This window comes from Paenibacillus paludis (genome assembly GCF_042610515.1).
Classification (GTDB): domain Bacteria; phylum Bacillota; class Bacilli; order Paenibacillales; family Paenibacillaceae; genus Paenibacillus_AQ.
This window is the reverse complement of record NZ_JBGJZP010000010.1, coordinates 115,343-230,685: the sequence shown is the minus strand read 5'-3', so window position 1 is coordinate 230,685 and position 115,343 is coordinate 115,343. Positions and strand designations below refer to the sequence as shown.

96 protein-coding genes, 2 pseudogenes and 1 other annotated feature (1 of these 99 cut by a window edge) are annotated in these 115,343 nt (G+C 50.8%); of the genes and pseudogenes, 20 read left to right on the top strand and 78 right to left on the bottom strand.

Annotation, left to right across the window (positions count from 1 at the left end; all coding sequences use genetic code 11):
• From ACAN56_RS20535 to ACAN56_RS20495, 9 genes and pseudogenes are all read right to left on the bottom strand, one after another.
• On the bottom strand, positions 1-1,066 hold the 5' portion of the coding sequence (locus ACAN56_RS20535; protein ID WP_379145452.1) for an S-layer homology domain-containing protein. 5,348 nt of this gene lie to the left of the window's left edge; the window shows 1,066 of its 6,414 coding nt (coding positions 1-1,066); its start codon is at positions 1,064-1,066; its stop codon lies beyond the left edge, outside the window.
• A gap of 20 nt (positions 1,067-1,086) precedes the next feature.
• Entirely contained in the window at positions 1,087-1,965 is an 879-nt protein-coding gene (locus ACAN56_RS20530) for a carbohydrate ABC transporter permease (RefSeq protein ID WP_052091927.1), read from the bottom strand.
• Positions 1,965-2,942, bottom strand: coding sequence for a carbohydrate ABC transporter permease (locus tag ACAN56_RS20525; protein WP_052091926.1), 978 nt, complete (start codon positions 2,940-2,942; stop codon positions 1,965-1,967). The genes ACAN56_RS20530 and ACAN56_RS20525 overlap by 1 nt, the downstream gene beginning before the upstream one ends.
• A 34-nt stretch (positions 2,943-2,976) precedes the next feature.
• Entirely contained in the window at positions 2,977-4,386 is a 1,410-nt protein-coding gene (locus ACAN56_RS20520; protein ID WP_379145449.1) for an extracellular solute-binding protein, read from the bottom strand.
• A 240-nt stretch (positions 4,387-4,626) separates the two neighbouring features.
• Positions 4,627-7,041, bottom strand: a complete 2,415-nt coding sequence (locus ACAN56_RS20515) for a hypothetical protein (RefSeq protein ID WP_379145446.1) — start codon at positions 7,039-7,041, stop codon at positions 4,627-4,629.
• A gap of 79 nt (positions 7,042-7,120) precedes the next feature.
• Positions 7,121-8,164, bottom strand: coding sequence for a LacI family DNA-binding transcriptional regulator (locus ACAN56_RS20510; protein WP_038588083.1), 1,044 nt, complete (start codon positions 8,162-8,164; stop codon positions 7,121-7,123).
• Between the two features lie 128 nt (positions 8,165-8,292).
• A complete protein-coding gene (locus tag ACAN56_RS20505) occupies positions 8,293-9,921 on the bottom strand; it encodes an S-layer homology domain-containing protein (protein ID WP_038588080.1) in 1,629 nt (542 codons plus the stop codon).
• Positions 9,922-10,071: 150 nt separating this feature from the next.
• A complete protein-coding gene (locus ACAN56_RS20500; RefSeq protein WP_379145442.1) occupies positions 10,072-10,344 on the bottom strand; it encodes an S-layer homology domain-containing protein in 273 nt (90 codons plus the stop codon).
• Positions 10,310-12,979: pseudogene (locus ACAN56_RS20495) on the bottom strand (endo-1,4-beta-xylanase); the annotation flags it as partial. The gene ACAN56_RS20500 and the pseudogene ACAN56_RS20495, both read right to left, overlap by 35 nt.
• Before the next feature lie 269 nt (positions 12,980-13,248).
• Between ACAN56_RS20495 and ACAN56_RS20490 the strand changes: the two are divergent.
• A complete protein-coding gene (locus ACAN56_RS20490) occupies positions 13,249-14,379 on the top strand; it encodes a glycoside hydrolase family 88 protein (RefSeq protein WP_379145438.1) in 1,131 nt (376 codons plus the stop codon).
• Between the two features lie 447 nt (positions 14,380-14,826).
• Entirely contained in the window at positions 14,827-15,687 is an 861-nt protein-coding gene (locus ACAN56_RS20485) for an AraC family transcriptional regulator (RefSeq protein WP_038588074.1), read from the top strand.
• Between the two features lie 192 nt (positions 15,688-15,879).
• Here the strand turns inward: ACAN56_RS20485 and ACAN56_RS20480 are convergent, their stop codons facing one another.
• The 6 genes from ACAN56_RS20480 to ACAN56_RS20455 form a co-directional block, all read right to left on the bottom strand.
• A complete protein-coding gene (locus ACAN56_RS20480; RefSeq protein ID WP_379145434.1) occupies positions 15,880-16,029 on the bottom strand; it encodes a hypothetical protein in 150 nt (49 codons plus the stop codon).
• Between the two features lie 38 nt (positions 16,030-16,067).
• The gene (locus ACAN56_RS20475; protein WP_379145431.1) at positions 16,068-18,536 is read right to left on the bottom strand and encodes a GH36-type glycosyl hydrolase domain-containing protein; all 2,469 of its coding nucleotides are present in this window, start codon (positions 18,534-18,536) and stop codon (positions 16,068-16,070) included.
• A 35-nt stretch (positions 18,537-18,571) separates the two neighbouring features.
• On the bottom strand, positions 18,572-19,615 hold the full coding sequence (locus tag ACAN56_RS20470; protein WP_379145429.1) for a hypothetical protein: 1,044 nt from the start codon (positions 19,613-19,615) through the stop codon (positions 18,572-18,574).
• Positions 19,608-22,856, bottom strand: coding sequence for a glycoside hydrolase family 2 protein (locus ACAN56_RS20465; RefSeq protein ID WP_379145426.1), 3,249 nt, complete (start codon positions 22,854-22,856; stop codon positions 19,608-19,610). Before ACAN56_RS20465 ends, ACAN56_RS20470 begins: the two co-directional genes overlap by 8 nt.
• A gap of 31 nt (positions 22,857-22,887) precedes the next feature.
• Entirely contained in the window at positions 22,888-23,568 is a 681-nt protein-coding gene (locus ACAN56_RS20460; protein WP_379145423.1) for a hypothetical protein, read from the bottom strand.
• 225 nt (positions 23,569-23,793) lie between these two features.
• Entirely contained in the window at positions 23,794-24,525 is a 732-nt protein-coding gene (locus ACAN56_RS20455; RefSeq protein WP_379145421.1) for a GDSL-type esterase/lipase family protein, read from the bottom strand.
• Positions 24,526-24,656: 131 nt separating this feature from the next.
• Between ACAN56_RS20455 and ACAN56_RS20450 the strand changes: the two genes are divergently transcribed.
• Positions 24,657-25,523, top strand: coding sequence for a helix-turn-helix domain-containing protein (locus ACAN56_RS20450; protein WP_379145419.1), 867 nt, complete (start codon positions 24,657-24,659; stop codon positions 25,521-25,523).
• A gap of 12 nt (positions 25,524-25,535) precedes the next feature.
• Here the strand turns inward: ACAN56_RS20450 and ACAN56_RS20445 are convergent, their stop codons facing one another.
• Entirely contained in the window at positions 25,536-26,447 is a 912-nt protein-coding gene (locus ACAN56_RS20445; RefSeq protein WP_038588065.1) for an AraC family transcriptional regulator, read from the bottom strand.
• A 132-nt stretch (positions 26,448-26,579) separates the two neighbouring features.
• On the opposite strand from ACAN56_RS20445, the gene ACAN56_RS20440 reads away from it, so the two are divergent.
• The 4 genes from ACAN56_RS20440 (at position 26,580) to ACAN56_RS20425 (ending at position 30,279) form a co-directional block, all read left to right on the top strand.
• Positions 26,580-28,565 (top strand): beta-galactosidase, encoded by a 1,986-nt coding sequence (locus tag ACAN56_RS20440; protein WP_379145416.1) that lies wholly within the window; start codon positions 26,580-26,582, stop codon positions 28,563-28,565.
• Between the two features lie 372 nt (positions 28,566-28,937).
• Positions 28,938-29,363 carry a DUF5360 family protein gene (locus ACAN56_RS20435; RefSeq protein WP_379145413.1) on the top strand — a complete coding sequence of 142 codons (426 nt, stop codon included), beginning with the start codon at positions 28,938-28,940 and terminating at the stop codon, positions 29,361-29,363.
• A 17-nt stretch (positions 29,364-29,380) separates the two neighbouring features.
• The gene (locus tag ACAN56_RS20430; protein WP_379145411.1) at positions 29,381-29,956 is read left to right on the top strand and encodes a TetR/AcrR family transcriptional regulator; all 576 of its coding nucleotides are present in this window, start codon (positions 29,381-29,383) and stop codon (positions 29,954-29,956) included.
• A gap of 2 nt (positions 29,957-29,958) precedes the next feature.
• The gene (locus ACAN56_RS20425) at positions 29,959-30,279 is read left to right on the top strand and encodes a DMT family transporter (protein ID WP_076113600.1); all 321 of its coding nucleotides are present in this window, start codon (positions 29,959-29,961) and stop codon (positions 30,277-30,279) included.
• Positions 30,280-30,416: 137 nt separating this feature from the next.
• Here the strand turns inward: ACAN56_RS20425 and ACAN56_RS20420 are convergent, their stop codons facing one another.
• The 14 genes and pseudogenes from ACAN56_RS20420 to ACAN56_RS20355 all read right to left on the bottom strand — a co-directional run bounded on the left by ACAN56_RS20420 (position 30,417) and on the right by ACAN56_RS20355 (position 49,549).
• Positions 30,417-31,808, bottom strand: a complete 1,392-nt coding sequence (locus tag ACAN56_RS20420) for an MATE family efflux transporter (RefSeq protein WP_379145409.1) — start codon at positions 31,806-31,808, stop codon at positions 30,417-30,419.
• A 199-nt stretch (positions 31,809-32,007) separates the two neighbouring features.
• On the bottom strand, positions 32,008-33,168 hold the full coding sequence (locus tag ACAN56_RS20415) for an amidohydrolase family protein (RefSeq protein ID WP_379145406.1): 1,161 nt from the start codon (positions 33,166-33,168) through the stop codon (positions 32,008-32,010).
• Positions 33,158-34,228, bottom strand: a complete 1,071-nt coding sequence (locus tag ACAN56_RS20410; RefSeq protein ID WP_379145403.1) for an aminotransferase class V-fold PLP-dependent enzyme — start codon at positions 34,226-34,228, stop codon at positions 33,158-33,160. Before ACAN56_RS20410 ends, ACAN56_RS20415 begins: the two co-directional genes overlap by 11 nt.
• Positions 34,212-34,907 (bottom strand): annotated as a pseudogene (locus ACAN56_RS20405) (ATP-binding cassette domain-containing protein); the annotation flags it as partial. The pseudogene ACAN56_RS20405 and the gene ACAN56_RS20410, both read right to left, overlap by 17 nt.
• A gap of 80 nt (positions 34,908-34,987) precedes the next feature.
• Positions 34,988-35,755 (bottom strand): ABC transporter ATP-binding protein, encoded by a 768-nt coding sequence (locus tag ACAN56_RS20400; RefSeq protein ID WP_379145398.1) that lies wholly within the window; start codon positions 35,753-35,755, stop codon positions 34,988-34,990.
• Positions 35,752-36,594: an ABC transporter permease gene (locus tag ACAN56_RS20395; RefSeq protein WP_269322565.1), complete on the bottom strand. Its 843-nt coding sequence runs from the start codon at positions 36,592-36,594 to the stop codon at positions 35,752-35,754. Before ACAN56_RS20395 ends, ACAN56_RS20400 begins: the two co-directional genes overlap by 4 nt.
• A 20-nt stretch (positions 36,595-36,614) precedes the next feature.
• The gene (locus ACAN56_RS20390) at positions 36,615-37,604 is read right to left on the bottom strand and encodes an ABC transporter permease (protein WP_038588039.1); all 990 of its coding nucleotides are present in this window, start codon (positions 37,602-37,604) and stop codon (positions 36,615-36,617) included.
• The gene (locus ACAN56_RS20385; protein WP_379145394.1) at positions 37,601-39,217 is read right to left on the bottom strand and encodes an ABC transporter substrate-binding protein; all 1,617 of its coding nucleotides are present in this window, start codon (positions 39,215-39,217) and stop codon (positions 37,601-37,603) included. The genes ACAN56_RS20390 and ACAN56_RS20385 overlap by 4 nt, the downstream gene beginning before the upstream one ends.
• A gap of 198 nt (positions 39,218-39,415) precedes the next feature.
• On the bottom strand, positions 39,416-41,437 hold the full coding sequence (locus tag ACAN56_RS20380; RefSeq protein ID WP_379145392.1) for a sucrose-specific PTS transporter subunit IIBC: 2,022 nt from the start codon (positions 41,435-41,437) through the stop codon (positions 39,416-39,418).
• A 4-nt stretch (positions 41,438-41,441) separates the two neighbouring features.
• Positions 41,442-42,935 (bottom strand): glycoside hydrolase family 32 protein, encoded by a 1,494-nt coding sequence (locus tag ACAN56_RS20375; RefSeq protein WP_379145520.1) that lies wholly within the window; start codon positions 42,933-42,935, stop codon positions 41,442-41,444.
• Positions 42,936-43,056: 121 nt separating this feature from the next.
• Positions 43,057-44,055 (bottom strand): LacI family DNA-binding transcriptional regulator, encoded by a 999-nt coding sequence (locus ACAN56_RS20370; protein ID WP_379145390.1) that lies wholly within the window; start codon positions 44,053-44,055, stop codon positions 43,057-43,059.
• Between the two features lie 67 nt (positions 44,056-44,122).
• On the bottom strand, positions 44,123-46,003 hold the full coding sequence (locus ACAN56_RS20365; protein WP_379145388.1) for a serine hydrolase domain-containing protein: 1,881 nt from the start codon (positions 46,001-46,003) through the stop codon (positions 44,123-44,125).
• 174 nt (positions 46,004-46,177) lie between these two features.
• Complete coding sequence (locus ACAN56_RS20360) at positions 46,178-48,562, bottom strand: phosphoketolase family protein (protein ID WP_379145385.1); 2,385 nt, start codon at positions 48,560-48,562, stop codon at positions 46,178-46,180.
• 264 nt (positions 48,563-48,826) lie between these two features.
• A complete protein-coding gene (locus ACAN56_RS20355) occupies positions 48,827-49,549 on the bottom strand; it encodes a GntR family transcriptional regulator (RefSeq protein WP_038588026.1) in 723 nt (240 codons plus the stop codon).
• 234 nt (positions 49,550-49,783) lie between these two features.
• Between ACAN56_RS20355 and ACAN56_RS20350 the strand changes: the two genes are divergently transcribed.
• Positions 49,784-49,963: a hypothetical protein gene (locus ACAN56_RS20350; protein WP_038588023.1), complete on the top strand. Its 180-nt coding sequence runs from the start codon at positions 49,784-49,786 to the stop codon at positions 49,961-49,963.
• Between the two features lie 154 nt (positions 49,964-50,117).
• Here the strand turns inward: ACAN56_RS20350 and ACAN56_RS20345 are convergent, their stop codons facing one another.
• On the bottom strand, positions 50,118-51,182 hold the full coding sequence (locus tag ACAN56_RS20345) for a methyl-accepting chemotaxis protein (RefSeq protein ID WP_379145381.1): 1,065 nt from the start codon (positions 51,180-51,182) through the stop codon (positions 50,118-50,120).
• 12 nt (positions 51,183-51,194) lie between these two features.
• A complete protein-coding gene (locus ACAN56_RS20340; RefSeq protein WP_076113611.1) occupies positions 51,195-52,226 on the bottom strand; it encodes an FIST signal transduction protein in 1,032 nt (343 codons plus the stop codon).
• Positions 52,227-52,475: 249 nt separating this feature from the next.
• On the opposite strand from ACAN56_RS20340, the gene ACAN56_RS20335 reads away from it, so the two are divergent.
• A complete protein-coding gene (locus tag ACAN56_RS20335; RefSeq protein WP_341119767.1) occupies positions 52,476-52,769 on the top strand; it encodes a hypothetical protein in 294 nt (97 codons plus the stop codon).
• A 127-nt stretch (positions 52,770-52,896) separates the two neighbouring features.
• Here ACAN56_RS20335 and tyrS read toward each other — a convergent pair whose 3' ends face one another.
• From tyrS to ACAN56_RS20310, 5 genes are all read right to left on the bottom strand, one after another.
• On the bottom strand, positions 52,897-54,162 hold the full coding sequence (gene tyrS / locus ACAN56_RS20330; RefSeq protein WP_379145517.1) for a tyrosine--tRNA ligase: 1,266 nt from the start codon (positions 54,160-54,162) through the stop codon (positions 52,897-52,899).
• A 490-nt stretch (positions 54,163-54,652) separates the two neighbouring features.
• Entirely contained in the window at positions 54,653-55,327 is a 675-nt protein-coding gene (locus ACAN56_RS20325) for an SdpI family protein (protein ID WP_379145377.1), read from the bottom strand.
• Between the two features lie 2 nt (positions 55,328-55,329).
• Positions 55,330-55,596, bottom strand: coding sequence for an autorepressor SdpR family transcription factor (locus tag ACAN56_RS20320; RefSeq protein WP_038588013.1), 267 nt, complete (start codon positions 55,594-55,596; stop codon positions 55,330-55,332).
• 158 nt (positions 55,597-55,754) lie between these two features.
• Positions 55,755-56,267 carry a MarR family winged helix-turn-helix transcriptional regulator gene (locus ACAN56_RS20315; RefSeq protein ID WP_379145375.1) on the bottom strand — a complete coding sequence of 171 codons (513 nt, stop codon included), beginning with the start codon at positions 56,265-56,267 and terminating at the stop codon, positions 55,755-55,757.
• A 36-nt stretch (positions 56,268-56,303) separates the two neighbouring features.
• Entirely contained in the window at positions 56,304-56,735 is a 432-nt protein-coding gene (locus tag ACAN56_RS20310; RefSeq protein WP_038588007.1) for a MarR family winged helix-turn-helix transcriptional regulator, read from the bottom strand.
• A gap of 174 nt (positions 56,736-56,909) precedes the next feature.
• On the opposite strand from ACAN56_RS20310, the gene ACAN56_RS20305 reads away from it, so the two are divergent.
• Positions 56,910-57,365: a CBS domain-containing protein gene (locus ACAN56_RS20305; protein WP_038588003.1), complete on the top strand. Its 456-nt coding sequence runs from the start codon at positions 56,910-56,912 to the stop codon at positions 57,363-57,365.
• Between the two features lie 74 nt (positions 57,366-57,439).
• Here the strand turns inward: ACAN56_RS20305 and ACAN56_RS20300 are convergent, their stop codons facing one another.
• Positions 57,440-58,045 carry a TetR/AcrR family transcriptional regulator gene (locus ACAN56_RS20300; protein WP_379145372.1) on the bottom strand — a complete coding sequence of 202 codons (606 nt, stop codon included), beginning with the start codon at positions 58,043-58,045 and terminating at the stop codon, positions 57,440-57,442.
• Between the two features lie 162 nt (positions 58,046-58,207).
• Here ACAN56_RS20300 and ACAN56_RS20295 point away from each other — a divergent pair, with 162 nt between their 5' ends.
• Both ACAN56_RS20295 and ACAN56_RS20290 read left to right on the top strand, forming a co-directional pair.
• Positions 58,208-59,095, top strand: a complete 888-nt coding sequence (locus tag ACAN56_RS20295) for an ABC transporter ATP-binding protein (RefSeq protein WP_379145370.1) — start codon at positions 58,208-58,210, stop codon at positions 59,093-59,095.
• Positions 59,092-59,904: an ABC transporter permease subunit gene (locus ACAN56_RS20290; protein ID WP_379145368.1), complete on the top strand. Its 813-nt coding sequence runs from the start codon at positions 59,092-59,094 to the stop codon at positions 59,902-59,904. Before ACAN56_RS20295 ends, ACAN56_RS20290 begins: the two co-directional genes overlap by 4 nt.
• A gap of 283 nt (positions 59,905-60,187) precedes the next feature.
• Here the strand turns inward: ACAN56_RS20290 and ACAN56_RS20285 are convergent, their stop codons facing one another.
• Positions 60,188-60,604 (bottom strand): SGNH/GDSL hydrolase family protein, encoded by a 417-nt coding sequence (locus ACAN56_RS20285; protein ID WP_379145365.1) that lies wholly within the window; start codon positions 60,602-60,604, stop codon positions 60,188-60,190.
• An 886-nt stretch (positions 60,605-61,490) separates the two neighbouring features.
• Positions 61,491-62,777 carry a Gfo/Idh/MocA family protein gene (locus tag ACAN56_RS20280; RefSeq protein ID WP_379145362.1) on the bottom strand — a complete coding sequence of 429 codons (1,287 nt, stop codon included), beginning with the start codon at positions 62,775-62,777 and terminating at the stop codon, positions 61,491-61,493.
• 144 nt (positions 62,778-62,921) lie between these two features.
• Between ACAN56_RS20280 and ACAN56_RS20275 the strand changes: the two genes are divergently transcribed.
• Positions 62,922-63,737, top strand: a complete 816-nt coding sequence (locus ACAN56_RS20275; protein WP_038587985.1) for an AraC family transcriptional regulator — start codon at positions 62,922-62,924, stop codon at positions 63,735-63,737.
• Here the strand turns inward: ACAN56_RS20275 and ACAN56_RS20270 are convergent.
• The 10 genes from ACAN56_RS20270 to ACAN56_RS20225 form a co-directional block, all read right to left on the bottom strand.
• The gene (locus ACAN56_RS20270; protein WP_379145360.1) at positions 63,685-66,852 is read right to left on the bottom strand and encodes a glycosyl hydrolase; all 3,168 of its coding nucleotides are present in this window, start codon (positions 66,850-66,852) and stop codon (positions 63,685-63,687) included. The two genes, ACAN56_RS20275 and ACAN56_RS20270, sit on opposite strands and share 53 nt — an antisense overlap.
• Positions 66,853-66,859: 7 nt before the next feature.
• Positions 66,860-67,861: a glycoside hydrolase family 130 protein gene (locus ACAN56_RS20265; RefSeq protein ID WP_038587980.1), complete on the bottom strand. Its 1,002-nt coding sequence runs from the start codon at positions 67,859-67,861 to the stop codon at positions 66,860-66,862.
• A 102-nt stretch (positions 67,862-67,963) separates the two neighbouring features.
• The gene (locus ACAN56_RS20260; RefSeq protein ID WP_038587977.1) at positions 67,964-68,800 is read right to left on the bottom strand and encodes a carbohydrate ABC transporter permease; all 837 of its coding nucleotides are present in this window, start codon (positions 68,798-68,800) and stop codon (positions 67,964-67,966) included.
• Between the two features lie 13 nt (positions 68,801-68,813).
• Complete coding sequence (locus ACAN56_RS20255) at positions 68,814-69,716, bottom strand: carbohydrate ABC transporter permease (RefSeq protein ID WP_038587974.1); 903 nt, start codon at positions 69,714-69,716, stop codon at positions 68,814-68,816.
• Between the two features lie 100 nt (positions 69,717-69,816).
• Positions 69,817-71,190 (bottom strand): ABC transporter substrate-binding protein, encoded by a 1,374-nt coding sequence (locus ACAN56_RS20250; protein ID WP_340893956.1) that lies wholly within the window; start codon positions 71,188-71,190, stop codon positions 69,817-69,819.
• A 222-nt stretch (positions 71,191-71,412) separates the two neighbouring features.
• Positions 71,413-73,041: a response regulator gene (locus tag ACAN56_RS20245; protein ID WP_038587967.1), complete on the bottom strand. Its 1,629-nt coding sequence runs from the start codon at positions 73,039-73,041 to the stop codon at positions 71,413-71,415.
• Positions 73,031-74,857: a sensor histidine kinase gene (locus ACAN56_RS20240; protein WP_052091918.1), complete on the bottom strand. Its 1,827-nt coding sequence runs from the start codon at positions 74,855-74,857 to the stop codon at positions 73,031-73,033. The genes ACAN56_RS20245 and ACAN56_RS20240 overlap by 11 nt, the downstream gene beginning before the upstream one ends.
• A gap of 18 nt (positions 74,858-74,875) precedes the next feature.
• Positions 74,876-75,121 carry an SGNH/GDSL hydrolase family protein gene (locus tag ACAN56_RS20235; RefSeq protein ID WP_379145353.1) on the bottom strand — a complete coding sequence of 82 codons (246 nt, stop codon included), beginning with the start codon at positions 75,119-75,121 and terminating at the stop codon, positions 74,876-74,878.
• Positions 75,118-75,261 carry a hypothetical protein gene (locus tag ACAN56_RS20230; protein WP_156130836.1) on the bottom strand — a complete coding sequence of 48 codons (144 nt, stop codon included), beginning with the start codon at positions 75,259-75,261 and terminating at the stop codon, positions 75,118-75,120. The genes ACAN56_RS20235 and ACAN56_RS20230 overlap by 4 nt, the downstream gene beginning before the upstream one ends.
• A 252-nt stretch (positions 75,262-75,513) precedes the next feature.
• Positions 75,514-76,176 (bottom strand): SGNH/GDSL hydrolase family protein, encoded by a 663-nt coding sequence (locus ACAN56_RS20225; RefSeq protein WP_038587964.1) that lies wholly within the window; start codon positions 76,174-76,176, stop codon positions 75,514-75,516.
• A 147-nt stretch (positions 76,177-76,323) separates the two neighbouring features.
• On the opposite strand from ACAN56_RS20225, the gene ACAN56_RS20220 reads away from it, so the two are divergent.
• Positions 76,324-77,298, top strand: coding sequence for an aldo/keto reductase family protein (locus ACAN56_RS20220; protein WP_038599023.1), 975 nt, complete (start codon positions 76,324-76,326; stop codon positions 77,296-77,298).
• A gap of 119 nt (positions 77,299-77,417) precedes the next feature.
• Here the strand turns inward: ACAN56_RS20220 and ACAN56_RS20215 are convergent, their stop codons facing one another.
• Both ACAN56_RS20215 and ACAN56_RS20210 read right to left on the bottom strand, forming a co-directional pair.
• Entirely contained in the window at positions 77,418-78,815 is a 1,398-nt protein-coding gene (locus ACAN56_RS20215) for a transcriptional regulator (protein ID WP_379145349.1), read from the bottom strand.
• A gap of 151 nt (positions 78,816-78,966) precedes the next feature.
• Positions 78,967-81,642, bottom strand: coding sequence for a YhgE/Pip family protein (locus ACAN56_RS20210; RefSeq protein ID WP_379145347.1), 2,676 nt, complete (start codon positions 81,640-81,642; stop codon positions 78,967-78,969).
• Between the two features lie 243 nt (positions 81,643-81,885).
• Here ACAN56_RS20210 and ACAN56_RS20205 point away from each other — a divergent pair, with 243 nt between their 5' ends.
• On the top strand, positions 81,886-82,413 hold the full coding sequence (locus ACAN56_RS20205) for a hypothetical protein (protein WP_038587957.1): 528 nt from the start codon (positions 81,886-81,888) through the stop codon (positions 82,411-82,413).
• 300 nt (positions 82,414-82,713) lie between these two features.
• On the opposite strand, the gene ACAN56_RS20200 is transcribed toward ACAN56_RS20205, so the two are convergent.
• From ACAN56_RS20200 to ACAN56_RS20180, 5 genes are all read right to left on the bottom strand, one after another.
• Complete coding sequence (locus ACAN56_RS20200; protein WP_038587954.1) at positions 82,714-83,184, bottom strand: hypothetical protein; 471 nt, start codon at positions 83,182-83,184, stop codon at positions 82,714-82,716.
• 338 nt (positions 83,185-83,522) lie between these two features.
• Positions 83,523-84,389, bottom strand: coding sequence for a GNAT family N-acetyltransferase (locus ACAN56_RS20195; RefSeq protein WP_379145344.1), 867 nt, complete (start codon positions 84,387-84,389; stop codon positions 83,523-83,525).
• 165 nt (positions 84,390-84,554) lie between these two features.
• Positions 84,555-84,789: a binding site (T-box leader), on the bottom strand.
• 127 nt (positions 84,790-84,916) lie between these two features.
• Positions 84,917-85,270: a hypothetical protein gene (locus tag ACAN56_RS20190; RefSeq protein WP_038587949.1), complete on the bottom strand. Its 354-nt coding sequence runs from the start codon at positions 85,268-85,270 to the stop codon at positions 84,917-84,919.
• 121 nt (positions 85,271-85,391) lie between these two features.
• Positions 85,392-85,814: a hypothetical protein gene (locus ACAN56_RS20185; RefSeq protein ID WP_379145341.1), complete on the bottom strand. Its 423-nt coding sequence runs from the start codon at positions 85,812-85,814 to the stop codon at positions 85,392-85,394.
• A 245-nt stretch (positions 85,815-86,059) separates the two neighbouring features.
• Positions 86,060-86,437: a hypothetical protein gene (locus tag ACAN56_RS20180; protein WP_379145338.1), complete on the bottom strand. Its 378-nt coding sequence runs from the start codon at positions 86,435-86,437 to the stop codon at positions 86,060-86,062.
• Positions 86,438-86,730: 293 nt separating this feature from the next.
• Between ACAN56_RS20180 and ACAN56_RS20175 the strand changes: the two genes are divergently transcribed.
• Positions 86,731-89,316 carry a beta-L-arabinofuranosidase domain-containing protein gene (locus ACAN56_RS20175; RefSeq protein ID WP_379145336.1) on the top strand — a complete coding sequence of 862 codons (2,586 nt, stop codon included), beginning with the start codon at positions 86,731-86,733 and terminating at the stop codon, positions 89,314-89,316.
• A 125-nt stretch (positions 89,317-89,441) separates the two neighbouring features.
• Here ACAN56_RS20175 and ACAN56_RS20170 read toward each other — a convergent pair whose 3' ends face one another.
• The 3 genes from ACAN56_RS20170 to ACAN56_RS20160 form a co-directional block, all read right to left on the bottom strand.
• A complete protein-coding gene (locus ACAN56_RS20170; RefSeq protein WP_038587935.1) occupies positions 89,442-90,344 on the bottom strand; it encodes a carbohydrate ABC transporter permease in 903 nt (300 codons plus the stop codon).
• 28 nt (positions 90,345-90,372) lie between these two features.
• Positions 90,373-91,296: an ABC transporter permease gene (locus ACAN56_RS20165; protein WP_038599019.1), complete on the bottom strand. Its 924-nt coding sequence runs from the start codon at positions 91,294-91,296 to the stop codon at positions 90,373-90,375.
• A gap of 102 nt (positions 91,297-91,398) precedes the next feature.
• Positions 91,399-93,027 carry an extracellular solute-binding protein gene (locus tag ACAN56_RS20160; RefSeq protein WP_379145333.1) on the bottom strand — a complete coding sequence of 543 codons (1,629 nt, stop codon included), beginning with the start codon at positions 93,025-93,027 and terminating at the stop codon, positions 91,399-91,401.
• 365 nt (positions 93,028-93,392) lie between these two features.
• On the opposite strand from ACAN56_RS20160, the gene ACAN56_RS20155 reads away from it, so the two are divergent.
• Positions 93,393-94,280 (top strand): AraC family transcriptional regulator, encoded by an 888-nt coding sequence (locus tag ACAN56_RS20155; RefSeq protein ID WP_331281754.1) that lies wholly within the window; start codon positions 93,393-93,395, stop codon positions 94,278-94,280.
• Between the two features lie 88 nt (positions 94,281-94,368).
• On the opposite strand, the gene ACAN56_RS20150 is transcribed toward ACAN56_RS20155, so the two are convergent.
• The 6 genes from ACAN56_RS20150 to arfA form a co-directional block, all read right to left on the bottom strand.
• Complete coding sequence (locus ACAN56_RS20150) at positions 94,369-95,331, bottom strand: glycoside hydrolase family 43 protein (RefSeq protein ID WP_379145330.1); 963 nt, start codon at positions 95,329-95,331, stop codon at positions 94,369-94,371.
• A gap of 55 nt (positions 95,332-95,386) precedes the next feature.
• Complete coding sequence (locus tag ACAN56_RS20145) at positions 95,387-96,865, bottom strand: alpha-N-arabinofuranosidase (protein ID WP_379145328.1); 1,479 nt, start codon at positions 96,863-96,865, stop codon at positions 95,387-95,389.
• A gap of 32 nt (positions 96,866-96,897) precedes the next feature.
• Complete coding sequence (locus ACAN56_RS20140; protein ID WP_144024305.1) at positions 96,898-97,788, bottom strand: carbohydrate ABC transporter permease; 891 nt, start codon at positions 97,786-97,788, stop codon at positions 96,898-96,900.
• A 78-nt stretch (positions 97,789-97,866) separates the two neighbouring features.
• Positions 97,867-98,745 carry a carbohydrate ABC transporter permease gene (locus ACAN56_RS20135; RefSeq protein ID WP_038587920.1) on the bottom strand — a complete coding sequence of 293 codons (879 nt, stop codon included), beginning with the start codon at positions 98,743-98,745 and terminating at the stop codon, positions 97,867-97,869.
• Positions 98,746-98,827: 82 nt separating this feature from the next.
• Positions 98,828-100,075: an extracellular solute-binding protein gene (locus ACAN56_RS20130; protein ID WP_038587917.1), complete on the bottom strand. Its 1,248-nt coding sequence runs from the start codon at positions 100,073-100,075 to the stop codon at positions 98,828-98,830.
• Positions 100,076-100,167: 92 nt separating this feature from the next.
• Complete coding sequence (arfA, locus tag ACAN56_RS20125; RefSeq protein ID WP_379145325.1) at positions 100,168-101,685, bottom strand: arabinosylfuranosidase ArfA; 1,518 nt, start codon at positions 101,683-101,685, stop codon at positions 100,168-100,170.
• A gap of 359 nt (positions 101,686-102,044) precedes the next feature.
• On the opposite strand from arfA, the gene ACAN56_RS20120 reads away from it, so the two are divergent.
• Positions 102,045-103,001 (top strand): ArsR/SmtB family transcription factor, encoded by a 957-nt coding sequence (locus ACAN56_RS20120; RefSeq protein WP_038587912.1) that lies wholly within the window; start codon positions 102,045-102,047, stop codon positions 102,999-103,001.
• Positions 103,002-103,145: 144 nt separating this feature from the next.
• Entirely contained in the window at positions 103,146-103,304 is a 159-nt protein-coding gene (locus ACAN56_RS20115) for a hypothetical protein (protein ID WP_038587909.1), read from the top strand.
• Positions 103,305-103,418: 114 nt separating this feature from the next.
• Here the strand turns inward: ACAN56_RS20115 and ACAN56_RS20110 are convergent, their stop codons facing one another.
• The 12 genes from ACAN56_RS20110 to ACAN56_RS20055 all read right to left on the bottom strand — a co-directional run bounded on the left by ACAN56_RS20110 (position 103,419) and on the right by ACAN56_RS20055 (position 114,160).
• Positions 103,419-104,189 (bottom strand): class I SAM-dependent DNA methyltransferase, encoded by a 771-nt coding sequence (locus ACAN56_RS20110; RefSeq protein WP_038587906.1) that lies wholly within the window; start codon positions 104,187-104,189, stop codon positions 103,419-103,421.
• A 51-nt stretch (positions 104,190-104,240) separates the two neighbouring features.
• Positions 104,241-105,173 carry a CvfB family protein gene (locus tag ACAN56_RS20105; protein WP_379145322.1) on the bottom strand — a complete coding sequence of 311 codons (933 nt, stop codon included), beginning with the start codon at positions 105,171-105,173 and terminating at the stop codon, positions 104,241-104,243.
• Positions 105,170-105,517 carry a ribosome silencing factor gene (gene rsfS, locus ACAN56_RS20100; protein ID WP_038587902.1) on the bottom strand — a complete coding sequence of 116 codons (348 nt, stop codon included), beginning with the start codon at positions 105,515-105,517 and terminating at the stop codon, positions 105,170-105,172. The genes ACAN56_RS20105 and rsfS overlap by 4 nt, the downstream gene beginning before the upstream one ends.
• Positions 105,517-106,092 carry a bis(5'-nucleosyl)-tetraphosphatase (symmetrical) YqeK gene (yqeK, locus tag ACAN56_RS20095; RefSeq protein ID WP_076110520.1) on the bottom strand — a complete coding sequence of 192 codons (576 nt, stop codon included), beginning with the start codon at positions 106,090-106,092 and terminating at the stop codon, positions 105,517-105,519. The genes rsfS and yqeK overlap by 1 nt, the downstream gene beginning before the upstream one ends.
• Positions 106,064-106,666 (bottom strand): nicotinate-nucleotide adenylyltransferase, encoded by a 603-nt coding sequence (locus tag ACAN56_RS20090; protein WP_379145319.1) that lies wholly within the window; start codon positions 106,664-106,666, stop codon positions 106,064-106,066. Before ACAN56_RS20090 ends, yqeK begins: the two co-directional genes overlap by 29 nt.
• A gap of 75 nt (positions 106,667-106,741) precedes the next feature.
• Positions 106,742-107,035, bottom strand: a complete 294-nt coding sequence (gene yhbY, locus ACAN56_RS20085) for a ribosome assembly RNA-binding protein YhbY (RefSeq protein WP_038587894.1) — start codon at positions 107,033-107,035, stop codon at positions 106,742-106,744.
• 37 nt (positions 107,036-107,072) lie between these two features.
• Complete coding sequence (gene aroE / locus ACAN56_RS20080) at positions 107,073-107,963, bottom strand: shikimate dehydrogenase (protein ID WP_379145316.1); 891 nt, start codon at positions 107,961-107,963, stop codon at positions 107,073-107,075.
• A 20-nt stretch (positions 107,964-107,983) separates the two neighbouring features.
• On the bottom strand, positions 107,984-109,111 hold the full coding sequence (gene yqeH / locus ACAN56_RS20075; RefSeq protein WP_038587889.1) for a ribosome biogenesis GTPase YqeH: 1,128 nt from the start codon (positions 109,109-109,111) through the stop codon (positions 107,984-107,986).
• Positions 109,108-109,635 (bottom strand): YqeG family HAD IIIA-type phosphatase, encoded by a 528-nt coding sequence (locus tag ACAN56_RS20070; protein ID WP_038587886.1) that lies wholly within the window; start codon positions 109,633-109,635, stop codon positions 109,108-109,110. The genes yqeH and ACAN56_RS20070 overlap by 4 nt, the downstream gene beginning before the upstream one ends.
• Before the next feature lie 87 nt (positions 109,636-109,722).
• Positions 109,723-111,957: a transglutaminase-like domain-containing protein gene (locus ACAN56_RS20065; RefSeq protein WP_379145313.1), complete on the bottom strand. Its 2,235-nt coding sequence runs from the start codon at positions 111,955-111,957 to the stop codon at positions 109,723-109,725.
• Complete coding sequence (locus ACAN56_RS20060; protein WP_052091916.1) at positions 111,954-113,201, bottom strand: DUF58 domain-containing protein; 1,248 nt, start codon at positions 113,199-113,201, stop codon at positions 111,954-111,956. Before ACAN56_RS20060 ends, ACAN56_RS20065 begins: the two co-directional genes overlap by 4 nt.
• 2 nt (positions 113,202-113,203) lie before the next feature.
• Positions 113,204-114,160 (bottom strand): AAA family ATPase, encoded by a 957-nt coding sequence (locus ACAN56_RS20055; protein ID WP_038587881.1) that lies wholly within the window; start codon positions 114,158-114,160, stop codon positions 113,204-113,206.
• Between the two features lie 216 nt (positions 114,161-114,376).
• Between ACAN56_RS20055 and ACAN56_RS20050 the strand changes: the two genes are divergently transcribed.
• Positions 114,377-115,324: a hypothetical protein gene (locus ACAN56_RS20050; RefSeq protein WP_379145309.1), complete on the top strand. Its 948-nt coding sequence runs from the start codon at positions 114,377-114,379 to the stop codon at positions 115,322-115,324.
• The last annotated feature ends 19 nt before the right edge of the window (positions 115,325-115,343 follow it).

Genomic DNA, 115,343 nt, shown 5'->3' with positions numbered 1-115,343 from the left:
TAAAGCGGTTACACCACCAACGGTAATAGAGCACTTTTTTCACATTTTCATCAGGGACATCAATGTACGGGATATTATCCGCCCACCACTCGTTGTACTCCTTCACCTGGGTGGAAAAGGCCTCATTGTTGCCGGGCGCAGACTTGAACTCCTCATACTGCGTCTTGGAGCCGGGAATTTCATCCGCGAGCCAGCCCATAACCACCTTCTGGTCAAGCGTCCCGCCCGCAGGAACGGTAATCTCTCTGACCAGCTCATTCCCGGCAGGAGTAAGTCCGGTTCCGCTAAGATGAACATCCACATATGACATCGCTTTCACAACTTTTTGGCCGGACTTCCCGATCATCAGCGGAGCCGCTACCCGGTCACCGATCAACTCCTCCCCTTCTGCCCTGGATACAAACGGAGATTTGACCTTCAGTGTCAACTGGATGTCGCTTGCCGTGGGATTCTTGAATTCCAGCAGTGTTACTGCACTGTTATCATTCGTAATAAATTTGCGCTGGTTAATCTCCAGTTCCCCGCTACGGTAGGTTTGGTTCTCGTGGCTGGGATAATTTTTCCGGGCAGACTGATCCTCCGTAACCTCTCCCGTCGAAAGAGAGAGCGTATACATAACATCCTGGTTCAACGTATCCGCATAATACACACTCCCGGCAAAACCCAGCTTCGAGTTGTCCTGTGTCTTCATGTACAGGGCGCTGCCCCTGCTGAACAATGTATTGGCGCTGGCATCATCATTCCCATTATCATCAGGAATCACGCCTTCGTTCACGAGCAATGAATCCAGCCAGGGCAGATCGGCATTATCTTTCTTAAAGGCATCAAAGTCAAAATCCTCAATCGTCTGCATCATTTCCCCGACGGTAGCTTTGCTGAAATCAATTCCTTCCGGGGTAGTGATGTTACCCACTTTCCACTCCGGTTTCCCGTAATCGGTTCCTACACCCTTATGATCGAAATCTGTCGTATAATTCGCCGATGCCGGGACGATCCCGCCATTTAGGACTACGGCAGCGCAAAGCGCTGCCACACAAGCCTTCCCTGACCGCTTAGTCTTTCTCATAACTTGTTGTCTCCTCCTTTTTATCCCTTGATTCCTGTCAACGCAATACCTTCCACAAAATATTTGTTGCCAATCAGGAAGAACACCAGGCAGGGAGCCGTAACGATCAGAGCGAGCGCCATAACCTGTTCATAGTTCGGAATGCGCATTCCGTTCACAATATACAAACCCATTGGCAGTGTATAATCCGCTTCTGTCTTCAAATAAATCATCGTATAGAAAAATTCATTCCAGCAGTTGATGAAGCTGAACAGGGCCACAACAATCATTGCCGGACGAATGAGCGGCAGCATGATGCGGGAGTAAATGCGGAAATAACCCGCACCGTCAATCTTAGCCGCTTCACTGAGTTCAAGCGGAATGGTCGTGAAAAATTGCCGGAGCAAAAAGACAAAGTATGCATTGCCGCCTGCGCAGAAAAATGCGGGAATAATAAGTGCTGGCTTGCCGGCCAGTCCCAAGGAGGTATACAGGGAATATTGCGGCAGCAGGGTTACAGCGCTTGGCAGCATCATGGTGCTGATTACGAGCACGAACCACATCCCGCGCAGCGGGAACCGCAGCTTGGCAAAAGCATAACCGGCAAAACTCGTGGTCAGCACTGTTCCGATTACATAAGGCACCACAATTGAGACTGAGTTCCAGAGCTGCCGCAGAAACTGGATGCGCTCAAGCCCCAGCCGGAAATTATCAAAGCCCGGCTCACTGGGGATAAATACTGGCGGGCGCGCCAGAATCTCTGAATGGTTAACGAATGCGCCGCGCAGCAGCCAATAAAGCGGAAAGGCAAATACCAAAGCGAGCAGGCAAGAGAGTAGGATGAGTATGACGTTCACCGCTTTTGTTTTGTTCTTTGCTCTCTTAAGACTTGAATATTTTACAGTCGCAGATACAGCCATTATCTCACCCTCTTTCTTTTGCCCATCGAATCATCCTTCTTGAGCGCGCCCTGGAAATAGAACAAAATAACCGTAATGACCAATGTGATCAGGAAGACGACCCAAGCCTCGGCAGACGCCAGCCCGCGCATCCCCACCTGCACAAAGGAATGATCATAAATCATAACGTTGATGAAATAAGTCATCCGGTCCGGTGCACCGTTTCTGGACAACACCACACTCTGGGTATAAATCTGGATAGAGGTCATCATGCACATAATCAATTGGAAAAAGAGTACTGGCTTGATCGTCGGGTAGGTGACCTTCTGGAACTTGTGCCAGGCATTGCCCCCGTCCATCTCGATCGCCTCCAGCAGTTCACCGGGAACGTCCTGCAAGGTAGCAATGAAGACAACAATCGTGCCCCCGCATGTCCACAAGCTCATAATAAACAACGTCTCGAAGATCCGCACAGGGTCTGTCAGGAAGTCTAAAGGCGCTATACCCAGCTGCAGCAGCAGCCAGTTGACCAAACCGCCCTTGGCCTGATTCTGCAGCAGCATCTGCCAGACAATCGTGGTCGCCAGCATCGGAATGACTGAGGGCAGGAAGAAGACCGCCCGCAGCATATTTCTGCCGAGAAACTTGCGGTTCAGCAAGAGCGCGACCAACAGACAGAAGGCAATAACAAGCGCTACGTTGATAAAAGCGTAAATCAGGGTGACCGTGATCGATTTTTTGAACTCGGAGCTTGGATTGCTGAAAATATATCTGAAGTTGTCCAGCCCGATCCATTCCATCACCTGCCCGCCGCTCATCACCGTGATTTTGTGAAAGCTGTAGAACAAGCTGGCTAACATCGGATACAGGGTCAGCACCAAAAAGCCGATAATCGCGGGTGCTGCAAATAAATATCCGGCTACCGCTTCCTTGGTGGCGCCTTTGGCAGGCTTTTTAACATAGTTGGGTGCCGTACCGGTCTTGCTCTCTGGATTCATAAGCCATAGCCCTCTCTTTGAAAATAAGCTTTAATTACGAAACTTTTCCGCTTTCCCACAGTTTCTTAATCGTTGGCATAATCTCATCGTAGATGTCCTTGACACTCTTCTGACCGGTCAGCGCCTTGTCGATGGATTTCTCGTATTCTGTATTCATCTTAAGATAGGCCGGAACATAATAAGCAGGCCACTGTGCAATGGAATCCTTGGTTGTGGAATAACTGAGAATCGTTTCTTTGGCACTTGCCGGAAGATCGGCAGTCCACTTCTCAATGAGGGCAGGGTCGGTGTACCAGTCGGCTTGGTTAGGCAGCCATGCTCCGCTCTTGAGCAGATCCAGGGCATTCTCCGGGTTAACCATGTAAGCGTAGAATTTCTTAGCTTCCTCAATATGCTTGGACGTATTGTAAACTACCAGTGGAGCACCTGCGTTCATCGTTACGGCTTGTTCCATCTTTGGCAACACGCCGACACCGATATCATCATTGCCTTTGATGTTAGCCAAATCCCACGAGCCGCTGACCGCCATCGCATAGCCGCCGCTCAGCGCATCAATGACCGAACCGGCGCCGGTAGTCCATGAATAATTGAAGGGCGAGGCTACCTTGTCCTTGTTGATAAGATCGGCCAGCTTCTGGATACCCTCAACCGATTTGGGCGAATCCCACAGAAACTCCTTGCCGTCCGGGGATATAATACCGCCTCCGTTCGCATTGGCTGCCCAGAAGTGATGGAACTCACGTCCCGCGGTAAACCCGATGCCGTAATTCTCTGTCAATGAAGCGTTGAACCCCTCATCTGCGGCCGTTTTGCCTTTGGTATCAGTGGTCAGCTTCTTGGCATTGCTCACGAAGGTGTCCCAATCCCAGGCATCCTCAACCTTGGATGGCGGATAGGCGATGCCCGCAGCATCGAACTTTGCTTTACTGTAGTACAGCAGCTCCAGTTGGTTGGAGAGGCCGACACCGATAACTTTTTGCTCCGGAGAATGGATTGTAATCGCTGCCAATTTCTCCGGTATTGAACCATCAGCAAGCAAATCACTAATGTCTTCGAGAATGCCCATTTCATTGTACTTCTGAATATCCCCCTCGCCCATGTAGCTGATATCCGGCAATTGATCGGAGGCTAGGCGGGTCTGAATGAAAGTATCAAAGGTTCCGTCCGCCGGCAGCACTTGCGCATTGATCTTAACTCCAGTGTCAGCTGTATATTTCTCTGCAGCCTCTTCCACCAGCTTCTTCTGCGCGTCATCGCCCCAATACAACAGTTCAAGCGTGATATCCTTGCCGGACGTACCTCCCTTATCATTCGCGGCTTTTTCTGTGGCTTTGGCGGCAGTGTTGCCCGTGTTTTTCTCTCCATTCCCCGAACAGCCGGCCAGTGAAGCGAAGACCATTGTTAATGCCAGTGATAGAACCAGAGTGCGTTTACCAAACTTCATGTTTGTTGCCTCCCTTTTCTTTTAAATCTATATAAAATGAACTTGTGAGTTTTTCATTTAGGTATTCTGCGCAACTGCGGAGAAGACTTGGCCTTCCCCTTCGCTGCTCCTTTACCTAATGTCGATTTTCCAAGTTCACCTATATTTATTTCGATTATACTAAGTTAAACGTTTAATCTAAAAGCTTCACGGGTTTTGTCCGTTAAGTAGCCTGTCCCATTCTGCCGCTCCTGCCGGCGATTATGGACAAGCGCTGAAGACGCCGCCCTGAAGTCTTACTTGGCGCTGCAGCCGGCCTTGCCCGGAGCGGAAACCCACCTTGTCTTCAAGCAGCAGGTATCTGGAAGGGTACGCTGCATAACTCGTAATTGTCCAGCCGTCCGTCTCCTCGGTAACATAACCATTAACACAACGCAGCTTGCCGCTGCTGTCTCTATAGAGATAGGCGGTTGTCCCAAAGCCTAATAAGTAGGCAACCAGTTCTTCACCCATGTCCCAATCATCTCCGGATACAGTGGAGAACAGCGAAGCGAATAACGGATCACTGCTTGCTACAAATACCGACTGTCCAAACCTGTTCCTCGACAGCTCCGGCATATTCAGATTAGGTGCAGCCACACTGTAAGTTGAGGCCGCCTCTCCCGGCTGCAGGCGGCGCGGAGTGGAGCGCACATTCCAGTCATAACAATTGAACACGGCCATTGTAGAACGGTAAGCCGCCTCCAAATATTCGGGATTGCCCAAATGCTCGTAGGCAACCCGGGCCGAGCCGGACACCAATCCCCCCCATAAGGAATGGATCATGGAAGAGAGGGCTTCCCACCAGCGGTCCGGGTTCTGAACCCTGTAGTCATTACTGAACCCGATGTTCGCCAGAATCAGCTGTCCGTAACGTTCCGCTTCGTCCAGATTCCCAAGATGGCACAGCGTTTCACAGGTAGGTCCGAACCCTGCGTTATCATAGAAGTGCTCTGTAATTGCCCCGCCGTATTGCTGTACTTCTGTCTGCAGATTCCGGCCGAACCGCTCCCATAACTGCTGCAATTGCCCCTGCCATTCCGCAAGTCCCTCCTCCTCAAGTGCCTGCAGCAAATCCCGAATATATAGAGTGAAAATGCCGTTCAGCCCTGCCTCGTCCTTCTCTCGCTGCCTGGAATGGCAGTCCGGGTTCAGACGCAGGCATATCACTTCGGCAGCCCACTCCAGATAAAGCCGTGGCGGATGCAGCCTCAGCAGCGCAGCATCCATTCTCGACAGCAGGTAGAAAACATGCGCAATATAATCCAGATCATAAATTCGGTAGAACCCTCCATACAAGGGGCGCGGCCGAGTGAAATCGCCCTCCTCGAACCAATGGAGCTTCATATCCAGCACTGCAGCAGCCTCGGCCTTCGCAACCTGTTCCGGCACTGCAGCCGACATGCTGTTCTTCATCAGCAGGAAGGTCAGCTTGCCAAGTGATTCTCCCTGATTGGACAAGGGACGGAACGCGTAGGGGCGTTCCACTCCATCTGCGCTTCCATAGCTATGGGCTACCAGCCATTCTGCCCGTTTCTCCAGCATAATGTCGATCGGCTCCAGCACGTTCCACACCAGGATGTCGCTGCGTCCGTCTTCAAGCACCAGCTCCAGCTTATGCTCACCGGGCGCCGGACGAAGCAGCGTAAGTGTGTACCTGCCATTTTCTCCTATTACCGGAATCGCCTGATCTGTAATGTCTTCGCGGCGGAGCTCCTCCGTTCCCGGTGGAGCGCTGAATAGGCAGATTTCACGTATAGACTGTTCCTGCGTTATCCCAACCTCAGCTTGGAAGATTCCGCCCTGTGTCAGCACAGACGTATAGCTCCAGTGCGGGTGGCCAAACGCGGCTCCCTGGCGGTAGAAATCATCCTGATCCTGGCAAGGGAGAAATACATACTCCCAGCTGGAAGTCTGCCCGGGCTCCAGATCCAGTGTATGGTAAGTGTTACCATAGATCCAATCCGCAGCTGCTGAGTCGGGCATTGAAGCCCCATCCTCCACCAGCGACAGCCGATGATACAGCAAGCCGTCCAAGGAAGGGGATACCTGCTCAAGAAAGCGGTTACTATAACGGCAATAGGAGCCTGCCGTGACTGTTCTGCCCCCAGTCTGATAAATACCCAAGTGCGGCGCCTCATTGCTGCGCCTGATAGCGGCGAACTTGGTGAAGTCTCCGCCCAGATGAGTGAACACTGCACACGATTCACGCATATTCCGCAGCACGTTCTCATCCCTGAACATGATATAGGCCAGCGAGAACCATACATGCAGCCCGTTAATCCGTACAGCTTGTGCGGAGCGGTTGGACAATTCGATGCTCCACCTGAAGCGCTCCTCCTCCAGTGTGTACACGAAGCGGATCGTTACCGGAAAAGCATCAAACTCAACAGTAGCGCGATGCTCTCCCTCCTGGATCACCCTCGGCTTAAGATCCACACTGTGTATGATCTTCCCATTCAGTTCGAGCGTCCATTCCCCGAACAGCTTATCCTCGTCTTCGTACCCTGCCTGTTGCAGATAAGCGGGATCAACCACCCAGTTCATTGCGGCGGGATCTTCCTGCATCACCAGGGACTGCATGGCTCCCCGGGCACTAAGCTCCATTCTGTATTTTGCATTGCTGAGAAACATCATCGCCATCACCTCTTTCGCGTCCTGCTTTATAATCTAAACGTTTAGATAAATGAAAAAAATATGATGTGAGACATCGGCTTTATCTCACATCGTTTACAGCAGCTACAGAGTCCCGCTCGATTAACCGGCATTCCGGCATAATCAGGGGCGCAGATTCATTCCCATTGATCACATTGTACAAGCTCTCTATGGCCTGATAGCCCATTTCGTGCAGCGGAAGTTCCATCGTCGTAATCCGCGGGCGCAGATAATCGCTGAATTCCCGGTTATCGAAGCCAATCACCGACAAGTCCTCCGGAACCTTAACGCCTCTTTCGTCGGCTGCCTGCAATACCCCTACCACCATAACATCATTCATAGAGAGGATAGCCGTCGGCGGCTCCGGCAGAGATAACAGCTCGCCGGTCAGGCGATATCCGGATTCCCGCTCCCAATCCCCCATCTTGATCAATAAAGGATCAAAGGGCAGTTCAAAGTCAGTAATCGCCCGATAATAACCGTTCAGCCGCTGTCTGGACGGAATGGAATCCATCAGCCCGCTAATGACCGCGATTCTGCTATGACCCTTCGCGACCAGATGGGACATAGCCTCATACGAAGCCTGCTCGTCGTTATAATGTATGGAAATGTCGTCCCGTGTATAACCATAGGTATATACAATAGGTTTGTCGTCTGCATCGATTAGTCCGGTTAAGTCACGGGTATGTACACCGATATAGATAATCCCGTCCACCTGCTTGCTGAGCAGCTCGGACACGGCATTGGAGGCGTACTTCCGGTATGCCTCTATATCAGCAAAATTACGGCCGATACGTTTATTTAGACGAAGATTGACCAGCAAAATATGCAGATCATGCCGATCGCCAAAATCATTGATGCCATCGATAATCTCGGGTGCATTAAACACCGTCACATCCTCTGCGATAACACCGATCGTATTCGTACGGTTGAGCTTGAGGCTCTTGGCAATATCGTTAGGTTTGTAATTCAGCTCCTCAATGGCTTCAACTACTCGCTGACGCGTCTCTGGACGGACATTGCGGGTACCATTAAGCACATAGGAGACTGTAGCAATCGAAACATTGGCTTTAGCAGCGATATGCTTAATGCTGGTTTTGCTCATTGTAATTCTCCTATTCTATGCCGCAAACATTATGTTAAACGTTTAGATTGTTAAATGACACCTAGAATATACCATACGAAACTATCAGTAGGCAAGAGATTTCCGTCAAGTCTAAACCCCTAGATGAATCAAGGGGTTGTATTGTTTAAGAAGGAATAACCGTAATATTTCTCCGCATTACTCATGCTTGTCCAAATATCCGGACTTTCCCCGCCTATGTACCAGTAGGCCACTCCCGCTAAATTTTTAGTAACAGCAAAATGATATTTGGCAATTAACGAGCGCCCGTCCTCAATCCAAATCATGTGTTGCATAACATTGTTCGTATAGCCGGCAACATATTGAGCCAATGATTCATTCCATAGCGGTTTCATCGAATAGGTATTGATCCTCTGATTTTGCTCAGTGAACGTAATGAATTCGGAGGATGAAACTGTTCCATTTTGCTTTAACATCCAGTCCCGGTTATAGAATGGCAGTGCCAATATGACCTTGTCATTTGATACAACCTTTAGCAAGGTTTCGAGTGCGTTTGTGATATAGGGTAGCGAAGCATTAGAGCCTGGATTGACACTTCCACCGTAATGCTCATCGTAGCCCATCATTACTACATAATCCACTTGTTCCCCAAGCGCAGCGTAGTCAAATGCCTCTGTCCAATCCGTACCAAGATCAGGCGATACATCTATAGACAACGTAGCATTAACGCCATGCAATCTTTCTGCTAATAAAGCAATAAAAGCTGTCAAATATTTTCGATCCGATGCCTTTATATTCTCAAAATCTATATTTAGCCCATCAATGCCATATTTACTTACCATCGCTGCTAATTGGATTATTGCAGTATTTCTTGCTGTTATGCTAGATAACATTAGATGAGTAGCTTCTTGATCGGACCGGTTACCGACCATCGCCCAAATTTCTTTGTCCTTCGTCTTTGCCCACGAAACAAGCGAGATTTCTGTTGAATCCGTTACAATCCCAGTTCCCCCTACAAAGTACCACCGTGGAGATAAGATGTTCACATTCGATTTCAGAATAGTGCTCTTATACTCTGCGGTTGTTTGTCCATACTGCCAGCCAATAACAATATGTTTTTTTGGCTCGTTCTCAAGCTCTGTGGCCCAGCTTTTATTTTGCAGCACCCGATAAATAAGTACAGTTACTTCCTGCCTGGTAATTGCATCCGTTGGACGAAAATATCCTGTTTCATCGCCCTTCATTAATCCTAGCTTACTAACGGCAGCAACAGAATTACCAGCCCAAGCAGCAATACGATTACTATCCTTATATACTGTCAGATTAGTGGATTTGCCGTTCGTTTGTTGCAATGCACCAGCCATCCAAACAGCTGCCTCTTGTCTTGTAACAGCTCTCTTAGGTGCAAAGGTAGTCTCCGAGGTACCACTTGCCAGGTTCAGCTGAACAGCCGCCTGAATCGGACCGTAATACCATTCATTCATTACTACATCTGTAAAAGCGGTTACTGGACTAGCCACTGGATCAAGCTTTAGCAAACGTTCCAGCACAGTAATAAATTCTGCTCTGGTCATAGACTTTGCTGGTGAGAAACTCGTCAACGAGGTTCCTGTAATAAGCTTTTTATTATATAAATCTATGATCTCTTTTTGGGCATAGCTTGTGTTTATATCATCAAAAGGCAGCCGCCCATCGGCCAATATATGCTGACAAAACATGCTTGTCGAGCAAATGACAGCGGCTGCCGCTATTATGAATCTACCTAATATGGCCTTCACGTGATTCCTCCTATGACATCAATTTTAGAATTGTATCAAAGATAGAATCTTTATTCATTGATGAAATACTGGTAAATCACAGCAAAAAACAGCCAGTCACCGGAAATTTTCCGGCGGCTGGCTGTTTAGGCTGAAAGCTGTAAATACAGGTTACAGATTCCAAATGCGGTACACAATAACTGCCGCTTCAGCGCGGGTGAGCGTATCGTCCGGTGCAAGCTTGCCGTCTTTGCCGCTCACAATTCCGAATTTCACCAGATCCGCCAGGCTGTCTCGGGCATACGTTTCCGGTCTGTGGAGTTGATCCGTTGCTACTGTTACTGTTATTACTGTTGTTATTGTTACTGTTGCCGCCCTCGTTCGATTGGCCAGGTTTACCCGTAAGCGTAAGCACACCGTAAACAGAGGTGTCCTGATATCCATTGCCGGTTGTATCATTCCATGCGGCAGCACTTTGCCGGGCCCCGTCTTTGGCGTCATTGATCTGTACGTCGAAACCGATCTTTTTGTCGTTGCTTGCTGAGATTTTTTTAAACGGAATCTTCACTTCTACTGTGTAGTTTGTTCCGGTAACCTTGGTTGATGATTCGAATCCGCCAGCGATCCCAGCCGGATTGAAGGAAGTCCCGTTGTCAAAGTTGACTCTGAACTGTCCGTCATCGTCTTGATAGAACGTCGTCTTCCCATTGTTTTCATCCAGGAAGATTTCGACGGAATCCTGTTCCCATACGTTCTTACTGCTCTTGTCCAGCTGCGCGTCGCTGACCTGAATCAAAACATACAGATTTTGATCATCCCAGAGGGTTTTGGCCACTCCGGTCGCGCCCTGCCACGCCATCTGGTACCGATTTACCGGCAACTCCGCCGCCTTGCTCCAGACAGCATCAACCGTCCCGTCAACTACAGGTGAAGCATAAACAGCGGTGGATTGGTTTGCGCCGGTAGAATCAGGTTTATGCTCCTCCATAAATTTACCGGGGTTGATAACCCCGTAGTAAGCCGGCTTGGCCTGCAGGTTCTTATCGAATAATAACGGATTAGCAGAAGCTCTCCAGCTCGTATGGTCGTCCAAGCCCCAGAAGGTAACGCGCTCTATATTTGCGGCGTGAGTTTTGAAGAGCTCCATCAATTGCGCGTATAAATAGCCCTGGGCATTCGCAAGCTTCTCGGAAAGCTGATTGTTGCTCCCAGCCTGAATATCAAGCTCGGTGATGCTTACTTCTACGCCTAAGGAAATAAACTTCTCCAGCGACAGCTTTACGTTTTCGGGATTGGTGTTGACACTGTAGTGCCCCTGCATGCCGACGCCGTCGATGAGGCGTTTCCCCGGATGTGTAAGCGCATACCTATCATTGATAGCTTTGACCATGTTATAAATGGCTGCCGCTTTATTCTGGTTATCTTCGTTGTAATCGTTGTAGTACAGCTTGATATTCCAATCTGGATGTTGGTCCAGCACTTCTCTTGCCGCCAGGAAGGCCTGCTCCACATAATCTGCGCCAATGGAACTCTTCCAAGGGGATTCACGCAGCGAGGTTTCCAAATCTGCCGGATTACCCGGATTATCGCTCATCGCTTCGTTCACGACATCCCAAGAGATCACCTTGTCACCGAAATGTTCCACGACCGTTTTAATATGGGTGTGCAGATTTGCGAGCGCTTCGTCCCGCCCCAAGGGAAGGCTATTACCTTCCGCATCCTTTGTCGTATTCATCCACACGGGGGATTGCTGATGCCATACCAGCACATGCCCATGCATCAACATCCCTTCAGACCGTACCTTAGCAACCATGGAATCCGCAGCGTCAAAGGTAAAATTGCCCTTCGCCGGCTGCAGCGCATCCGGTTTCATCGCGTTTCCTGCGGTAGCGACATTGTGATGCATTTTAAGCAGCTCCAGCCGCAGGCCTTCCAGATCCTCGGCTGTTATCGCGTTGCCGATCAAAAAATCATTTTGATAGGCAGTCTTTACAGGAATCAGGTCCTTTTGTATGGCGATTGGACCTGTGCTTGTTTTCTCAAAATGGATGTCGTCGATATAGAAAGATGCTGCTGCGTTATTGGCGCTTTCAACATAGATGGTTAAATATTCGCCGCCCACACTGTTATAACGGTAGCTCCCCTCAAATTTAACCCAACCGTCGCTGGCACTGATTGTTTTGGGGGATAGAGCCACATAATTCGCGCTGCTTCCATTCCCGGTCTGCGTGGACAGCTGCAGCTGCGAGCTTGCGGGTTCGATCAGCTTGACCCAGGCCGAAATGTTATATTCGCTGCCCTGGTCCACATACTTCTCCACACGCAAGGACGGCCCATGCCACGTAGCTGTTCTGCCCTCTACTTTCAAGGCAAAGGAACCACCCTCGGTATGATTCTCTGTATCTGTAAGAGTCAGCTTCTCAGTCCCGGCTCTGCCTCCAAAACCGCCGGTAGTCTGATCCTCAAAGGTGATGGCAGTGAACGGTAAAGCCGGTTCTCTAGGCGGCTCTTCTCCACCGTCCGAAGCGATTTTCTCGGTGATAAGGAGGTCTCCGATATAGAAAGAAACCTCGGCTCCTGCTTTGTTGGAGTTCATGCGCAAGGCCTGATCTTTGCTTGTATCGACGGTAAATTCCTTAGTCAGGGTGACGGCTTTGCCCGCTTCAAAATTCACTTCCGCATAATTCCCATAGCTGTTCACAGTTTGAAGTGCTGCACTCGCGCCGGTGGGCAGATTCACATTTGCATCCACATAAACAATTGAAGTCACCGTGTAGGTTTTTCCGTTTTCCAGGCCGAGGTCGCTGAATTTGAAATCAGCCGCGTCCCAGTTGTTTACTCTGTTGCTTACGTATAATGCCGCTCCGTCTGCATTGCCTGCAAAAGACTTGCCGGTGACAGCCGTCAGGCTGGCACCTCCGGATTGAACAGCTTTGCCTGCACCGGCCGCAAAGGTTTCGTGATAAACCGTTTTCGTTACTTCCAGTTTCGGTGTTGCAGCTTGCGCAACCGGAGCAAGACAGCCTAACGGAATAAGCAGACTCGCCGCCAGTACTAACGAGAAGACCTGTTTAATCATTTTACTCATGCGTTGCACTCCTCTGTATGAATTTGGGTTAGACAAGTTAAGCGCTTACAACTATGGAAAGCCGCCCCCTTTCTCACTCCAAATCGTAGCATAATGCAAAAAGTGCGTCTTACTCTAAATTAAAGATTGTACCGTACTTTTTATATATCATTTGAATTGCGCTTAATCCGCAACTTACCTAAGAACTTGCACAACAAATCAACAAAATGATTGGCTTATAATAAACATAAGAACAATTGAGCGATACTATGGAGGTTATTATGAACTGGAAATCGGCGATTGAACAAACGTTGGCCACCACCCGTCTTAACATCAAGCGCTTTGGAGACCAATTTCCCATCGTAAGCCTTGGGGACGGCAAATATCATTTAACTGACCATACCAGCTGGACGGAAGGATTCTGGTCCGGGATATTATGGCTGAGCTACGAATACAGCAAGGACCCGGAGATTCATGCTGCAGCCATCAAAAGTGTGGACTCTCTCAAAAAACGCTTGGAGGCTGAACAGGGACTCGATCATCATGACATCGGCTTTTTATATTCGTTGTCCGCGAAGGCCCGCTGGATTGTCGATAAGGATGAAGATTCCCGTCTGCTGGCGCTGCAGGCTGCCGATATTCTGATGAAACGCTGGCGGTCTGCCCCGCAGCTGTTTCAAGCCTGGGGACCAGAAGGCGATGATGCCAACGGGGGCCGGATTATCATTGACTGCCTGATGAATCTCCCCCTGCTCTATTGGGCTACTGACCAGACCGGGGACCGCAGCTATGCCGACTGCGCCAGCATTCAGGCTGAGAAAAGCCGCCGGTTTCTGGTGAGGGGAGATGACTCTTCCTACCATACTTTTTATTTTGATCAGGTAACTGGAAATGCCATCCGCGGAGGAACTGAACAGGGTTTTCAAGACGGTTCCACTTGGTCGCGGGGACAGGCGTGGGGTGTGTATGGCTTTGCCTTAGCTTACCGCCATCTCAAAGAACCTTATTTCCTGGATACCTCAAAACGGCTTGCCCGTTATTTTCTGGAGCAGCTCCCGGAGGATCATGTTGCGTACTGGGATTTCGATGCTCCGCAAGAGCAGGACACACCCCGCGACAGCTCGGCTTCCGCTATCTTTGTGTGCGGTATCCTTGAGCTGCTTGAACACTTGCCGGAAGATGATCCGGATCGGGCATTCCTTGACGAAGCGGTCCACAAATCTATAGATTCCCTGGTGAACCGCTATTTCACACAAGGCAGTCAGACTGAGGAAGGTTTTCTGAGGCATGGTTCCTATTCCGTCAGGGGAAATTCGTCTCCCGATGATTTCATGATCTGGGGCGACTATTTTTTCCTGGAAGCGCTGCTGCGGCTGGAGCAAGGAATTCCGGGATATTGGTACGAACGTTAAAGTGAATTTGGGCACCGGATAAGATAAATCAACCTTACAACCGTATATGTAATCGCAAACCGGCAGGCTCCCCATCGGAGCTCTGCCGGTTTGATGTGCAATATGGATTGCTGACGCTTTTATTAAACTATATAGAATGAACTTAATAACTACACAAAAAAAGGCAAAAGTAGCGGAGGGGGATTTTGGAACTGTAGGAGCGATAGCGACCGCCTGAAAGCTTTCCGTAGGAAAGCTCGCTTCGGAAGCATAACCAGTCACCGGATTTCCACCGCATATAGCGAGTTAAATCAAGAAATTCTTACGACAACAGCGGCCGGAAGTCCAAATATTCACCGTAGTTACGTCCTCGCCAAAATGGGAAATCCTTAAATTCAATTTATATATTTTATTTTTCATCGCCTGCTATTTATACTGTAAGTAAAAATGGTTGCAAGGGAGCGTTTCATGAACAGGAACGATCATACGCCCAAAGGGCTTGAACCCGGTCTATTGATGTACAAGTATAAATATGAAGATGAGGAATCCCATTGGTTTCACGCGCACAGGGGAATTGAAATATTGTACATATATAACGGTCATGGAGAAATCATGGTGGAGAATCAGACCTACCCCATTCAGGATCATACGCTGGTTTGGTTCCAGCCCTATCAGTTGCACCAAGTGATGGTTCCTCCGGCCCCCAACCGTTCTTATATTCGGACCAATCTGACCTTTGACCCCAGTTTTCTGGAGCATTATCTTACCGCTTTTCCTTTCCTGGAGAAGTTTTTCCGGAACATGTGGAAGGGCACTCTGCAGAGGCCGGTTTTCTACGCCATGAATAATACTCCGATTCTGGATTTGCTGGAGGAATTACATCATTCCGTAAATGATTCTGCCGCAAACAAAGAAGAAGATACCGGATTCCTGATGCTTCAGCTGATGCGTTTGCTTCAAAAACAAGTGTCCGGTGTCCAAACCGAAGACAATCCCATCCAGACGCGTGGAGGCTCACATGTCGAACGGATTACCGACTGGCTGGACGAACATTACAAGCAGCCCTTCAGCCTCGAAACGCTGGCTGCCAGTTTGCATCTGTCGCCTTACCACATTTCACATTTGTTCAAGCAACATGCCGGCATCACCCTGTCCGAATACTTGATTCAGCGGCGTGTAAGAGAGGCTTGCATGCTGTTGGCCAATACCGGTAAATCCATTCAGGAGATTGCTGTGGAGGTGGGCGATCTTTCCCCGTCATATTTCAGCCAGATGTTCAAAAAGATCAAAGGAATTTCACCAGACCAATATAGAAAGAGCATCCGCTGAAGCCCTACCATAGGCTGGATCACACAATCTCTTAATAATCACAAAAAATCGCCCCTTGGTAAAATGGAAGTGATGAGCAACCATTTCACTAAGGGGCGATTTTCGCCTGCTCTAGCTGATTCGGACACCAGAGCCGTTATTTGCAGATATTCGGCACATTTCCGGTGCTTGCGGGCACCAGTGACGTTATAATCACTTTTCACACGCTGTTTGCTGCTCTCCGGCGAAATAACGTCTTTCCAGTCCGCGACGCTGCACGCCATGCCTCTTTTCCACAAATAACGGCTCCTCAGACCTCAGCGCTAATACAATGCCCAGATTGGAACCGAAAAGATCAACCACAGCGGCATCCCCCTGCTGCTAGAGAAGACCAGCGGCTGCTACAGAATAACTTCAACCTTGACGGACGAGCGTCCAGGGTACGGCGGCAGGACGTTGCCCTCCACCCGTTCTCCGTCAACGGTGATTTGTTTGACGCCTTTGCAGACCTTGCTTACGTTCGTAACGGTGATGTCATAGACACAGCCTCTGAAGCGCCGCTTCACCGTAAAACCTTCCCAATCTGCGGGAATGCAGGGGTCGATGGACAAGCCGTTCATCACCGGCTTCACCCCCAGAATATACTGGGTGGCGGCGACATACATCCATGCAGCCGTTCCGGTTAGCCAGGACACGTTGGCGAGGCCGAACTTGTCAGACTCCGGCCCGAACAGGTTGGAGGCATAGACGTAAGGCTCTGCTTTGTACCGCCATAAGCCAGCCTTATCCATAGCCACATTCGGCAGCAGCTGGCGGTAATATTTGTAGGCCAAATCTCCCCGGCCCAGCATACATTCAGCTATAATAGCCCAAGTGTTAGCGTGGCAGAATACGGCTCCGTTCTCCCCCGTCCCCTTGTTGTAATTGGTCAAAGGATCGGCAGGATCAGGAAAGCTGGTGATGGAAGGATGGATTTTTTTGATGCCGAGCTCCGTGTCCAGCATGTCGCGGACGCTGTCCATCGCCCGCAGCCCCTTATCCTCGTCCGCCATGCCGGACAACGTGGCCCAGGTCTGGGCATTGAGCCAGATTTTGGCCTCGTCGTGTTCATCGCTGCCGAGGAACCGGCCGTCGTCCATAATGGCCCGCCGGAACCATTGCCCGTCCCAGCCGATGCTGTTGACCCGTTTACGCTGCGCCTCATACATGGCTTCATACTGAGCGGCATGCTCCGGATGGCCGGCGGCGGCGGCAAGATCAACCATGCGCAGCAGCACCGTTCCAAGCTGCATCGCCGTCCAGATACTCTCGCCCCGCCCCTCACGGCATACGCGGAACAGCTGGTCGTTCCAGTCCGAGCGCAGCATCAGCGGGAAGCCGTTAGGCCCCAGCTTCGACGCCGTAAAATCAATCGCTGCCTTCAAATGCTCATATACCGTGCCTTCGCCGCCGTCATAATAAGGCAGTTTGGCCTCCAGAAAAGCGGCATCTCCGGTTTCTGCAAGCAGATCCCATGCGGCAAGTGCGGTCCACAAATGGTCGTCGGAATGGATACTCGTTACCGGCTCCCAGCCTTCGTTCGGAAAGAAATAATGGTTAACATGGCCGTCCTTGTACTGTTGGCCGAGCAAAAGCCGCAGCTTGTCAAAGGCAAGCTCCGTGTCGAAGGGCACAACCGCCAAAATATCCTGCGAGGTGTCCCGGTAGCCCACTCCGCGGAACGTACCGGTGGCGTAAAAGGAAATGTTGCGTGAAAACAGAAAGTTACGGTGCGCCTGGTACGGATTCCAGATGTTGATCATCCGCTCGGCGTCCTTGTCCGGCAGCCGGCTCTCCCACGCTCCCAGATAGCTCGCCCAATTCTCTTTCAGCGCCAGAAAGGAGGATTCTACAAATCCGGCTTCCCGGGAGTGGGCTACGGCCCGTTCAACTTCCTGCTCATCCGCTGCGGTGCCGAGAAATACATTGATGGTGCGGCTCTCGCCCGGCTGCAGCGTAAGATTGAACTGCAGCGCACCACAGGGGTCCCCGCCCATCAGCGTCGATCCGGTGCAGCCGCCGTTCTCAATCGCCTCCGGGTTGGATTCGCTGCGGTAACAGCCGATAAATTCCTCGCGGTCGCCGTCATAGCCAGCTAGCGGTGTATCCGAAGCCAGATAGACCAGCGGCGTCTCTTCCGGTTTGGGCTGATTTTCGACCCCGTACCGGTACACCAGCGTTTCCGCTGGATGATATTGCACCGAAACCTGATGTTTGTTGTAGCATTGCCACTGCAGCTCGCGCATAAATTCCATCATGCCGAACTCGGCGTAGGCGTATACCTTCAGTTCTTTCGCTACACTGCCCTGGTTGGACAAGGTCAGATTCCAGATCAGCGAGTTCTCGTATGGCCCGACAAAATACACCGTCCTGGCGGCGATATCGGCCCGCTTCGCCTCGAAGCGGGTATAACCCATGCCGTGGGCGCTTTTCCACTCCTCAGGTTTGTCCGAGGCGGGCTCGCTGGTCGGGCACCAGTACCCGCCCGTTTTTGCATCCTGCACATAGATATAGGGACCCGAGCGGTCCATCGGCAGGTGAAAGAAACGGTAGCGCGTGATCCGCCAGATCTGGGGCGACTTATAAAAGGCCACACCGCCCCCCGCATGCGACAGCATTGTGTGGAAGGTACCGTTCGACAGGTAGTTCATCCACGGTGTAGGCATATCATGCCGTTTAAATTCAACTTCCTTCTCCTCGTCACTGAAGGTATAGTAATCCTTCGGCTCAGCGCGGTTTGTGCGTAATCCGCTTGACGGCAAGCCGCCTGTATCCTCCTTATGTTCCTGCTGCACGGATGGTTCAGCATGCTTGAAGTGTTCCGCTTTCACTGGGCTTCAGCTCCTTTATGATGAAATTAGATTATTTATTTCGGTTCGACCTCGTCCAGGGTCAGGCGGTATTCCAGGTCCTTCATATAGGTGCCGTCGGCGTTCAGAAAGGTCAAACCGAAGGTCAGGTCACCACCGGTTCCATGCAGTATCGCGATCAGCCGGTTGAGGCCGCCCCGCAGGATAAGCTCCTGCTCAGGCTCCGCCACCAGCACGCCGTTCAAATAAATCTCATAAGGCACGGCTGTATTGACGTGCAGGCGTCCGCGGCGAAGTTGTCCGGGCACCTGCACAAAGCAGCTCAGAAACCACGGATCAAGCCCCGCATCCGCAATCCGCAGTGTCCCGTCGCCGGAACGCCGCTCTTTCTTCTGCATCCAGCCATAAAGACCTTCGCCCAGATTATTCAAAGAAAACTCCGGATCGGTGTAGTAAGCCTTCATCGCCCCGTAATCGACATGGGGCGGACAAGGCAGCGCCATCGCCACTTCCATGGCCCACTCGCCGTCACCCTTCACGCTATCCAGTAAACCGTCGTCAAAGGACGCGCCCAGATTGGCGAGCAGGCGGGTATACAGGCGCAGCGCCTTGTCACTCCCGGGGTCCGTCAGCAGCTGCGAGCAGAGCACGGAACCCGCCCCTGTCTTCACTTCGGCAAGGAATGTTCCAGCAGAACGTGTGTTTCTGCGGTTTAGCTCCACCAGTGCCAGACGGCTGTATTCTGCCGTGTAGCCATGCACGAAATAGTCCTTCCATGGCGTGCCTTCGACACTGGTACAAAGAGCATAAGCGTCCGGCAGCTCCAGGCTGTTGAGGGCCAGCGCACGGTTCATGACCTCGCGCGGCGACAGAAACACCTTGTCGAAGCCGAAGAGGTCGACCGGACTGAAGCCGCGCACGGCGGCGCGGGCGTAGTCCGCCGCCAAGTGATACGTCTCGTGCGGCACCACACACACGGGACGGCCCAGCAGGCGGGCAAGCTCAGCCTGCTGGCGGTCCTCCGCCGGCAGGAGAAGCACCTGTCCGCCGGCTTCGGCATGACGCCGGAGCGCCTCGGCTGCCCCCGGCGCCTCAAGCATGCAGGNGCGGCACCACACACACGGGACGGCCCAGCAGGCGGGCAAGCTCAGCCTGCTGGCGGTCCTCCGCCGGCAGGAGAAGCACCTGTCCGCCGGCTTCGGCATGACGCCGGAGCGCCTCGGCTGCCCCCGGCGCCTCAAGCATGCAGGCTTCGGCCACGATCAGGCCGAAGCCCTGCCCGTCCCCGGGCGCCGCTTCGCCCGGCGCGTTGGCCACTGCCGGCGCTGTCATATCCAGCGCCGTATACCGCAGCCGCAGCTTATCGAGGAACGCTGCGGCTTTCCCGCCGGGGCGCAGCAGCGCGGCCACCGGCCGGGCCTCAGCCCCGGCGTTGTCCCCGGCGCGCCCGGCGTAGGCCAGCAGGTTGCGCAGCAGCAGGCAGGCCTGCGGCACGCGGCCAATGTTCGCCATCAGCTCCAGCTGATTGGCCAGGAACAGGCCCTCTCCGCTGCGGTATTCCAGCAGCGGCGACCATAGATCACCGCCGTCGCCAAAATCACCCGCGCTGCATTCCAGCAGCAGGGTGAAATCACCTGCGGCCGGCTTCTCGAAGGCGGCATGGACAATCGGCAGCGGACCCTCCTCGCGCAGTTCCTCATGCCAGAACATCAGATCCTCGTCGCCAAGCCCCTCAAGCACGGGATGCTGGTAATTGCCCGCATGGGCGCGGAGGAAGGGCCGGCGTGAGAGCGGCAGCCTACCCAGCGAAAGCTGGGTCTGCTCCAGCAGCAGCAGCTTGCCGCCCCGTGCGACAAAAGCCTTCAGCAGCGCCTCCAGTCCGCCATCCAGATCCTCGGCCTTGCTGCCGATAACGAGCAAATGATCGGCAGCAAGCCCGGCCAGTCCAGAACGGTCTACCTTTCCGCAGCCCGGAACAAGCCAGCGGATGTGTTCGTAATCCTCATCCGCTCCCCAATACACGGTCTGACGCTGTACGTTCACGGGTTGGTTCAGCAGGCTTGCGGACATGATCCTGTATTCTAAGCGCAGCTCATGCACCCGCCGATCACCGTGAAACAGCACCGCCGTCAACACCGCCTGCTCTCCGGCTGCGGCGCGGAACGGCACCCACTCCACCCCGACGACCTTATGCTCGGCGGGACTTTGGCGGAAGCCGAAGCTTTGCTCATGGACGATGCTTTTCCCCTGCAAGATAACGAATTTCACCCGGACATCCTGTGTAGAGAACGTGTCGTTGTATACGTCGAAGCTGCGGCTGACCGGCGAATCGTCATAGAAGCAGCGGTTGTACTCGGCAGCGATAATCGTAGCCGGCTTAAAGGCCTCAGCCATAATGCCAAAGGCTGGATTAGGCGTGTACAGCGGATAATCCTCCGGCAGCAGGCCGTTGTTGATTGAAAGCGAATAGGCCGGAATAAACTTTGGCTTCACGCCGGACATCCCCGGCTCAGAGGATGGCAGGACAATGTTCTGCTCCGGCATCGCCCGCATGAAATAATGGGCGAAATTGAAGGTGGAAATACCGGACACGCCCTGCCGTCTTGCATACTCTACAAACAGCCGCTCCTTCTGCGCCAGCCCCGCTGTGCTTTCGTCCGTACCGCGGTAGGCCTGCAGTCCAACATACATGCTGCTGTTTTGCGGACATATATACCACCAGCCGCCATGTTCCCCGAAGGTCAGCGGAACTGTGCGGTCCCACTGGCTGATCGTGCCGTCGATATTGTAATGGCGGCTTTCTACCTCCGTATGCACTTTGGGCAGCAGCCTGTTGTCTCCTTCGGCGATGATCGGACGGGTAGGATCAAGCTCGCGGATTGCAGCCATAAAGCCGGGCATATGCAGTTTGAAGCCGTCCCGTCCGTCCACCCAGCGCATTTCGTTCTGCAGACTCCAGAGAATGACAGACGGATGGTTTTTGTCGCGCTGCACAAGCCGCCGCACATGCTGCCGGCAGTTCTCCACAAAAGCGGGATGGTCTGCCAGCATGGATTTGCTCGAGCCATAAATCGCCGTCTCATCGACGATCAGCATGCCTTCTTCATCGGCGATCCGCACATAATCGGCCGGATACGGCTCGGCATGCAGCCGGATGCTGTTGACACCCACGGAGCGGCATATGCGGTACCAGTTGCGGATGTACGCTTCCGTCTGCTGCGCCCCGCCCTGAAAATGCCAGGAATCGCCGCGCAGATTGACCGGAATGCCGTTCAGTATAAACTGCGGGCCTTCGCACCAGATTTCGCGGAAGCCGAAATCTTCCACACGCCGGTCGATGATCTCCTCTCCATGCAGCAGTTCCAGCACCGCACTGTATAGAAACGGCTCATCCGGGCTCCACAGTCTGGCACCGCTCCAGTCCATATTGAATGAGGCACAGTACACTGCCCCGGCCACTTCGTTTTCACATAGCCTGAGCGTCTCCACAGCGGCGCCATCGACTGAATGGGCCATGCATTCAGCAGACAGGACCGGTGCAGATTCCAGATCAACTCCGTAACATTCCGGTCTGTCTGGCCGCATGCCGGTATCGGCTTGCTCCGCTCCTGCCCCTTCAGATCCTGCGCTAGCCCTATCTGAAAATCCCAGCGCTTTCCGGCCCTCCTCAGACTGCCGCAGCACGCCTTTCTCCCGAATGCTCAGCTTTACGCGCAGCGGGCTGCGGGCCGCATCTCCCGCTGCGGAGGCAACAGCATTCACCTCTATCCGCCCTTCCCGAACGAAAGTACGAATAGTTACATCCTCCAGCGACAGTGCCGGATAACCTTCCAGATATACATCCTGCCAAAGTCCACGGCAAATCCTTCCGTACCAGGAACCCAAAAGTCCGGTTATTTTTTGCATGCCGTTTGGAAGCGCCACTCTGTCGAATCCGCCGCAAACGACATGCAGATGATGCTCCCGCCCCTGCACCACCAGGGAAGTAATGTCGAGCCTCAGCGGCAAGTAGCCGTCTTCCCAAACACCAATCTCCTGCCGGTCCAAATAAATGACGGCCTTCTGCATAATGCCGTCCAGCCGCAGCACGATCCGTTGGCCGGCCATGCTCTCTGGAACCCGAAACCTTCGATGCAGCACTCCCGCTTCCGCGGCATCCCATTCCTCCGGATAACCGTACAGCTCGAACGGGGCATAGTCATACTCCTGGAATTTGCCGAATCGTTTGCCTTCCGGGAGCGGATAAGTCCGCCTCCAGCTGGAAGGAACCTGGATCTTGCGGGCTTCATAAACAATTTTTTCCGGCAGCCTGCGGCATTGCGGCTGATCATACAGGGGCATGAAATCCCATTCCCCGTTTAGACATAGCAAATTACGCATCTCTTATTCCCAACTTTCCGGTGAAGGAGCGCACCTCAAGCACTAGATCGAGCTTCCGCCAAATATCCTGGCCGGCAGGGGTCCCTTCCCATTTGATAAAATGCGGCTCCATAATTTCGGCCCAGTTGTCCGGAGTAAGTGTCGTTTTCAGCCTTCCTTCATAAGGGGCAGGCTCCCGCGTGGCCGGCTGCTCCGCATAAAAAAACAGCATATTCTCATGAAGCCCGATAATTCCGTATTTATCTCCGTCACCCGGCCGTTCTTCCTGATATTGATAGTGGTAATAAACATAGCTGGCGGCTTCTCCCGGCTTCAGCAGTGCAAGCCGTCCGTAAGGCTCGCCAGCAGCGTTTGAGCGCTCCCAATGCTGCGCTGAAACAGGCTGCTGATAATGAAAAATATCAGCCAGCGGCGCCCAGCGGCGACCCTGTTCCCCTCCCGGCCAAACTGCCAGCCGTTCTGAGGCTTCGGGCAGCAAACTTTCCGGCGGAACCGCCTCTTCCAGGCATTCATAATAAAGAAACAGCTGGTGGCTGCAGGCAAACAGGCTCAGATTGACCACATTGAGATGTTCCATCGCTTCGGCGAGCGAAGATGAGACCTCTTGGCTCCGAAAAAAAGAAGCAGGTTCCTTGCCCCTGAGCCCCTCGGCCCTGTATAAACAGCGCTTCATGCCGAACCTCCCTTTCGCTTGTTTTCCCTATCATGTTACCGCATACAATTCTTCTTCGCCTTGACGATCGGGACCTTATTTAGCATGATAGCGACATGAGATTTCAAGACCGTCTGAAACCGCAACAGCGGTGAGGAAATAGGCGTAAGAAGGTTCTTCGAAATCCAGCTCGGCATGGCAAAGGCCCGCAAAAAAGGAACACTCCCTTTTGCGGGCCCGGTTAAATCATAAATTGAAATGAATAGGTGTGGAAACAACTCCGAACAGCTCCGACAGCAGCGTCTGCGCTATCACGCGGTGACCTGATGCGTCCGGATGGATACCGTCACCATAGCTATAACTGGCGTCAAGCCTCCGCTCATACCGGATATGCTCCAGCAGCGGAATGCGCAGGTCGATCACGCCATCGGCGGGACAACCGCCGGAGAGCAGCCAGTCCGCATAACGCTCCAGCACACGGTCATAATCCCTGTAGGGCGCCAGATAACTGAAATCAGGCGCCTCTTCAGGCAAGAGCTGGCCATTCATTGAAGCGGCGTCGAACGTCGGCGGGGTCATGAACACCGCTTTGGCCCCGGCTTCACGGATCTGTGCGCTCAGCTGACGCATTCCCGCCTGATAGGCCGCGAACCGTTCGTCCGAGTAGGGATGGTAAATTCCGTCGTTCATGCCGTAGCAGGCCACAACTACACCGGGAGCGGCAGCGGCGAGTTCTTCCGCCAGCCGGTCATGGATACAGGGCCTTGGAAATGGATGCCTCGCTTCGCTCAGGCCTGATGCCGTCTCGCTGGGGATACCGCGTGCTATCAGTTCCAACGCCTGATCCGGGCGGTGCTTCCGCAGCCATTCCTCTGCATAACGGATATATCGGCCATCCGCCGTAATGCTGTCCCCGAGAAACAGAATCACCGGCTTCACCGGATCATTTGTGATTGGATCGGCAAATAAATGCAACATTGTTTTCCCTCCTGACAATAACGCAGGTCTTGGCTTAGCCGAAGTCCGGCGATAGGCCCGCAACCTTAATGGTAACGCTGCCTGCCCAGTTTTGCCTTGACGATCCCGACCTTCTTTAGCATAATATGGCCATGACAACTAAACTTTTGGCGCGGGACATCGGACTTGAACCCGGCTTTACCTTCAGGATCCAGAAATGCCCGCTGACCCATGATTACTACGTCCATAGCCATGATTTCTCCGAGCTGGTCGTCATTCTGTCGGGAAGCGCCGTGCATATTATCGAAGGGAGAGAGTATCCGGTTACTGCCGGACAGGTTTTTCTGATCCACAGCAACGTTTCCCATGGTTATAAGAATGTCGATGGCATCGAATACGTTAACGTCATGTTCCAGCCCGAACAACTGCTGCAGCTGCCCGAGCTCAGGCTGCTGCCGGGCTTTCAGGCGCTGTTCTACATTGAGCCTTTCTACCGCAAGGAAATGTATTTCAAGGGCATGCTCACCCTTGACGCCGGGCAGCTGCGGGAAGCGACGCGGCTGCTTGATGTGATCCTCGAAGAGCATGACCGGCAGCCGGAAGGATACCGGCTGATGATCCGCACTTATTTTACCGCTCTGGTAGGCATGCTTTCGCGCTATTATCAGAACAGCCTCGGAAGCGAGGACAACAAGGCGCTGCGGATCGGCGAAACCGTGACCTATATCGAGGAGCATTTTCTGCAGCCCATTTCCCTGCAATCCATGGCGGATATGGCCTATTTGTCCACCCGCCAGTTTCTGAGAGTCTTTACCCGCAACTACCAGACCACCCCCATGGATTACGTCATCCGCAAGCGGCTGGACTATTCCTGCACGCTGCTGCGCAGCCCCGGCCTCACCATTTCACAGGTGGCTATGGACAGCGGATTCCATGACCAGAACTATTACTCCCGCCAGTTCCGCAAAGCATTCAACTGCACGCCAAGTGAATACCGCGAGAAAATGCGGGATTCCTAACGGCATCTGCAGTCACTCCTTATCTTCATCCCTGCCGGCGGCCATTCCCTCATCCCTCTGACGCAGCCGCCGCCGGTACGCCCCGGGCGTCACGCCAAATCTCGCACTAAACAGCCGCGTCATGTAGTTAGGATCGCGAATGCCTACCCGTTCGGCAACTTCGGGTATGCCGAGCACTGTACCACCCAGCAATTGTTTGGCTTCTTCCAGGCGCAGACGCAGCACATACTGCAGCGGTGTTGTGCCGATATGCTGTTTCATGCACCTTGTAATATAATCCGCCTGAAAATGCAGCTCCTCCTCGAGTCCGGCAAGATCAAACGGCTGTCTCCAATGACCGTCCAGATAGGCTGCGGCTGCCCGGGCCAGCCGGACCGCAGGCTCCGGCGCAGAAGTCCGGGCGCATTCCGCCTGCAGCGCGGCCAACAGCTCTGCCAGCAGCAAATGGAGCCGGACAGCGTTCTCTGCACTCAGCCGGTTGTGGATCTCGTTCATCCCACGCAAAATCGGCTCCAGCGCTTCTACATCGACTGCAGCAAATTTGGGCATATACAAACGCTGCTGCGCAGAAGGCTCAACATCCTCCACCGTCCCTTTGGCGAGCAGCGACGACCAGGGAATATCCTCCCGCCGGATATGCGCTGTCGGACATCCATGAATGAAATGCACCCAATAAATTTCCGTATCCTCCCCGCAGGGCCGATGCCCGGCATGCGGCAGCCCCGCCTCCAGCACCAGCAGCTTCCCCGGACCCACGGCATATTCCTTATCTTGTTCTGTCATATACAGCGTTCCCCGCTTCACCAGCAGCAGATCGTACACACCGAAGGTGCGGGCGAAATGCCGGTCACCCGGCGACCAGACGGCATGTCCTACTGTCACAAATTGCGGCAGCGGCGGGATGGCGAATTCCAGACACAGCACAGTATTCCTCTCCTGTCATAAGTCGATTTTGTGCTATTCAAAGTCTATATTATCACTGGTTACTCCGGCAGAAAAGAGGTACATTGACTGGGAATCCGCTTTTCATCCAACCATATAAGGGGCTGTTTATCTATGCGTTTTCGTCAGGTACACCTCGACTTTCATACTTCTGAAGCCATTGCCGGTATCGGAAGCGAGTTCTCCAAATCCCAGTTTCAGTCCATGCTGCGTGCCGGGCATGTCGATTCCATCACCGTTTTCTCCAAATGCCATCATGGCTGGGCCTATCATCCCAGTGAAGCCAATGAAATGCATCCGCATCTCAGCTTCGACCTGCTCGGCGAAATGATTGCGGCGGCCCATGAAATCGGGGTCCTCACACCGGTTTATTTATCAGCCGGTCTCGACGAAAAGCTGGCACGGCGCCATCCCGAATGGCTGATCCGCGACGCGGAGGACCGGACACGCTGGGTGAAGGACTTCATGACACCGGGGTATCACGAGTTTTGCTTCAACACACCTTTTCTGGACATCTTACTGGCGCAAATCCATGAAGTGGTCTCCCGTTATGACGCGGACGGCATCTTCCTCGATATCGTGGGCATCCGCAAATGCCGCTGCCAGTACTGCGTAGCTGCGCTGCGCGCGGACGGCCAAGACCCGCGCGACGAATCTGCCGTCGCCGCCTTGGGCGAACAGACTTATCTGAACTATGCGCGCCGCGTACGGGAGACCATCGACGCCGTGAAGCCCGGTCTTCCGGTCTTTCACAACAGCGGCCATCAGCGGCGGGGCCGCCGTGACCTCGCCCGTGTCAACAGCCATCTGGAGCTGGAGTCGCTCCCGACCGGAGGCTGGGGCTATGATCACTTCCCGCTGTCGGCACGCTACGCCCAGACGCTGGGCATGGAATTTCTCGGCATGACCGGCAAATTCCATACCTCCTGGGGCGAATTTGGCGGATACAAGCATCCGAACGCCCTGCGGTTTGAGGCAGCGCTCAGTCTTGCCCATGGCGCCAGATGTTCGATCGGTGATCAGCTTCATCCCACGGGCCTAATGGATGAGGCGACCTATGCCCTGATCGGCACCGCCTATGCGGAGGTGGAGTCAAAGGAGCTGTGGTGCGCCGGGACAGAGTCCATCGCGGATATTGCTGTCCTGTCCCTCGAAGCGGCGCGTGAGGCCTGTCCGGACGGGCAGGAGCTGAAGGGGCGGCGCAATATGGCCGATGCCGGTGTGGTGCGCATGCTGACCGAAGGCCATTATCTGTTCGACATCGTGGATACGTTAAGCGATTTTGGCGCTTACAAAGTGCTGATTCTGCCGGACGAAGTTCCGGTATGGCCGGAACTAGCCAGCGCTATAGCGGAATTTACAGCAGGAGGCGGCAAAGTGCTCGCCACCGGGCGTTCGGGCCTGAACGCAGCAGGTGATGCTTTTGTCCTGAATTTGGGTCTGAACTGGAAAGGAACTAATCCGTACAAGCCGGCTTATTTCCGCCCGGACTTCACTCCCGGCGCCTTGCTGCCCGCCTCCTATGTGATGTACGGCGAAGGCCAGCTTGTGGAATTAAACGGCGGGCAACCGCTGGGCTGTCTGGAGAATCCGTATTTCAACCGTGATGTCTTCACTTTTTGTTCACATCAGCATACGCCCAGCGCCAAGGAAGATAATGGGCCGGGCATGGTCGAAAGTGAAAACGGCATCTATATCGCCTGGGATGTGTTCAGCGATTACGCGGATGGCGGGCATCTCATCCTGAAGGAGATGGTACTCCATACGATATCCCGGCTTCTGCCGGAGCCTGCTCTGCGCACCCGGTTGCCGGCCCGCGGGATAACGACCCTGCAATACCAGCCGGCGGAACGGCGCTATGTCAACCATCTGCTCTATGCCGCCCCCGTGCTGAAGGGACGTATAGAAGTCATCGAAGATATCGTGCCGCTGCGGGACGTTTCCGTCAGCCTGCGCCTCCCGTCTCCCGCTCCTGTCCAGCGGGTCTATCTGGCCCCGTCGATGACAGAGCTGCCGTTTACGGCGGGCCATGACGGTGAAATCGGCTACACGGTTCCTTATCTGGAGAATCACCAGATGGTAGTGCTAGAGCTGGCGTAAGTAGAATTACCGGCCGAGAGGCTGGGTTAGCGGGAACAAGTCAGTGTTATCCTTCGGGACCCAAACGGTGAAACCTTTGATCATACAAGGGTTTCACCGTTTTGTGTTTTTTTTCAAATTCCGAACTGATATTTCTTAACTCCACTTTCGCAGAGTCAAAATTGAGTTGTTCTCAAGCCAGGGTTAAAGTGGAACAGCTTCAAGTAAAGGTCTTGTTATCATAGTTTTAATTTCCACTCTGGATTACATGATGATATCTAGGTAAAGCGGCAAATCACACTTGCCTCTGGGGATAACTTGATTTAAAATAAAACAAGTAAAACAAATTGTTTTATTTGTTTTCCATTACATAAGGAGGTGATCCCTCACAAGATGACAAAACCGCTAAAGGTGCTCATGGTGATTACAGACGTAGGGTTCCTGATTTACTGGTTAGTGACATGGCTTCATCTGGTGCCGGATGAATATCTGTATAATGACTACAATAATGAAATCATGATGGCCTGGAATATATCGTTTGTGCCCCTGGATCTTTTGATCTCATTAACCGGTCTTTTGAGTATGTACTTTTTTAAAAAGAATAAGGGACAGTGGCTGCCGCTATGTCTCCTATCACTCAGTCTGACCTTTTGCTCCGGGCTGCAGGCGATAGCTTTCTGGGCGATCCGGTTGGATCTGGATTGGTCCTGGTGGCTTCCGAATTTGTTTCTCATGGTGTACCCATTGTTCTTTTTGCCTTCGATCATGAAGAAAGGGCGATATGCGGCGTCAATGACGGCCGTACAACCCAATAAATAAGTGTGGATGTGAGAGCGATGAAGGAAAGAATTATTCAAGCTTCGGTAGCTGAAATTAAGATGCGGGGGTTGAAATTCTCCATAAGAGATGTGGCAAAGCGTGCCGGCATTAGCACAAAGACTTTATATCAAAATATAGAATCCAAGGAGCAGATCATAGGTTATATTGTCGAGCAATCTGTGTCAGAAATGAGACATGCCGAGCAATTAATCATAAACGAAAGTTCTCTGTCCAATATGGACAAGTTGCATAAGACATTGGCGCTATTGCCGAGCAGACTTGTTTTACATAACGTACATTTTCTTGAAGAACTCAAGCAGCGTTATCCTGTTCAATGGGCGGAAGTCGATCATTACATCCAAAATGGCTGGGATAACATTAGGTTACTAGTTGAAAAAGGAGTCAGGAATGGGGAGCTCCGTGAGTTTGATTTTGAATTGTTTATTCAAGTGTATATCGGGGCGTTCTATCGTTTGATGGAGCACCAATATGAAGTTCAGGACGGGTTGTCGCTTGAGAGGGCGCTGGGGCAAATGGTGGATCTCTTGCTGGTGGGTATTTGTAAGGGCAATATTGATCACGGGGGTAAGTGAGTGTGAAAGCATATTTGTTTTTGGCTGTTGCAGTTGTCAGTGAGTTGTTCGGGACATCTCTGCTCAAAGCTTCAGAGGGACTCACGAGAGTTTATCCAAGCATCGGGATGGTCCTGTGTTTCGGTGTAGCCTTCTACTCCTTGTCTTTGTCGTTGCAACAGATTCCCTTGGGGGTCGCTTATGCCATATGGTCAGGTGCCGGCACTGCCTTAACCGTCGTCATAGGGATTGTTGTATGGAAAGAAGCGGCGAATGTTACAACTACTTTTGGCATACTACTGATCATTGCTGGGGTTGTGTTGGTTAATTTGAGGTCGGCGTAGGGGAATGATATTAGATGCTGGAGTATGACCCGATAAATGAACGGATCCCCCTACACCGGCGAGCCTTCCGAAATAATACAGGTTTACGGATTTTAAAAAGGCTGCCGAGAATTTCTCGACAGCCTTAACAGGTACATCTAAATCAGCTTATGCGCAAACCACTTCTTGCCCCGGAAGCGCCACAGAAAAACACCTCCGCGAACGGCCCACTCACAGTTCATCGCCAGCCAGACTCCCATGACGCCATAGCCCAGCACGATCCCGAGGATATAGCCAAATACCACCCGAAACAGCCACATTGTCAGCATCGAGGTGATTGAGGTGAAGCGGGAATCTCCCGCTGCCCGCAGCGCAGACGGCAAAATAAAGCTGACTGCCCACAGCGGAACCTGGGCAATGGAATTCACCAGCAGCACCACAAACAGATCGTCAATGATCTCGGGAGGCGGAGAAAAGATCGACACCAGCGGGTGGAACAGCGGCATCAGGATCAAGGCGATCAATGCCAATGAAGCGGACCCGATCCAGAGGAAGGACTTGATGAACTTTCTGGCATCGGAGACATTCCCCCGCCCGATACATTGGCCGACTACCGTTACAATGGTTAGCGACAGCGCACTGGCTGGAATTTGAAACACCATGGCCAGCGAGCCGGCGATCGCATTGGTCGCAATGGCATAAGTACCAAGGCTGACAATAAACACCTGGGTCAGCAGTTTACCCCCGTTGAAGAACATCTGCTCCGCTGCGAACGGCACGCCGATGAACATGATTTTCCGCAGCATGGTCAGCGGAATATGGAACAGGTCGCGAAAACGCACACGCAGGGCCGTATCCACCTTGAACAGATACACCAAGGCACAGATCATCCCCGTGTACCGTGCGATATTTACCGCAAGCGTCATCCCCAGCACGCCCATGTGCAGCAGATTAATGAAGACTACGTTCAGAATAACATACAGCAGGTTCATGATGAGCGACAGCATCAGAGAAGCCCGTGTCCTGCCCACTCCCCGCAGAGCTCCGCATACCGCCTGCACCACCGCGATGCCCAGATAAGAGATACTGCTGCCGATCAGATAGATCCGGGCATTATCCAGCACGTCGGGCGAGGCGGTTCCGAACAGAAGGTTCAATATGGGAGTATGTAAGCCCATCATCAGAAGCCCGATTCCCAAGGCGATCAGCGACACCGAGGTGACCGAACCGGCCGTAGCCTGAGACACCATCTTGTCATTTCCGCTGCCTTTATACTGTGCGACTACCACCGTCCCCCCGGTTGCAACCGCAACAAATACATTGATCAGAAAAATATTCAGCGAATCCACCATATTCACCGCACTGACCGCCGCCATCCCGGACGAGCTGATCATTGCGGTATTTACCAGATTAAGCCCGATGATGAAGGCCTGGTCAATCAGGATGGGAATAAATAAAGCTATAATTTGCCTATAATCCATACCTTCGCCGGAAAGATATTTCTCCAGCAATTTTTTCTTCGGAAGTCTAGCGCGAAGCTGCATAAACATATCACATCATTTTCTATATAATGGAAAAAACTCTTCATTCGAAGAGCTTTTCAACAAAATATCCCCATTGAATTATGGGCACTTTACATTCAGTTTACTATAAATGCCATCTTAAGTCTTCAATGTTTTCCCCAGCACGCACAAAAACAACCCGTAGGCCTATGCCAACGGGTTGATTATTTATGATCTTGCACAAATGTTACTGAGCCTGAATCAGCTCCGATTCCTCTGCCCCGGTAATGACGGAAACGATGCTCTTCCGCAGTTCTTCTGCATTAGATGCCTGGTACGGATCAGCATTAAAAATAATAGCATCTGCAAGATTTCCGCTGGAAATCCGCCCCAGCTCATTGCCGCTTCCCAGAATCTCAGCAGCAGTTAGTGTGGCAGCCTGCCACACTTCCGCCCGGGTCATGCCGTAATCCATCAGCGTATCCAGCTCTTGAAGGTTGTACCCGTGAAGCGCTGGAGTAGCATAATCCGTACCGAATCCTATGCGGACCCCCGCCCTCTTGGCATAACCAATGGCTTTAGAGTGGGCTTCGGCAGCGCGGGCGGCCCGGTCACAAATAACCGGGTTCAGCGCCAGAACGCCTTTCGGATCTGCAGCAATGCTATAAATTGAGGTCGTAGGCACAAAGGCTGTTCCGGATTGTGCAAGTCTGCCGGCCTGATCCCCGGTCAGGAACATCCCGTGCTCTATGGATTCCACTCCTGCAGCGATAGACCAGTCTACCGTTACCCCGCCCCAGGTATGCACCAGGACTTTTTTATGATGAGCATGCGCATGGCGGACAATGAAAGAGAATTCTTCCTCTGAAAAAATCGGCTCCAGCACTTTTTCAGTAGGTGCACCAAGGCCGCCTGTTGCCATAATCTTAATCCAGCCTGCTCCTGTATCAAAAATCTCGGCCAGCCGCCCCTCCAGAACCTTAAGTCCGCGGGCATCCGCCGCTCCAAGCATAGCGCTGCTGGTTTGCACCCTTAGCGGCTGCTTATAGCGCTGAACGAGATGCCGTACGGTGCTCGGCAGAATCCCGCCCGCATCACGCGCCGTTGTTACACCGGTCCGCAAAGTGGCTTCGAAGGCCGCAGCCTGCATGACTTCGAGCTCATGGCTGCCGCGTTTCAATTGATCCTCATGGTCAAAGTCCGTCCAAGCCAGATGCGTATGAAGATCAATAACCCCCGGACTGATCCATAAATCTTGGCCTGGATGAGCGGACTGATCCTTAGGCGGCTCCGTTTCAGCTATAGAGGAGAACCGGCCGTCCTTAATGTTAATATCAAAACGTTTTCCTTCGATGCCTGCTATAAAAATATGATTGAAGACTAACGCCTCAGGATGTTTATTGATCATGTTCATTCCCCCAAAGCAGGCGGATTGCCTTGAGCGCAGGATCAGGGTCCTGATTCAGCAGCCCGGCGAGCGTCGTAATGGCTTCTTCCACGCTTTGACGGGAAGCATTTGTTCCGAAATGATTAATCCGCAGAAGCTGGCCGAAAAGCTCTCCGTCACCGGGAGCTACGATACCGATAGGCTGATTAATACGCAAGCCCGGTTCCCCGGAAATCCGCACCGTCGTAGTCAGCGTCGAATAGTGTTGGCTATCCTTCTGCCAAGGCTCCAGACCCAAGGCCTTGATACCGGCAATGGCCGAGGCCGCAGCCGATTCATGGCGCTTGATGACCTGTTCCAAGCCTTCTTCCTCAATGGCTGTCAATGCCGAGATCAAAGCTCTTGCCTCCAGCGTTGGAATGTTGGGAGGAACACGTAACGGTGTTGTCCCCTTCTGTGAGGGTTTAAGATCCAGTAAGGACAGAATGGAATTGCGCGGAGCATTGCTATTAGATTCGAGGAATTCCCAGCCGCGCGGTGAGATGCTTACGGCGCTGACGCCGTTAGGCCCGGCCAAAGCTTTCTGCGCGCCTATAGCTGCAAAATCAACGCCCCACTCATCCACCAGCAGGGCTTCTCCCCCGACCGCCGAAACGGAGTCTGTCACCGTAACGAGGTTAGCGGCGCGTGCGAGCTTAATTATTTCTTTGGCCGGATTCGATCCGCCTGTCACCACTTCTGCCTGAACAAAGGAAAGCGCACATGGTTTAAACCGTTCAATCGCCGCAGCGACTTCCTGAACAGTAACTACTTCATCAAAGGGGACCTTTACTTCAACAACTGTTGCCCCGCCGCGTTCAAGCCATTGTCCAAACAAACTTCCATAGGGACCTGTCACTATATTTAGAATCGTACGGCCAGGCGCAGATATCCCCGCCGCTACCGCCTCGATCCCCAGAATTGCCTCTCCGGGAATGATGACCGGGGGATGACCGGTAGACAAAAGCCGGGAGAGCAAGCTTGTAAGTGTGTCAAATCCAGACAATGACAGCGGTATAAATCCTTTATGTTCTCGGCTCATATAAACCTCCTGATGTGATCGACTTCGGCATTTTCGGAACGGCGGACAAGAGCTCACGGCTGTATTCCGTTTCAGGGCGGGCGAAGAATTGATCCTTGGGACTGATCTCAACCAGCTTTCCCTGCCGCATGACTGCTACCGTATCGCTGATTGCATGGATAACCCCCAAATCATGGGAGATGAACAGCATGGTAAGATTAAGCTCATCTTTGAGCGTGTTAAACAGTTCGAGCACACTCCGCTGTACAGATACATCCAAGGCGCTGGTCGGTTCATCCGCAATCAGAAGACTCGGCTCAACGCTTAATGCGCGGGCAATCGCGATCCGCTGGCGCTGACCGCCGGAGAATTCGTGAGGATACCGGTCCAATGCCTTGGCTTCCAGCTGAACACGGCTCAACAGCTCTTTACACCGCTGCTCGACCTCCGTGCGGCCGACAATTTTATGAAACAGAAGCGCTTCGGACAGAATCTGCCTGATGGAATGCTTGGGATTCAGCGAAGCGTCCGGATTTTGGAAGATCATCTGGATTCGCTTGCGCTGCTCCCGGCTTCTCTTCCTGGTTAATTCTTGTGCACCCAGCAGGATCTGCCCCTCACCCGGGGTGATCAGCCCGGCAATGACCCGTGCCAGCGTGGATTTGCCCGAGCCGGACTCTCCTACAAGGCCAAGGGTGGTATGCTGCTGCAGATTCAGATGGATATGATCGAGCGCAGTAAATCCGCCGTAATGAACCGCCAGATTTTTCACTTGCAGGGCTAGCTCCATGGTTGTCCGCTCCCTTCAAGCTCCGGCAGAGGAAGCACCGAGTTAATCAGCATTTGGGTATAAGGATTTTGCGGATTCTGCAAAACGCTGAGAGTATCACCCTGCTCAACAATCCGCCCCTCTTTCATCACACACAGCTTGGAGCACAGGGCAGCTGCAATCGCAAGATTATGCGTAACAAATACCATAGCAAAACCCAGCTCATTCTGCAGGCGGGTGATCGTTTCAATGATTTGCCGCTGAACGGTAACATCCAGCGCCGTTGTCGGCTCATCGCAGAGAAGAATGCCCGGCTTGCATGCCAGTGCAATGGCGATGACTACCCGTTGGCACTGCCCACCCGAAAGCTGGCTCGGATAACGGTCCGCCCTCTTTAAAGAATCGGGCAGGCCAAGCATTTCGAGCAGTTCCAGCGCCACGCTGCGGGAAGCCTTCCGGTTTAATTTTTGCCTATAATATACGACTTCCGCAAGCTGCTTAACCACCGGACATAGCGGGTCCAGCGCCCCTCTCGGGTCTTGAAATACCATAGCGCTGCTTACGTCACTCTTAATGACTCCGCCTGTCTGTTCAACACCTCGTGGAAGCAATCCCAGAATCGAACGCAGGGTCAGTGATTTTCCGGAACCCGATTCGCCTACTAATCCCAGACTCTCCCCTTTGCCCAGTGAGAAGCTTACATTGCTTACTAATTTAGTATTGGACTTGGTTCCCAGCGATAATGCTTCTATTTCCAAAACCGGACTTGTAGAAATCATTTTTTCCTCCATAAGTCTGCCAACCCATCTCCCACAAGAGACAACGCAATTCCCGTATACACCACTGCGAATCCCGGAACCGCCGAGAGCCACCAGGCCGTAGTTATGAAGGATTGTCCATCCGAAATCATGGTTCCCCAATCCGGGGTTGGCGGTGCAATGCCAATGCCAAGATAACCGAGTGTAACAATGGCCACCAGAAGTCCGACCATATCCGTCATAAGGACTACAACCGCTTGAGGCAGTACATTGGGCAGGAGATGACGAAGGATAATTTTCACTCCAGGCAGCCCTAACGTCTGAGCGGACGCCACCCATTCCTGCTCGCGAAACGATGCGCTAATACCTCTGACTACACGGGCAAACACAATCCAGCCTACAAGCATAAAGGTGATATAAATGCCCCGCTCACCTGCTCCGCTGGCAAAAGCCACGATAATCACGATCAGATAAAAAGGAAAAGCGATAAACGTATCCGTGAGCAGCGTAATGACCTTATCGGCCCATTTTCCGTAATACCCTGCAACCATTCCCAAAAATACACCAGTGCAGAATGGAACAATTTCCGCCAGAACCATGATGCTCAAATCGGTTCGCGCCGCATAGATCAGTCTCGTAAACAAATCGCGTCCCAATTGATCCGTCCCCAGCCAATGTTCGGCAGACGGAGGCTGCAAAAAGGCGCTCAAATCTTGCGCTGAAGGGTCATAAGGACTCAGAAACGGTATGAATACAGCCAAGATAATAAGCACTGCAAACATAATGCTCCCCACCAGAAGGGAAGGCGTATTCCTTATTCGATGGAGAACGTTTGTCTTCCTGGCGTCCTCAAGCAACATAGGTTCTGTTATTATACGTTTCATTGTTTTCCTTTCGTTCTGGGATCGAGCCACCACGAAATGATTTCAATCAGGAGGCTGATGATCACAACAGATATCGCACAGTAAAGCGCTATTCCTTGAATGACCGGGAAATCCCGATTCGAAATTGAAGTGAACAGCAAGCTGCCAATTCCCTTGATGCCAAACACCTGTTCAACAACCAGCGTACCGCCAATCAGATAAGAAATATTAACGCCAAGCAGCATTAGCGTCGGAAGCGCAGAGTTGCGCAACACATGCTTAAACAGGATCACCCTGCTTGGCAATCCCGCCGCCTTCAGGGTGACTACAAAATCGGATTCCAATATCTCAAGCATCTGTGCCCTTAACGAACGTACCAGCGTAGGAATCTGCGAAAAGGCGACGGTAATCGCCGGAAGTGTAAGACTGTACAAGGTTCCTAACCACCCTTCGCCTACACCCCCAACGGGAAACCAATGAAGCCGGACACTAAACAGCAGAATCAAAAGCATGCCAACCCAAAAGATTGGCATACCCAGAGTTATTGTAGGAAAAATACGGATCAAATGATCCGGCAGCTTATCCTTATGTGTGGCTGCAACCGTAGCAAGCAGAAGGGCAATAATGACTGCCAAGATACAGGCCATCACAATGAGCAGCAAAGTAACGGGAGCCCGCTCGGCAATCAGCACTCTTGTAGAGGTTCCGGTAATAATAGAATTGCCGGTATCACCATGTGTGAACAGCGTCTTCACAAACCGGACGAATTGTTCCCATAAAGGGAGATCCAGCCCGAGAGTATGATGCATACTCTCGAGGGCCTCAGGTGTGCTGTATTCTCCCAGAATCATTTTTGCGGGATCTCCCGGCACGATTCTGATGATGAAAAAAACTGCGGTCACTACAAAGAGGATCACTGCCAAAGCTCTTAATAGAGCGGTCACAAGCCAGCTGTAAGATGTATTCCTTCCTGACGATTGGCTTAACGGCGTGCTACTTTTCATCATTTACCGATACGGACTTCTTCAAAGCGAACGCTGCCGTTGGGTAAAACTACGAGACCATCCACTGAAGATCCTACGCCTTTCAGGATATCCGGATAATATAGAGGAATGTACGGAACTTCATCAGCAAGAGTTTGCAGCAGCTTGGTGTAGGTTGCCTCACGTTCCTTGCCATCCGGCGTTTTTTGGCCTTCATATAGAAGTTTGGTCACTTCATCATTCGTGTAATGGGTCCAGTACGATTTACTGAAGCCTTCCGGGTCGGTCTGGAAAGCGATAATCGAGTTCGCTTCTGGAGAATCGGCTTGACCGCTGTTGAGCATTGCCGCAAAATCATAAGCGAAGAAACGCTCACGGAAAGTGGCCAGTTCAATGGATTCAATCTCAATGTTAATCCCGATCGATTTACCTGCTGCCTGGATAATTTGCGCCTCTTGTGCTCTTGTGCTGTTGCCGGAGGCTACAAGCAATTTTGTATTGAATCCATTAGGGAAGGCAGATTTGGCAAGCTCCGCCTTGGCCGCATCGAGATCGAAGTTCAGTGCCTTGATTGTCTCATTCGCATTATATGGAATGGTTGTCGGCAGCAATGAATTTGCAGTCTGTGCATATCCAAAGGTAAGCGCCTTAGTCAAGCCTTCACGATCCAGTGCCAGAGCGAGCGCACGACGGACATGCACATCAGAGAAATTCTTGTCCAGCGTATTGAAGAACAATTGCTCTGTCACCCAGCTGCCATTGGTTACTACTGTAGTGTCAGGGCCTTTTTTTATTTCATCGGCATTTTGCAACGCCAAAGATTCAATAGCATTCACTTCTCCGGCCTTCAGCTGGTTAATGGCCTGGCTGTCATCTTCAATCAGCTTGTAAACAAGCTTATCAATATAAGGTTTCCCATCTTGCCAATAGTTCGGATTCTTGGTGAACGTCAGATCGCCAGCAGCATCCCACTGTTCAACAACGAAAGGTCCTGTACCTACCGGTTTCTTGAAAAACTCTTCTTCGGATACCCCGCCGAAATTGTTCGGAATAATTCCGTTCGAGAAGTTGGACAGCTCGGAGATGAACGGTGTGTAAGGCTCTTTAAGCGTAATAACAAACGTTTGTTTATCCTTCGCTACAGTGGTATCGACCTTTGCCGCTATCGCCAGCGGTCCGCCAACCTTCAAATGCCGCTGTAAGGAGAATACTGCATCCTCTGCAGTAACTTCAGTACCGTTCGAAAACTTCAAGCCGTCACGCAATACAAACGTATACGTCAAGCCGTCTTCACTGATGCTATGGGACTTGGCGAGCCAGTCCACAATTTCGCCCTTGCTGTCAAAAGCAACCAAAGATTCAAATACTTTATCAATGGCAAAGGCGTTATTCGATGTAATCTGATTATGCAAATCAAGTGAGGTTACGGAAGCAGGCCGTCCATAGACGAAGGTTCCTCCCGCCGCAGGCTCCTCCGGAGTTGCGCTCTGCTTTGCCCCTTGATTCGTGTTCTGCTGGGCGTTCTTATTTGACTCAGAATTATTCTTGGAATCAGAGCATCCTGCAACCACCACTAATAATAGAAGTGCTACGGTTCCTATCCAAAATGACTTTCTAAATGCTTTAAGCTGTGACATGTCTGACTCTCCCCTCTTATAAATCATATATGTTTAGTATGGATTGTATTATGGCGTAAACCGCCTTCTCTGTCAAACAAAATATCATGGTTACGGAAGGTCAGCCCCGATTAAAACAAAACGGGACGAAGCCGGAAATCCGCTGCTTCGTCCCGTTTACTATATTGCGATAACATGCCTAAGTCAAACATTCCGGGATCATAAAATTTCCTGGAGCGCAACTTTCACTTGCATGGCATTGTCAATGCCGGCGGTTACTGTTCCTGGCGAAGCGGGGTTCACCTCAAGCACATTGTCAATCCCCCCCGGAACGATAACCGGAGTGACCGTAGACAGCCCGGCAGCGCGGATCACGTCAAGATCGAATTCAATCAGCAATTGCCCGGCCTTCACCTGCTCACCGGTCTCCACATGAAGCACGAAGCCTTCTCCCTTCAGGGAGACTGTGTCAATACCTACATGAATAAGCACCTGCGCTCCACTGGCATGCTCCAGAATGACGGCATGTTTGCTTTTCTTGATCACATGGGCCACGGTACCGCCGAACGGCGCGTAGACCTTGCCTTCGCTGGGTTCGATGGCGATGCCCTCTCCCAATTGTTTGCCGGCAAACCCGGGGTCCGGCACCTGATCCAGAGCCACCAGTGTTCCTGTAAGGGGTACCAGGAATGTAAGGGTTCCCGGCTCATCTGACGCCTCAACCAGATTCGGAGCGAAAACCGGGGAGGCCGTGCGTACACTCACATCTGCGGTATTCTCCGGCCGTATCTCTTCAGACTGAGGAAGCGCTGACGCTGTTCCCCCTGAGCCTGCCGTCTGCTCTGCCGGAACTGCGGACATCTCATCACGATAGCCGAACAGCCAGGTAAGCACGAAGGCTACAGCCATCGCAACCAGATTGACCAAAATGTACAGCGGAAGTTGGCCGTTCAGATACAGCAGGGTTCCGGGAATCACCGTAATGGCCATGCCGTTGCCGGCCAGTTGAAACAGCGAAGCCAGGAAACCGCCGGCCGCGCCGCCGATGAGCCCCATTACAAAAGGTTTCATATACCGGAGGTTGACCCCGAATATCGCCGGTTCGGTAATACCGAGCAGAGCGGACAGTGAGGACGGCAATGCCAGCGCCTTCAGCTTGGTGTTCTTCGTCTTCAGTCCCACAGCGAGACAAGCTGCGCCTTGAGCAGCCATTGCGCAGGTAATAATCGCATTAAACGGGTTGGCGCCCGTACGCTCCACCAGCTGAATCTCCAGAAAATTAAAGATGTGATGCACGCCGGTCACGACCACAATCTGGTGCAGCGCCCCGATCAATAGCCCTGCAATGCCCAAGGGCAAATCAAGCACATAAGTGGTTGCATTCAGTACGCCCGTCTCCAAGGAATGGAACAGAGGACCGATGGCGAACAAGCCAAGCGTGATCATGAGCAGCAGAGTCAGGAATGGCGTCAAAATCAAATCAAGCGCTTCTGGAATGCGCTTACGTAATGCCTTTTCCAGCTTCGCCCCGATCAGTCCCATAATAAATGCCGGCAGTACCGACCCCTGATAACCTACAATCGGAATGAATCCGAACATAATCAGCGGCTCCGCCGTCCCTCCGGCAACTGCATAGGCGTTGGGCAAAGCCGGATTGACAAGCATCAGCCCAAGCACAATCCCAAGAATGGGACTGCCGCCGAATACCCGGAAGGCCGACCAGGCCACAAGTGCAGGCAGGAAAGCAAAAGCGGTATCCGTGAGCACTTGGGTGAACAGCAGAAAATTAGCTGAGATATCCTCAGGCACGAGCCCGAACAAAGAAAGAATCTGTGGCTGGGTCAGCAAACCGCGCAGTCCCATAAATAACCCGGTGGCTACCAGGACCGGAATGATAGGAACGAATACGTCCCCGAAAGTGCGAATTGACCGCTGGAACACATTCCCCGCCTTTTTGCCCTGATCTTTCAGATCTTCCTTGGAGGTGCTCTGAAGGCCCAGCTTCTCTACTTCTTCAAAAATACGGTTGACGGTGCCGGTGCCGAAAATAATCTGATACTGTCCGGAGTTAAAAAATGCCCCTTTGACTTTGTCGATACCCTCGACCTGCTCTTGGTTAATGCTATCCTTGTCCCGCACCATAATACGCAGTCGGGTAGCGCAGTGCGCGAAGGAGATGATGTTTTCTTCTCCTCCTATAGCCTGCACAACCTGCTTGGCGATCATTTGATTTTCATTCATAACGCTATTCCTCCCCGTTGTATTCAATCTCCCATTGGACAACCCGGAACTCCGCGCTGCCGCCTTCGGCATAAAGGCGGATGCCTGTGCTTACCTGTTCAGGAAAAATTCTCGCCGAAAATACCGTTTCTCCGTCATTCACAAACACTTCAACCGATGATGTATCCACAAACAGTTGCAGGGTTAGCATGCGATCCCGAAGATCGGTCGTGCAGCTCCGCTCCCTCCCGAACTCCAGGGCCAGAGCTTGACCTGACTCGGAACGGTCCAGTACCACTTTCCCCGCTGCGGTATCGTAATAGATGACCGTTCTCTCATTGGGGCCGACACGGAACTCAATGCCGAAGCGTTCTGCTCCATCCTCACGGATCTGGGCTAGCAGCTCATAGACGGTGCCCCCAAGCTCCTTCATCTCAGCTGTCCCGCTGTGTATTACCGTGTGGGCCTCTGTCATCCGCCCCCGGCGCTTGACCAGTTCTCTGGCCGGACGCTGGATCAGACGGCCGTTCTCCAAGGTCAGCTCGCGGGGTAAAGTCAGACAATGCGCCCAGCCATGCTGATCCGTAGGATAATCAATCTCCGGCAGCCCCATCCATCCGACCAGCAAACGTCTGCCTTCGGGTGCCAGGGTTGTCTGAGGCGCATAAAAGTCAAAGCCATAATCAAGCTCCCGAAATTCACCATGGCGGAAATCCCTGTCCGGCAAGCGTAACGGATCGCCAATGAGATATCCTGACTGATAGATATTCGGGAATTTGTCGCCCTCCGGTGCAAGACCTTGCGGGGAAAACAGCAGCACCCCTGCTCCGTCCAGTTCAAAGTAATCGGGGCATTCCCACATATATCCAAACTTCATCAGCCGGGTGCCAAGCTCCCCTTCAAAACGCCAATTGTGCAAATCCGGTGAGCTGTACAGCACCACGCAGCCGGTATGATCAGTGCGCTGTGCACCGATGACACAGTAGTAGCCCTCCGCTGCCTTCCACACTTTCGGATCACGATAATGATCTGTATAGCCAGGCGGCACATCGAATATCACCGGACGCTCGAGCTTTATAACCGTTCCGTCCCGTTCCATTACAGCCAGGCACTGATAGGGCAGTCTGATCCAGTCCTCGGTGCGGGTATTCCCCGTATACATCAGGAACAGCTTGCCATCCTTCTCAATCGCACTGCCCGAGAACACCCCGTGTGAATCGTATTGCCCGCCCGGAGCAATGCCGATGCCAAGGTTCTTCCAGTGCACCAGATCGGAAGAAGAAGTATGATACCAATATTTCATGCCATGCTGCGTCCCCAAAGGAAACCACTGGTAAAACAAGTGGTATTCGCCTCCGTAGTAGGAGAAGCCGTTAGGGTCATTCAGTAATCCCGCTTCCGGCTGGATATGAAATTGTTGTCTCCATGGGCTGCGTGCGACCAGCCGCTCAAGCGCTTCCCGTTCACCCGGCTCTGCTTCTTCGATAAGACGGTACAGCTGTTTTCTATCCATTTTTATCATCGGACTCTCCACTATCTATTTGGTCTAGTTCTCATTAACGGAACCGGTTCCAAGTATCTTAAAAAGAAAACCTCTTTCCAACATCGCTGTGAAAAAAGGTCCGGAACCGGTTCCAATATTATTGTATGCTGAGTCCTGTCAAATTGTCAACGCTTTCTCGCTGAATAATTTCGCAGCCGGAGACGGAGACTTTGGCGACCTCTTCTCCATTCACCAAGGCTATGATGTTCTCCGCAGCCAATTGCCCGGCTTCTCTGTAATAAAATCTCATAGTCGTCAACGCCGGGTGAACAATCTCAGTGACCTCGTAATCGCCGAATCCCGTCACCGACACTCCGGAAGGAATCAGTATATGTCTGAGCGAGGCTGCTTTCATCACACCGAGCGCAATATTGTCGGTCGCACACACGATGACTGTAGGCACCCTGTCCTCAAACAGCAAATCGGCCGCCGTCACAGCCTCGTTCATTCTGAATCCGGAGGTGTAAAACCTTGCATCGCAATTTCCGTATTCGCGAAGAGCCCTTTGGAAGCCTTGCTTCCGCCTTACACCTACCGCGATGTCCTGCTCCGTAACCCCAAGATAAGCGATGTGCCGATGTCCTTTATCAAGAATATGCTTGCCCATCAGATAACCGGCCATTACATCATCATGAATCACGCTATGCAGGTCTGCATGCTGCTGCCCGATCAGTATAACCGGAATTTTGCAGTCCCGGACCGCCTTCAGGTGCCGCTCCGTTACTTGCGCCGCCAGCAGCAGCAGACCGGAAACTTTTTGCCTCGCCATCTCATAAATGAATTCAATTTCCCGCTCCAAGTCCTGATTGGTGTTGGCAATGAGCAGCTGATACTGGCGTCCCCGCAACTCATCGTCTATGCCCATCAAGGTCTGTGAGACTGCATAGGAGTCCAAGCGCGGAACGATTGTGCCGATAATGCTGGTCCGCTTTGCCTTCAGGCTTTGGGCGAATGTGTTGGGCACATACTGGTTCTGTTTGATGATGCGTTCGATTTTCTCTCTCGTCGCATCGCTGACAGAACCGCCGTTCAAATATCTTGAGACCGTACTTTTAGCCACACCCGCCGCCCGGGCGATATCAATGATAGTTTTCATTCTCAGGGCTCCTAGCTGAATTTTTCTTTGCGTATCCCTCTATTTTACCACATGGATACCAGTCAGCTTAATAGAACAAATCCCAGCCCGCTATAATAGCGCTAAATATCAGTGCCGAAACACCAGATAACACGTACATGATTTTCCCCTTTTTACCACTCTGCGTACGCCGCAGCCACATTAGTAACAGAACGATATAACTCCCTGCCAGCAGAACATATAGGAGGTTACCTATAAAATGAATACGAATGGAAGAGTACGTGGTGTAATTTATCAATCTATAGCCTAAAATCGCATTGTTTACTATTAACAAAAGTCCGGCAGTATTCACCCATAGATGATATTTGTAGAATTCGGAGGCCGCCTTCGTCTGCCGCTTGATTCTGCGGAAGATAAATCCGGCAAGACCGCTGATCAGTGCAACGATAGTGAACAATGCAGCGATGCCAAGTAGGGTCAGGGAAATGGTTACGCTGTATGCAGTTAAGCCCGAGACTGGAAAAGCATCATTGTAGACAGTGGACTTTTTGGTAACCGTGCCATGATCGTGTATAAAATACTCCAGTCCCGATTGATGTACCGGAGCATACATATAAGGTGCGATCTGCTTAAAGGGGAGACCGTTAGCGCTATAAGTGCGGTTGTTAATTGCTGTGATCTTTTCGCCGTTAAGGTAACCCAGGATTTTGGTGAATCCATGGACCCCTCTTCGTGCTGACAGGTATTGGCCCTCCACCTCTGAACTCTCTGGCATATCGCCGCTATAGGCTTCCGGTTTGTATTCGCCAAACACCTTATCGGTCAGACCGGTGGTATACTCCCACTCATTGGCCTGGTTAGTCAACACGACCATCCCAAAGCCGGAAGCCGGATCCAAGGTAAACTTGCTGGAAAAGGCTGCAGTATTGCCGCCATGCTCCAATGCAGGAAGGGTATGGTTGATCTCAAAAAAACCGTGGGCAATCCTTGGAATGGCGGTTCCCTCGTAATTCAGGCTTGGGGACAGCATTTCTTTTAAAGCTGCTTGGCTCTGGAACAGCGGACTGCTGCTGCCGGCTGCAGGCATCAGAGCTGCCAGGAATTTCGCTGCATCTTCTGCGGTTCCCATAGCGCTTCCTGCCGGATAAATCCCCATATACCCTCTATTCTTCTTGATTAGCTTCAGGCTGGTTGTATATCCTTGGATGTTGTCCATGCGCTGCGCAATAGCCGGATTATCTTGCTGCGCTGGGTGTATGGACGTATTGTCCATGCCCACCACCTCAAAGATATGTTGTTTCACATAGGTATAAAATGGCTCACCGCTCTGCAATTCCACTATATAGGCAGCCAAGGCCGCACCAAAATTGGAATACGCCACCACCGTTCCCGGTTGATAAACCTGCCGCGGTTCAAAAGTCTGCAGCGCCTCCCCCAGCTCAGGAATATCTTCCTCTGCAAAATAGTACAAATCGGTTATCCGATCCTGCCAGCCGGCATTGTGATTCATAAGGTTCAAGAGCGTGACAGGTTTTTCATATTTCAGTTTTTTGAGAAAGCCCTGAGGAAGATATTCACGGATATCTGTCTCCAGATCAAGCTTGCCCTGCTCTGCCAGTTGCATCACACTGGTCCAGACCAGCAGCTTCGTAGTCGAGCCCCATTCAAAAACAGTGTCTGTATCAGCTGCGGACTGGCGCTCGATATCCGCGAAGCCATATGCTTTATCGAAGACGGTCTGGCCGTCCTTGATAACAACAACCGAAACCGCTGCTGTTGTCCGCTGACGGGCAGCGACATAAGTATCTATAATGGTCCCGAGCGAAGACAGCGGTGAGCCTGAGGGAGTCGTATCCCCTTTCCCTCCAGCACCCTGGACTGGAAGAGCCAGTGACAGCAGCAGCAGCATGACAGACAGCATTGCGACACCTAATTTTGTAAACCTATAACTTTCGTGTTGTCTTCTCATGCATTACTTCCTTTTCTCATGTTCTGAAATTCAATATAACAATTCCTTAATATTCCACAAGGTGGCACTTAAATCCTACTATAGAATACGTTTCAAAAAAAGTGCCTGCCCCTAATGCACACTGGGACAGGCACCTTCAACTTCATCATACATTTATAAGCAGATTTCTCAAACTTATTTCAAACTCTTCCAGACCCAATTCTCCACTTCCGGCAGGTCAATGCCCTCTTCACGGATATACTCATAATGCTTCTTAACCATAGCATCCATCTCATCCGCGATGGCAGTGTGTTTGTCAGCTGCAGGCAAGCTCAGAACAGCTTCCTTCGTCAGATCGAAACGGTCCATCTGATTCAGTACACGCATATCGAACGGAGTCGTGATGTCGCCGTTCTCACGGTAGCCATGCACATGCAGGTTATGATTGTGGCGGTCGAAGAACAAGTCTTTAATCAGGCCTTCATAACCGTGGAAAGCGAAGATGACCGGTTTATCCTTTGTGAAAAATTGATCAAACTCATCGTCGGATAAACCACGCGGATCAAGTTTCTGGCTTCTCAGCTTAAGCAGATCGACCACGTTGATATAACGGATTTTCAGCTCAGGCAATTTCTCATGCAGGATAGAGATGGCAGCCAAAGCTTCAATCGTAGGTTCGGTACCTGCAGAAGCAAATACAACATCAGGCTCTCCGCCTTTGTCCGTGCTGGCCCAGTCAATGATCTTGAGTCCTTTATCAACCAATTCCTGCGCCTCTTGAGCCGAGAACCACTGTGGACGCGGATGTTTGGACGACACAATCAGGTTGATCTTTTGACGGTCGTTCAGGATGGTGTCAAATACAGCCAGCAGGGAGTTGGCATCAGCCGGCAAATATTCCCGGATGAATTCCGGTTTTTTGTCTGCCAGGTGACCCAGCAAACCCGGATCCTGGTGCGTATAACCGTTATGGTCCTGCTGGAACACGGTTGAAGTTGCGACAACATTGAGTGAAGGGATATCAGCGCGCCAGCCTTGATCGGTTGCTTTACGCAGCCATTTGAAGTGCTGGGTAATCATCGAATCCACAACGCGCAGGAAAGCTTCATAACTTGCAAAGAAGCCATGACGTCCGGTTAATACATAACCTTCCAGCAGTCCTTCCGCCTGATGCTCCGATAATTGGGAATCAATTACACGGCCATACGAAGCGAGGAATTCGTCATTAGGTTCATTAATTTGATCCAGCCATTGGCGTTTGGTCACTTCAAACACAGGTCCCAGACGGTTGGACATCGTTTCATCCGGTCCGAAAATCCGGAAATTGCGGTTATCTTCATTGAGCAGGACAACCTCTTTCAGGTATTTTCCGAGAACGGCCATATCCTGCGCTACTACTTTACCTGGAACGGAGTTATCAAGCACATAGTCGCGGAAATCCGGCAGGCGCAAATCTTTGATAAGGTTGCCAGCGTTAGTAACAGGATTCATCCCCATACGTCTGTCGCCTGTAGGCAGGATTTCGGCAAGCTCTGCGTTCAAGCGGCCGTTCTCATCAAATAATTCTTCCGGTCTGTAGCTGTTCATCCATTCAAGCAAAGCTGGAGCATGCTTCATATTTTTCTGGTCAACCGGAATTGGAACCTGATGGGCACGGAACGAACCGGTATTCGGCACACCGTCCCATGCTGCCGGTCCAGTCCAGCCTTTAGGGGAACGGAAGACGAGCATCGGCCATACCGGGCGGGTAAGGTCGTTATTTTCACGCGCATTTTTTTGAATGGCTGCAATTCTTTCGACGATGGTATCGAGTACCTTCGCCATTTCCGGATGCATATGTTCAGGGTCTTCGCCTTCAACAAAGAACGGCTCCCAGCCCATGCCTGTAAAGTAAGCGGTGATTTCTTCTTTGGATTGACGGGACAGAATCGTCGGGTTGCTGATTTTAAATCCGTTCAAGTGCAGAATCGGCAAAACAGCGCCATCTGTAACAGGGTTGATGAAGCGGTTGGAGAACCATGATGCGGCCAGTGGTCCGGTTTCAGCCTCACCATCTCCAACGACAACAGCCGAAATCAAATCAGGGTTATCCAGAATAGCGCCAGCGCCGTGGGATAAAGAATAACCCAGCTCGCCGCCTTCATGGATGGATCCCGGAGTTTCAGGTGCAGCATGGGAAGCAACGCCGCCCGGGAACGAGAATTGTTTGAACAGTTTTTTGAGACCCGGGATATCCTGCGTAATTTCCGGATAAATCTCAGTATAACTTCCGTCCAGATAGGAATTCGAAACCATGACCTGACCGCCATGACCCGGACCTTCAACATAGAACATGTTCAAATCATATTTAGTAATTACACGATTCAAATGGGCATAAATAAAGTTCTGGCCCGGAATAGTACCCCAGTGTCCGATAGGTTTAATCTTAATGTCAGCATCTTTCAAAGGTTCTCTTAACAACGGGTTGTCTTTCAAATACAGCTGACCTACCGAAATGTAGTTGGTTGCACGCCAATAAGCGTCAAGCTTTTCCAGATACGTTTTAGACGAATAATCGACTTTCATGGTTGATAATCCCATTTCATCCACTCCTATATATATATTGTTGCTTATTGCCATTCTTTTTCTCTACAAATACATCATACCTCTGCTCAAAATAAATACAACCTTTTTGACAAGTGATACGGTCCAATTTTGTGAAAATTTGAACATAGTATGAAAAACTCAGGAAAATCGCTGTCAAAACACAGTTATATTGAAATTTATGTAAATACGTTACATCCATAAAAAAGTAAAGTATACAAAAAAATAAGACCGGGAAAATCCCCGGTCTTATTCTGCTCCTTAATGAACAGATACAAACGTATTAAATTTCAAATATTGATAATGAAACCGCATATGGGAAAATTCAAAGGGAGTACCATTGTCCAAAAAGAAAATCCCCTCCATAATGCCAACAGGTTCATTTTCTTTCAAGTGCAGCAGCTCCTGATCCGTGGACAAGGACGGCTCGGCAAAAATAGATAAAAATGATTTGGTTACGGCCAGGTTACGCGAGTCTTCCAAATAGTTAAAAATAGAGCCCTCGATAATCGTCTGGTTTAAATCCTGAACGATTTTTATCGGGATATACCCCGTCTCTATCATAAAGGGATCATCATCGAACAGGCGCAAGCGGACGATTTTGTATACAAAATCATGGGGCCCCAGGAACAAATCCCGCTGCAATTCTTTTGTTGGCGGAATAACCTCGAAATTCAACACTTTGACTTTAGGTTTCTTGCCATGCATCTGGAAATTGTCGGTGACACCCAGATTGGAACCTTCGTAATTGAAGATGGATTCATTTTTTATGTATAAGGGGTTAATAAACGTGCCTGAACCTCGTTTTTTGAAAATGATTCCGACACTTTCCATTTTGGTTAATGCGCGCTTGATGGAGCTGCGGCTAACCTGATACGTTTCGCTAAGACTGCGTTCATCAGGTAATCGCATATCCGCAAACTGTCCAGCAAAGATTTTCATTTTAAGGTCATCAATTATTTGCTTGTAGACAAATTGTGTCATGGAGTACTCCCTCTCAGGTCTTCTGTAACAATTGATATGTATTCAAACAACCTCTTCTGTCTAACGAAAGGGTATGGACTAAAAATCAATATTAACTATATCATAATAATGAGATGGTTTATACTTTTCTCCACCCGATTTCTGCTAATTGAGGAAGGTTTATTTCAAAGAAAAACCTGATGATCTGCCGAAATATAAGAATGTGGCTATTTTTCCGGAGAGGGGGAGTTTATTATGCATATTGAAATCGTCAAAAGTCTGATCAGCCAAGTAACTGAAGAAGTCTTCTCAGAGAACAAGGATGCTATTGAGAAGGACGGAATTCAGAAAGAAAGCGTTGAATTAGCCGTTCAGTTATCCGCCTTAACAACAATAAAGATCCTTGAAAAACTTGAACTCATCGATAAAAACTAAACGTCTGTCTATCTATATTACATACACACTGACATAGACAAGAACGCAAGCAAACCGCAGCAAGGGAATCATCCTTACTGCGGTTTTTTTATTGCTCTCTTTTAAGCGGCAGACCTTTTTACTTACCATTAAAACCGCTCTTTACAAACCCGCCTTATTCACGCCGGGCGGCTGTTTCTCCCTCTTCATCAAGCTGCCTTAGCTCCGCTATCTGATGCAAGTGATTCAGCATCTGCTGAAAATGATCGGCTTTTTTCTGAATCGTAAGGACAAGCATCTCAAACTGTTCGGAATCCTGCCCTGATTTCTCTATGACATGCAGCAGATCGGCATTGATGCGTTCCACATCTTCAAGGCTGCTGTCCTGGGAAACCTGAATTTTCTCCAGATGCTGGAATACTTCTTCCTCCGCTTCGACGATCTCGTTCATATAAACGGTCGATTGGCCGATCCGCTCGTTCGTCTCTGCCATGGCCCGTGTTCCATCACTGGACTTGTCGTGTAGCTGTTCTATCACGTCAGTCATCCCCGACAGCGAACCCATAATTTCTTCCACGTGACTGCGGGTACGGTCGGCAAGATTGCGGATTTCTGAAGAAACGACCGCGAACCCCCGCCCATGCTCACCAGCCCTTGCCGCCTCGATGGCTGCGTTCAGGGACAGCAGATTGGTCTGCTCGGCGATTTCCGTAATAATGCCCGCCAGCTGCCCAATACTCTGAAAATGCTGGCTTAGCTCTTGATTTAAAGACACAAACTGGGTGAATATCGCCGAGGCTTTCTGCATTTCAGCAGATATCTGTACGTTGGCTTCCTTCGCATATTCAATTTTGTTTGAGGAAGACGCGAGACTGCCATACATTTCATTGATAAGCCTTTCTGTTTGCTCGCTGTTGGCCTTCAAATGCTCCAGCAGCCGCTGCGTTCCGCCGATCTGGCTGATCATCTCTCCGCTTCCTGCGCGCAGAGCTGCGAAATCCTCTACCATCCGTCCCTCTTCCTGGAGGATGAACCCGGTTTCGCGGCTGATCTGCTCCGCCAAGGAATAGGCATGAATGCCATAGGATAATGGCTTGGAGACGGGATTCGAATCATTCCAGGTGCTTGATTGGCCGGGCATACTGTCCTTTTCTGTCTGGATGACGCTGCCATTAGTTACTATTTCCGCGTCACGGCTGCTTTTCCCCCATGAAGCGCGCAGCTTGTTGATCCATTGCATAATGAGTCCCCCTTATCCGACCAGCAGTAATACCATTGTCTGGTTGGCATGCTTTTTGTAATATTGCTCCCCGTAGCTGATGAAGCCGGCGGTGTTCCCGCAGAACCCGATCATCTTGTCGTCAAATCCTGCCCACAAGCCATCCCGGAGGAACAGCCGGTCGCGCAGCGTACAATTGATGTTCAGTACAAAAGCAGGCTTAAACGGAATCTCACGCAGTGTCTGCTCCAGCACCACAAGCGGGTCAGCCGCGCTAAGCACCTCCAGATAAGTGCTCGGCATCAATTGGCTGTAGAAGGTAATAGACTTGTCCGGATTGATGACCATCGGAGATGCGATAATCAGATCGTCTTCGTATCTTTTGCCCAGCGGGTTGCTCAGGAAATGCCCGGCTAACAGGTCTTCCTTCACATCCAGCACACGCGCATATTCCTCTGCCGCCGGGCGGCCGTTAAACGAATATACCGTTCGTCCAAACACATCCGCTTCTGTTACCAGCAGTTTCGTTCCGGTCGGAACGTATATGTTCTCTTTGATCAATGCGGTACGGGCGGTCAAGTTGAAAAAGATTCCCAGGTTGCGCACCCGGCGGCTTCCGATATAAAGATAGGTCTCTCCGCTCTCATCATCCGCTGCGCTTCCGCCAAGCACCTTGAACTCTTGATCGATGAAATAAAGCGAGGAGAGAATCGTCTCCTCCATTGCAGCCCTTCCGTCGCACAGCAGCAGCAGAAACGCATTCACGTTGTCTTTTACTTTATGGTACGAGGCCTTGAGGTTATCGCCGCTGAGCACAGGCGGGTGCAGAATTTCCACAATATCGGCGATATCTGCATCGTATTCAAACCCCGAAACCACGCCGTTCCGGTAACCCTTCGGGGTATATTCACCTTTGGTCGAACATAACACGGCATTTGCAGGCGCATGCGGGGACAGTTCCCTGACAGCACCAGCGGAGGCGAACAGCACGAGACCACGGCTGCTTGGCTTTTCCCCCAGGTAACGTTTGACTTCGTCCAACGTGTCAAAAGATAAAGCTTTCATTATGTATAACAACCTTCTTTCGCGGGAAGCTTCCCTTGTAAACTGTTATTGAAAAATTTAGCTTTTATTTTCAATTCTCTAATGGTAAAACGAGAATGGGGATTGTTGTCTGTGAGCAATGTCGCAGGCAGCTTGAAGAGATCGCAATTCCATGGCTGAAAAGGCATACGCCTATAGGTCAGTTGAGGTCATGCCCGAAAGCTTGTATGATGAACATACAGTTACCCGAAAGGACAGGAAAGAAGGTGCATGATGACTTATTCACAGCGTTCAACCCACAGCGCAGCCTCATCTGACTTCACGTATCTGGAGTACCAGATTGGCATCGCCGGGGAAGAATTGAAGCAAGCTGAACATGCCGGAAAAGCTTGTGAGGCAGATTTGAACCGGTTAAGAACCTCTCCGGCGTATGACCCGGTGACTGATGCCTCCGAGGAGGAGAAACTGCTGGAGCAGGCAACCAGACAACATGCCTTAGCCGAAGCTATCCGCACAAGTCTCGCCGGACTTGAGGATGAGCTTGCAAAGCTTGAGGATGAATAATATCTGATCAACCAAGCGGAAACGGATATTTTATAGCGTGAAGCATATAAATATTTATATTTAAAGCCGCCGAACCTCTCAGGGTTCGGCGGCTTTTGTGTTGAGCATCGCGTAGTGCGATATTAGGTCAGTTTTGGGTCAGTTTTACCAGACTATAATTTTTCTTGCCCTTGCGGATGATGATGAATCGTCCGCCGATAGCATGATCAGCCGTAATCTCCACTTCAAGCTCACTCACACGCTCACCGTTAATGGAGATTGCCCCTTTGGTGATATCCTCACGCGCCTGGCGTTTGGACGGCTCAATCCCTAAGTCCACCAGCCATTCCACGATATTTTTCGATTCAGCGGCTGCGGTATAGGTCGGCATTTCCTTGAAGCCTTCCTCGATTTCGTCTGCGGTCAGAGAGCGGATATCCCCGCTGAACAGGGCAGCGGTGATGCGTTTTGCCTGCTCCAGCAGCTCTTCGCCATGAACAAACCGGGTCATCTCTTCGGCCAGTGCTTTCTGAGCTTCCCGTTTATGCGGTTCGGTTTGTACTTTTTCGGCAAGTGCTTCGATTTCCGTCTTACTCAGGAACGTGAAGTATTTGAGGTATTTCACCACATCGCGGTCATCGGTGTTGGCCCAGAACTGGTAGAACTCATACGGCGTCGTTTTCTTAGGATCAAGCCACACGGCGCCCCCGGCGGTTTTTCCGAATTTGGTGCCGTCCGATTTGAGCATCAGCGGGATGGTAAGGCCGAACACCTTGGCTTCGCTGCCTTCTTTTTTACGGATAAGATCCAGTCCGCTCGTGATATTGCCCCATTGGTCAGAGCCGCCGATCTGCAGCTGCACATCCTCATGCTGGTACAGATGCAGGTAATCGATCGACTGCAGAATCTGGTAGGCGAATTCGGTGAACGAAATCCCGCTGTCGAGCCGGCTGGAAACAACATCTTTGGCCAGCATCGTGTTGATGCTGAAGTTTTTGCCGTAGTCCCGCAGGAATTCGATCACGTTAATGTTCTTCGTCCAGTCGTAGTTGTTGACCATGCGCACCTGGTTGTCACCGTCGTTAACAAACAATCTTTTCATTTGAGCAGTCAGCGCTGCAACATTCTCCTGCACCTGCTCCATCGTCTGCAGCGAACGTTCACTCTGGCGGCCGCTTGGATCGCCGATTGTGCCGGTTGCCCCGCCGATGAGAATTACCGGACGATGTCCGGCGAGCTGGAAACGCTTCAGCATCATAAAGGGAATCAAATGGCCAATATGCATGCTGTCGCCTGTAGGGTCTACGCCGCAATAGAGCGAAATCGCCTTCGTATTCGTTAGTTCCCGCAGTCCTTCCGCATCCGTCTGCTGATTAATCGCATCGCGCCATTCCAGTTCATCAATAATGTTCAACATGATACAGCCCCTTTTGTGTAATTATTCGTGTTCTTTGGATTTACGTTGAAGCAAGCACAGCAGCTGGGTTTCAGAGGATTTGGCCAACAAAAAAATCGCCCCCTTGTCTATGAAGACACAGGGACGACTATAATTAACCGTGTTACCACCCAAATTGCACGAACACTTAACAGCTGTGTCCGTACCACTTTCAGCGAGTTATCGTTCGCTTCCTTCCGCTTGGCATTACCCAAGATACTCCGGAGTGTAATTCGCAGTCCATGTGTGTGCCGGGTTCCATCACCCCCGGCTTTCTGTGACAGGGACAAAGGCTGCTACTGTCTCGTTCAACGTATACCAACTATAAGATTACAGAAAGTATAGCCAATTCCAAATTTGTTGTCAATGCAGCGGCTGTGTGTAACCCCAATCTGCGTCTCACTTTTGTTTCATCTATAAGACATGTTGCAGGCTATGCCCAATATTCTACCATTCTTCACAGTTACCCCTACTCTGGTTTCAGCTTTGCTTTGACATAAACGATTGGCACTATATTCACCACGGCGAATATCGCAATTGCCGCATATAGCGCCCACCAGCCCGGCAGCAGGCAGCCCAATACCATTGCCGCACCCCCGGCGACATACCATTTTCCAGCGAAGCGCTGAGCCCTGAACCATGCCTGTTCATCTCTCATTGTCTCTTTGGTCCGCAGACCCGCCAGGGAATTCCGTCTCAGCTTGGGCATCCGGTTGCCGGTTAGCAGCATAATCAGTCCGAGCATCCCGGCAGCAATCCGCACAAGATCCATTCTCGAAAAATCAAAACTTCCCGCTTGCACAAATAATGCCTGAACCGATATTCCCGCAAACAGCACGGTGCAGCATAGGGTGGTAATATCCAATATTTTGGTGATGGATCTTGCGTTATCTTCGCCTTTACGTGCGGCGCTTCGAATGATGAAAAAGAATATCAGCTTAAAGAATATGAACCCCATCAGACCTAAAGCGGCCAGAAAGGGTACCTCCGAGCTGGATTTGGGCACAAAGCGGTCGGCATTCCCTTTGATGTCGAAATGCATCGGCACCATGTCCGGCATTTGCGGGTACAGATAGAGATATAAACCCATCGGAATTAAGGCAACAAGCAGGGCAATGATGCTGGTCATCTTGAATTTGAGCATCTTCATTCCTCCTCTTTGAACGCTAGAATCCACTTCATTACATCGTCAAATACACTGGTGTTCAGTTCATAATAAATATACTTTCCGTCCCGCTCGGTGCGGACCAGATCGGCCTCCCGGAGTACGGACAGATGATGCGACACGGTCGCCTGCGTCATCTCAAAGCGTTCGCCGATGCTTCCTGCGGTCATCCTTCCGCCCTTCAGCATTTCGAGCATCTCTCTGCGGTATTCATCCGACAGAGCTTTGAAAGTATCCTTAATTCCCATGCGCACCTCCCGTTAACAATTAGATCAAAATCATTTCGAAATATTTCTATATGTAGAATATTCCATTTTCACTAAAATTACAATAGGGGAGCTCCCAATTATCCATGAATGTAGAACAAGCCTTGGAAGATACTCCAAGGCCCGTTTTTTTCTTTTTTCTAAACTATTATTTCCTCAATCATGCCCTGACTGGACACCAGCTGCTCTCTCACCTCATCCACCACATTCCTCAGGCGTTCACAAGTGTCAATCAACTGGTTGACCTCTTCCCGGCCCACCTTCTCAATAATCTCGTTCATGACGCAGGAATACCGCTCCATCTTCTTGTTGAATTCCGTCTGCCCCTGTTCCGTAAGGCTGATATAGATCACTCTGCGGTCTGTTACAGACATGGCGCGTTCAATATACCCCTTCTCTTCCAGAGAGCTGACAACCTGCGAGGCGGTGGGTCTGCTGATTTGCAGCAGCTCGCTTAATTTGGAGATCATGACTCCCGGACACTCCGGTGCCTCCGGTTCTCTACTTTCTTTCTTCATCATGACATTGATGGCGAACATCATAAGAAATTCCCCGTGGGGAATCGAATCATTCCATTTGGAGCGGGTGGTCAAGCGCTTGATGTTCTCGAATACCATTAGCAGCTTTTCTTCTTGACTATCCTGGGGATTCATAAGACACCTCCGGTTATAGTAGGTCATACCCTTACCTTACATTTCTCGAAAAATAGCGTCGTTCAGCTTCTGCAGCAGCTGCCCGAAATTCTCCCGTTCTTCTTCGGTCCAGTCCTCCAGCATTTTGCCGACCTTATCCTGGCGGATATCCATGTTCTGTTTCAGCATGTTAAGTCCAAGTTCAGAAATCTGCAGCGTATAAGCCCTTCCGTCCTGCGGGTCCGGTTCACGGAACAGATAACCCTTCTGCTCCAGCGTTGACGCCTGTCTGCTGATCGTAGAGATATCCAGCCGGAATTCCTCAGACAGCGCCTTAACACCGGCCGAGCCGTGCGAGGCGATTTGACGCAGCAGCAGATACGCGGAGAAGTCCAGCATACCGAGTTTTTTATATGTGCTCATTGAAGTCAAACGGCGGCTGAGAATTGACATTTCCAGTTCTATGGTTTCTATCGGACGTTTCTCCATGGCAGGTTGTGACCTCTCTCTCAGCTGAAGCATATTATAGTGATACGAGTAATTTTCATAGGAATACACGGATGATTATTGACATCATCATGGCAACTTGTATAATACAAGTATATAGTTTCATTATACAAGTTATTCTTATAAAAGCTAGTGAATTGTTACTGGGGGAACTTTATGAAAGCTCATGAATTTATGATCACGCAGGTCTACAAGGTCAAAGAATATGATACCGTACGGACCTTTATTGAGAAATGCATTCAGCACCGGATCAGCGGTATGCCGGTCATCAACGACAGAAACGAAATTGTCGCTTATTTAAGCGACGGAGACATAATGCGCTATATCGGCAAACATGATGATGTCATCGTTGATTCCTTTTTCCAATTGAATGTGATTAAAGGCGATGAGGATGAGTACGAAGAACGGACCCGGAAGCTGCTGAATCTAAATGTGATGGCAATTGCCAAAAAGAAAGTCATCACGGTATCCTGGGACGAAGACATCGAACGGATCGCCGCCATTCTGGGCAAAAAACAGATCAAAAAGGTTCCGGTTGAACGCGGACGTGTGCTCGTAGGCATTATCAGCCGCGGCGACGTCATCCGCCATTCCTTCAAATCACTGCTCTAGCCGCACATCGCTTCGAAAAGATAGACATCTTCCGGCTGTCCTCCCCAGTTGCGGACAGGTGACAGGACAGCCGGTTATACCCCGGGAAGCTCCTGCCCGCAAAGCCCATAAAAGAAAAGATGCAGCAGCTCATCCAGAAAAGTAGCTTTATCCTCGTGTTTTTCCATCGCCCCAAGCATTTCCTCGGAACTCTTCATGTAGACTTGAATAAGCATCAGGAACGCCTCTACAGAGACCTTATCCGAAATCTCACCGCTCGCTTTTCCGTCCTCCAGCATTTTGACCATCAGTGGAATTATCTTGGTATCATTCTGCTCCTGAATGTACGCATACATCTCCGGATCATTAAACAGGACCTCCTTGATCAGCGCCGGGGACAGGTTGTAATACGTTTCTTTCTCCTTAAAAATAGTGTAGCTGATCAGTTCCCTCAGCGACTGTTTCTTCAGCATTTCTTCCTCGAATTCACGGATGGTCCGCTGAATAAAATCCTTGAAAGACTCCTTAAGCAGCTCTTCCTTGCTGCCAAAATAATTATAAATCGTGACCTGCGAGACTTCCGCCTCCTTGGCAATATCAGCAATCCGCAGCCGCTTCGGCTCCCAGGTCCTCAGCATGACCATGGTTGTCTTCATAATATTCCCCTTGATCATTGCCTTTCTCTTCTCGAAGCCGTTCATGTCCTTCACCCTAACTTGACGATTTAGTGTACTGTCCGAAAAATAATGAAATATATTATTCATATGAGTTCATAATTATATTGACTTAGGTAATTCCCGGGACTATTATAACATATGAAATATACAGCCACTAATATTTCATTATTACGGCGGGGGTGCAGCATGCTGAAGGTAGAGGACTTAACCAAACGGTTTTCAAACGGCAGAGGGATTGAAGAAGTAACGTTCACGGTAGCGAGAGGTGAGGTGTTCGGTTTCCTGGGGCCTAACGGAGCAGGGAAATCGACAACGATCCGGCATATTATGGGATTCATGAAGCCGGACCGGGGTTCTGTCACGATTAACGGGCTGGATGTCTGGAAGGGACAGGGAACGGTGCAGAGACATACCGGGTATTTGCCGGGAGAGATCAACTTTATTGACGGCATGACCGGTAAAGGTTTTCTTGATTTCATGGCTTCGATGCAGGGCGTGAAAAACTCCGCCAAACGTGAACAGCTGATCGACCGGCTGCAATTTGATGCCGCTACCCCGATCCGCAAGATGTCAAAGGGCATGAAGCAGAAGGTTGGAATTGTTGCCGCCTTCATGCACAGCCCCGACGTTATTATTCTCGATGAACCGACCTCAGGCCTGGACCCGCTGATGCAGAAGGTATTTATTGAACTCGTGCTGGAGGAAAAAGCAGCGGGAACCACCTTCCTGATGTCTTCCCACAGCTTCCAGGAGATCGAACGCACCTGCGACCGGGCAGCAATTATCAAGGACGGAAAGATCATCGCCGTCAAAAATATTCATGAGCTGCAGTCGATGCAGCGCAAGCTGTTCGAGATCATTTTTGAAACGGCCGAAGAAGCGGAGCGTTTTGCCTCCTCCGGCCTGCAGGTGCTTACCCGTGAAGGAAACCTGGTGCGGATTGCCGTACAGGGCAATTACAATGAATTCACCCGGGAGATCGCCAATTTCCGGATTCGAAGTCTCGATGTATCGACGCAGAATCTGGAGGATATTTTCATGAATTATTATGATCGTGAGGCGGGTGTCCAATGAATCTTCCACTCTATAAAGAAATGATGCGGGTCAATTTGAAAGGCATTATGAATTACGCCTTTGGTTCCGCCTTCTATATTGTGTTTATGATCTGGCTGTATCCGGGACTTGCGGACAATACGAAAGCCATTGATGATCTTGTAAAAGCCATGCCCGAGGGGGTCAGCAACGCCTTTGGACTGAGCAATGGCTTCGCCAATGCCGAAGCCTTCATTTCGGGAGAATATTACGGGCTCATCCTGGTGCTGATCCTGTCCATCGTTTGTGTGCAGATGTCTACCCAGCTGGTAGCAAGGTTAGTGGACCGCGGCTCCATGGCCTATCTGCTGGCCACACCGACCACACGCCGCAAGGTTGCCTTTACGCAGGCACTCGTACTGGTCACTTCACTGTTCATTATTATGGCTGTAACCACACTCGCCGGATTCGCCGGCAAGCTCTGGTTTCTTGGTACGGAATATGAATTCGGCATGGGCCGGTTTACCCAGCTTAACACCGTTGCGTTCCTGTTGTTTTTTGCCATTGGCGGCCTTGTCTTTCTGGTCTCCTGTGTATGCAATGACGAGAAGAAAGCACTCGGGATTTCCGGAGCCATCACCTTCGGTTTCTTCACAATCGATATTCTCGCGAAAATTACAGATAAGCTGGATGCGCTACGCTACTTCACGTTGTTCAGCTTCTACCGCCCCGGCGATATCGTGCAAGGCACGGCGGATGTCGCCTGGATTTCCTTCTGGCTGCTCCTGACCGGGCTGCTGGCCTTCGCCGCAGGCATCCAGATTTTCCGGCAGCGCGACCTGCCGTTGTAAGCCGGGGGAATCAAAGGTACCTTTACACTTCATTCCACCAAATAGACCGCGGGTGGTGAATTCAAAGGTACTTTTACGTGCGGATTCCTAACACTTGTACACGCTCAGTGCGAGTCCGCACCTGCGTGTCATCAAGTTTGCGAGAGCGCTGCAATTTTTCACATTGCAGCAGCTCTATACAATAAGAAGAACCGACTTTGCCGTCCTTAGCAAAGGACGGCAAAAAGGGCATCCCCGCGGCAGATTATCCTGCCCGCAAGGATACCCTTTGCTGCTATGCGGATTACCGCAGAATCCGCTCCGCAAACCGGGCGCCGAGCAGCTCATAGCCCTCGGCGTCGGGATGCAGGCCGTCCGGCAGGCGTACGCTGTCGGACACGCCGAACCAGGACAGGCCGTCGCGGTAGTGCACACGGCTGTCCCCCCGGGCCCGGAACACTTCGACGGTCCGGGCTATTTCTTCACGCATCATCGGGAGCGTGAAGCCCAGCTTGTTCGGCTCGGTCTCACGCTCCGAGCCGTAGATCGGCGAGATCACGAACAGCTGAGTGAGCGGATGCCGCTCGCGAATCGACAGCAGCATGCCGATGAGCGCCGGAGCGAAGACACGCGGGCTCAGCGTGGCGGCGCCGTAGACGTTCACGCCGACACAGAGCGTGATCAGATCGGCGGGAAGGCTGGCGATCAGCCGACCCGCCATCGAGCGCATTTTTCTCCAGAATCGCCGCCGATATGGAGTAGGACAGTCCTCCGGTCATCAGCACCGACAGCAGGATTACAGCCAGAAATGCGGTTTTGAGCTTGCTGCGGAATGATTGCTTGCGGAAAACTCCCAATTGTCTTCACGCCTTCCTGTAGATTCGTTGCCAGAGTTGTTTCTGTATGCTTTGATTATGTCACCCGGGGCCCTAATTCGACAATGACCGGCCGTTAGAATAGTGACTTTACCGCCTGTCGACAATTGGTTGACCGCCCCTCGCAGAAAGGCGCACAAAAAGCCAGCAGGAAACCGCGTTTCACGCGTTCCTGCTGGCTGTGTTGTTGTTATAGGCGGTTATAGGATCATCTGTGATGCACCTGCGAAAGTCTGGCGGTAAAGCAACATTTCAGTAGCGGGAATTACACCCGGTAAATCACTCTAATTCGATGTTAATATACCATTAAAAGGAAATTATCCCTCTAATTTTTGGCGAATTAGCTTTACTTCTTCTAACGCCAGATTTAGCGGGCGCATTTCCCTATAATGTCTCCCGTTATGTGATGGGCGTAAAATCAGCGGGCGTATTTCCCGTTATGGCTCTTAATACCTATTATATGCGCCAGGATCCAGGAGCCAGCCGCCAGGCGTCAGAGGCCAGAAGTCAGAAGTCAGAAGCCAGGAGCCAATTCGGTGCGATCCCGCAAGCCTCATCAGATTACCAAAGTAGTCGCATTAGAAATCACTAGAGGTTTAAGGTGAACCTGCCATGAACCTACAGCTGAATCAGTTGATCCACCTTCATCCAGCAACCTACAGCTGAATCAGTTGATCTACCTTCACCGGGGAACCTACAGCTTGATCAATTGATCCACCTTCACCGGGGAACCTACAGCTGAATCAATTGATCCACCTTCACTGGCAGCCCGGTGGCCATGGAGCGGTTGGCGGCGATTCCTGTCATGATCGACCAGGCTCCATCCATATGGGAGGCTGCACGCCGAAACCGGTCTTCGGCAGGCCGTTCAAAAATATCCCGCAGCATCACCGGGTCGCCTCCCCCGTGACCGCCGATGCCTTCCTCAATCTCCACTTCATACGGTGCGGCAAATTGCGGATAGACAGTAATCTGCTTATCTTTTACCGCCCCCTCCAGTTCCTTGCCGCCTCCGGCATTGACATAGGATTGTTCTACGACCTTGACCTCCAGCCGCCCCTTGGTGCCGTTGAACACTACATTGAAGCCCTCCCACGGCAGATAAGCATTAAGCGAATAGTTCATAATCGTCTTATTCTTGTATTTGACCATTACACCCATCGTATCCTCAATGCTGATGTTATCGCCGAACACGCTCTGGTCACGCAAATACCCGTCTTCCTGCTCGGTATCCAAATACATCCGTTTCAGCTGCTCGTTATCTTTGAGATGGAGGGCAAACGGATCATTCTGCGCTGCTGCGCTGCCGTGCACCCGCTGATAAAATTCGGTTACTCCCCGGTTCTCGGCATTTTCCCGGCCATAAAAGCGCAAATCGCCCATTGCAAATACTGTATCCGGCTTAGAGTCCAGCCAAAAGTTCATGAGATCGAAATGATGGGTAGACTTGTGAACCAGCAGGCCGCCGCTGTTACGTTTATCGCGGTGCCATCTGCGGAAATAGTCCGCACCATGCTGTGTATTCAGCAGCCACTCGAAGTTGACAGACAGCACTTCACCAATAGTCCCTTCCATCAAGAGCTCGCGGATTTTGGTATTATGCGGTGCATAGCGGTAGTTGAAGGTCACCCGCAGCTTCTGCCCGGTGCGTTCGATCGCCTCAAGAATCTCCTGGCATTTCTCTACGTCCGTCGTCATCGGCTTCTCGGAGATCACTTCACAGCCAAGCTCCATCGCCCGGATGATATAGCGGTGATGTGTGCGGTCAATGCTGGTTACAATCACGGCATCGGGCTGCGTTTCCGCAATCATCCGGTCAAATTCATTCGCTTTGTAGACAGGAACCTCATGGTATCCGTATTTCTCCACCAGCAGGGTGTTGGCATACGCCATTCTTGCTCCATTCACATCACAAAAGCCTACAATTTCAGAGGTTTCACGATAATTCGTGGTGATCTCACCATAAAAAAACTCCGCCCGGCCGCCGGTTCCTACGAAAGCATATTTCTTTTTGGACATAAGGATCACTCCATCACTTATTGATTTAAAAGCGTTTTCTTCTTATAGTGTATAGTATAAAATACATTTATTTCTAAGCATTATTTAGCGTTTTTTAGTGATACTATGCATATTTTATCTTCTTATAGAGGAGGCGCGTGAAAAATGGAACCCCCGTTCATGATTGAACAAATTAAAAGGGCCGGAACCTTCAGTATGGATTCCGACCATTATCACGACAGCTATGAAATTTATTATCTGCTTGCAGGAGAGCGCAATTATTACATCAACAATCTGGTATATGCGCTGCGCAGCGGCGATCTGATCTTTATTAACCGCAACGAGCTTCACCGGACTGTAGCCAAAGGAACAAGCCGCCATGAGCGGATCCTGATCAATTTCCGGCATGACTTTCTTAACAGGCTGATGGAGCAACTCCCGCTGGAGCTTCCCTTTCTCAGTGGACAATGCCTGCTGCTGCGCCCGGATGCGCATGAACAGGGGATGATCGAGAACCTTCTCTTCGCCATGCTGGAGGAACAGAAGGCGGAGCGGGCGCAGCACATCCCCTTTATGCAGACCCTGCTGGTGCAGTTGCTCATCGGGATGAACCGGATACGGGAAAGGGCTCCGGACAGCATCGTTCCGGTGAACAATGACAAACAGCGCAAAACCTATGAGATTATCGAATATTTACAGACCCATTACGCCGAGAAGCTGACGATAACGGAGCTGTCGGATACCTTTTTTATCAGCAGCACCTATCTCTGCCGCCTATTTAAGCAAACCACCGGCTTCACCATTGTCGAGTACCTCAATACGGTCCGTGTCCAGGAGGCGCAGCGCCGTTTGCGGGATACAAATGACAGGGTCACAAAGATTGCCGAGGAGACCGGCTTTGACAGCATCGCCCATTTTGGACGTGTGTTTAAGGCAATCGCCCGGCGTTCGCCCCTGCAATACCGCAAGCAGAACCGCTGATGTCATTTGCATCCCCAAGAATAGCGGGAGCTGCCGCCAATCCAAAACGCACAAAACAATATCTGTCCTGATACACATGGATGTCCGGTTTCAAATCCTTGTCTGTCCAGCCCGGCTTATCCCTGTAGCTGTCCGGCCCTACCTTGTATACTTCGCCTTTAATATGATGGTGGGGTCCCAGCAGATTGCGGCAGCTGCCGGTCAGCACCAGTACAATTTCATTTACTCCGGGCTGCAAATAAGCGGTAATATCAGCTTCATACGGTTCCCACAGGAAGGTTCGTACCTCGGCCCTGTTAATGAACAGCTTGGTTACAACCGCATCCGGTGCAGAGTGAAACTGAAAGGTCCATTGAGCTCCGGTTGTTTCTTCTCCCCCCAGTTCAAACGTCTGAAATAAATGAATGCTTCCCGCAAAGAACGGAAATCCCTGCTGTGCGAGATCGCCGGTGCATGCCCGCTCTGGAGCTTCAGTCAGTGTAAAGGGTCCTCCGGTCCATAGCGCCCTGCGTTCGGTCTCTTCAAAAAGCTCCGCAGCTTCCACACCGAAGGAGCCCAGCAGATAGATGCTTTCTATTTCCTGGTCCAGCGTCAGATTGTTCCCTTCGGCTTCAAATTGCTTAGCCCGCTCCAGCTTGTCGTTGAGCTCGGCAGAATGCCTGAACATCCCCTTCAGGGTAATGACATTGCTGCCCCGGATGGCCAACCCTACTATATCAATCTTCTGCAGGGAAGAATCCCTCCACCAGCCGCAGCTTGCACTGGAGACTGCACTTCCGTTCAACAGGATTTCCAGTTCCTCAGGCTGTTCAAGCACCAGATACAGCTCCCGCGGACGCTTAGGATCAAAAGCCACCTGAAAAACAAATTCCAATTCAAACGCAACAGACCGGCCATAAGCCAACAACTGCTCCTGAATGAAAATCACCGGCTGCGTTTTCGACCATGCTCCGCCTTCCACCCGCAGCCGGGCGGAGTCCAGCGTTAAGCTGTTAAGATCCGCATAGGCAATGTCCCACTCCGGGGCGAGTTCCAGCCGTGTGCATGCCTCCACTCTGCTAGGCGGATACGGCAGCTCTGTTTCTTCTGTTATTTCCTCTTCCACCGTTGAACCTAACTTCCCAGCTGCAACAGTTGCTTCCGGCAACGGATCGAGCTTCAGCATGTAGGAACCTCCGGCATACAGCGGTAGCCGCAGCCGGACACCATCCTCCCGGATCTCCTGTCTGAGCGCGTGAAGGCTCCCCGTCTCCAGATCAATCAGTGAAACGGTGCCGGGCCTGGACAATTCCATATGCAACATCGGATAGGACTTCTCACCGGAATTCACGATATAACAGAGCACCGCGCCCTCCAGTTCCAGTGTCCGCACATTAAGCGTATCCTCCGCAATTGCCGTTCCGTCTTCCTCCGTAATGTGCAGGAACGGCCGGGAAGCAGCGGATACGGCGTGGCCTATCTCATCACGGCTCCATTCGGGATGGACCGCAGCCCGCATGAGGTCTGCAAGTCCGCCATCATGCTCCCCGTTCACCAGCACAGGATAGGGGTCGAAGGCTATCAAGTGGCCGCCTTGGGAGACGAACTGCTCCAGCAGCTGAGCAGTTGCCGTATCCAGCGTGAGGCTTGGCGGAACAATAACCACGCGGTATGCTGCCTCACCAACCCACAAACAGCCGCCGCTGACCCGGCCATGGCCGGCAAGGATGCTTTCGCTGCCGTAATCATGCTCGATCAGGCTCTGGCACAGCCACCGGGACAGCTGCGCGAACGCCTCATGAAAGGGAACCACCGCCGAAGAGTCAGCACCGCGCTGCAGGGTCCAGGCTGTGCGCACCGGATGCAGCAGCAGCACCTCCGCCCGGCCTTTGCCCTCCGCCAGCAGCAGGGACAGCCGGGCGAAGTAGTCATTAAAGCCTTTGTAGTCCTCCCACCAGGGCTGCTGGTAGTACAAGGAAGGCGGGTAGTCCCGCTTCCGCAGGCCCCGCAGCGTATAGCCCTGCAAATGCTGGCACATCAGATTGATGCCGTGCACGAACTGCCACTCCCCGATCTTCCGCAGATCGGCGAAGCTGATGTTCCAGCCCGAGCACCCGTAGCTCTCGGTGATCGCGCGTTTCTTGCCCAGCTGGCGGGCCGCCGAGCTCACCTGCTTCGGCACCAGGGCATCACTGCCGACGAACCGGCCCAGCCAGTCGCATCCGGGAATTTGCAAATGCTCATAGAAGGCCATGGGATCGCCGACAGAGGTCACCTGATGCATCAGTTCCTGCTCATCGACAACATGTCCCGTTGCTGACCAGCCTTTATCCGCACACCAATCGCCGATTTGTTTAGCATACGCCTGGGTGAACATAAAGGTCACAGTTTCCCAATAGTCATAGCGGGCTTTGCGGCAGCCTTCCGTTTCCAGGAACAAGGCGGGAAGAATCTCCTTCACATCATAACCCCAGCGGGAGGCGAAGCGCTCCTCCAGCTCGAAGGACCAGGGAAGTCCGCCGCGTCCAAACTGCGGTTCGTCGGTGAACACACCGTGTAGCTCCGCCCCGTAATCTGCGCCAAATTGCTCCCAATACCGTTCGTAGGTCGTCGTGATAAATTCCTGTACAGCCATTTCACTAAGCGTATCTGTATAATACGGATTCACCTCATAGCAGATGCGCAGATCGGCATTCGCCTCCTCATCCGCAGCCAGAAGAATGTACCCCTGCCCTTCTGCTCCACGGGCATAGCATGCAATCATCCGCTCCGCCGCACTCTGGAAGGGAGCCTGCTCATAAACCAGCCTCTTCTGCTGGTAAGGCAGTCCCTTGGCTGGAACCTCTCCTCCCGCGAAGCCGCTGGGCCAGCCGTTCTCATCATAGAACCAGGCGTGCATCCCCAGCTCAAGGCTCTTCTCAATGGAGATACGGATGGCGTCCATCCATTCCTCACTCATGTAAGGCGTCTGCAGCCCGCCGCGGGCATGCATGAAAAAACCGCCAATGCCGACTTTATGCATCTCTTCAATCTGCCGCTCCAACTCCTTCTTCTCCAGCCTGTCATTCCAGGACCAGAGGGGGAGCGGGCGGTACTCCGCCGGCGGATTCTCCAGATGATTCCATATCTTCGTCATCGGACAATCAGCCTTTCAAGCAGAGCGCGATCAGATCATCCACATGCGCGGTTGCCAAACATTCAATCGTGTCCGCTGAGCCGTAGTAGATTTTGACCTCGCCGCTCTCTTCCAGAATCATCCCGCCCGGAAAAATAACATTATTGCGGAAACCTCCGTCGGTTTCATAACTGGCCTCCGGCGCCAGCAAAGGTTCCTTGCTCATGCCGATAATCCGCTTCGGGTTCTCCAGATCAAGCAGCATGATGCCTGCCGTATACCGTTTCTTCCAGGTAGGCTCCCAGCCATGCTTTCCGCGGGAAGGATCTACATCCACCGCATGGAAGGTCGTCAGCCAGCCTTTGTCCGTCTTCACCGGAGGCGCAGCCGGTCCCACCTTGTCATTGGCGAATGGCACATGCTCTACCCCAAAGAGCAGATCGGCATTCCCCCAGTATTTCAAATCGGGGGATTCAGCAATCCAGGTGTCAAAACGGTCCTTGCCGCCCCGGCTGTACACGGTGAAGGGGCGTTCCAGACGGACATAGTTTCCGCCGATCTTCTCGGGGAACAGCACCATATTGCGCAAATCCGGCGACGACAGGCTGAGGATCTCAAATTCCTCAAAGTCATCCGTCACCGCAATACCGCCGCGGATGCCATGCTTCGTATCCACTGCAAAACACATATAGCAGCGTCCGTCAATGACGGTTAACCGGGGATCATAAGCCCGGATGATTTCCTCATCATGCAGCCTGAAGCATTTCTTCGGACTGGCCTCCCAGTGGATGCCGTCCTCGCTGAAAGCAATCCCGAGGTCTGTCGTATGATGCGGCTCAATGGTCTGATTGCTCAGGGAACCATAGTCATTTCGGAAGACCATCACATACTTGCCTTTGAATTTGGTCACTCCAGCGTTGAATACAAGTGCGGTAGGATAAGGTACGCGCGCAGCATCGAGCACCGGATTGCCGGGGTAGCGCTGAATCAGCGGACTGGATGTAAGGATTGTTGGTACCTGAACTGTCATAATGTAAACCTCCTGGTTGTTGCTTGAAGTATCAAAAGTAGTATTAAACTCATTGTTAGACGTATTTTCGAGATAGTTCCACGCTGTCCGGAAGGAATGCTCCTATCCTTTCAGGGACCCTGCCGTCATCTGCATAAAGGACTTGTTGGCGAACACATAGGCCACCAGAATTGGTAGAATGGACAAGCAGGCCCCCGCCATCATATAGTGGGTCTGCGAAGCGGCGGAAATGCCGTATTTCAGATTAGCCAGGCCGACAGTCAACGTTTGCAGCTCCGGCTTCGTCATCGTGAATACAAGCGGCAGCAGATATTCATTCCAGGCACCGCGGAAGGTGAACAACGCGCCGACGCCGAGGCCGGGGCCAAGCAGCGGCAGGATGATGGTCCAGAAGGTGCGGCCAAGCGAGCTGCCGTCGATCCGCGCGGCCTCATCCAGCTCCCGGGGAATGCCCTTCATAAAGCTGAGCAGGATAAAGAAGATTGAGGCATGCGCGGAAATCAGGATCAGTATGACTCCCCATAAGGAGCTGTGCAGATGCAGCTTCACCATCAGATCGAACTGCGGGCGCAGCACTACCGCGCCGACGGCAACAAACATCGTGAAGGACTGCATACCGATATAGATCCTCTTGCCGAAAAACTCCAGACGGTCCACCACATAAGCTGCCATGGAGGAGACCACCAGAGTGCCCACTACCACCGAGAGGGACACAATTAGACTGTTCATCGTATATGTGGAGAAATTAGCTTGCTTCCAGGCCTCCAGGTAGTTAGAAAACTGCCATTTGCTTGGCAGGAAGGTCGCACCCGTAGTCAGCTCACTGTTCGTTTTGAACGAGCCGAGAATAGTGATTACGACAGGAATTAAAGTAATAAAGGCGAACACCAGCAAAAAGCACCATAATGACGTCTTTCCCAATACCGTTTTGGTTCTCATGTCACATCTCTCCTCAATCGATCCGATTCATTCGCCGGGACGCATAGAAATAAATGATGGAAATCATCCCTACGATAAGCGCAGAAACGAACGCGACCGCACTGCCGTATCCAAACTCCTGCACCTGGGTTGAGGCTGCGCCGCCGCCGACAGGAAAGAACAGCTTATACAAGTACAGGAACATCACTTCCGTCTTGCCCGCAGGTCCGCCTTCCGTCAGCACCATAATGCTCTCATAGCCCTTCAGTGCGTTGATGATTGCCAGCATAATGACCATCTGCAGGACCGGACCGAGCATCGGCAGAGTAATGAACCGGAACTGCTGTATTTTATTGGCTCCATCCAAAGCGGAGCTCTCATAAACATCCTCGGGTATATTCTGCAGTCCGGCTAGAAACAGCAGCATGTAATTGCCCACCGCGCCCCACACAGCGACAAGAATGACCGTAAGCATGGCATGTTTCGGACCGAGCCAGTCAATGCCGGAGGATGTAATGTTAAATTTGATCAGGAACTGGTTAAGAATTCCGTTGTAAGAATTAAATATGGTAAAAAAGACCACGGCCATGACAGCCGTACTGATCACCGTAGGCATGAAAAAGATAGCCCGCAGCACCTGTCTGCCTCTGAGTTTACGGTTCAGAATCGCAGCCAGCAGCAATGAAAGCGGGATGGAGAGCAGTAGCTTGCCTCCCGCATATACAAAAGTGTTGACAACCGAGTCCCAAAACTGGGTATCCTGCAGAATCCGGGTAAAATTATCTAAACCGATGAAGCGGGCCGTTCCATAGCCTTTGTAATTGTAGAACATGTAGCGGAATGCCCAGGCAATCGGATAGATGCCCAGCACCAGTGTGAGCAGTGCGCTGGGCAGCAGATAGCTGTAAGCAAAAACAGCGTTTTTGGTTTTGCGCATAGGATCTCTCCAGACTCCTTTCCTGTCTTGCTGTATATAGATAAGGATGGGGAGAGCCTCCCCCTCCTTATCCGATCTCTACATCATCGTGGCAGTGAACTTACTTGGCGAATTTCCCGCCAAGCTTAGCCGGGTCAAAACCAGCGTCCGGTTCGGCTTTCAGACCGTCGTTCTTCATCGCATCGTCAAGCGCCGCATTGTACCGTTTGTTCAGATCTGTGATGATAGCATCCAGATCGCCGCCGTTTAGCATGTACTTGAAGAACGCGTCATCCGATTTCATACCCTCCGGCGCAACAGTAGGATAGACCGGCCATACGCCGTCATATTTGTTTGGCAGGAAGCCTTCGATTCCGTTGACCTCCGGCGTCTTTGCTGCGGCGCTGATGGAAGGCACCATCGAGATGCCGTAGCCTTTTTCCTGATACGCTGTAAGCATCTGATCGCTGTACATGAATTCCATGAACTTCCATGCGGCATCCTTATGCTCCGATTTGGAGCTCAGCGCAAGCCATTGTCCACCGAGGAAACCGGAAGCCCCCTTCACATTGCCGTCAATCGTTGGAGCGGGAGCCGCAGCCCAGTCGATTTTGGCCGGAAACTGTGTGCTGTATACGCCAGGCTCCGAGGAGAAGCTCAGATACATTCCGATCTTGCCTTCGGCAAACTGTGCCCGCAGCGGGTCAATATCCAGCGACTCAACACCCGGCAGCATGCTCCCGTTATCCTTGATCTGCTTGAAAGCTTCAATGATCGGCTTGAAGCCGCTGAAGTCAAACCTGGCCGTCTTGAAGTCATACCCGAAACCGCCATAACCGCTCATTTCAGCAATGACCCGTGAAGAGCGTCCAAGCGCACTGGGCGGATTCTTAAAGTTCTGGGCGAAGCCATACGCACCATCCGCTTTCCCCGCTTCGGTCAGCTTTTTGGCGGTGTCCACCAATTCCTTCAGGGTCGTTGGCGGGTTCTGGATGCCCGCTTTGGCGAACAGGTCTTTGTTATAGATGAGACGCATCGTCGTTCCATAGTTGGGAAGGCTGTAGCGCTTGCCGTCAAATGTGTTCAGATCGACCATTTCCGGAAATTTCGCTTTCAGCTCCTCACTCAGGTACTCGTCAATCGGAGCCAGATACTCCTTTTTATAAAAGGTGCCAATCGTATTCTCCTTCACCCGGATGATGTCCGGGGCGTCGGAGGTCTGGAATGAAAGATCTAGTGCGGTATCGAAATCATCACCCTTGACGACCAGTTCCACCTCGATGCCGTCGGTGTTCGTTTCATTGAACTCGGCCACCTTTTCTTTCACAAATTCGGCGTCATGGCGATCTCCCGTCCAATAGCTGATTTTGGTCTTTTCTCCCGGTGCTGATCCGCCTGGCTCTCCGGATTTATCCGTAGTATCGGAATTGCCGCATGCGGTCAGGCCGAATGCCAATACTACGCTTGATGCAGTCAGAAGCAGTTGTTTCCTCATTGCTGTTAGCCCCCTTATATTTCAATACTGATTCCCTACACCTTGATTATAGGGCAGCTCCATAATCTGCATAATGCGGGTAATCCCACATTAAGGGCAGCTTTCTGCTGAAATAATGCCAAACGGGGATGAATCTCCGCTGTATAAGCAGATCGTTCATCCCCGTGGTGTTGACAAATATGTTGAGGCCAGGTTACGCAAGCAGACGCGATTCACCCGGCATCAACCTTTGCCCAGATAAGATATTTTAAACTCCGAAGGTGTCATATCGGTGGACTTCTTGAACACCTCACTGAAATAGCGGCGGTGCTCGTAGCCCAGCTCTATGGCGATTTCCTGCACCTGCATGCCTTCAATCAGCATACTTTTAGCCTTCTCCATCTTTTCATGCGTGACAAACTGCTGAAAGGAAATGCCCGCTACCTTCTTGAACAGGTTAGAGAAATATCCCTGGCTCAAATTGATCTGCTTCGCCACCTGCTCCAGTGTCAGGCTGGTATGGAGATTTGCACAGATATACGCTTTTGCCCGATGAATAATCAGAGTGGACTCCATGGAACGCTCCTCTTCAATCCAGCGGCAGCCTTCCGCACACAACCCTTCCAGCAGCGTGCGTATCTCCTGCAGAGAAGGGGAATGCTGGTTCCTCAGCCGGTTCACCTGCTGCTCTAGTGGCTGAACCTTCTCGTAGGGGAACAATTCCAGCATAACCCGGCAGATTTTGAACGCCAGCTCATAACCGATGTTCTCTACGTACTGCGGCTCGGGCAGCGGGTCCAACTGCAGCAGCTCGTCAAAAATATGCCGCAGCACCTGCTGGCTTTTGTCGCGGTTGCCCGAACGGAGCGCGAACAGAAATTCCTGTTCAGCAGCAACGGAATAATTGTTCACGGACCGGGGTTTATGGACGATACTGGAATAACTGTACACAGCATTTCCGTCTGTATAGAAATGATAAGCCAGCGCGCTGAGCGCCTGTGCGTAGGAATCCGCAAGCTCATGTACCGTTGATACGCAAAGTCCCGTTCCTACCGAGATCGTACACCGGGAATATCGGCTGATATTCGCACAGCAAGCCTCCGCAATCTGCTCGGCAGTACCGGGATCCTCCCCGTTCATCACACAAACGTAACGGTTCGTTGCCTCCCGGAAGATAATCCCCCGCGTCCGGGAGCGTATCGTCTCCTCCAGTATATTTTGCAGGCTGAAGCGGACAAGCTCGATCTCCTGCACCGGCTGGCTGCCGAACTTCTCAGAAAAATGATCAATCTCCGCGATAAATACGATGAAATTCTCCTGATTCAGCGGAATCCCTAAATACTCCCAGCGGGATTTCGCGCTATGTTCCGTGGTCTGATGCTGCATCAGAAAGGTCAGATACTCCTGGCGGAGAATCGGCAGACTTTCTTTGATTTTGGCTTCCATTTCCCTGACTTTCTCCTGCTCCTCACGCTCCTGCAAGCATATCGCCTTGGCCTTCAGCACCACATTCACAATCTCTTCGAGTGAAAACGGCTTTTTGACAAAATCCATCGCCCCGAGGCGGATCGCCTGCTGCGCATAAGAAAACTCTGAATATGCGCTGAGGATAATGATTTTGCACTGGGGCGCAAATTCCAGAATTGCCCGGGTCATCTCAAGCCCGTCCATGCGCGGCATCCGGATGTCCGTAAGCACGATATCAGGCTTGCACCCGCGGATCATCTGCAGTCCTTCTTCGCCATCGAGCGCTGTCCCTGCCACTTCAATGCCGTGCTTTTGCCAGTCCGGCTTGCGGGCAATCATATCCACCACACTTCGGATATCATCGATAACACAAATTTTGAGCAGCCTAGGCACTCTATATTCCATAGCTTCCTCCCTCCCCCCTCAGCGGGCTGAGCGGTATCCATAAATCAGTGCGGGAGCCAGCGCCCGGTTCACCGGACAGCTCCATCCGCGCCTCACCGCCGTAATATAACATCAGCCTATGCCTGATATTGACCAGTGCATAGCCTTTTTTGGAAACTTCACGTTTGTGCATTCCTTGCTCCACCTTCACAACATCCATTCCCTTGCCGTTGTCCTCCACCACAATATGCAGCATGGAATGCTCCGTGGAAATCCGCACTTGAATGACACCGCCCCTTCGGCGGTCCGCAAAGCCGTGCTGGATGCTGTTCTCCACAATCGGCTGCAGCAGGATCTTGGGGACCGGGAAGGACAACAGCTCTTCTTCTCCGATATCAACATTGTACTGGAACAGATCTTCATAGCACTTTTGCTGGATGGCGCAATACTGCTGCACATGGGAAAGCTCGTCCTCCAGCGGAATCAGATCCTTGCCGCCGCTGAGGCCCAGCTGGAACATTTGCGACAAGGCCAGAATCATCTCGTTTACATCGTCATTTTCACCCATCACCGATTTGCAGTAGATCGTATTCAGCGTATTGTAGAGAAAATGCGGTTCCATCTGGGCTGTCAGCGCCCGGATTTCGGCATGGCGTTTGCCCTCCTCGTTCTGTCGCACATCCTCGATCAGGCTTTTGATTTCGGTCATCATCCGGTTAAACTGGAAGCCAACCTGGGCAATCTCGTCATTATATTTGCTCTCATAAGACACACTTAGCTGGTTCTCCTCCACCCTGCGCATCAGTCTGCTCAGCTTGAAGAGCGGCTTAAGGAGGGCGGCTGTCAGTTTGTTCGAGAAAAACCATGTGGTCAGCAGAAACACCAGAATGACATATAGAATTGTCCGCTGCACACCCTTCAGCTGTCCGAGAAGCTGATCCTTGGACTGTATCCCGGCCAGGATCCAGTTCGGCGCAATTGTCGATTGCTTATAATTGACCAGATAATCTTCTCCGTCAAAAGGGTAAAAGAAATTCCCCTCGCTACCAGTGGTGCTGTCACGCAGAAATGCCGGGTCCTTCGGCGGCTCCTCGCGGGTGAACCCGCCGCTCTGCACCACCGCTTCGCCTTCCTTGTTCAGCAGCAGGTATTCCCGGTCATTGCCGGAGCTGTTCTGATTCAGCAGCGAGGTAATCCGGTTCTCCCGGAGGTTGACGACGATGAACACATTCGTAATCGGCGTATGCTCATATATTCCCCGCACCACAAAAGAAACGACACGCTGATTGCCTGTAAACAGCCGGTCGTAATGGGCTTTGGCCCAATAACCGCCGGGATTTTTTTTACTGTTGTCGTACAGCTCCGAGCCGTAAAATGAATGATCTTGCGCCCGCACCTGCGTTGTCGAGTAGAAATCGCCGATTGGCGTTGCAATAAGAACGTTCTCAATAATCGGTTCATTGAAGGTGGCCTGGGAGAGAACATACTGCATTTCCGACAAATGGACATAGTAATTTTTCACATCATGAGCCTGAACATCGATCATCATCTGCCTGTAGGCATCACTCAGCATCAGCGATTGTACCGACATGGCCACATCATTCAGTCTGTAATCGAGCAGCTGCATGGTCTTGTCCACCGTTTCCCTGCTGGTCTCAAAGGCGTTGTTCTGAATTTCCTTCCCGGCAATCCGGTAGGTTAACAATCCCATCGCACTGATTGATAGCGTTATCAACAGAATGAAAGAGAACAGCACTCTCTGTTTGATGGATATCTGATAAAATCTGTCGCTAAGCTTCTCCCGGATCAGCCCGCCCCACCTTCTCGGGGATTTCATGGAGGCACCCGCCCCTTCCTACAGCAGAAATTTCGCCAGTTCGCCGGCTACCAGCCGGTGCCCCTGTTCATTGGGATGATTCACATAGGACAGCAGATCTTCGAGTTCGCCTCCACCGTCGATGTAGGTCTGGAAGGCGGCGAAGCTGTCACATAATCCGACCTTGTATTCTTCAGCGAGCTGCCGGATCTGCCCGGCGTGCTCCAGCAAGGAATGCCAAGCTTCGTTTCCTGTACCATACGACCGATCCCAGGCAGGTGTCAACAGGATGACTTGGTTCCTTGTTCAAGTGAGGCTTGTCCATGGCATACAATATTTAAAGTCCGGTTCTCCGGCCATTGCCGTTTCAGTTCCTTCTTCAATTCCTTTAAATAGTTGTCCGGGCTAGTAGTGTTACTCTCCACATCTGTTCCTCCTTCAGTAATAACAACCTGGAAAATCAGTGATTTCTCGCATTTCCCATCTTACTCCACATTCTTTTGAAGTCAACATAAAAAGAATACCATTGTTGTTTTCTCTTTATTTCATACAAGTGGAAATTGCTGCGCCTATTGAACGTTGAGCCAAATAAATGTCCAGCTTCCCAAAAAAATAGAGCATACCGTCCTATGCGGACAGCAGCTCTATTTCATGGGCAAAACTTCTTCTGAGCAGCCTTAGCATATCCCGCTCTTCTCCACAACACTCAGCCATTCCTTGGCGATCAGATCATGCCCGGCAGTCGTCGGGTGAACGCCATCCCACAGCCAGTAGGCTGCCTCTGCTCTCTCCACAGCTGCGTTGAAAGCATCCTGCAGCGGAACATGCACGGTGCCGAATTGCTGCGAAAGCTCGCGGACAACCCCCTGATAATGGCTGATCCATTTGGACCATCCACTCCAGTCTTCCGCGGGTGCTCCGGTATTCAGGATAAACGGCTCGACCAGCACCAGCTTCGTATCCGGCAGCACTTCGCGCGTCTCTTCCAGCACATGGCGGTAAGCACGTTCGTAACGGTCGGTGCAGCCGCCCGGCTCGCCCTTCATCATTCTCCAAATATCGTTGACCCCGATCAGGATGCTGAGAATATCCGGCTGCAGATAGATCGCATCCTCATTCCAACGGGCATACAGATCGGAGATCCGGTCACCGCTCACTCCGCGGTTGTAGAACATAGGCTGCTGCTCAGCCAGCTCATTGCCCAGCTTGCCGCCAATGATGTAGGCATAGCCATGCCCCAGAATATGATTGGGATCGTTATCGCGGCCACGGTTGCCGTCGGTGATGGAATCTCCCTGAAACAGAATAACTTTGTTTGGCTTAGCAAATGAAATAGACATCCAGCTCACCCTTCAACTATTATAATTAGATAGATTTGGCACTATCTATAATTTTACCGTAATTGCGGCCGATCCTTCAATGATTTGTGATGCTGCTATGCAATGTGATAGGATTTAGCAAATGACATGGAAGGGAATGGAACAAGAATGAAGTATAGAAGATTAGGCAATACAGGCCTTAAGGTCAGTGAGATCGGCCTGGGCAGCTGGCTTACTTACGGAACAGCCGCAGAGCAGAAAGCAGCGGACGCCTGCGTGGCCAAAGCTTTTGAATGCGGTATCAATTTCTTCGATACCGCCAATGCCTACAACCGCGGGGAAGGCGAGAAGGCGATTGGCGCAGCTCTCCGCTCCTACCAGCGGTCGGATTATGTGCTCAGCACCAAGGTGTTTTTCCCGATGGGAGACGGGGTGAACGACCGGGGGCTTTCCCGCAAGCATATTATGGAGCAATGCGAGGCCAGCCTGAAGCGTCTCGGAACCGATTACATTGATGTGTATTTCTGCCACCGCTTTGACAAGGATACGCCGGTGGAAGAAACCTTGCGCGCGCTGGATGACCTTACAGCCCAAGGTAAAATCCTCTATTCCGCAGTCAGCGAATGGAGCGCAGCGCAAATCGCCCGTGCCGGAGGCATCAGCCGCAGGCTGAATCTCCGCCCGCTGGCCTCCAATCAGCCGATCTACAATATGTTCGAGCGTTATATCGAAGAAGAGGTGCTTGAGGTATCGGGGCAGGAAGGACTGGGACAAGTCGTCTTCTCGCCGCTCGCCCAGGGCATTCTGACCGGCAAATACAAGCCGGGACAACAGCCTCCGGCCGGGACACGCGGCGCAGACGATTCAGTGAACGGCGTCATCCGCAGCTATCTGCGCGACGATGTCCTTGGCGTCGTTGCCCAGTTGGATGACCTGGCGGCCAGCCTTGGCCTGAAGCTCTCACAGCTGGCGCTGGCCTGGGTACTCCGCCAGCCAGGTGTCAGCTCTGCACTGATCGGAGCCAGCAAGCCCGGCCAGGTTGAAGAGAATGCACAGGCCTCCGGCATTCTTCTCCAGCAGGAAACGCTGGAGACCATCGACGGCCTGCTCCGCCAGGTGGCCGATTTCGCACCGGCGAGATAGGGAAGCTGAGCGAGAAAGAGAAGGATCATTTATAGCGTGAAGCATATAAATGCTTATCTTTACAAAAAGGACTGTCTTACCCGCAGAGGTTATCTACGGGTGAGACGGTCCTTTCCATACTAATAATGGCCAGGCATCAGGCTGTCTTTCTTTTCATTCATCCGCCCAGCCCCGCCGATTAGTGTTTTATACTTCTTTTGATCCTCTATAGTGGCCAGATGCCTGCATTCTTCAAATAATCTCACGCACCGGAGTACACATGCATCACCATTTATTTTGGCGGAATACTCCAATGCCTTTAACGTATAATGAATAGCCGCCTCATAACGTTGTGCATTAAAGTAATAGGCGGCCACCTCACAGAGAATGTCTGTATATTCATCCCAGGTAACCCGGGAATTAATGATGCCGATTCGGCTCCGCTGCTCTTTGAAATCCAGCTGATCCTGAAAACGTTCGATAATTCCATCCACATTGAACTGATAGCGGTTGGCGGCCTGCATAATTTTCATTAAAGCCGGAAGAATTTCATTTTCCCGGGCCGCAATGAACTCGACATACTCTGTAAGCACATCCATTTGACCGGCCATTAACCGATGGAGATAGGAATTGGCAATCGCCCATTCCTGAAACTGCGCCTTCACCTCCCGGACCTTCTCCGTGTCCTCACGCACCCAGCCGGAGTCCGCGTAGAGTGAAGCATAATGCAAAGCCCGTTCGTATTCGCCACGTTCATGGCATACCGCCGAATGGAGCAGATAAGCGTAAAGGATGTAGAAGCAGATTGGTCTTGCCGGCTCCTTACGCGTCTCACGCTGTTTGGTCACCAGGTACTGATTCTGATATTGGATGGAGGCTTTGCGCTCCATTTCTTCAGCCAGAATATTCACTTTGCTCCAGCGGTGCAGGGAAATATAAATATTTGCCAGCGCGTGCAGCGCATCAAGCTGATCGGCCTCATCCAGCCGTTCGACAAAATATTCAAATTGCGTAGCAGCCTGCAGGTTGATATCCTGATTATCACCCAAAGCGATCGTGAACAAGCGGTATTGGCAGAGCGCCAGCCGTTCGGAATGCTGATACTTCTCGCTCTCCGCTACGCCTTCATACAGCAGCGCCGCAGCTTCTTTTTTGTTATTCCTGTAAAATTCCTCTGCCGTGTCAAACAGCGCTTGAGCATAGGAGATATTATCCATCAGATTATGTACCACTTGCCGGATGCATTCCAGCTTTTCCAGCTCGGCGCAGCGGTGCAGAAACGGGCCCAGCCGCCGCCAGTCCGGCGTGGAATGAATAATGCATTCATCTATATACATTTCATAAAATGCACCTTCAGGCAGACCCATTCCGGCGGTTATCCGGTCCAGCTGCTGCATTGCAATCGGGCGGTTGCCATTGATAATGCTGCTGAGCGTTCCGGAGTTGACAGCGGATATTCCAGCAAATTGATTAATGGTTTTGCCTTCCCTTTTGAGAAAAGCGTCCAGTTCCCCTTGGATCGTAGTCTTAGGCTCCAAACAAACTCCACCTCTCAAATCCAAATATTTGAACAATAATCCAGATATTCCTACATAATAGGTGTAAATATTACACAGGTCAACATCCATTGGCACGTTCAAAAGTGGTTGACAGATGGAAATAAAAGCTCTTATCTTCTAATTCCTTACATCAAGAGATCAGCTTGGACTTCTCAGCCTGTTCTGCGGCTTTGCGGATGAAGCGTTCAAGCGGTTTCTGCAGCGTAAGCCCCAGCAGCAGCGCCAGCACGCCGAAAAGCAGCAGAGCCAACACATCGCGGAAGACCACCTCCGGCAGAATCCCCCCTACCGCTTCCCGCAGCAGACTGATCGCATAGGTAAACGGCATAAAAGGATTCAGGATCTGAAAGAAATGCCCGGTGGTACTGATGGGAAATGTGCCTCCGGAGCTGGAGAACTGCAGCACCATAAATACAATCGCAATTCCTTTTCCCAGATTGCCGAAGACCGAAACGAGGGTGAACACAATCGTCACAAATACGATGCTGATTAACACAGCAAACAGCACAAACCAGCCTTTATCCGCGACATAACAGTTCAGGATATAAATATTGCCAAACACCGCTACCAGTGCCTGAAGAATTCCGATGGTCAGAAAGGTCAGCAGCCGCCCGATATACAGCTGGTGGCCGGTATATGTGATGCCTCCTGTATCGACTCCCGTTCGCAGCAGGGAAATCATCAGGGTTCCCCCCACCCATAAGGAGAGCACGACATAAAAAGGAGTCATCGCCGAGCCGTAATTCGGAATCGGGTAGAGCGTCTTCTCCTTCAGGACGACCGGACTGGCGAGAAAATCGCTTTTGCTCTTGATATCTCCGCCCAAGAGCTGCGCGATATCTTCCAAATTCACTTCACTTTTGATTTGCCGGATGGTCGCTGCCGCTTTGCGGACTGCGGCTTCAAGCGTGGGAAGATCCTCACGCACCAGCTGTGCAGCGCGCTCCACGCCCTGATCAGCACGCGGAAGTCCGGTGGTGATCAGCGCCGCTGCCCTGCGGAATTTCTCCTCTGCGGCAGGCAGATCATTGCGGGCAAATTCAGCGGCTCCATGGATCGCTACTCCGGCAGCGGGGAGTCCGCTCTCGATCTGCGGAAGAACATCCGTGACGAAATGATTGAACGTAGCCATCTTGTCCTCAAGGCCGCTGGCTGCCGCATGCACATCTTCGCGGATTGCAGGCAGGTTCTGCCGCAGCGAAGCAAGGCCCGACTCTCCGTATCCGATTGCCGCCGCCGCCTCATCCAGAACTGTATTCAGTGCGTCAAGGCGCTGTGGAACATTTTGCAGTGCCTTGGCGGCAGTCCCTGCGGTGCTGGTTAGCTGCTTCATGGAGTCCGTTACCGCCGGCATGCCTTCTGCATTGTAGCGCGCAACAATTCTATTCAGCGCCGTTTGGCTCTGCCCGGCGGCCAGACTAAACTGCTCAAGCGCGCCGGCGTCCGGGCCGCCTCCGGCCTGCAGCGCCGCCGCAAGCTTGTCCGCCCGGGAAGCAGCGGATGTGAACTGCTCCTGCACTTCACTTAAAGCATTGATGTCGCCGGTCCGCACCGCCCCGGGCGACAGGCTGTTCACCGCGCCAAGCAAAGCCGCGGTGTGGCCCAGTGTCCCGCTTCCGGCCGACAGCCGGGCTGAAGCGAGCTGCAGCTGCCGGGCTGCCGCCGGCTGCTGTTCCTTGCTGTTCTGCAGCTCTTCGGCAAGCTGCACGGCGGCATCCCCGGTCTGCTGCAGCAGATAGAAATTCTGCTGCATAATCAGGGGAATGCTCTCGAAGGCCGCGCCGTTCTGTTCCAGAAACTGCTGCAGCTCCTGCCCAAAGCTGCTTCCGGCCGCAGCCAGCCGGTCCGCCTGCGGCAATGCCTTGGCCGCGGCATTTACCACTGCACCGGCTTCCGACAACCGCTCGGAAGCCCGGTCTAGCACCTCGTCCACCTTGCCGAAATTGTCATCCAGCCCGGTGACCAGAAGAGCAGCCCGCTCCAGCTCAGGAAGCTTGCTGCTCAGCGTCTGCAGCTGCCCGGCGGCTTCACTGATCTGGGACCAGTGCTCGTCGATCGTCTCCGCCGCCGCTCCAGCCTGTTCCACCTCCGGCAGCTTGCTGGTAAGGGAAGCGATCCTCCCGGCGGAAGAGGAGATCTCCGGCCAGTTCTGCTGCAGCTTGAGCACCAGCTTGCCCGCCTTGTCTATTTCCGGCAAGCTGGCCTCCAGCTTGAACAGCCCCTGCTCCACCTTGCGGATTACCGGCAGCTCGGATTGAAATTCCTCATCAATGTGACGGAGGGCGTTAAGCACCGTGCTGCTGAGTGTTTCGATAAAATGCTCACTGATTTGCGACGTGATCGTCGAAGCACCCTTCGCAGTGATTTTGGGCGCGATGGCATTGATCTTTTCGTTAACGGTATATTCTACCTCGGGCTTCACCAGGTTGCCCTCAACGATTCCGGCCATCCGCTGCGAGAACTCTGCGGGAATGACGATGCTCGCATAATAGTCTCCGCGCCGAACCCCAATTTCAGCGGCCCGGGCATCCGTAAAGGTCCAGCCCAGTGTCTTATTGTTATACAGGCTGTCCAGCACCTGGTCACCGATATTGAAGCTTTTTCCCTGCAGCTCCGCCCCTTTGTCCAGACTGGCCACGGCGATTTTGATGCCGGAGGTGTTGCTGTATGGATCCCATACTGCGGCCACATTTACCCAATCATACACAGAGGGCAGCACAATAAGCGCTGCAATCAGCAGCACCGCCACCGGAATCCTGAACAGGTTGCGCCAATCGTTCAGATAGATCCGCCATATTTCCGCCATCCGCCAGTCACCCCCAAGCCGTTATTTGGATATTTTAATATGCCCCGGCATGAAGCTTTTTACAAATCTGCTGCCGTTTATCACATCTTCGGCAGTTCTGATAGACCTCAGCAAAATTTTTGCAACATTTCTTGCTAATTTACGTTAATAGAGGTACATACCCCGTTTGAGAACTATAGCGAAGGGTAAAGAGGTATATAGGCTATTCACAAGCCATATTTAAGCCAAGGGGGAAATGAAAAGATGTTATTGAAAAACTCCAAGTATGTACTGCCTTTGCTGGTCCTGCTGTTTCTTTCCCTCGCAACAACGGCAAGCACAGCGGGAACTCGTGCGGAAGCGCAAAGCGGCGGGCAGATTCAGCATCTCACAGCATATATTCACGATCTACAAATCGTAGACGGCAAGCTGATGCTTAATGCGGACGATATCGAATGGTTTGAGGGCGCGGACGCCAACCGGGTGTTTGCCGAGCGGGAGCCGGATGACGCGGCAGAGCTGGGAGGCGCACCAGACGGATATTATATCGTTAACGACAGCGATTTGCTAACCTCTTATCCGGTTGCCGATAATGCCGGTGTAACCATGCAAATCTATGATCATACTGGAACGATCGAGGATCTGGATATCAACTGGAACGAGGGAATTTCTCTACCACAGTTCCAGAAGGAATTCGCCAAGACCGATATTATCGACTTAAGCCAATTTCCATACCATCTCACGATCGAAGATGGTCAAGTAACTTCAATTGTGCAGCAATACATTCCATAACCATTGTTATAGTCGTACAAATTAAGACGGTGTCTGCCCATCCGGGCAGACACCGTCTTTTTGGTACGCCTTCTTAGCGCGCGCCCCATAGTTTTAAGTTGAGAGTTGCCAAGGGTGGAAAAACTAAAGCATTAGACTAGAAATGCTGCTGCCAAGCGGCTTTCAAAAATAATACCTGCAGTGTCCATGAAATAAGTACTAGACTGGCCCAACAATAAAAACAGCGGTAAGCCTTAAAATAAAGTCCTAGTCTGCCGCTGTTTATTGAGCTATCGTTTTCCTTTAGCTGAATTGAAAGACTTATTTAAAGCTTTCTTTAAGCGTCCAAGGAATAATGCCCTCAAACTCTAATTGCAGAGTAGGGTTAGGGAACCCATCAGGGAGTGAACTGACTCCATTGGTGAATCCAAATTTAAAACCATTGATCTCAATCATATTATTCGTGGCTAAATGACTGACTTCTTCACTCGTTTCAATCCAACAATCAGGACCGCTTATTAACTCTCCTACTATATGAAAAAAACCGCCGTATAAATGCATACCATCTTTTATTTCACAATATTCCGAGACCTCACCTTCTTTGGTTGGGTCTATTCCTAAACTTCGAAAAAAATCTAAAACTGGCTTAGGTATTAGTTCAATAGCACTTACAAAATTCTTACAGAAGATACAATCACATCTTTCAGTGATTTGATGATAGGCTTGGTAAAAATCTTTAGTTTTCTCAACATCTACTTCAAGATTCCAATCCCCAATTTTCATCTGCTTCATGGAAATATCCCCTTATAAAGAGTTCTTAAAACAGTCATATACTAAGGGTCGAGTTCCTACACCGTCATGATCAATAACTTAACGACAGAAGGAGTAGTTGCGGCGGCGGCAAACTGCTCCTGGATCGCTGAACTAACGTTTCCCGTTAGCTCAATACTTGAATTGAATCCGAATAATTATCAATATTGATGAATCAACGGCAATATACCGGATTGCACCTGTTTTACTGTTCCGGTTCACGAAAAACCTGCGGTACATCACCATAACGCGCCGCCGTATCTTTACTACATATTATGCTCTTATTTTTAGGTAGTAGAAGTTCTGTCCGCATCATTCTACTATTCAAATTTTAACTGGAGCGAATCACAAATTGGCATATAGCCTATCTTTTGATAGATGCTATTAGATGTGGGATTTGCTAAGTCCGTATATAAGACGCACTTAGTAAACCCTTTATCCAATGCAAGTTGGCTTATTTGCGCCACAATTGAAGTAGCGTAACCCTTCCCGCGCTCATATGGAGGGGTATATACAAATGCCACGCCAATAGCCGTCTGCATTTCCCTTGTATATCCTGCCATAGAAACGGGTATCCCGTTGTCCTCTAAAATATAGAGTTTTTTCGATGCTACTCGGTAGAGGTAAGGGTCTGCATCTTGCGGGATGGACATTTCTGTTTTGCCATAACTCCCCGCTGCATAAAATGCTTCAGCCCAGTATGGGAAAAAGTGAATATCCTTTTCATCTAGCAATCGAACGATACCAACCTTTTGAATGTCTGGGTTTGCTGCCGTAAGTTCATATATACGTTGGCTCATGGTTGTTTTAAAGGTTATTCCCTTGCGGAAGGTATATTCTTTGGCAAAATACTCTGCCAAGGTTTTTTCGGTGATCACACCTGGAATTTCACGGTCTTTCAGCCCATCTATCAGACAGTTTATAGCTTCTGGGTTAATTATGTTGTCTGTTGCATAAAGCGTAATATTGTGTGGCGGTGTCATTATGGCGGTAAGTTGTATGCCCTTAGCATCCGAAATAGTTGCCATAAGCCAATTTACAGGGTTACGCCAGTCTGTTTTGTCTTTTCCTTCATGCCCAATTATGATATTGCCAAGAGGAATCAAATTTTGTGCTTCATGACGCATCAGCACATCATAGGTATCATTGTAAAACTCATGCACATCCGTATACAACTTGAATTGCATTGCAACATCACCCTTTCATCTGCTCAACTTTTATCCGGATTTTTCGAACTAATCCTTCTTTCTTACAGTTGCCGCAATGTCAAACGTTCTGTAACCATCAATTTACTCATTCGATAACCTCCAATTTAATAATTAATTTATGAAGACGCAAAAAAACCCCATCCCATTAGGGACGAAGTTGCTCCGCGTTACCACCCTGATTGACGTTTATAATAAACGCCCTCTTAGCCATCGTCCAACAACGATGCTTCTTTGTAACGGTAGAATCCCGGTCCCATCTACTATTATTCGGGGGACAGCTCTGAGGTGATTTTTTGATTCGGATATCCGCTGCCTCGCACCAACCGGCAGTTCTCTGAACGGCGTTTCCAGATCTACTTGGCCTCTTCATCGCATTTGCTAATTATTATTTAAGTTTAATATAAGATATGCGGAATATTCTGTAAATAGCTCAAACAAAAACTCACATTATTAAACTATTCTGCCCGTTAGTTGAACAACTTGTTACTGCAATTATCTTAGTTTCCTTATACTAAATCGTTCTTAGCTAAGTCGAAGGCTACTGCGATTTTAATCTGAAACGTTTTACTAAGTCCCTTTATCCAATTCTCAATTGAATACACATCAACAATCGGAGCAACTGTTTTATCATAACGGTCCAGTTCAATCTTAATAACTGAGTGAGTATCAACTAGAAAGCTAATAATATCCTCACCTTGGTCGGGTGTCCAAGATAAAACGTAGGCTGTCTTCATCACGGGAAATGTCTCTCTAATTATGTTTAAAAACCTACGCATGGATATATCATTGAATAAATGAGATTTTGATGCTATTAATTCTTCTCGATATGACTGTTCTGTCATAGTTCCTTTGAGTTTCATGTGGTGCCTGCTTTCCTTAAAGATGCGACCCATTCGCGATTACGGCGAATAATTAACTTTGCCCTTATATATTCAAGGTAGGCACCATACTATCCTGCCCATTAGCTTAATCTCATAGACCTTAAACAATTGTTGCACTGTAACCTCTTTCCTTACCTTCTTCAACTGCATTGATATAACCATCAAAGTAATACGGTATGTCATCTTCTTTCCCATTCTGAATTCTACCTCTAACTTTATCGAAAGCAAAAATTGAAATTGAAAAATCTGGCTCACCAGTGACTAAAACAGGTTGTTTTCTATCTTGTATCCAATAATAATTCCCACCAAAATTCCTTCTTGCTACTTCGAAAATGTAACTTCCAACCATAGAAGAAACAGAATCCAAAGAATCGTTATCTATTTCATACTCACATAATTCTTCAAGAATATCGTCTACTTTACGTAGGCTTTGTACACTAAAATCAAAATTCCCTTTATCAGAAAAATTATTTGTGAAGCTTTCTGCCGTTGAAATAATGTCTTGTTCTAATCTACTTTGCATAAATTCTAGCCTCCAATTATAAACATCATTGGAATATGGACATATCCAAAAACGTTTATTTTTCACTTTTATATCCCATAATCTCCTCTCCAGACATTTCCATTATCCTGCCTCGTTAGCTTAATGAGGTCGCCTATTGGTCCGCGGCGGCCTTATGATGTGTTTTCTACACTAACGTTACCCGTTAGTTGAATCAATTTTCACTAAAGTAAGCCATCTTAATAAACGCTAAAAAACCAATAATTTTAGAAAATAAAAATTAAAATGTATATTATTCCGACTGCTAATTTAATAAGTGAAATAACGTATTCTTTTGAGCCTTTCAAATACCTCCATTCGATAAAGGCATGTTGTCCCATGGCAACTATAAAAAATATTAACAAGAACCACTTAAGTGAGTTGATATTTGTTGTATCCAAAATGAAGAAGAAAATACAAAAACTAATGACAGCAAGTAGTCCTTTTACCCACCTATTGATATTCTTTCCAATAGTATCTGAAATTTTATTTAATTCTTCTACAATGAAATACTTCTTTATAGTTAGATCTATTAAGGCTAAAAGTATCACTAATATTGAAATTGATAAACTCGTGGATTGTATATTTGAAATTGAATACGTCATAAACTACCCCCTTTTAGTATGCTTAATAAACATTACTCTAAAGCCTTTTAAGACATGAAAATTATACCATTAATTAGGACGTTGAAATAAATGAATGTTGCGCTAACCTGCCCGTTAGCTTCATGAAGCAACGACAGTCCAATGCTTTATTCCCCTTAAGCATCCAATAAATCTAACCTTTTCACACATATTCGAACGTTGCACTATTTACCCGAAAACACTATACCTATAAGCTTATTTATGAATCAAGCTTCGTGTATCATACTTTATAGATTATAGGATTGGTGATAAATATGACTATTGGAACAACACCGCACACTGCGGCAAATAAACCTGTACTACACGATTTCCGGATGGATCAGGTCAGCATTACCGATCCCTATTTCATGAATGCGTTCGCTAAAGAAATCCAATATCTCAAAAGCTACGATTCCGACCGGCTGCTTGCAGGCTTCCGGGAGAACAAGGGACTGGCTCCCAAAGCCGATAAATATCCCGGCTGGGAAAATACAGAGATTCGCGGCCACACGCTGGGGCATTACCTAGCCGCCTTGGCCCAGGCCTATCAGAGCACCAAAGATGATGAAATTGGCCTGAGACTGAAGTATATTGTCTCGGAGCTTGCACTCTGCCAGCTGGAGAGCGGATATCTTTCGGCTTTTTCCGAGCAGCTGTTTGACAATGTGGAGAATAAACAACCCGCCTGGGTACCCTGGTACACCATGCACAAGATTATCTCCGGTTTGACAGCCGTTTACTCCGCCACCGGAAACGAAACAGCTCATGCCGTTGTAACAAAATTGGGCGAATGGGTGTACCGCCGCACCTCCTCCTGGTCTCCCGAAATCCAGCAGATTGTCTTATCCGTGGAATACGGGGGAATGAACGATTGCCTGTATGAGCTGTACAAAATCACCGGAGATGAGCATCATTTGAGCGCAGCCCATCAGTTCGATGAGCTGACCTTGTTCACACCGGTCCGTGAAGGCAAGGATATTCTCAAAGGTAAACATGCCAATACTACCATTCCAAAATTCCTCGGGGCCTTGAACCGCTATCTGGCGCTCGGCAAGAGCGAACAGTTCTACCTGGAGGCTGCCGCGCAGTTCTGGGAAATGGTTGTGCATCACCATAGCTATATTACCGGAGGCAACAGCGAATGGGAGCATTTCGGCGATCCGGATATGCTGGACCGGGAACGCTCCAATTTCACCGCGGAGACCTGCAACAGCTACAATATGCTGAAGCTCTCGCGCGAGTTGTTTAAGATTACCGGTGACGTCAAATATGCCGATTTTTACGAAAACACCTTTTTAAACGCGATTGTCTCTTCACAGCACCCGCATACCGGGATGACGATGTATTTTCAGCCGATGGCAACAGGTTATTTCAAGGTATATAGCTCACCCTTCGAGCATTTCTGGTGCTGCACCGGAACGGGCATGGAGAGCTTCACCAAGCTGAATGACAGCATTTACTTCCACAATTCCGGCACCATTTATGTGAACCAATATTTAAGCTCGACGCTGCTTTCTGAAGAACATGGCCTTAAGCTGACGCAAACCGCCGCCCTTCCGTACAGCGATACCGTGCAGTTCACGGTGCAGACCCTGCAGAATAAAGATACCGCTCTATCGCTCAAGCTGCGGCTGCCGGACTGGATTGCCGGTGAACCCGTGCTGAGCCTGAACGGAAAATCCGTCAGCTTTGTGACTGAAGAGGGGTATGCCGTACTGGACAGGGTTTGGGCAGACGGGGATATCCTGAAGCTTAAAGTGCCCATGAAGCTTAACTATTTCAACCTGCCGGATGCACAGCATGTGGTTGCCTTCAAATATGGCCCGGTGGTGCTGAGCGCCGCCTTGGGACAGGACGATATGTCACAGTCGGCGACAGGAGTAGCCGTCAGTGTGCCGACCCGAAATATGCTGGTCAAGGATTTCATTACCACGGTTAACGCCAGCCCTGAGGAATGGCTAAACGGTTTTGCTGACCATTTTGAGACTCTGGAGGATGGCCTGGCCTTTGCCCTGCGTGGTACTGACGAAGACAACCGCCTGGTATTCACTCCTCACTATAAGCAACACAGTGAACGTTACGGAATCTATTGGCGCCTTGTTGAAGCAGACTCTGCGGAGCTGCAGGCCCATATTCTGCAGGCCAAGCTGCATCAGAGAGTACAGGATGCCACCATCGACAGCCTGCCGGTCGGCAATGACCAGTACGAGCTGGAGCATGGGATACAAGGCGAGAACACCTCTGTAGCCACCTGGGACGGATATAACATCCGCAAATCGGAGAATAACGGCTGGTTCAGCTATAGACTGAAGCTTGTGCCGCAGACCGACAACTACTTGTCGGTTACGTATTTCTCCGGCAGCAACGGGAAGGAGATCGCCATTTATGTGGACGGCGAGCTGCTGGCCAGCGAGACGCTGCACACGGATAAGCCGCGCAGCTTCTATAACAAGCGGTATCTCATCCCGGCCGCAAGTGTACAGGACAAGACAGAAGCGGAAATCAAGTTCGTGATCCCGGGTCAGGAGAACGGCATCTTCGACCTGCTGCGTATGATGATAGGCTTTGACGCCGATGCCCGGCTGCAGGAACTGAGCTTTAGCAGAGGGGTCTTATCCGATCCGTTCAGCAGCAATACCACTTCCTACACGCTGACAGTTCCGCAGGGGACAGAGCTTCTTGAGATGAAGGCGGTGCCGAAGCACAAGAACGCGCTGGTCTATATGGGCGATATTCTGGTCGAGGATACGTCACCAAGGGAAATTGCACTGGAAGACAGCCGTACAGAACTGACCCTCACTGTCAAAGCGGAAGATCATTCCACGGTTCAAGAATACAAGGTTACTGTATTAAAGAAATAATGCTCAACCCCATCCCAAGCAAAAATCCAGCCGCAGTTGCGGCTGGATTTTTGCTTGCACATATAGTCTACCTTGTAATAAGGGGTGGAGACCGGATGAATCAAGCATGTAATTGGACAACATCATTACCCTTTGACTGAACCGATCATGACCCCTTTATCGAAATATTTCTGGATAAACGGATACACAATCAGAATCGGCAGCGTGGAAACGATAATGACCCCATACTTGACCTGATCCGCATACTGCTGGGCATAACCTCCGGCCGAACCACCCGCACCTGCGCCTTGCGAGAACACCTGATTGGACAACAGGATATCTCTTAACACAATCTGCAGCGGCTGCAGGTTGTTGCTGCGGATGTAAATCAGGCCAGTGAAGAAATCATTCCAGTGTGCAACCAGATAATATAGACCGATGACCGATACTACCGCCTTCGACAAAGGCAAGGCTACCTTAAGAAAAAATTTGAAATGCGTGCACCCGTCCATGGAAGCAGCCTCGAACAGCTCCTTGGGGATGGAATTCTCAAAGAACGAACGGGCAATGATCAAATTGTAGACGTTCACGCAAAACGGAAAAATAAAGACCCACATCGTATTAGTCATATGCAGATCCTTCATCAACAGATAAGTCGGAATCAGTCCGCCGTTAAAAAAGAGGGTGATTACAAATGTCAGCATCAGGAATCGTCTGGCCCGGAATTCCTGTCTGGACAGCACATAAGCCGCAGGCAGCGTGAACAGCAGGTTCACCGCCGTTCCGAGAACCGTATACAGCAGGGTATTTCCGTACCCCGTCCAAATCCGCGAGTCCTTGAAGATTTCACTATAGCCAAAGAAGCTGATATTTTTCGGGAAAATCGTTACCTGCCCCGTCGACACCAGCGTGGAGTCACTGACGGAGGCGATAATTACAAAATACAGCGGGTACACGATGCTCAGAAAGATAAGCAGGCACACTGCATATACGACGGCATCAAAGAGGACATCCGTCAACTTTTTACCCTTTTGGTTAATAAGCTGCATGAACACTCCACTCCTTCCCTAAGTGCTGCTACCACAGGCTGATGTCAGAGGATTTCCGGGCAACCAGATTCATCGCATACAAGAAAATAAAGTTGATCACGGTATTGAACAGGCCAATGGCCGCGGAATAGCTGAACTGATTGCTGATAATCCCGATTTTGTAGACATAGGTGGCAATGACCTCAGATACCGGAAGGTTGAGGGCATTCTGCATCAGGAAAACTTTCTCGAAGCCGGTACTGAGCACGTTCCCCATACTAAGCACGAACAAAATGATAATCGTAGGGATCAGCGCCGGAATATCGACATGCTTGATCGTCTGCCAGCGACTGGCTCCATCAATTTTGGAAGAGTCGTAGAGCTGCGGGTCCACCGTGGAAAGTGCAGCCAAATAAATGATGCTGTTCCAGCCGCAATGCTGCCAAATCTCCGATAACACATACACAGGAACAAAGGTTTTGGTTGAGCCCAGCAGGTTGATATCACCCAGACCGATCGAACTCAGGATATGGCCGATAACCCCGGAGTTCGGGGAGAGTAGCACATTCAGCAGCCCCACCATCACGACAATGGAGATAAAATGGGGCAGATAAACGGTCGTCTGGAGCGTTTTTTTCGCCCGCTTCCAGCGCACCTGGTTAATCAGCAGGGCAAGTATAATCGGTGCGGGAAAACTCAGAATCACGGTTGCCAGACTGATGGCTATCGTATTCTTCATCAGGTCCGCAAACATATAGCTGTCGAAAAACTGCCGGAAATAAAACAGCCCTCTCCATGCGCCCCCCGTCAGCCCCTTGGAGAAGTCATAGTCACGGAACGCCAGCTGGATGCCGTACATCGGAATGTAGTTGAAAATAAAGATCACAACGATTGCCGGAAAAATCATAATCCACAGCTGATAATCCCGTCTGAAGGTATTCACCACGGTAGGCTTTTTATGAGCCGATTTCATCAGAACCATCACTCCCATTAAGGAGCCGGAAGAACGGATGCCTTAAGTCCCCCGGCACGGCTTCTTCCGGACTCAGTTTCTCTTAGGGTCTGCGCTTGCTGCTTATTGATTGCTCTTGTAATCATCGTAATATTTCTGTATGATCTCAATATTTTTGGAGACGCCGGTCTTCTCAATGTTTTTCACATAAGCATCCCATTCCGAATCAATTCCGCCCTTGGTGATCCATTGCGACCACTTCGAGAGGGCCAGAGACATCATGCTCGTATTGTTAAGACTCATCGCGTTGTTGTCCGCTGCACTGTATTTAATAAACATGCTTGGCAGCACATCCGTATCCTTGTTGATGGCGTCTAGAGCCGCCTTAAGCGGTTCGGTCTGTTTACCGACGGACTGCATATCCGTCCCCAGCGTCAGCTTCAGGGAATCCGCAATGTACATTGCCCCGTTATCCGCCCAGGATGAGGTCCATTTCCAGGTGCCCGGGTCCATCGCCGTGTCTGTAGGAGGCAAAATAGTATAGGTTCCGTCCCCGTTATCGCCAATGTTAGTGCCAAGCGAGCCGAACAGTACCTGCATACTTACTGTAGGATCATACAGCTCATTAATAAACTTCATGGCCGCTTCCTTGTGTTTGGATTTGGCGGACATTTGCACGGTGTTGACCCCATAGTTCAGCGAATTATAGTCATAACTCCAGGAAATCTTGCTGGTTGATCCGGCTGACACTTTCAGAGGTGACATCGAAGTATACTGCGGAGCCAGCGCATTGCCGACTCTGTCGGTCACTTCCCAGCCCCAGGTGAAGCCGACAGCCGCCGTGTCCCCGTTGCCCCGGGCGACGGATTGGAATTTGGTATAGTCCTGGGTGAACACCTCAGGATTGATAAGTCCTGCGCTGAAGCATTTATTCAGGAAAGTTACCAGCGTTTTGTAGCGTTCATCCGTGAAGAAGTTCTTCACCTGTCCGTCCTCCACAAAATAGCCGAGCCCGCTGTTGTCCGTCAGTGTAATACCTTCGCTGCCCAGCAGCACCGTAGGCATGAAAGCACCAAACGCTACAGTTCCTGTAGGCGCAAAGTCCATCGGAATTTCGTCGCCCGGATCGCCGTTTCCGTTGGCATCTTCATCCTTGAACGCTTTCAACACATCGTATAATTCATCCCAGTTGGTCGGCATTTGCAGGCCCAGGTTATCCAGCCACTTTTGGTTGATGAACTGGCGTGTGGTCGTTTCCGGCCAGAATCTTTGATATTTAGGCAGGCCGTAGATTTTACCATCGAGCTGTGTGGCAATTACCTTGGTCTCCGGCTTGGCGTCGAACATGGCCTGCACGTTAGGGCCGTACTCTTTGATCAGCCCGGTCATATCCTCGAACAACCCCGGGAACTGCGAGAAATCGGCATCGGTGATGGAGTTGACGCCCACGATCAGGTCGGGAATATCTCCGCTGGCCAGCAGCGTGCCTTTTTTCTGATCCCAGTCCGCCGTGACCTCCTGCCACTCAATTTCAACCCCGGCCCGTTCTTGGGCTTCCTGCAGCCATTTCATTTTAGTGAATTCCTGAGTTAACGGATGTTTGGTCATGATGGCGGTAAGCTTAACCTTCTTGCCTGTGTTGCCTGAGCCGGCAGCCTCTGTATTTGTATTTGTATTGTTGCCGCCCGAGCACCCGGACACCGTTGCTGCGCTGAACACCAGCACGAGCAGACCCACTAGAAATTTTTTCATTTTGTATCCTCCCTTTTTCTGTTCGATCGTAGCAGGAAAAAGATGATATACTTCATGAATACCTAAAATTAACCAAATGAAACCGAAATCCAAATACACACATCACCAAAATGTATCCGCTTTCAAATGCAGTTTAAAAAATAGAGATCATAATCTCCGGGAATCTAAGCGGATTTATGAGCCTTTTCATCCTTCTCCTTCCTTTGGAACGTCGTTTTGTTATCTCTAGCTTACGCTTGTTTTAAATTTGGATAAATAGTTTAAAGTTCGAATATGTGTGAAAAGGTTATCAATTACCTAAACATTTTTAAGCGGTAAGCGCTTTACTTCGGGGCAGCTTTCCTTAATAATAAGAGTACGCAAGAGTGTACAAAAGTCAGATTAAAGGGGACAAGCGGATGATTGCTTTCGAGCTGATCGTAGATACGCCGGTCGATTTGGAGATCACAGGCAAATTTATCGCCCCCTCCTCCGATTGGATTCACTTAAGCAGAATTTTGCAGGATTACGAGCTTATTGTCATGACCGAGGGGGTATTATACCTGGCGGGAGACCAGCAGCATTTTGTTGTCTCCAAGGGAGAGTATCTGCTTCTGCCCCCCTCTACCAAACAGTACGGATATAAGGCTTCGGAATGCAGCTTTTACTGGCTTCACTTCAAGTCACAGGACGGGATCAGTATTACCGACATCTCCACCCATCCCCGAAACAGGGAGGACAACAAACTGCTGCTTCCCCAGTACGGAACCTTGAAAAGTCTCGAGAAAATCATTGTCATGATGAAGCAGCTTCAGGATTCGGTCCGGGGCTACAATCAAAAGACACTCAATAACTATATGTCCACGGTCATTTTGTGCGAGCTGTACAACCAGGTCTTTCACAGTGAACATAATCCCGCCAAAAAAAACAAGCAGGAACAGCTGTACAATGACATCGTGGACTATATCAAGTGGAGCAGAAGCGAGCATATTAAGGTATCGCAGATCGCCACCTACTTCGGTTATAACGAAAAGTATTTATCCCATCTCTTCACCCGGATTTCGGGCATCTCCCTGAAGCAGTATATTTTGCAGCAAAAGATGGAGCTGGCCAAATTCCTCCTCTCGGACACCAACCAGAATGTAAGCGAGGTCTCACAGCAGCTTGGCTACAAGGACTGCCATAACTTCATGAAGTCCTTCAAGAAAATCGTAGGCTTAACGCCCACGGATTTCCGGAACGCCTACGCCAAACGGCTGCTTTTTTATGAGTGAATACACCAAACAGCAAAGAGTCCAGGTCCCCATGGTTATACGGGATTCCTGGACTCTTTGTTGGTTTGAAGCTGCTCAGTTCAGAACCTTACTTGCTGCTGTCCTTCACGGGCAGGCCGAAGTTAGGTGTGCCGTCTTCGTTCCAATGCAGCACCTGTGCACGGGTATGACGGTTGGGGTCATAAAGCGGATCGCCGGTAATTTCTTTATAATTACGGGCATGGTAGATCAGCACATCTTCACCTTGTTCATTCACAGTGAAGCTGTTGTGTCCCGGACCGTATTGTCCGTTCTCCTCACTGGTCTTGAACACAGGATCGGGATGTTTAGTCCAAGATGCAGCATCCAGCAGATCGCTGTCTTCATCGGCATACAGCAGGCCCATGCAGTAATTGTAATCGGTAGCACTGGCCGAGAAGCTCATGAATATGCGGCCGTTGCGTCTCAGTACCGCTGCGCCTTCATTTACACTGAAGCCAATCTTCTCCCAGGAATACTCAGGTGTCGCAATCATGGTCTGTGGACCGGTCAAGGTCCAGGGGTTGCTCATTTCGGAAATGTACAGGTTGGAGTTCCCTGGAATTCCAGGGTCCTTCTGCGCCCATACATAATACAGCACTCCCTTGTGCTGGAACGTAGTCGCGTCCAGGGCAAAGGACTCCCAGGCTGTTTTCACCTGGCCTTTCTCTACCCATGTGCCTTCGAGCGGATTGGCTGATTCGTTCTCCAGGGCAAACATACGGTGATCGAACAAACCCTCGTTCGTTTCAGTTGTGCGGGCAGCGGCGAAATAAATGTACCATTTCCCGTCAATATAATGAATTTCAGGTGCCCATATATTCGCGCTTAGCGGTCCCGTCTCATATTTCCGCCAGGCTACAACCGGTACGGCTTCAGTAAGTCCTTCAATGGTCTCTGACCGGCGCACCTCGATCCGGTCATATTCCGGCACGGAGGCGGTGAAGTAATAATAGCCATCAGCATGTTTATACACCCATGGATCAGCGCGCTGTTCCACAAGCGGATTGCTGTATTCTCTATTTGTGTTCATAATGGTTTCTCCTTTGATCTGATCAGTAAATATAAAGAATGAATTCGCTGCTTCTCTACTCCAAAGTAAGCACAACTACAGACGCAGGCGGAAGGACACAGTTCAGCACTCCATCCTCCAAAGCTGCAGCTTCGTAGACAGACGGCGCTACCTTGTCTGGCGTCTGGAACGTGTTATGTGCACCAAGCTCCGTATGTGTTAGAATTTGCCCGGTTACCCGGGTTGGCGCTGCGCCACCGATACCAAAACTGAGAGTTGCACCGTCCTCATGGCTCAAGTTGCAGATCGACACATAGATCTTGCCTTCCCCGTCACGTGAAGCAGATACGCTAAGCTGCGAAATAGCAACCCCGCCGCTGGTGTATTGCGGACTCTCAAAGGCAACCTCAAGCAATTCATTATCCTGATGCACCTTATACATCTCAAACACATGATACGTAGGGGTTAGCAGTAATTTATCGCCTTCGGTCAGGACCAGCGCCTGCAGGACATTTACCATCTGCGCAATATTGGCCATCTGCACCCGGCTGCTGTGATTCTGAAAAATATTGAGATGGATGCCTGCTACCAGCGCATCTCTCAAAGTGTTCTGCTGGTACAGGAACCCTGGGTTCGTTCCGGGCTCGCTCAGGAACCAGGTCCCCCACTCATCTATAATTAATCCTACCCGCTTCTCCGGGTCATACTGATCCATAATGGCCGAATGTCGGGTAATGAGCTCATCCATATGAAGTGACTTCTGCATCGTTTCGAACCATTCAGCTTCGTCGAACCCGAGCGCCTGGCGTTTCTCTTCCCAACTGCCGGGAATGGTATAGGAATGCAGGCTGAGGCCATCCATGAAACGGCCGGCTTCCCGCATTAATACTTCCGTCCAGTTGTAGTCGTCCACATTCGCTCCACCGGCAATTTTGTACAGCCGGTTATCCCCGTAATTTCTGGAATAGGTCTGATAACGCCGGTACAGGTCCGCATAGTATTCGGGACGCATATTGCCGCCGCAGCCCCAATTCTCATTGCCGACACCGAAGTATTTAAGCTTCCAGGGCTGTCCCCTTCCGTTCTCCCTGCGCCAGTCCGCCATTGGCGATTCGCCGTCAAAGGTCATATACTCGACCCATTCCGACATTTCCTGAACCGTACCGCTGCCTACGTTGCCGCAAATGTACGGTTCGCATTCCAGCAGCTCACACAGGCGAAAAAATTCATGGGTGCCGAAATGATTATTCTCCACTACACCGCCCCAGTGCGTATTGACCATCCGCTTGCGGCCTTCCCTCGGTCCAATTCCGTCTTTCCAGTGATATTCATCGGCAAAACAGCCACCCGGCCAGCGCAGCACCGGAATGTCCAGTTTCTTCAGCGCTTCGATGACGTCATTGCGGATGCCGTTCGTATTTGGAATCGGCGAATCCTCGCCTACCCACAGACCTTCGTAAATGCATCTGCCCAAATGCTCTGCGAAATGCCCATATATATTTTTGTTGATTTTGCTTTTGGGCAGGTCAGCGTGAATCACAAGCTTTGCAGTCATAGTTTCTCTCTCCTTGGCTAATATTTTTTTATTTAGCCCTTTATCCCTGAATTCAAATTAATCGATTGTACAAAGTATTTCTGTGCGAACACGAACAGCAGCAGCGTAGGAATGATAGCGAGAATCGCCGAACCCATGAGCTGTCCGATCATCCGGTAATTTCCATAAATATCCTGCAGCAACAACAGTCCGGCAGTAACCGGCATTTTGTCAACATCCGTGAATACGATTACCGGCCACAGGAAGTCATTCCAGGATCCGGTGAACGAGAACAGGGCACACACGATCAATACCGGCTTGATCAGCGGCACGATAATCGACATGTAAATTCTGTAATGGCTCGCACCATCGACATGGGCCGATTCGTCGAGTTCCTTCGGAATGCCGTTCATAAACTGTCTGACCAAAAAGATATTCCCCATACCCGCGAGTCCGGGGATTACCATTGCCCAGGAGGTATTAACCCAGCCCAGAGCATCAATAATTTTGTAGGAAGGAATCAGATTCACGACACCCGGGAAGAACGAAATACCGAGCAGGGTGAAAAAGAGTGTGTCTCTGCCTTTAAATTTCATCCGCGAATATCCGTAACCGGTAATGGAGATTACCACAACCACCAAAAGAGTATGCATTGTGGCAATAAGCAGTGAGTTCATCAGCCAGCGCAAGATTGGTGCGGTAGAGGTATTTTCCAAAATCGCAATATAGTTGTCAAAAATCCACTCTTTCGGGAACATTCTGAACCCGGAGCTGACCACCTCGGTTTGCGACCGGAAGGAGGTTGTGATTCCGAAGATGACAGGAACGATCCAAATAATGCAGAGAATAATTAAGAAGAGATAGGAAAGATATTTAGAGATACTGATGCCGGAGCCTTTTCTTTTCCCTGCGTTTTGTCCATTAAGAAGCGGACTATTATCCATTTGTTGTGCCGCTTGGTTTGACATACGGGTACACCTGCCTTTTCAATTTCCATTGCTGGTCCATTGTCTTATCGAGTGTTAAGCTGCATTCCGGTTCATCACATAATATTGCAGAGCCGAGATGACCAGGATTATAAGTCCCAGCAACACCGCCATCGCCGATGCCATTCCCGCAATGGATTCCCCGTTGCCGAACGCCAGTTGACGAATATACATCATGAGTACATGCGTGCTCTGCCGTGGTCCGCCGTCGGTCATCATGAGCGGCTGCCCGAATACGTTAAAGGCTCCGGCAGTAGTCATGACAAAGGTATAGATGAGCGGAAAACGAATGGAAGGCAATGTAATACTCGTGAATCTGCGGACGGGTCCTGCCCCGTCTATTTCCGCCGATTCATACAGATCCTGTGCCACACCGCTTATGGAGGCACGGTAAATAATCATATTGCCCCCGACGCCGCCCCAGACTGTAATGATAATAATGATAATCCACGCATATGGCTGATTGGCCGGCCAGGATACGTCTGAGCCGAACACATTCCCCGCCATTCCGAGCTGCTTATTAAAGAGCAGCAGCCAAATCAGCGCGCCTGCAGATATGGAAATAAGGCCCGGAATGTAGATGATGGACTGGATCAGGCTTTTCCCTTTGACTTTCTTATGTTCCAGTGCAACGGCAACAAGCAGCGGAATCACAATCAACAGCGGAACACTGAGCAGCACAAAAATCAATGTGTTCTTAAGCCCGTTATTAAATTGGGTATGAAAGGTGGAACTGTTGTCAAACAAAATGGTCTTGTAGTTGTCTAAACCTACCCAGACCGGATCATTCATCAGATTCCATTTGGTAAAGGAAGCGTAAATCCCGTAGATCGTGGGCAGTAAAATAAATACAGCAAATAAGATGACATGTGGACCTACAAAGAAAACAGGCGCCAAATTAAGTTTCTTTTTCATAGGCATTCTTTTCTCCTTTGGCATAAAGCAATGTGCCGTAATCCGGCACATTGCTTCATGCAATCATTTCCGCTTCCTTTTATTACTTCGCTGCTCCGCTTGTGCCCTCAGCGATTTTATCTTCTACAAACTTCTGCATTGTCTGAAGAGTTTCATCAATATCTACGTTGCCGCGGACGATATCTCCGCAATACGTATCCACTGCTTCTGCAATATATGGGTAGTATTCATAAGTGTAGATGTAGAGGGATTCAATCTCTTTCTCATTCGAAGTAAAGAAGGACTGCATGTAATCCTTATACTCTGGGCTCTCAATAACTTTTTTACTTGCTACGGTCTGTCCGGCTTTGGCCCATTCAATGGAATTCTGACGGATGAACTCCAGGAAATTGCCGATTCCAGCTACCTTTTCTTCAGATCTGTCTTTATTCTTGAACATGGAGAACAAGTGCGAAGAGGATCTGTTCGTGAACTTGTCAGCCGTGTTGGAATATACGTTGGTTACTCCGAAATTGAGGCCTTCAACTCCAGCATGCGCTGTGGAGCTCCAAGTGCCATCTGTGGAGAACAATACATTGCCCGATTGGAACATCAGGTATCCGTCTTCACCAAACGGTGTCATCAGACCGGCATCGTTGATCTTTTTAACATTTTCAAAAGCTTGTTTCATCACCGGTGTGTTTACAGCAGGTTTTCCATTCTCCTGGATATCTCCGCCAAGGTTCTGGATTTGCCCGAGGATAACCCAGCCCAGCAGGGCATCGTTGACCACAAAGTCGCCTTCAGCCAATTTACCTTTCAGCGACAGCATTTCATCTATCGTCACCACATTGTCGTCGAGGAAGGATTCCGCACCATATTTCTTAAGCAAATCTTTATTGTAGTACATAACATTACTGTGAATATCGAGAGGCACTGTATATTGAGTTCCATCTATTGTACCTGTTGACCACGCTTGCGGCAGGTAATTGTCTTGTTTAATTTCAGGCTGAGCAGTTGTTACTGCAGTCATTGGCTCAAGTGTTCCTTGCTTCACATAACCCGGTACACGGTCAGCGTGGATAATGGCCAAGTCAGGCACGCCTTTGCCGGAGTTCAGAACCGTCGAAATTTTGGTATACATATCCGCGGTAATTACATGCTTCACCTTTATCTCTGGATTGGTAGCATTGTAATCTTTAACAAGCTGGTCCATATAGGCACCGTCATCACCGGTCAGCGGCGTCCAGAAGGTTATTGTCTTTGAATCATCTTTCCCGCAGCCTGCCAATACCGTCGATAATGATAGAACAAGTGCTAATGCCGAAAAACCCCACTTTTTCTTCAACACTTTCTCCTCCTAATAATTAAATTAGTAAATCATCTACAAAAATGTTTTTGCAAACAATGAACTCAGTTTGTTGCCTGCCAGGGAACCCAAGATCAGTTCACCTTGCCTAAACGAATCACATTCCATGAGGCCTTGGACAGCAGAGTCTCTACAAAACCATCCTTGCATTCGGTTCCGGTTGCTTGTCTTGGTTTCACATGTTCTTCCTTGGCTGTATTAACCGCTTTCAGATCCTCGTGATGGAGCTCAATATGCTCGATTAACCGGTAGCCCTCAAATCCGCGCACATCGCATTTTAAATGCAGTGCTTCTTCCAAATGCCGGTTAATGGCGAAGATCGTAAGCTCATCGGCTTCCTCATTATACACAAGGGCACTGTCGAGATAAGGAACATCGGTATAGTCCTGAGCGTCATATTTCGGCGAATTGACAATCGGCTGAAGCGAAACGCCGCGCCCGTATTTGGAGGTATGCAGGTATGGATAGAAGATTGTCTGCTTCCAGGCTGCTCCACCCGCTTCTGTCATAATGGGTGCAATTACGTTTACAAGCTGTGCCAGACAAGCCATCTTCACACGGTCCGCATGTCTGAGGAAGGTAATGAGCATACTGCCGATCAGCAGGGCATCTTCAAAATTATAATGATCCTCAAGCTGAGGCGGACCTACTGTCCAAGGCTCAATCTTCGTATCCGACTCATTGGAGTGGTACCAGACATTCCATTCGTCAAAGCTGAGATACATCGTTTTCTTGCTGCGCTTCTTGGCTTTGATGTAATCGCAGGTGGCCGTTACGGTGCGGATGAAATGCTCCAGGTCCATGCTGCGTGCCAGGAAATTGGCAGAATCGTTGTCCCTGTTTCCATAATATTGATGAAGGGAAACATAATCGGCGACATCATAAGTATGTTCTAGAGTTACCGCTTCCCATTCCGGGAAAGTCGGCATCGCTGAGCTTGAGCTTCCACAGGAAACCAGCTCTATGTCCGGATCTACCAGGCGCATCGCCTTACCGGTTTCATAAGCCAGTCTGCCATATTCGGCAGCTGTCTTCTGGCCGATCTGCCAGGGTCCATCCATTTCATTGCCGAGGCACCAGGTTCTGATCTTATGCGGCTGCTCCACACCATGAGTGCGGCGCAAATCACTCCAGTAGGTTCCGCCGGGATGATTGCAGTACTCCAGCAAGTTACGTGCGGCATCAATACCTCTCGTACCCAAATTGACAGCCATCATCACCTCTGAGCCTACTTCCTTGGCCCAGCTCATGAATTCATTCGTACCTACCTCATTAGGTTCAATAGTTCTCCAGGCCAGCTCAAGCCGCTTCGGACGCTGTTCTACCGGACCTACGCCATCTTCCCAATTGTAGCCGGATACAAAATTCCCTCCGGGATAACGGATAATCGGCACACCCAGTTCCTGGACAAGTGATTTCACATCACCTCTGAAGCCAAGAGAATTGGAGCTGGGATGACCAGGCTCATAAATTCCGCCATATACTGCACGGCCTAAATGTTCAATAAAGGAGCCGTAAATCCGTTTATCCACTTCAGCGATAACAAAGGACTTATCGGCGATAAGCGTCGCTCTTAGTGTGTCTGCCGACAATCTCATCACTTCCATTTCACATTTTTATTAATTAATTAAAAAACATTTGAATGTATTCGCTTACAGATATAAAATAACATATATAAGCCTTCATGTAAATATAAAAGTATAAACCTTTTTATATGTATTCAAAACAAAATGAATTTAAGGCTGTTTTCAGAAAATAATAGGTCCTTTTCATCTTATTCCACTAAAGTATCTTTATAAATATATGAATCAAAGGACTTATTAGCTTAAAAAATGACTTAAATTTAATTGTATTACACAAATAAAGGAAGAAGTCTTTCCTTTTTACCTCAATTAGTTTATAATTTTATAAAACAGTCTTTCATGACGTCCGCGGAGGAAGGTATTGTACAATGATTTATATTAAAGATTTAATGAGTGGCATTGATATTTTCAAGGCACTGAGCTCCGAGATTCGCATCCAGATCCTTGAGCTGCTTGCCACCAATCAGGCACTCAACCTGAATGAAATCGCCAAGAAGCTGAATCTCAGCAATGGCGCCATCACGATGCATATCAAGAAGCTGGAAGAAAGCGGCCTGATCGAAATTAATACTTCTGTAGGCAAACATGGCATTCAGAAAGTCTGTTACCTTAATAAAGATAAGCTGATGGTTGATCTCCGCAGCAAGGATGTCGACAACCTTTATGAAGTTGAGATTCAGGTTGGCCATTACAGCAACTATCAGGCTGTTCCTACCTGCGGGCTGGCCACCAAGGACAGCATTATCGGTGACTTCGACGAGCCGCGCTATTTCGCAGATCCCCAGCGGATTGATTCGGAGATTATCTGGATGGCTGAAGGATTCCTGGAATACCGCATTCCGAACTATCTTAAGGCCAATCAGACCTTCCGTGAAATTCAGTTCTCCATGGAAATTGGCTCGGAGGCTCCCGGTTTCAGCGATAACTATCCTTCAGACCTCTACTTTTATGTAAACGGCATCGAAATCGGTTACTGGACCAGTCCCGGAGACTTCGGGGATCAGCGCGGTACCTTTAATCCAGACTGGTGGCCTCCTCACCTGAATCAATACGGCATGCTCAAACTGATCCGGATCAACAATGAAGGAAGCTTTATCGACGGCTGCCGCATTTCGGACATTACCCTTGATGATATTAAGCTGGACTACAAAAGCGAGCTGACCTTCCGCATTGCCGTTACCGACAAGCCGGTCAACAAACGCGGACTGACCATTTACGGCAAGCATTTCGGCAATTACAGCCAGGATCTGATGGCCCGCGTGCTTTATAATGTACATGAGGTTGAAGAAGTTGGCAGCTGTGTTTCCATGACAACAACCGAGTAATCACACAAGGACCATCCCAGGCGGCTAGCCCAGAAGATGGTCTTTTTTTCATGTCTATGTGAAGCATTTCCTGCCTGTATAATTGTCATCGGCTTAACCCACACTAACCGATGTCTCCCATACCACCGAGAAGGAGTGTTTCATATGCGTGAAGGTCTGATCCCTGCCGTTCTTGGTACCGTAGTTTCCGCTTCCGGCGCAGCTTTTCTGGGAAGCAAATACAAGCTGGCCGCAACCGGCGTGCTTGGCTTTGGTCTGGCGCATATTGTCTTAGGCGCGATCGATTTGTTTGAGCACCGGTAAAAGGTTGGAAGATGCCGGCCCTTGCCCTTGTACGGGCCGGTTCCTTATTGGAACAATCGGATTAACGCAAAAAGGCCCTCACCCTCCGGGCAAGGACCCACATAAGCATATGGTTTATTTCACTGCTACATAAAACAACCGCTGGGCACTGTCATCCGCCTCTACCCATTCGAAGTCAGCATAGGTCTTCACATCACTGAACCCGGCTTTCAGCAGTTCCGCTGTCATCCACTCCGGATCATAAGCCCGCTGAACATGAGTCTCCTCAAAGCGGCGGTACAGATCACCCCGCTCCTCTTCACGAACAAAGATAGACAGATGATGCTCAATTTCCCGCCGCGGCACATCCAGCTCACTGGTCCAAATATACGATATGGAGGGCTCATTCATGAAAAAGGGCTGCTCTTCCTCGTAACGGATCAATGTATTGGGATGATGCACGTCAAACAGGAAGGTTCCTCCCGGCTTAAGACCGGCAAAGGTACTGGCGAAAACCGCCTGAACGTCCTGCTCTTCCAGCACATAGTTGAGGCAATCACAGAAAGAAATAACGGAATCCACCGGTTCCGGCAGCTCCCATTCCTTCATATTCTGCCTTACCCAGCGCACACTGCCCTCCCGCAAGAACCTGCGGCCCTGCGGATGCTCCTCCAGCTTCTTTTGCGCCACAGACAGCATGTCGGAAGAGAGGTCAATGCCCGTCATATGATACCCTGATGCGGCAAGCGGAATGGTAATGCTGCCGGTTCCGCAGCCGAGTTCGGCCACGGTGAGCGGCTTTCCGTGCAGCTTCCAGGCGGTTTCCGCAAACTCCAGCCAATCCGGATATGGCATATCGGCCATAAGCTCGTCGTATACATATGCAAATTTCCCATAGGAAGACACTGCGCACACCGCTTTCTATAATTACCTGTAATCAAATGCTGTCATAACCGCTTAATTCTCCGTTGTTCCTTCATCGCCCTGATTCTCATCCGGAGCTGTGTCTTCCTTGCCTGCAAGGTAGGTCCAATTCTCCTTCTGGGTAATGAGGCCTTCCTTCATCAGCTTGCCCATCGCCCGTTTGAAGGCCGACTTGCTGATGCCGAAGCGCTGCTTGATAATATCCGGAGGCGTGGCATCCGAATACGGCATGGCACCGCCCGGTCGGGAATTCAGAAAGTCCAGCAAAGCAGCGGAATCCACATCACGTCCCACTTCCTTGCGGTGGGTCATGGAAAGGTTGACCCGGCCATCCTCGCGGATATGTGAGACCCGGGCTTCAAACTGCTCGCCCAGACGCAGCAGACGGCTGCGTTCCGAGGAATGAACCATTCCGATAATGCCGAAGCCCAGCACTCCGCCGTCCACAAGCACGAAGGTGCCCATTTGCAGCGGTTTGTACACTCTTGCGGTCACCATTTGCCCCATCCATGAGGTTGGCGCAGGAAGCGCCAGCGGAGCAAGCTCCTGTTCACCGGCCAGCTTGGCGCGGAGACGCCCCTGCTTATCGTGTTCCATCATGACAAATACTTTGTCACCAACCTGCGGGCGCAGCTCGATCAGTTCAGGAAGCTCGCGGATCGGCAGCAGGAGCTGGCGTCCAAGTCCCATTTCCAGAAAGCAGCCGAGACGGGGATGAATATCGGCGACTTCCAGCAACGCCATTTCACCAAGTGTCAGAAAAGGCTTCTTCATTGTTGCCGCGAGCCGGTCTTCCGTATCGAAGAAGATGAATACTTCCACTTTATCGCCCGGCTTGGGCTTGCTGCCAACCAGCTCCGTATAATGCAGCATAACATCCTGATCACCGGCACCCAGGAAGTAGCCGTAAGGCGATACTTCCCGGAGTACATCCAGTTTAACTACAGTTCCGGCAATCAGACTCATACGTTCTCCACAATCTTGGCGTCAGACCACAGGCGCTCAATGTTGTAATATTCGCGTTCATCGCGGTGGAACACATGCACAACGACATCGCCAAGATCCATCAGCACCCAGCGCGCTGCGTCCATGCCTTCGATTCCGCGGATCATACCGCCTGCTTCATGAACAACCTTGCGTACTTCGGTGGCAATCGCTTGCACCTGGGTATCGGAATTACCGTGACAAATCACGAAATAATCACTGATTGGGGAAACATTGCGCAGATCCAGCGCGACAACATTCATCGCTTTTTTATCTTCCACAGCTTTTAAAGTCAGTTCCAGCAGCTTGCTTGATTGTACACTCATTATTTATCCTCCAGTATTCTTACTAAATCATTACGCGCCAGCACCGTTAACGGAAACACAATCCGGCGCTTCTGCAGCAGCAGGCTGATCGTCGAATCAAATCCGGCTATCAGCCCTTCCTCCAGACTTACTTTGGAAAGCCTGCGTATTTCATCCACACCGGGAAAATCCCGTCCGGGCTCGATATAATCGGCCAGGCAGACAATCTTCTCCAGCAGGCTCATGCCTTCACGGCCCGAAGTATGATAGCGTATGGCTCCCAGCACTTCTGCATCGGTAATTTCATAATCCCGTTCCGCTACAAATGCCCCCACTTCCGCATGCCACAGCTGCTTATCGTAGGATAACAGCTCGGAGGGCAGACCATTCTGCTCAATAATTTCCTTCATTCTCTCCACAGGCCAATATTTGGCCACATCATGCAGAATCGCCGCTGTCTCCGCACGGGCAGGATCGGCACCATAACGCTCAGCCAGCTTCACTGAGGACTCCATTACGCCAAGGGTATGCTGCCAGCGCTTATCAGGCATCTGCGAAGAGACCGCTTCAATCAGCGCTTCCCGGCTGTAGGCCATACAATCCACTCCTTTGCACATAATCGAAAACCTTGTCCGGTACCATATAACGGATTGATTTCCCTTCAGCGGAGCGCGCCCGGAGCATCGTGGACGAAATATCCACCAGCGGCATGTCCGCCAGCAGCACCTTGTCGGCGATATAGCCGGGCAGCGCTGCCAGATCCAGCGGAGTGCCCGGACGGCCCACACCGATAAAGGTCAGACGCTGCACAAGTTCTTCAATCCCCTGCCATTTCGGCAAATATTGCACCATATCCGCACCGATGATGAAATAAAACTCATGGTCCGGGTATTCCTGCTGCAGGCTGCGCACGGTCTCCAATGTATAGGAAACGCCGCCTCTGAGGACTTCCCAATCCAGCGTGCGGAAAGACTCATTGTCCTCGACCGCACACTGCACCATCGCCAGCCGGTCTGTACCCGAAGCTCCGGCTTCATGCTTATGGGGCGGAATATGCGAAGGCATAAACCAGACCTCTTCCAGCAAATAGGTGTCCCTCGCAGCTTCCGCCGCCATCATATGTCCTATGTGAAGAGGATCAAAGGTTCCTCCCATTATTCCAATTTTCAAGAGAGGCCTACCTCCTCTTATCTTCCTGCGAAATGACTCCATGTGACTGCAAGGCAGCCGCAAGGCGCAGCTTTCCTAGCGTGGAAGCTCAATCGTTTTGTTGTCGCGTGACTCTTTGTAAAGAACGATAGTTTTGCCGATAACCTGCACCAGCTCGGAGCCGGACTGCTCAGCCAGAGCTGCACCGATTTCCTTCGGGTCATCCGCATTATTGTTAAGCACGCTGATCTTCATCAGCTCGCGTTTTTCAATAGCTTCTTCAATGTGACGGACCAGGTGGTCGTTCACACCGCCTTTGCCGACCTGAAAGACAGCGTCAAGATGATGGGCCAAAGAGCGGAGATAGCGTTTTTGTTTTCCAGTTAACATAAATGAACAAACCCCTTAATTAACATATATTATTACCCTAAACTTGCGGATCCATTTCACTGGCACTGCCGCCGAGGCAATCGATAATCGTCTGCCGCATAATATCCACGGGTGCAGCCTGCCCTGTCCAATACTCCAGCGCATAGGCGCCCTGATATACGAACATTCCCAGACCCCCATGGATTGTGCAGCCCCGCTTCAAGCCCTCGAGCAGCAGCCGGGTACGCAGCGGATTGTAGATAAGATCGCTTACGACCATTCCTTCACGCAGCAGTCCGGGATCCATCGGCAGGTCATCCGGATGGGGAAACATTCCGACAGATGTGGTATTGATTACAATATCCGCATCCTTAGCCGCTTCCGCGATTTCATCCATGCCCACTCCGGCAACCTTGCCCCGGCCCTGGAATAATGCCGCCAGTTCCCCGGCCTTCCCGGCAGTACGGTTAGCGATCTTAACCGAATATGGCTTCTCGGCCAGCAAAGCGCTGACAATTCCTCTCGCCGCGCCCCCGGCACCGATTACCAGAATACGGGTTCCGGACAGATCAGGGACCGCTTCCGCCTTCAGCGAACGGACATAACCGATGCCGTCCGTATTGAATCCGGTAAGTACCCCGTTGTCATTGACAATCGTATTCACTGCACCGACAGCAACCGCACTTTCATCCAGCTTGTCCAGATACTCCATCACCGCAACCTTATGCGGTATGGTAACGTTGACTCCGCGAAAGCCGAGGGTCTTGATGGCCTGCACCGCATCGCCAAGCTGATCTCCGGTAATATGCAGCGGGACATAAGCCCCTTGTATGCCCAGCGCTTTCAGCGCAGCCCCGTGCATGATCGGGGATTTGGACTGGGCAATCGGATCACCCATTACCCCCAGAAGCAGATCCGTATTTCTGTCATTTCCGTTTGCACTTGTCACAGACAATGCCCCTCCCTTCGTCAGATCAGCGAAGGGCGGGTAACCACCTTCACGCCGCGCGGAACGTGAACTGCCACAACGGCACCTTCGGTTCCGTTCACCTTGATCCAGCCCAAGCCGGAGATGAACAGATCGGTCTGGCTGCCCCGGCTGATCCGGAATTCATGACGCTGCCACTGCGGCAGCTTGTCCATGTCGGCAGTTACCGGCGGAGCCAGCATCACACCGCGGTGATCCTGATACAGGGAATCCGCACGTTCCAGCTTCGTACGGTGAATCTTGAGCGTAGTGCTGATGAAGCAGGTGAAGGATTGCCGGGCACCCTGAATGAAATCGAAACGCCCCAGACCGCCGAAGAACAGCGTCTGGCCTTCATTCAGCTGATATACCGCAGGTTTGAGCGGATTCTCCGGCATAACGGCACCGAGGTCCTTGCGCTCCACCAGTTCACTGTACCGCCAAGGATATACAATTCCCGGAGTATCAATGATATAGTGACCGTCATCCAGCGGGATTTTGACCGTATCGAGAGTCGTTCCCGGATATCGCGAGGTCGTCAGTTCCTGCTCGAGATCGCTATAATCGGAAATAAGCCGGTTAATCAGCGTAGACTTACCTACGTTGGTTGCCCCTACGACATAGACATCACGCTGTCCGCGAAGCTCATTCACCGCTTCCAGCAGACGTTCGAACCCTTGATTGCGCTTCGCGCTGCAGAGTATAATCTCCGCAGTCCGCAGTCCATGCTCCTTGCAGCGCTGCTGCATCCAGTTGCGCAGCTTGTTCCAGTTCGTTACCTTGGGCAGCAAATCACATTTGTTCACTGCAAGAATAACCGGATTATTGCCGACAAAACGCTGCAGGCCGGAAATCAGGCTGCCTTCGAAATCGAAGAGATCGACAATATGCACAACAAGCGCGTTCTTCTCGCCCACTCCGCTGAGCAGGTGAAGAAATTCATCCTGGTCGACGGATACCGAAGAAGCTTCATTATAGTTTTTGATGCGGAAACAGCGCTGGCAGATAACCGGTTCCCGTTCAAATGCAACCTCCGGAATATAACCCGGGAGATCCTTCTTTTCGGTCTGCAGCTTAATACCGCAGCCGCTGCATTTTACAGGGCGCTGTGTTTCATTCTGTTGATTCATTGGGGTTTATCCTCCTCATGCCACAATCCTTGCTTGCGAAGCCGTGTCAGGGCAATCTGCTCGATCCGGCGGTTAATTCTTGTTCCAATGCCTTCATCCTTCACGGAGATGGGCAGCACCAATACCGTATACAGGCCGAGCCGGTTGCCGCCGAATACATCCGTAAGCATCTGATCGCCAACTACGATCGTCTGTTCCGGCTTCAGATCCATCAGCTTCATCGCCTTCACGAAAGGCGTATTGATCGGCTTGCGGGCCTGATGTACAAATTCAATATTAAGCGGCGTTGCAAAGCGTGACACCCGGTCCATGTTATTGTTCGACACAATGATCAGCTTGAAGCCCAGCTCTTTCACCTTCTCGAACCATAACAGTAGCTCCGGAGTGGCCAGAGGCGCTTTGGCGCCGACTAGCGTGTTATCCAGATCCGTAATGATACCACGGTATCCCCGGCTGTACAGCTCTTCCAGCCCAATATCAAATACCGTATTCACCCGGAGTTTTGGAACCAACCTTTCAAACAATACGTTCACCTCGATTTCATACGAAAAACTATATCATACTCTTTGCGCTTCGCAAATGAATCTGCGACGATGTTAGGACTGCCACGTTTATTTATCTGATTTCAAAAGACTGTGCAGCCGCAAAGCTTCAGTATACACGCTGCGCCAATCTTTGTCTTCTATAACATCCGGGCTGTACTTCGCCTTCTCGAACATTTGCAGCAGCAACGCCAGACTTTCTGCAGCCGCCGGACGTTCACGGCTCCAGCGGGCCACCGATTCACGAAGCGTTTCGTGCTCTTCTTTAAGCATGCCCTTTCTGCGGGCATACTTTACCCACCGCTCGGTTTCAGCCACAACTTTTTGCACCGGAGACAATGGTTTGCCGTTGCGCAGCCGCCCAAGCAGGAACCGGAGACTGAACCGGTAATGCCAGAGCAGATAACCTCCCCACAGCAGCAGCACTGCCGCAGCGGCCGATACGGCCCAGACGCCTACATGAAGGCTTTCACCGGTTTTGCCGGGATCTGCCACCTCTTGTTCAGGCTCAGGTTTATCCTCTTCCGGCTGTGTATCTTCCTTATTCTCAGGCTCTTCGCTCTGTGTCAGAAGAGGCACATTATACCCCGGTGTCGCTTCAACCGGAATCCAGCCGTATTCACCGTAATAGATTTCCGCCCAGGAATGGGCATCGGCATTCGTAATCGTATAATTATTATTGGATAATCCCTGCTGGGCCAGACTGTCAGGAAGCTGTGCCTGTTCACCGGGTGCATATCCCTTGACCCAGCGTGCCGGAATATCCAGCGAACGTGCCATGGTCACGAGTGCGGTGGAATAGTAGTCGCAGTAGCCTTCCATAATCTCGAACAGGAAGCTCTCCACGAAATCCTTGCTTTTGCCGCGTGACAGATCCGGCTGATTCGAGTATGGATAGGTTTGTTGCAGATATTGCTGGAGCAGCACAATTTTGTCATAAGGGGTCTTCGCGCTTGCGGTTATTGTCTCTGCCAGCTCTGTGACCCGCTCTGGAAAATTGTCGGGCAGTTGCAGGTATTGCGTATTATTCTGGCCGGTGTACAGCTGATCGAAGGTCTGTTTGCTCAGCTCCTGCACGGATACGACAGGGACCTCCGAAGTAAGCACGTAAGTCTGGGGATAGTTTCCGCTGTTCCCATCCGTATCCCACAGCATTTCGCTGTCTGCGCTTCTCCATAATAAGCGGCTGCTCTGTTCCTTGCCGTCTATGGAATCGACCTTCGCAATGGAATAGGCTCCGAACAATACCGGATAATCAATGTTCCCAAGCAGCTTTACCGTCTGCTTCAGGGTCTGCGTCTCCACCTTGGAGCCGGGTTCCCTGTCCAGCTCTTTGCCTACCGCTGCCCCGGACAGCGGACCGCGTGTAAGCCGGTCGTCATCACTCCATCCTTTTCCAGAATATACGCTGCGGGTTTCCCCACGCATGTAGGACCTTATATCCGAGGTCACCGTCATGACTGGCGAATAATCATAGTTAAAGCCCCCGCCCAGATTATCGTCGTTCATACTATAACCCGAAGTAGTCCTTCCTGCAGAAGCATCACTGGTTCCGGCATTTGTTGTTCCCGATGTGCCGGAGCTTGCCGATAATCCGGTGCCGTTCCATTTATGCCAGGCGGTATAAGGATCTGTCAGTGTCGGCCGCACCTCTGGCATGTTCACACCTGTAATAATGACAAAGGAGAAAATAATGGCGATATTTATGAAGATCTTGAAAGGATATTTCAGCAGATAAGTCCAGCCGCGGGGATAATGCAATTGAAAGCTTCTCAAATGCTGGGTAACAAGCCAGCCCATCCCCGCGAACACCGTCCAGGCGACCTCCTGCCAGAGTATGGCCGAAGTGAAGGAATCCAGTGCCGCAAAGGCTACAATATTCGTGGTGATAAACAGCAGAATCCTCGCCTTGGAGGAGACCCACCACGATGACAGGAGCAGCAAGGCCAGCGCACCCGCAGCAAACCATAGATATGGAACCATATTTATGGCGATGTCAGGCAGACGGTCGCGCAGTGAAGGCAGCAATGGATCAGGAACATAGAGTTCGTAGCGCAGAATTACCCTGTACACGAAATATAGCATGGCGCAAACTTCAAGAATCAGCCGGTATCCCCGTTTAACAGGTAAAAGAATTTCAATAACCCCCGCCGCAGCCAAGGTCAGCAGTACGGCGGCAGTGGTCGCCTTCAGCCAGAAGGGCTCTGTATACGTGAGCCATTGCAGGGCGATAACCATCAGCCATAGCAGACTGAAGGAGTAATGCCATGAGGACTTCATCCCGCTCCACCAGCGTCTCATCATACTTTATCACCTCCGAGCACTGAGGGCAGCTCATGAAGCGAACTTACGCTATAGCCGGTTGCCCCGCGGGATTTCAGCACATCTATCCATTCTCCGCCGCGGTTGACCGCTGCCGGATTGCGCACATGAATATGGGAGGGCGTCATTCCCCGGCTCTCCGCCCAGCGCATCACATCCAGTACAGGCTGTCCGCTCTGCGGACTGATCAACACCAGATAGGAGCCTTTGGGAAACATACGGTGTCCTTTTTCCAGCCTGGGAACCAGCGGCCCGCGGCCTTCCGCATTAATGTCAATCAAATATTGGATCATCTTCTGCCGCTCCGCAGCGCCCTCGGCAGGCATGAATATCTTGGTGTTCTTGTCCAGACAGCATAAACCGATGCCGATCCGGTCGCGGATCCCAAAGCCGAGCAGGGAGGCGGCAATGGACACCGCCAGCTCAAACTGGTTCGAGCCGGCATATACCATGGCGCTGCCGTCCAGCACAATCATCGTCTTGGGTACAGATTCATGCTCAAATTCCTTGGATTTCCAGTTGCCTGTCTTGGCGGTGGCATTCCAGTGGATTCGCGTTAACCGGTCGCCATAGACGTAATCGCGGACCCCGTTGATCTGCGTTGTCTCTCTCCGGGAATGAAGCAGCGAGGCTTGCTGCCCCGCCAGCCGTGACTTCCGCTCATAGAGCTGCCAGCGCGGCACGAATACCGCACGGGGCAATACGCGGAATTGCCCTTCGGCCATAAAGGTGCCCTTATGCTCCACTAGGCCAAAGATATCCTCACTCAGGATATCCGTTCCTTCGAACGTATAGCGGCCGCGCTCCAGTGCCGGCGTCTGAAACAGCAGCTCCCCCTGACCTCTCAGGCTGGGAACCATGCTCTCCTCAAATACCCAGGATTCGCCGTTATGGCGCTTCAGAATTTCTCTCACCACCACATACGGCAGAGGCAAAAAGCCTGGAATCGTAACGTCCAGCTTCACCCGCAGAAAGCCGCCCGCATAGAGCAGATCAGGCTTGTCCAGTTCGGAATACAGGCTGCGCGTGCCTTTGGCCCGCCGTACTCCGCCTAAGCCTCCAATCATCAGATATATCATTAGTACAGATACCATTATAAACAGCATGAATGATGTTTTGCCGCCCTGAAACAGTACGTAGAGCAGCGTGATGCCCCAGATCGCAAGGATGCCGGCGAATTTCCCCGGCTGAATGACAGCTGCCGCTCCGGACAAATACCTTTTCATCATTATTGCCTCATCGTCACAGGCACATGTATGCTCTGGAGCAGCTTCTGAAGCAAGGAATCTACACTGATATTATCCAGCCGCGACTCCGGACGCAGCAGAATGCGGTGTCCCAGCGCATACGGGGCAAGAATCTTCACATCATCCGGAAGAACATAATCGCGCTCCTGCAGGAAAGCATAGGCTTTGCAGGCCATCATGAATGAAAGCGAAGCACGGGGGCTGGCACCAAGCAGGACTAGCGGATGCTCTCTGGTCTGGCGGACAATATCCAGCAAATAGTTCAGGACAGGATCGCTGATATAAATCTCGCGGATTTCTTCCTGGATAGCCGCAATTTGTTCCATGCCTGTTACCGGGGTAAGCCTGTCCACCGGCTGTCCCTCCTGATGGCTCATCAGAAGATTCTTCTCGGTAACCGCATCGGGATAGCCAAGGCTGATACGCAGCATGAAACGGTCAAGCTGTGCTTCAGGCAGCGTGTAGGTGCCTTCGAAATCAATCGGGTTCTGCGTCGCACAGAGCATAAACGGATGCGGCAGCGGATACGTCTCTCCGTCGACGGTTACATTCCGTTCTTCCATCACTTCAAGCAGCGCAGATTGCGTCTTGGTTGTCGCACGGTTGATCTCGTCGGCGAGCAGAATATTCGTCATCACGGGACCGGGACGGAAATGGAACATCTCATCGCGCGGATGATAGACCGATACCCCCGTTATATCACTAGGGAGAATATCGGGATTGCACTGAATCCGGCGGTACTCCCCGGACATTGATCTGGAGAGCGCCCGAATGAGCTGGGTTTTGCCCGTTCCCGGAACATCCTCGATCAGGACATGCCCACCGGCCAGCAGCGCCGTAAGCAGCAGCTCTATTTCAAATGTTTTGCCGAGTATACAGGATTCCAAATTATGGCGAACAGCCTTCATGATGTGAATTGATTCTTGACGTACGGGCATATATAGTAAACCTCCTATGTCAGAATAAGCGTAATACTTATATTTTACATGATTATGGGTCCCAAAGTACATTATTGCAGCCCGTGAAATTAAAGATACACCAAACAATGGACAAGGAAATCTCTCTATTATATAGAAGGAAAATTATTGTTCCTATAGAAATGATTATAAACCGAATCCGTTTTTCTATTCTGGCAGGCGAAAAGAGGGTCATCCATGGACAAGTTTTATGCCCTATGTCTTCAAGGAGACATTAACCCGGCAATGGTGTATCTGCGTTCAATCCAGCCCAAAACCGAGCAAATCGAAAAGATTGAGGCATTGTACATCAACAGATTTTTCAACAAACATGACGAGGTAACACTTAAGGAAGAAGACCCTTGGGTTAGACGGGTGATTTCAGCCTACCACGCTTACTTCCGCATGGTGCTGACCCGTCCTGATGCAGCGGATGATGCTGAGGTTAAGCTCATGGAGGCACTCCGCAATTTGATTGAGATTGAGATTGAGCAGCCCGCCGCCCTTGATTGCATTGAAGATCATCTGAAGGAAGGATTTGCACAAAAGGGCTATTATTTTTGGGGCGGAGTCACCCCTCCGTACAGAGGACCTTATATATGGCGAAAGATGGAGACGTTAAATTTCACTGTGGAACTCCCCTCCATCAGCCAGCCCGTAACCGTACATATGATGAAGGACTTTATTCTGGAAAGCTGGATCAGTTTCGCTACGTGTGAACAGAGAACCGTCGGGGGCTGGGCTGTGAAGGAAAGCCTGTATTGCAATGCTAAACGTTATGAAGATATCGAAGGCGCAGAGTTTCGAATTTCTTACCTGAAGCACGAAGCACAGCATTTGTATGACTTCAACCAATTTCCCGGGCTTGAGTCCAGGGATTTGGAATACCGGGCTAAATTAGTTGAGCTTATCTATTACAGCGATCATTCCGTGCTCACCAAATTTTTGCTTCAGGCCAAAAATGCCCCCAAGCTGCCCCATCCGTATGCTTCCTATCACATCATCAGGAATTTATCGGCGCTAATCTTCAAGAAGGATTACGAGCCCGGCATAAAGCAATGGCTTGATCAGGAGTACTCACTAATTTCCGCTGCGGCGGAGAAACTTCTTGAGCAGAGCACGCAGGAATTAAGGAAGGTTATGTAGACAAAACAAAAAAGACCGC

Coding starts and splice junctions, on each gene's coding strand:
- ACAN56_RS20195 (WP_379145344.1), bottom strand. CDS start 84,389: ATGCAATTCAAGTTGTATACGGATGTGCATGAGTTTTACAATGATACC.
- ACAN56_RS20365 (WP_379145388.1), bottom strand. CDS start 46,003: ATGAGAAGACAACACGAAAGTTATAGGTTTACAAAATTAGGTGTCGCA.
- ACAN56_RS20510 (WP_038588083.1), bottom strand. CDS start 8,164: ATGAGCAAAACCAGCATTAAGCATATCGCTGCTAAAGCCAATGTTTCG.
- ACAN56_RS20055 (WP_038587881.1), bottom strand. CDS start 114,160: ATGCCCGTACGTCAAGAATCAATTCACATCATGAAGGCTGTTCGCCAT.
- ACAN56_RS20065 (WP_379145313.1), bottom strand. CDS start 111,957: ATGATGAGACGCTGGTGGAGCGGGATGAAGTCCTCATGGCATTACTCC.
- ACAN56_RS20170 (WP_038587935.1), bottom strand. CDS start 90,344: ATGCAGCTTATTAACCAAAAGGGTAAAAAGTTGACGGATGTCCTCTTT.
- ACAN56_RS20385 (WP_379145394.1), bottom strand. CDS start 39,217: ATGTCACAGCTTAAAGCATTTAGAAAGTCATTTTGGATAGGAACCGTA.
- ACAN56_RS20265 (WP_038587980.1), bottom strand. CDS start 67,861: ATGACAGTTCAGGTACCAACAATCCTTACATCCAGTCCGCTGATTCAG.
- ACAN56_RS20320 (WP_038588013.1), bottom strand. CDS start 55,596: ATGGGAATTAAGGATACTTTCAAAGCTCTGTCGGATGAATACCGCAGA.
- ACAN56_RS20470 (WP_379145429.1), bottom strand. CDS start 19,615: ATGCTTGAGGCGCCGGGGGCAGCCGAGGCGCTCCGGCGTCATGCCGAA.
- ACAN56_RS20280 (WP_379145362.1), bottom strand. CDS start 62,777: ATGTCCAAAAAGAAATATGCTTTCGTAGGAACCGGCGGCCGGGCGGAG.
- ACAN56_RS20335 (WP_341119767.1), top strand. CDS start 52,476: ATGATGACTTATTCACAGCGTTCAACCCACAGCGCAGCCTCATCTGAC.
- ACAN56_RS20435 (WP_379145413.1), top strand. CDS start 28,938: ATGACAAAACCGCTAAAGGTGCTCATGGTGATTACAGACGTAGGGTTC.
- ACAN56_RS20440 (WP_379145416.1), top strand. CDS start 26,580: ATGCGTTTTCGTCAGGTACACCTCGACTTTCATACTTCTGAAGCCATT.
- ACAN56_RS20115 (WP_038587909.1), top strand. CDS start 103,146: ATGCGTGAAGGTCTGATCCCTGCCGTTCTTGGTACCGTAGTTTCCGCT.
- ACAN56_RS20325 (WP_379145377.1), bottom strand. CDS start 55,327: ATGCTCAAATTCAAGATGACCAGCATCATTGCCCTGCTTGTTGCCTTA.
- yhbY (WP_038587894.1), bottom strand. CDS start 107,035: ATGTTAACTGGAAAACAAAAACGCTATCTCCGCTCTTTGGCCCATCAT.
- ACAN56_RS20165 (WP_038599019.1), bottom strand. CDS start 91,296: ATGAAATCGGCTCATAAAAAGCCTACCGTGGTGAATACCTTCAGACGG.
- ACAN56_RS20260 (WP_038587977.1), bottom strand. CDS start 68,800: ATGAGAACCAAAACGGTATTGGGAAAGACGTCATTATGGTGCTTTTTG.
- ACAN56_RS20415 (WP_379145406.1), bottom strand. CDS start 33,168: ATGATCAATAAACATCCTGAGGCGTTAGTCTTCAATCATATTTTTATA.
- ACAN56_RS20395 (WP_269322565.1), bottom strand. CDS start 36,594: ATGTTGCTTGAGGACGCCAGGAAGACAAACGTTCTCCATCGAATAAGG.
- rsfS (WP_038587902.1), bottom strand. CDS start 105,517: ATGAGTGTACAATCAAGCAAGCTGCTGGAACTGACTTTAAAAGCTGTG.
- yqeK (WP_076110520.1), bottom strand. CDS start 106,092: ATGGCCTACAGCCGGGAAGCGCTGATTGAAGCGGTCTCTTCGCAGATG.
- ACAN56_RS20355 (WP_038588026.1), bottom strand. CDS start 49,549: ATGACACAATTTGTCTACAAGCAAATAATTGATGACCTTAAAATGAAA.
- ACAN56_RS20295 (WP_379145370.1), top strand. CDS start 58,208: ATGCTGAAGGTAGAGGACTTAACCAAACGGTTTTCAAACGGCAGAGGG.
- ACAN56_RS20380 (WP_379145392.1), bottom strand. CDS start 41,437: ATGAATGAAAATCAAATGATCGCCAAGCAGGTTGTGCAGGCTATAGGA.
- ACAN56_RS20520 (WP_379145449.1), bottom strand. CDS start 4,386: ATGAAGTTTGGTAAACGCACTCTGGTTCTATCACTGGCATTAACAATG.
- ACAN56_RS20310 (WP_038588007.1), bottom strand. CDS start 56,735: ATGGAGAAACGTCCGATAGAAACCATAGAACTGGAAATGTCAATTCTC.
- ACAN56_RS20290 (WP_379145368.1), top strand. CDS start 59,092: ATGAATCTTCCACTCTATAAAGAAATGATGCGGGTCAATTTGAAAGGC.
- ACAN56_RS20525 (WP_052091926.1), bottom strand. CDS start 2,942: ATGAATCCAGAGAGCAAGACCGGTACGGCACCCAACTATGTTAAAAAG.
- ACAN56_RS20270 (WP_379145360.1), bottom strand. CDS start 66,852: ATGACGAAGATATGGAATCATCTGGAGAATCCGCCGGCGGAGTACCGC.
- ACAN56_RS20360 (WP_379145385.1), bottom strand. CDS start 48,562: ATGGGATTATCAACCATGAAAGTCGATTATTCGTCTAAAACGTATCTG.
- ACAN56_RS20515 (WP_379145446.1), bottom strand. CDS start 7,041: ATGATGTTTCTCAGCAATGCAAAATACAGAATGGAGCTTAGTGCCCGG.
- ACAN56_RS20410 (WP_379145403.1), bottom strand. CDS start 34,228: ATGAGCCGAGAACATAAAGGATTTATACCGCTGTCATTGTCTGGATTT.
- ACAN56_RS20050 (WP_379145309.1), top strand. CDS start 114,377: ATGGACAAGTTTTATGCCCTATGTCTTCAAGGAGACATTAACCCGGCA.
- ACAN56_RS20300 (WP_379145372.1), bottom strand. CDS start 58,045: ATGAACGGCTTCGAGAAGAGAAAGGCAATGATCAAGGGGAATATTATG.
- ACAN56_RS20245 (WP_038587967.1), bottom strand. CDS start 73,041: ATGGAATATAGAGTGCCTAGGCTGCTCAAAATTTGTGTTATCGATGAT.
- ACAN56_RS20105 (WP_379145322.1), bottom strand. CDS start 105,173: ATGAGTCTGATTGCCGGAACTGTAGTTAAACTGGATGTACTCCGGGAA.
- ACAN56_RS20530 (WP_052091927.1), bottom strand. CDS start 1,965: ATGGCTGTATCTGCGACTGTAAAATATTCAAGTCTTAAGAGAGCAAAG.
- ACAN56_RS20340 (WP_076113611.1), bottom strand. CDS start 52,226: ATGAAAGCTTTATCTTTTGACACGTTGGACGAAGTCAAACGTTACCTG.
- ACAN56_RS20180 (WP_379145338.1), bottom strand. CDS start 86,437: ATGACGTATTCAATTTCAAATATACAATCCACGAGTTTATCAATTTCA.
- ACAN56_RS20060 (WP_052091916.1), bottom strand. CDS start 113,201: ATGAAAAGGTATTTGTCCGGAGCGGCAGCTGTCATTCAGCCGGGGAAA.
- ACAN56_RS20350 (WP_038588023.1), top strand. CDS start 49,784: ATGCATATTGAAATCGTCAAAAGTCTGATCAGCCAAGTAACTGAAGAA.
- ACAN56_RS20145 (WP_379145328.1), bottom strand. CDS start 96,865: ATGACTGCAAAGCTTGTGATTCACGCTGACCTGCCCAAAAGCAAAATC.
- ACAN56_RS20185 (WP_379145341.1), bottom strand. CDS start 85,814: ATGCAAAGTAGATTAGAACAAGACATTATTTCAACGGCAGAAAGCTTC.
- ACAN56_RS20190 (WP_038587949.1), bottom strand. CDS start 85,270: ATGAAACTCAAAGGAACTATGACAGAACAGTCATATCGAGAAGAATTA.
- ACAN56_RS20140 (WP_144024305.1), bottom strand. CDS start 97,788: ATGGATAATAGTCCGCTTCTTAATGGACAAAACGCAGGGAAAAGAAAA.
- ACAN56_RS20205 (WP_038587957.1), top strand. CDS start 81,886: ATGTTATTGAAAAACTCCAAGTATGTACTGCCTTTGCTGGTCCTGCTG.
- ACAN56_RS20460 (WP_379145423.1), bottom strand. CDS start 23,568: ATGAAGCGCTGTTTATACAGGGCCGAGGGGCTCAGGGGCAAGGAACCT.
- ACAN56_RS20160 (WP_379145333.1), bottom strand. CDS start 93,027: ATGAAAAAATTTCTAGTGGGTCTGCTCGTGCTGGTGTTCAGCGCAGCA.
- ACAN56_RS20250 (WP_340893956.1), bottom strand. CDS start 71,190: ATGAGGAAACAACTGCTTCTGACTGCATCAAGCGTAGTATTGGCATTC.
- ACAN56_RS20420 (WP_379145409.1), bottom strand. CDS start 31,808: ATGTTTATGCAGCTTCGCGCTAGACTTCCGAAGAAAAAATTGCTGGAG.
- ACAN56_RS20225 (WP_038587964.1), bottom strand. CDS start 76,176: ATGTCTATTTCATTTGCTAAGCCAAACAAAGTTATTCTGTTTCAGGGA.
- ACAN56_RS20400 (WP_379145398.1), bottom strand. CDS start 35,755: ATGATTTCTACAAGTCCGGTTTTGGAAATAGAAGCATTATCGCTGGGA.
- ACAN56_RS20275 (WP_038587985.1), top strand. CDS start 62,922: ATGGAACCCCCGTTCATGATTGAACAAATTAAAAGGGCCGGAACCTTC.
- ACAN56_RS20500 (WP_379145442.1), bottom strand. CDS start 10,344: ATGGATATCAGGACACCTCTGTTTACGGTGTGCTTACGCTTACGGGTA.
- ACAN56_RS20430 (WP_379145411.1), top strand. CDS start 29,381: ATGAAGGAAAGAATTATTCAAGCTTCGGTAGCTGAAATTAAGATGCGG.
- ACAN56_RS20450 (WP_379145419.1), top strand. CDS start 24,657: ATGACAACTAAACTTTTGGCGCGGGACATCGGACTTGAACCCGGCTTT.
- ACAN56_RS20390 (WP_038588039.1), bottom strand. CDS start 37,604: ATGATGAAAAGTAGCACGCCGTTAAGCCAATCGTCAGGAAGGAATACA.
- ACAN56_RS20210 (WP_379145347.1), bottom strand. CDS start 81,642: ATGGCGGAAATATGGCGGATCTATCTGAACGATTGGCGCAACCTGTTC.
- ACAN56_RS20135 (WP_038587920.1), bottom strand. CDS start 98,745: ATGAAAAAGAAACTTAATTTGGCGCCTGTTTTCTTTGTAGGTCCACAT.
- ACAN56_RS20240 (WP_052091918.1), bottom strand. CDS start 74,857: ATGAAATCCCCGAGAAGGTGGGGCGGGCTGATCCGGGAGAAGCTTAGC.
- ACAN56_RS20120 (WP_038587912.1), top strand. CDS start 102,045: ATGATTTATATTAAAGATTTAATGAGTGGCATTGATATTTTCAAGGCA.
- ACAN56_RS20200 (WP_038587954.1), bottom strand. CDS start 83,184: ATGAAGCAGATGAAAATTGGGGATTGGAATCTTGAAGTAGATGTTGAG.
- ACAN56_RS20220 (WP_038599023.1), top strand. CDS start 76,324: ATGAAGTATAGAAGATTAGGCAATACAGGCCTTAAGGTCAGTGAGATC.
- ACAN56_RS20285 (WP_379145365.1), bottom strand. CDS start 60,604: ATGGCGGGTCGGCTGATCGCCAGCCTTCCCGCCGATCTGATCACGCTC.
- yqeH (WP_038587889.1), bottom strand. CDS start 109,111: ATGAATCAACAGAATGAAACACAGCGCCCTGTAAAATGCAGCGGCTGC.
- ACAN56_RS20485 (WP_038588074.1), top strand. CDS start 14,827: ATGAACAGGAACGATCATACGCCCAAAGGGCTTGAACCCGGTCTATTG.
- ACAN56_RS20150 (WP_379145330.1), bottom strand. CDS start 95,331: ATGAACACAAATAGAGAATACAGCAATCCGCTTGTGGAACAGCGCGCT.
- ACAN56_RS20345 (WP_379145381.1), bottom strand. CDS start 51,182: ATGCAATGGATCAACAAGCTGCGCGCTTCATGGGGGAAAAGCAGCCGT.
- ACAN56_RS20175 (WP_379145336.1), top strand. CDS start 86,731: ATGACTATTGGAACAACACCGCACACTGCGGCAAATAAACCTGTACTA.
- ACAN56_RS20455 (WP_379145421.1), bottom strand. CDS start 24,525: ATGTTGCATTTATTTGCCGATCCAATCACAAATGATCCGGTGAAGCCG.
- ACAN56_RS20305 (WP_038588003.1), top strand. CDS start 56,910: ATGAAAGCTCATGAATTTATGATCACGCAGGTCTACAAGGTCAAAGAA.
- ACAN56_RS20255 (WP_038587974.1), bottom strand. CDS start 69,716: ATGCGCAAAACCAAAAACGCTGTTTTTGCTTACAGCTATCTGCTGCCC.
- ACAN56_RS20315 (WP_379145375.1), bottom strand. CDS start 56,267: ATGAATCCCCAGGATAGTCAAGAAGAAAAGCTGCTAATGGTATTCGAG.
- ACAN56_RS20370 (WP_379145390.1), bottom strand. CDS start 44,055: ATGAAAACTATCATTGATATCGCCCGGGCGGCGGGTGTGGCTAAAAGT.
- ACAN56_RS20490 (WP_379145438.1), top strand. CDS start 13,249: ATGAACTGGAAATCGGCGATTGAACAAACGTTGGCCACCACCCGTCTT.